Source organism: Psychrobacter frigidicola (genome assembly GCF_007997305.1).
Classification (GTDB): domain Bacteria; phylum Pseudomonadota; class Gammaproteobacteria; order Pseudomonadales; family Moraxellaceae; genus Psychrobacter; species Psychrobacter frigidicola.
In genome coordinates this window covers 115,343-197,956 of sequence record NZ_VORZ01000004.1, presented here as the reverse complement: position 1 = coordinate 197,956, position 82,614 = coordinate 115,343, and the positions used below count along the sequence as shown (strand labels likewise).

The following is an 82,614-nucleotide window of genomic DNA, read 5'->3' as shown; positions in this document are numbered from 1 at the left end:
GACTCATATCTAACCCCCTTTGCTGACGACCATAGCATGATGGCCCCACCTGATCCCTTACCGAACTCAGAAGTGAAACATCATAGCGCCGATGGTAGTGTGGTTCGCCCATGTGAGAGTAGGTCATTGTCAGCTCTCTATTCTAAAGATAAACCCCCTTGCGCTTATGTGCAAGGGGGTTTTCTTTGGGTTAAACTTAAATAATTCCGGTTGGGGGCTTTTTTTATCCTCGATTTATGTATTTATCTTAACAAGTTCTATGCAATTAGCATCTTGGGCTTTTGTTTGATCACTAAGAAGTGCTAAAGTGATATTATCAACAAACACCCAAAGAACATTACTATTTATTTTGGAGCAGATTATGGGCGTTTTGATATACTATAAAGCTGAACGCCATAATCCTTGAACTTCGCTGCAGCAAGAAAAGGTTAATGTAATAATCGATCAATATAATGCTGACTTCAAATGTTTTAAGTCATCATTAACAAAACTATTCGCATAGCTGAAAAACTTTAGTTTCTAAGTTCGCTACATATATGATATATCTTGGATTTACATGGTAGTAGGTTTTGAGGTTTACTTACGTGATTGATATTATAAAAATAACCAGAAGATTAATTTTAAATGTAAACACTGACCATTGTATATCTATGGATTTATTATGACGTATAAGGTAATTAGACGTGATCTGACAGAGACCACTAGAAAATGTGATTTTTGTCCAAGGTATCTGATTTCTCTTAAAGCATACGTATTAGAAAATGTAGAAACTAATGAGTTATTTTATGCAGGACCAAAGTGTGCTAAGAATAATGTAGGAGATAACTCATTATTCGGTGTACCTGACTTAACGAAATTTACTATGGCGACAGGTAATCGTGAAGATAGCAGCATTGATGGCAGAGGTTCAACAGATATAAATAACCGTCAAAGAAAAGCTATTGAAGAAAGAAAAGCTATAGAATATCTTATGCTTAGAGAAAATAAACTTGTAAATGAACTTAATTGTTCATATTCCGTATTAAGGGAATACTATCAAAAGAGCAAAATTCAGAAGCTATCTGAGTCAGATATTATACATATCAATAATATTGCGTATAAAGCTCCAGAACATTTAACTTTATCTGTGCTTCAAAAAATTTATAATTATTTGTTTTGGATTGATGTAGGCATTGCAAAGCTAGATTCAGGTAAAACTGATTTCTTAGTTAATGTACGAAGAACTATTGTTTCAAAAAGAAAAATAACCGAGGGGCAAAAACTAGCTATAAATAGGTGGCTTGAAAATATAGACGGTGTACCACAGTTGAGATAATATATAATGTTTTTGTCAAACGGACTAGTTTTTGCTATGCTCAAAACCTATTTATTATAAAGATGTTTTTATTCAAGGATGTATCACCACATATGCTAAGCAAAATACTAAATAAAATTTTTACAGATTTTCTTTGGCCAAAGTGGTTAGGATTTATATCAAAATCAGATAGTCCTAGAGTATGGAAAAAGACATTTAGTACAACTGCAATTCAAACAAATACTCTTTCTAAGAACTTGGCTGAGGAGATATCTAAATCACCATCTGTCGTTCGTTTAATGGTAAATACTTTTAAACCAGATAGAAATTTTCCATCTGCAGAGGATTATGCTATTAGTATTGGTTATGAGCTAATACAAAAGGATTATCATTTCTCTCTTGAAGAGAAAATTAAAACTTGGCAAATTAGAAATTTTTCTGCTGCAGTACGCCGAGAATGGCTAAATACTATCAATGAAAACCCAATTTTAAAAGCAAGACTTAAAGATATTAGGGATAAGCATCCTTCAGAATTTATGTTAGAAAATGCATCATGTGACACAAGTTTTGATAGCATTTTACAAAACCCAAATAAACTAAGAAAATTATATTTTGAAAGCTTTACAACACCTGACAAAACAGAGGAAGTGATTGTTTGGTTACCTAATGAATATGATGTAGTAGCGTGGAGTCCAGATAAAAGAATTACTGTTAAAGTCGGTTTGAATGCTTCGCTTGGAGCTGATTTAGGCTTTATAAGAGTTGGACAAGATTACTCATTATTCGATACAAGCAACGAAGTCGAATGGCTTCAAGTAGCCTATCGTGACGATGCTAGAGCGATAGAAACAATGAACTTTGGTAGTAGAAGTGTAGGTTGTGCAACAAACCATATTTTATGGTGTAAATAGCTAAAAAATTATTTAAACAATAGAAGGACGTTTAATCATTGCTTTTTAGTTATAGATATCCATTGTTTTAAGTTTAGCAAGGTCCTAAAGTTTAAGAGAAGCTATGAGTAAAAAAAAAGATTGGTTCGAATTCCAAGAAGATATAAAAAATCATTTCAATTCGTTAGGAGCTGATGCAGAAACTAATATCAAAGTTCAAGGTGTGCGAACTTGTCATGATATAGATGTGCTTGTCAAAACTAGATTTTTAGGCGAAAATATTACTTGGATTATAGAAGCGAAACATTGGAAAAGTAAAGTAACTAAGGCTCAAGTATTAACGTTAAGAGCTATTGTAGAAGACATTGGTGCAGACCGTGGGTTCATTATATCTGTAGCAGGATTCCAAAGTGGTGCCTTTGAAGCGGCTAATAATACTAATGTAAAACTTAAAACCTTTGATGAGTTAAAGGTTGATACTCAGGGTCTAATTGAAGCTGAAATTTTAAAGACGTATTATAAGCGACTTTCACTTTTAGAAGATAGATATTGGTCACATTCCAAAGGATTGAGAATTGAATATGGTTTACGTCACCACACAGCAGATTATTCAATGCAATTTACTGGTCAGCAACTACTGACAATTGCACGAACTGCAATCATGGCTGCACAAGAGCGCAAATATCCTATAAATTTAGAATCTTTTTTGAAAGAACATAAGGGCGAGAAAGTTGCTCATAATTTTCAGCAGCTTTCGATGTGGCTGAATCTTAATTTAAATCATTTTGATGAGAAGCTACTGACTGCTGAGTTGAAAATGTACAAAAATGGTGATTATCAACCTGATACAAAATATAGAACTAGAAATCACGAACAAACTAATACCGAACTTATGGCTAAAGCAATTTACAATGCCAGAAAAAACCATTAATAAAGCTAATCATTGAAATTTAGAAATTGTAATTTTACTTTAGCTTATGTTTTCTACGTTGAATTTTTTAAAATATGCAAACCTATTTTAAGGATACTCAAAACAACTCCCCAACCTCAACCACTTCCTCAAAATCAAAACCCAACTGTTCACCCTTATGCTGTCGCATCTGCTCTATACGCTGTTTACGTCCTACTATCAATCTAAGCACGTCACGACGCTGCTCATTGCTCATGCTTAACCACAGCTGTCGTTCTCTACGACTGCGAAAGCAACCAAAGCAATAGCCTTTTTTATTACTGGTGCAAACGCTAATGCAAGAATTTGCAATATTAAACAATTCAATTTATTGAGTCATGGCGATGTCACGTCTATTATCCTAGCTCTGGATTTATATTACTTTGCATTGATATAAAATTCACTTATGCAAAATTAGCTAAATTATTAGGCCTGTTGTGCCAATTAAGACTATTAGTGTGCCATATTGCTATTATTAGTCTAGACAGCCACATGCTATGCTTTTTAGCATCAACTTTATTCTTATAATAAAATAAAAACAAACCTAACAAGTGAGCAAAGACATGAACCTTATCTATATTCATGGGTTAGATAGTGACTCCAATTCTACCAAAGGTCTTTTATTGGAACAGTATTGCCAGCAATATTATCCTGAGATTAGCGTATTTCGACCCGACCTAAATAAGTCACCTGTACAAGTATTTGCACAACTGACTGACTTAGTAGCAGAGTCGGGTAATGTCTCAGAAACAGTATTAATAGGTAGCTCATTAGGCGGTTATTTTGCGACTTTAATAAGTAATCATACGGGTTGCCCAGCACTATTACTCAATCCTAGTACCCAGCCTCACATCACGCTACAACGTTTTTCTAACAATACTATTTTAGAGGCAACGACTGACAACATAAAATCGAGTGATCAGGTTCTCCATACTACAACAGGTGGCTGGAAAATTACCTGTGCAGATTTACAATGGTTTGCTGAGCATCAGTTGCAGTCTGTGCACTATCCGACAAAAGTAGCTGTTTTAATTAAAGAGGGTGATGAGTTACTCGACCCTAGTCTTTCCAAAGTTTTTTATCAGCAGCAGGACACAGCAGTGACTTTACAAGCGGGTGGTGATCATAGGTTTAGTGATTTTTCTGAACAGCTGCCTATGACAATAAATATCCTACAGAAGTTAGTAGGGGTTAAAATTTAATCGATTCATTAATAAGTTACCTACAGTTGTAGAAGACGACATTATATGACGTAAGCCACTGACTAGTAACGCTAACGAGACCGTTTTTCGTTATAATGGACACATAGAAATAATCGTTTATAGAAATTGAAGGATGCTTTTGTGAGTCAATATAATGCCCAATCGTTAGAAGTTTTAGAAGGGCTTGAGCCTGTCCGCCGCCGCCCCGGTATGTATACTGATACCACCCGTCCCAATCATTTGGCGCAAGAAGTGATCGATAACGCAGTTGATGAGGCGTTGGCTGGTTATGCTAAAACTATTAAAGTTCAGTTATATGAAGATGGTTCGCTATCAGTAGAAGATGATGGTCGAGGTATGCCAACTGATATTCATCCTGAATTTAAGCAAACGGGGATTGAGATTATTTTGACCCGTCTGCATGCTGGTGGTAAATTTTCGACTTCAAATTATCAAGTTTCAGGGGGCTTGCACGGAGTTGGTATCTCGGTGGTTAATGCACTATCAACACGAGTTGAAGTCACGGTATGGCGTGATGGTACGCAGTTTGATATGGTACTTGAAAATGGTGCACCCGTTACGCCATTAATTGAATCCGTCAGCTCTAATAAACGTAAACGGGGTACCAAAGTGCGCTTTTGGGCAGATGGTAGCTTTTTTGATACGCCTAAATTTAATATTAAGCAGCTGAAACACAATCTAAAGGCTAAGGCCGTACTGGCCGCCGGCCTTATCATAGAGTTCGTTGATGATATTAATAATGAGAAAATAGTTTGGCAGTTCACTGATGGGGTGGTTGAATACTTAACTGAGCAGTTAGATGGCCTTGAAACTCTACCCGACGCGCCTTTTTATTATGACCATCAAGCTAAACAAGGCGAGCGTGCCGGCATTACTTTTGCGCTATCTTGGTTGCCCGAAGGTGGTAACCCAGTACAAGAAAGCTATGTCAATCTCATTCCTACTGCTCAAGGTGGTACGCACGTAAACGGCTTACGTACGGGTATTTTAGAAGCACTACGTGAGTTCTGTGATATCCATAATTTACTACCGCGTAGCGTGAAGCTGACTGCAGAAGATGTTTGGGATGGGGTCAATTACATCTTGTCGTTGAAGTTTTCAGAGCCACAGTTTTCAGGTCAAACCAAAGAGCGTTTGTCTAGCCGTGAGGCCGCAGGTGCGGTGCAAACGTTAGCAAAAGACGCTTTTAGCTTGTGGCTGAATAAACATGCTGATTTGGGTGCTGAGATTGCAGAGTTAGCTATTAATAAAGCCGGACGTCGTCTAAAATCTGCTAAAAAAATAGCGCGCAAAAAAATCACACAGGGGCCAGCATTGCCGGGTAAGCTGGCAGACTGTCGTGGTGATTTACGTGATGGGGCAGAGCTTTTCTTAGTAGAAGGAGATTCGGCTGGTGGCAGTGCCAAGCAAGCCCGTGATCGGCATTATCAAGCAATTTTGCCCTTACGTGGTAAGATTTTAAATACGTGGGAAGTGTCGTCGGATACCGTATTATCGAGTCAAGAGATTCATGATATTGCGATTGCCATCGGTGTCGATCCTGCTTCTACAGATTTGACGGAATTGCGCTACGATAAAGTATGCATTTTGGCTGATGCCGATTCTGATGGTCTACATATTGCGACTCTAATTTGCGCTTTATTCGTCAAGCATTTTCCGGCGTTGGTTGAGGCCGGTCATCTGTTTGTAGCGATGCCACCGTTATACCGAGTAGATGTCGGCAAAGAGGTGCATTATGCGCTAGATGAGCCTGAGCTTGAGCATATATTAGGCAATATTCCCGGTAATAAAAAAGCGCAAATAACCCGCTTTAAAGGGCTGGGAGAGATGAGTGCTGAGCAGCTGCGTGAGACCACAATGAATCGTGATACCCGCCGTTTAGTGCAGTTAGATATGGATGATATGGTGTTAACCAATAATGTTATGGATATGTTGTTGGCAAAGAAACGTGCAGCTGACCGTAAGTCATGGTTAGAAGACAAAGGAAATTTAGCTGATATTGCGCTATAGATTATTTTATCTATAAACGGTCAAGTTATAGTGGCCTAAAACTCTGCAAAAGTCAGTTTAGTAGCACTAGTATAATGCTATGATGTTCATATTTCCTTTTTTTATGGTGCCGTCATGACATCTAAGTCTGCTATTACGTCTAAAGCTGGTCGTCCTGAATCTACTGTTTTTAAGTCCAAGGCCTCTAAAACTCTTCGTTCTAAAGTATTGCCCAAGTTGCGTAAAAAGGACTTGGGTGACTTAATACCCAAACGTGGCGGTAAAGTAGCCTCAATTGTAGCGTCGTGGCTATTAAAGACTGCTGGTTGGCAGACGGTCGGTGAGATTCCAAATATTTCTCAAGCCGTCGTATTGGCACTACCGCATACTTCAAACGTAGATGGCGTATATGCCATTCCAAGTCTATTCGCACTGGACTTGAAAATCAGTATCATGGGCAAGCATACGTTATTCAAAGTACCGGTACTCGCGCAGCTGCTCAATTGGATAGGGATTATTCCTATTGACCGCAGTAATAAAGGGTCAGTACTACAGTCCAGTATTGATAAATTTAAAACAGGTGAACCATTATTTTTAGGATTATCGCCAGAAGGTACGCGTAAATATACTGAATCTTGGAAAACCGGCTTTTACTATTTAGCACTAGGCGCTAATGTACCGATTTTGCCAGTGGCCTTAGATTATAATACTAAAGAAGTCCGTTTTTTATCGCTGGTAACTCCTACGGGTGACATTGAAGCGGACTTACCCAAAATTTATAACCAATATCAAGGCGTTATACCACGACATCCTGAACGCTTATCACAGCCGCTACAGGATGTTAATGAGATAGAATAAAATATTAAAACGCTAATCTGCTAACGTTATTCTGTCTGAATTTTTAGTTAAATACTTAAAATTGTGGTTGTCCATTGGAAGCACTAACACCACCATCAACGGCTAAATTGACCCCAGTAATCATCGCTGCATCATCGCTGGCCAAGAAAGTAATAGCGGCGGCGATATCTTCAGGTGTGGCTAAGCGACCAAGCGGGCAGCGTGCTAAGAATTTTTCGGTTTTCACATCGTTTTCTTGAATGGCGCTAGTCATATTGGTTTTAGTGACGCTAGGATTAACGGCATTAATGCGTACCCCATCGGCACCATGGTCTAATGCCAGCGTGCGAGTTAAATTGGACACTCCAGCTTTTGCAGCATTGTATGCGGCCATATTCCAATCCCCACCAACGCCTGACAATGATGACACGTTAACGATATTACCTTTACTGGCAATTAAGTGCGGCATGGCTGCTTGGCAAACGTAAAAAGTACCATTTAAATTCACATCAATTGCTGACTTCCAGTCCTCAGCAGACAGTTCAGTAATTTTGCCTTGAGTGGCCTTACCGGCATTATTAACCACCACATCAATTTTACCAAACTTTTCTATGACTCGTTTGACCATCTCTTGTACTTGGCTTTGTACGCTGATATCACAGGTAACTTTCAAGTAGTTATCAACATGAATCCATGTGCGATCTTTCGGAAATTCAGCTGCTGTCTCTTGTAACGTCTCTAAAGTACGTCCTACTAATGCGACATTCGCGCCTTCATTTGCAAAACGAAGGGCAGTAGCACGGCCAATACCTGAGCCTGCACCCGTGACAATAATAACTTTTTCTCTAAAGCGTTTCATGATATTTCATCCTTGTTATCATATGATCGTAAATATGGTTTTAGTTATCATAGCAAGTCATTACTGTGAAAGCGATATGAATGCCATTCGATTTTATTGTCTTCTTATAGAGATATATGGCTTGATTTGAGAAGCACTCTATAGTTACTCTGAAATTTTATTGTCAATAATTAAACCGACCCTCATGAATCTTATTTAATAATAAAAGGTTTATATTTTGACTAAATCGTTGCCTTTTGCCTTTCATACTCAACACCTGACAGGATGGCTGGACGGTTATCGACCACCAATTATCCTGTCTTCAACTACGTAGATAGTCACGTCTATACCTCTTACAATTATATTCTTTATAGATCCGAACATTATAATTACGTGCTGCCACTAGAGAGACTTTGCCTATTATAAATTATGCTTTATTTACTCACTACTGCTAATTAAACTAGCATTAAGCCTGCGCGAATTTTGGCTATTAAGTGGGCGTTAGTATGGCATAAGCATTGTTTGCAGCAGGATAAAGCGCCGAATGCAAAAGTAAAAAAAGTAATTAAAACTAAACGGCCGCGCATAATATTTAATATAAGCATACCTGCTCGTCACCCTAAATCGTAGATTGTGGAGCTACTTGCATAAAAAAAGACAGCCTAGGCTGTCTTTTTCTTTATTCAGATTATTAGAATTATAAAGAATTATTTATTATCGTCATTATTGGTAAAGTCATTACCAGATGACAAGTCTGAAGAGTTATCTGTAGTGTTACCATACTGGTCTACATGAGTGATATCTACAGGGTCAGTACCTAATTTGCTGGTATCAACTGTATCTGTACGTAAATCAGTAGTAGAAACGCTTGCAGCCGTAGGTGACGTTGTTGCAGCGCTAGGCGTTGCAGCACGAACCGCATCAGCTACTTGCTCAGTAGTCGTTTTAGTATGACGTGTGGTTTTTACTTTTAGGCCGGTGCTCTCTTCATCCATTTTATCCTGCATTTTACGTAGGAGACGAGCTGCAGCATCTTTGCCACCAAGACCAAATGATAGAGCAAATGCTACGGCAACTGCACCTAAAGTTAGACCGAATGCTAGGTTAACGATAGAGTCCGCAATACCCATCGCTTTTAGACCCATGGCTAGTACTAAGCCCATGATCAATACGCGTACGATATTCGCTAAAAACTGTGAGCCTTTTTCTGAGCGCTCAACGACACCAGCAATGATGTTAGCAAGCCAAAAGCCAATAAACAGAATGATCGCACCAAGGATGATATTAGCACCAAAGGCAATGAACATTGTGATGATGGCTGAGATTGGCTCAAAACCAAGTAAGTCAGCAGCGGCAATCGATGCAAACAACATAGCAAAGAAAGTAATTGCATAACCAACTAGGTCAGAAATCTGTTTGTCACCCATAGTCTCTTGTAGACCAACTTTAGCAGGCAATTGGTTGATTTCAGTATTTTCGATTAAGCCTTTAATGATGTTAGCGACCATACGTACAACATAATAAGTCACAACCAAGATAGCTACTGCCATAAAGATATTTGGCAACGCTTCCATGATTTTATTGAGCATATTAGTAGCAGGACGGGCAATCACTTCGATTTTTAGTGCGTTTAAAGCCGCAATAATCGTTGGAATAATGACTACTAGGAATGCTAAAGAACCTGCAATATTAGGCAAGCTGTTCTTTTCGCTCAAGCCTGCTTTAGATGCCAGCTCTTGCACATTAAAAGTAGAAACTAGATTTGTTACGATGCCGCGTACGACTTTAGCGATGATATAACCCACCACAAAAACCACACCAGCAATCAGAATATTCGGGATAAAGCTGAAGATTTTATCAACCATGTTAGTCAATGGTGCAAATAAACCATCAAGCTCTAATTGACCTAGAACCATGGTTAATACAACCAAAAGAATGAACCAATAAACCATGTCAGCAATCGTGCTGCTCATCGGTTTAATACCAGCTTGGGCGCTTAAACGCTCGTCCATATTGGTTTTTGATAGTCCAGTATTGATTGCAGTACGGGCAACAGTCGCGATAACCCAACCAAGTATACCAACAGCGATAGCGCCAATAAGGTTAGGGATAAACGCCAATACTTGGTTAACCATATTTGCAAATGGTGCTGAAATAGAGTTCAAGTTCAATTGGCTAAGTGCGCCTGAAATAGCAATGATGAAGATAAACCAGAAAACAATCTTAGAGATGATGCCTTCTAAGTCGTAGGTTTTGCCAGTAGATGAGTTCATGCGCTGGTTAACGTTAACTTTAGCTAATACATTGCGCACAAGGGCTGCAATGCCAAGAGCGACTAACCAGCCTATGATAAAGATCAAAATAGCGCCAATGATAGAGCCTATAGGCCCACCAAGATAACCGTTGAATGATGTAAACGATGGGTTCATCCCGTCCTCCTTTAAGTACTATAAGTCAGGTCTAAGACTAAGTACCCTATCAAAGCTGTACCCTTATTAACCTGAATTATAGATAGTCGTAAATAATAGTATTGGTATTTTTTTAATTAAGAGTATTCATGTGTACAACGGTGGGAAACCCTATTCCTAACAACAGAAATAACTATTGAATTGATCGGAACAGAAAATTTTTTGCCATTATTCTACAATCGATGATAAAAAAGCTTACATTTGACTACTTATCATCTTAGCTAAGACAGCTTAGCTGATATATTAATAGGATTAAAGACAGAAAGCTTAACTTCTTCCTATAATTGTGTGATAAGTTGTTATTTCTACGAGTAATATTAACAGAGATTGTACATTAGCCCAATAATTTTTTCGCAAGCGTGGCTCCTAAAACTAAGATTTGCTATTATAGTGCACAGGTGACATCTCGCCGCTATATTAACAACTTGAGAGTATTCTATGAAAAAAATCACTACTTTGACCATCAGTGCGTTGGCTAGTGCCATGTTATTAACGACAGGGTGTAGCACTAACAATGGTAATAAAGAAAGCGCTGCTAAAAGTGTGGCAGTGACTGAGCAAAGTCCAGCAGTTGAAAAAGTCGGTTATAGTTTGGGCTTCATGATGGCTGAAGGTAATAAAGAGGCGGTTCAAGACCTAAATTTAGATACGTTTGAAAAAGGCTTTCGTGACGGTTATGAAGGTAAAGAGTCCGCATTGACCCAAGAACAAATGGAAGAAGTGCTAATGGCGTATCAAAAAGAGCAAGAGGAAAAAATGGTTAAAGACATGCAAGCGAAGGGTGGCGAAAATCAAACTAAAGGCGCAGCATTCTTAGCAGAAAATGGCAAGAAAGCAGGCGTGCAAACCACGGCTTCTGGTTTGCAGTACAAAATGATAACAGCAGGTACTGGTAAAACACCAAAAGCGACCGACGTAGTTGAAGTCAACTATGAAGGTAAACTGCTTGATGGTACGGTATTTGACAGCTCTTATGAGCGTGGTGAGCCAATTGAATTCCCGCTGAACCAAGTTATTCCAGGCTGGACAGAAGGTCTACAGTTGATGAAAGAGGGTGGCAAATACGAGTTTTATATCCCATCAGATCTTGCCTATGGTGAAGCGGGTAATCAAGGTATTGACCCAAATAGTACCTTAATCTTTACAGTTGAATTGCTTAAAGTGAAAGCCAAGTAAGGTGCTTTGATAAATACTAGGTTTTAAGAAATTTAAAAAAGCCCTCATATATGAGGGCTTTTTTATGTCTAGAAGATTAATTTTTAAAAGCGCTTATTTATAAAGCTGATTATGAGTCTTATATTATTTTTTGGAAGACTTTCGAGTTACGCCCGTTATGATATTGCTGTTGGCGTGCTTCAGGTAAGGCGCTGGCATCGACCTCGACAAAGCCTTGCTCGACAAACCAATGCGCGGTACGAGTGGTCAATACAAACAGTTTGTTAAGACCATGACTGCGCGCTTGTTGTTCTAAAAAGGCCAATAAATCAGCACCGCGGCTTCCGCTACGGTAGTCAGGATGGACAGCGACACAAGCGACTTCTGCTGATGTGCTATCTAGTGGCGATAAAGCGGCGCAGCCTAATACCATGCCATCACGCTCAATGACGCTATAGTTATCAATCTCTTGCTCTAGGCGCTCACGTGAACGGGCAACTAAGATACCTTGCTCTTCAAGTGGTCTGAGCAATTCAATGAGGCCGACAACATCGTCGATATTGGCACGGCGAATTTCTTCATAAGGGTCGTGGCTAATCAGGGTGCCGGAACCATCACGAGTGAATAGCTCCTCTAATAGCGCGCCATCTTTTGCATATGAGATAATATGGGTGCGATGCACGCCTTGACGGCAGGCATCACTGGCGCAATGTAAGAAGTAATTAATTTCGCTATTTAAATCACGTCCGCGTAAAAAACGGTCGACTTCATTTGGAATCATCTCGCGCAGTAGACGATCATTATCGTTAATGCCCGTTTCTTCACCTAATAAAATGAGCTTATCGGCGCCGAGCGCAATTGCTGCACTAAGTGCCACGTCTTCCGCCAATAGGTTAAAGACTTCACCAGTCGCTGAGTAGCCCATTGAACCTAATATCACGATATGATGGTGCAATAAGTTATTCTTAATAGCATCCACATCTATCGAGCGTACTTCGCCTGTCATCTGATAGTCAACGCCATCACGGATACCATAAGGGCGGGCGGTAACAAAATTCCCAGAAACTGCATCAATACGCGAGCCATACATCGGCGAGTTGGCCAAACCCATAGACAGCTGGGCTTCAAGCTGCAAGCGAATCGCGCCAACTGCTTGTAAAATAGAGGGCATCGCCTCGCGCGGAGTGACCCGAATGTCTTGATGTAACGGTGAGGTAATGCCTGCCTCTTTTAGATTCTTCTCAATTTGCGGGCGCGCACCGTGTACCAATACCAGCTTGATACCTAAGCTATGCAATAAGGCAAAGTCGTGGATAAGGGTGGTAAAATTGGGATGTTTAACCGCCTCACCACCAAACATAACCACGAAAGTCTTGCCGCGATGAGTATTGATATAAGGCGCAGAGTTACGGAACCAATGGACGTATTCAGGATTAATCTGGGGTATGGCGCTAGTAGTCATAGTGGGAGCAGTAAATAGTAGGTGAAAAAGGAGAGAAAATGGGAAGTATCGGTTGAATTCTAAAGATTTACCATAGCAAAAAACGTCGGTATGAGCTATCTTTTTATTTCAGTTATCGCAATATGGTTTTATAGTTATTTATCGCTATACATAACCGCAACACGGGGTTAGTATTCCAATAAAAGCTTTTTGTTATGCTAAAGCCTCTTGTCTTCTATATACTTTAAATACTGTAGCTTTTTTTAACCTTCTTTCTATCTGCATTGTCTTACTAATATATTAACTAGGAACCATATTCATCATGAAAAAAAGCAATCTTCTTGCCAACCCATTCGCCGCATGGACCGGTCATCGCTTGTTTCACGTCGTCGCCGGCACGTTGGTTGGGGCGATGGCTGTCACTCAAGCGTCTGCTATTTTACCCACGCCAGAGCCTGCGCTTGATGGGTCAACTGCTGTCCAATCATCAAATAATACGAGCCGCTCAAATGCGCAAGCGGTAAGTAGTAAAATTACCGCCTCGCTGGTTAGTGTGGATCCCAATGGTCGAGAGCTATTGGTACCGGTTACGGCCAATACGCGTTTGCAATCAGGTAATGTCTTAGAGTACCAAGGGCTGTTTACCAATACTAACCCTGATAGGGTACGTAGAATGACCGTCACGATGACGATTCCTGAACAAGTTGAGATGCTTGGCGGTATCGCGCCTGACTTCCCATTTGGTAGTGCGGATGGCAGCGCCTTTGCTCGTATGCCACTGCGCGGTAATATCGATGGTCAAGTTCAAGAGATTCCTTTGAAATATTATAAAGCAGTACGTTGGAATCTAGACGCAGTGGGCCTTAATGATACGGTTATGGTTAAGTATCGCGCGCGCGTGAAATAAATCTGGCTTTAAAAACTTTAGTTCAAAAATTAAAAAAGCACTACAGTCTATGATTGTGGTGCTTTTTTGCGATTGTCATTTATAACCGTTATTATGATTTAGGGGATGTTTTATACAGAAATTTTTATGCGGCCTTTATACTAGGGATTATTCGAATACGATTTAAAGCGTGGTGTATTTACTTTTAGATTTATCAGTGATTAACTGTTTAATAGCATTAATTTGCGGGGTGGTTGCTTGCACGCCAGCGCTAATTAAAGCGCGGCGCTGACTGGTGTCTAATGAGCTGATATGACTGACATTGGGGGTAATGACAATGTCAGCGCGCTGCCGCTCATGACGAGAGGACGTATTAGTAGTGGCGTTGCCGTTGATATTAGCGGCTAAATTATATTCCAATAAGCCCCAAAAGCTACCTAATGAGGTGATTGCAGGCAGTTTATTAATCGTAAGCGCAGTAGCGCTAGAACCAGCACTAATATCAGTCACATCAACGGCAATAACAATATCCGCGCCCAAGTCGCGGGCGCTATCGACTGGCACTAGGCTGACCACGCCACCATCAATGTATTTTTTGCCAACGGTTACTGGAATGCGCGGAGCAATAAAGATATTGGGCACACTACACGACGCTTGTACCGCAAGTCCAGCATCGCCTTCGGTAAAGACCGCTTTGATTAACGTGTCCTTTTCAGCGGCGATTGCTGCAAAGGTAATGGGAAAGGCTTCTATCGGACGGCCGCCAACCTTGGCATTGATAAAGTTCTTAAGTTTAATGCCTTCAATAAAACCTTGATTCGATAAGGTAAAGTCCGTCAGCGCGCTGTCAGGCGTGGTCAGGGCCAATTGTTCAAGCTGAGTGGACGTATAACCACTGGCATAAAGGCTGCCGACTAAGCTGCCCACACTTGTTCCAACTACCAACGTTGGGGTAATCCCACTTTCCTCTAACGCTTTAATAACGCCAACATGCGCAAAACCTTTTGCACCGCCACCCCCTAAAACTAAAGCGACACTAGGAGTATAAGGCTTGGGTGCTATTTGCACGCTAGTCGCTGTTGGCGAGAGACTATTACAAGCACTAATCAGCAAGCCTAGTGCGCCAACTAAACTGGTACGAAGCAATAATGATAGAGGCGTTGGCATGTAAACAGAACGGTTAATAACGGGACTAAGAGTATGAGCGGACATAAAGAAGCCTTTTAGATATTAATTAAAGCGTAAATATAGTAAGCGTGAGCCAGTTATTAAAAATTAAATATTTAGACGCATCATTACTAAATCGCTTAGCATAATCAAGCGCTTTGTCAGTTATAATGATTGCGAAGTACTATTTTTGTAGCCTGTTGATTGTTATGGTTTTATAGTATTGCAAAACGTTTATATCAAAGATTTTAAAAGTAAAAAAATTAAAAATAGGTACTCAAAAATTATAGGGTTAGGACTTTTTAATGCCGATATCTGCCAGCCGCTTATCCGCCACTTTACCTGCTCCTGTTAACCTTACAGCTGGGCACGCGCCATCGTCACTGGATATGCCAGTGATAGCGTTGGCAGGGGTTGGGCCAAAGGTTGCCGAGCAGTTGGCGCAATTGGGTATCGTACGTATTTTTGATTTGCTGCTGCATTTGCCGCGTGATTACGAAGACCGCAGCCGACTGGTAGCAATAGCGGATGTGGCGCATGGGCAAGCGGCACTGGTTACAGGGCGCGTTGTGCATGTCGATAATAAACGTAGTGGTTTAACGGTCATCATTGATGACGATAGCGCGACTCTGTCTTTGCGGTTTTTTAAAATATATCCTGGTTTGCTTCAAACCATGAGTCTAGGCACGCAATTACAGTTGTTCGGCGAGGTAAAGGTCAGTCGTTATGGCAAACAGATACACCATCCTGAATATCAAGTGCTTACCGATAGCGCTGCTATTATTAATACGGGCTTGCAACCGATTTACCCATCCGTAAAAGGCCTACATCAAAACAAGTTGCGTACGTTAATTAAAATGGCATTGCAGACGGTTCGTAGTCAGGGTTTACCGATGACGTTGTTTACCGCTGCTGATTTTGCAACGGTTGCTGACTTGCCATTAGTGCCTTTTAGCCCATCAAACAATTCCCTAGAAACTTCCGATTTCAATGAAACTGAATCTGAAGACATCTTTTCAACCTTAGTGCGTCGTGTGCCAGAGAATGTGGTTAATAAAGCCAGCCCTTCTGTTTACGACTATTCAAACTCTAATAATATAAATAATGCCGCAGTGGGTAGTACGACAGATGCTGGTACCGCTAATAATGTGTATAACTTAACGATATTTGAGGCGTTGGTGTTATTACATACGCCACCTACTTATACCGATGCTGGGTTGCAATATAATTTATTAACTCAGTTAAGTGCCCGTACCCATGCCGCCTGCCAGCGTCTAATTATAGAAGAATTAACCGCGCATCAGCTCAGCTTACTATATCGTCGTCAACAACTGCATCAGCATAAAGCGCCTAAATGTGCCATTCACAGTCCGCTTACTGATCAGCTATTTGAGAGCCTACCGTTTAGCTTAACAGGCGCACAAACCAGAGTCATGCAAGATATTACTGCTGATATGGCCACATCCTTGCCTATGCTGAGACTGGTACAAGGGGATGTAGGCTCAGGAAAAACGTTGGTCGCCGCTGGAGCCGCCGGTTATGCGTTAGATAGTGGCTGGCAAGTGGCAGTGATGGCTCCGACTGAGATTTTAGCAGAACAGCATTTGATAAATTTTAAGCAATGGTTTGAGCCATTAGGAATTGGTGTGGGCTGGCTTGCGGGTAAACAAACGGCTAAGCAGCGCCGAGAAGCGTTAGAAGCGGTCGCAGAAAACACGGTGCAAGTAGTTGTGGGTACGCATGCTTTATTTCAAGATAAAGTGCAGTTTGCTAAATTGGGGTTGGTTATTATCGATGAGCAACATCGTTTTGGGGTTGAGCAGCGTATGGCACTGACCAACAAAGGCGTCGCTGGTAGTACGCCGCATCAGCTCATTATGACTGCAACGCCCATTCCACGTACGCTCGCGATGAGTGTTTATGGCGATATGGATACCTCTATTATTGATGAGCTACCACCGGGACGCACGCCGATTACGACGGTCACTATTGACCGCAATCGTCGTGATGAGGTCATCGAACGGATAGCCATTAATTGTGCAGCAGGCAGACAAGCTTATTGGGTTTGTTCCTTAGTAGAAGAGTCTAGCGTCCTTGATGCGCAAGCTGCTGAAGCCACTTATGAAGACTTGAATGAGCGCTTAGATATTCGAATCGGCTTAGTACATGGCAAAATGAAAGCGGTTGATAAACAATCAGTCATGCAGAGTTTTAAAGCAGGCCAGCTGGATTTACTGATTGCCACCACAGTGATAGAAGTCGGTGTTGATGTGCCCAATGCGTCACTGATGGTTATCGAAAATGCTGAGCGTTTAGGGCTGTCACAGTTGCATCAATTGCGTGGGCGCGTGGGGCGCGGCTCAACCAAAAGCTATTGTGTGCTGCTCTATCAAAAGCCACTATCTGAAACGGGCACTGAGCGTTTGAATGTCTTGCGCGAGAGTACCGATGGCTTTGTCATTGCCCAAAAAGATTTAGAGCTGCGCGGGCCTGGTGAGCTGCTCGGTAAACGCCAAACAGGTAATGTGGGTTATTATTTAGCAGACCTTATTCGAGATGAGCAATTATTTGCAATTGCTCAGCGGCTTGCAAAACACTTGATTCAAGATTCTACCCGCAAGGCTGATGTGAGCCAACTTATTCATCGCTGGATGCCGGAAGCCAGTCGTTATACCAATGCTTGATTTTGTTATTTAGGTTTAATTTATTATTCCAAGCATATTGGTTTGAGGTTTTAGGAAGCCTATGCGGATACTAAAAAATAGACGCACCAGACAGATGCAAGTGATTAAGCCATAGACTGAATAGTCTACAATACTAAGAGCTATGATGAACCGTAACTAGAAAACTCCTTCCTTTATGCTAACCTTTCGACATTGTTTAAAGCTTAATTGTTTACTCCTGTTATTAGCTGTTGACCCCTTTAATCGTTCAGTTTTTATTATTGCGCTTACCTATAGAGACCCCTTATGAGTGACTTCCAAGACCCTAATGCTAAGCAAGAACCTAATGCGAAGCTGCCGCCTGAGTCTGAGCTGCCGCCTTATCGCCAGCCCGTTACAACGGCGACTAAGTCATCGCCAAAATATCCTTTGTGGCTATTGCCCGCGCTGGTAGCGGTGCTGATTATTGGTGTGTTATTGGGTAAATACTGGGGCGGTAATGAGGCAGTAGTGAATGAGACGCCAGTCGCAAATGGTACTAATAGCGTGCAAGTCAAGGATACTGGTACGCCTGATGCTATTACTGAACAGTCTGTATTGTCAGTGGAAACGATACAGCCTAGCCAAGATAATATCGGTAACACGATAACGGCGGACGGTACGATTAGTGCTAAAGACATTGCTAATGTCAGTGCCAAGGTGAATGGGGTGGCAATCGAGCGTATCTTAGTTGAAGAGGGTGAGCAGGTTAAAGCGGGTCAAGTATTAGCAATCTTTGATACGGATGCTATGCAGCAACAAGTCCTGCAGGCGCAAGCGGATGTGGCAGAAGCGGAGGCGACTCTGGTTAATGCCAGAACGGATGCGGCGCGCGTGTTACCCCTATTGGAGATTGATGCCATTAGTAAACAAGAAGCGGATCGCTATCGCACAACGAAATTACGGTCTGAGGCCGCTTTAGAGGCATCAAAAGCGCGTCTTAATACTCAGCGCTTGAATCTTAGTAATGCCAATGTGGTCTCACCTGTTAGCGGCGTCATTAGTGAAAAACTGGCCGAGGTCGGAATGGTCGCTGGTAGTGAGCCATTATTTACTATTATTAAAGGCGGTATTTTAGAGTGGCAGGCAAATATTGACCCCAAACTTATCGGTGAGGTGAAGGTTGGCACGCCGGTTAAAGTCAGCTTACCAAAAGATCAGTCGGTAATGGGCGAGGTACGTAGAATCGCGCCAACGGCAGATAACAATCGTCAAATCACTATTTATGCCAGCTTAGTTGCTAATTCTGCCGCGCGCGCAGGTATGTATCAAACAGGCGAATTCCAATTGGGCAGTGCCAGTATGCAAACGGTCCCAAATAGCGCCATAGTTAGTAATGATGGCTACGATTATGTGATGTTGGTGACAGATATTAAAACCGAAAGTGGTAAAGAGGTTGGCCGTATTCAGCAGCTGCGCGTTACCCTTGGCGACCGTCTTGGCGATAATGTGACAATCACAGAGCCGATACCCGCTACCAGTAGATTGGTCAAGCAAGGCGGCAGCTTCTTAAACGATGGCGACTTGGTACGTGTTGTTGAAAGCCCAGCTGCAAAGGCGCGTCCATGAATTTAAACGTCTCAGCTTATTCGATTAGAAACCCACTGGTTGCGATTCTATTATTCGTACTTCTAACGATGGGCGGTCTGTTTGGCTTTCGGCAAATGAAAGTCCAGCAGTTTCCCGATATTGACTTGCCAGCAGTGGTCGTCACCGTCGTATTACCCGGTGCTGCGCCTTCTCAACTAGAGAATGATGTTGCTAAAAAGATTGAGAATAAGCTGACTAGTATTACCGGTATCAAGCATATTCGCAGCACGTTACAAACGGGCGCCGCGACCATTGTTACCGAATTTGTATTGGATAAAGACATTCAAGAAGCGGTCGATGATGTGCGTTCAGCGGTTGGTGAAGTACGGGGTGATTTGCCCGCTGCTGCCAATGATCCTATCATTACTAAAGTTTCAACATCAGGGTTTCCTGTCGTTACGTATTCAGTGACAGCTGATAATATGAGCGTGGAAGACTTATCTTGGTTCGTCGATGATACGATTACCAAGCGCCTATCTGATATCCAAGGGGTTGGTTCGGTCAGCCGTATCGGCGGGCTTGAGCGTCAAATTACCGTTGCCGCTGATCCTATTGTGCTGAGTGGCCTACAGTTTTCTATCGCTCAGCTATCGCAACAAATTACGGGTATTCAACAAGACAGCGCTGGCGGAGAGGCTAAAGTTGGTAAAACAACGCAAACGATTCGCGTTTTGGGAGCAGTTGAACGCGCACGTGAGCTAAATGATTTACAAATTGCTGTTCCAACTGGTGGCACGCAAGCGCTGGGACGGATGGCACAAGTGACGGATGGCGCAGCCGACCCCAGCTCTATCGCTAAACTGGATGGAAAAACGGTGGTGGCATTTAACATCACGCGTTCGCGCGGTGCTAGTGAGGTTGAAGTCATGGCGCGCGTTGACGAAACGCTGGCGCAATTGAATGCGGATATGAGCAATATCACCGTTGATAAAGTCTATGATCGCGCGACACCAGTAGCAGAGGATTATCAAGCATCTCTACGAATGCTGATTGAAGGTGGCATTTTAGCCGTGATTGTAGTGTTTCTATTCCTACGTAATATCCGCGCCACTATTGTCACTGCGGTAGCATTGCCTTTATCAATTATCCCCACTTTTTTAGGGATGTATCTATTTGATTTCAGCCTGAATATTATTTCACTATTAGCATTGTCATTGGTCATCGGGGTGTTGGTCGATGATGCAATTGTCGAAGTCGAAAATATCATGCGCCATCTGCGGATGGGTAAGACGCCTTATGAGGCAGCGATGGAAGCGGCGGATGAGATTGGGCTGGCTGTTGTTGCGACTACGTTTACCTTAATTGCGGTATTTTTACCGACTGCGTTTATGGGCGGTATTGTTGGGCAGTTTTTTCGTCAGTTTGGCTGGACGGCAGCTCTCGCTATCTTTGCCTCGTTGATGGTTGCGCGCTTGATTACCCCGATGATGGCCGCCTATATCTTGCGCCCTGAAAAGCAACATGTTGAAAAACAAGGCGCAATGATGACGTGGTATTTAAAAATAGTCACGTGGACGCTGCGCCATCGTTGGTTGACAATGGGGGCAACTTTAGTGCTGTTTGTGGCCTCGCTTGGCTTGGTCAAACTGCTGCCGACTGCCTTTATTCCTGATAATGATATTGATCAGACGCGAGTGGCGATTGAGCTGACGCCGGATGTTGAATTAGAAGATACCGAGCGTGTGGCGGCATTAGCAAGTGCGCGCATTATGGAATTGCCCGAAGTCACTCATATCTTTACTGCGGTTGGACAAGCACAAGCGTCTATGGGCTCAGACTCTGGCGGCAGTGGCTCTAAAAATACTGCCAGTCTGGATATTGTACTGACACCGCGTGCGGATCGTGGCTCTAAGCAAGCAATTGAACAAAACATTAGCACCATATTAGCAGAAGTACCGAGCGCGCGCTTTACGGTAGGGCTATCAAGTGGCGGCGAGACGGGTTATAACTTCTCCTTGACCAGTACCAGCCCGCAAGTGCTAGAGCAGACCGTTCAACAGATTATGGCTGACATTCGTGCGCTACCTACAGCGGGCGCGGTTACCAGTGATCGTAGTCTACCGCGGCAAGAATTGACGGTTACCCCTGATAGATTGGCAATGGCTGATAAAGGCGTCACCACCCAAGATATCGCCACTACTTTACGAATTGCCACCGTTGGCGACTATGAGCAGCGTTTATCTAAGCTGAATCTTGACAGTCGGCAGGTACCTATTGTGGTGCGCCTGCCTGATGTGGCCAAACAAAGTGTCAATCAATTAGAAGGTCTATATGTGCCCAGCGCCCGTCCAGCAGGACAAGGGGTACGTGTGGGCGAGGTGGCATCGCTAAACTTTGGAACGGGACCTGCGCAGATTAGCCGGCTGGATCGCGAACGTGCAATCAGTATTACCGTCCAACCGGCAAATGGTGAGCTTGGAGAATTGGTGCAAGCCGTTAAAAGCACCCCAACAATGCAAAAGCTGCCTGCATCAATCACTATCATTGAGCAAGGACAAGCTGAGAACATGGCGGAATTGTTTAGCGGTTTCGTCATTGCTATGTCAGTCGGTATAGTCTGCATTTTAGGGGTGCTGATTTTATTATTTGGTAAGCTATTGCAGCCTTTTACTATTCTAATGGCGTTGCCACTCTCGATTGGCGGTGCTTTTGTCGGTTTGGTGATCACCAATAGTAGTCTATCGATGCCGTCGATGATTGGCTTTATAATGCTGATGGGTATCGCGACTAAGAACTCTATTTTACTAGTGGATTATGCCATCATCGCCCAAAATCGCGGGTTAGCACGCTTTGACGCTATTATTGATTCTTGCCGTAAGCGTGCGCGTCCGATTATTATGACCACTATTGCAATGGGTGCTGGCATGTTGCCGCTAGTGTTTGGTTGGGGTGAGGCAGATCCTACTTTCCGCCGCCCGATGGCCGCCGCCGTATTGGGCGGTTTGGTAACCTCTACCTTACTCAGTTTGGTCGTGATTCCGGTGGTCTATACCCTGATGGATGATGTCTCTAATTGGTTTGCCAAATGGCTGATTCCGCATGGTAAAGAACATTCAGTTGATGCTAATGTTGATAGCAACAGTAATAGCAATTAATATTAATTATTGAATGCTGTTACTGGTTTGGCTTGATTGTTATTAAGGTTTAAAAATAAGTTATCAATTGCTTAGTACTCGTTTTCTCGTCACTATATAAATTTAGCATAATAATAGAAGTCGCACGACTGTTTATTACGTTCCAGGAAGAAAGCCTGATATCTGATATATACAACTCTACAAAGGAATGTAGTTATGATTCGTCTCTCATTTTCCCAAGCTGTAACGCCTTATCAAAAACCGCTAGCAACTTTATTATTGCTGGCGGGCTGTATTGGTAGCAGCTATGCGGCCACTTATTTTTTCGAACCTAACAATTCTAATGTCCGCTTCGAGATTGACCATTTTAATACCTCAACCAATACCGGTGGCTTTTATAACCTAACCGGACAGCTGCAGTATGACCCACGCGCAAAGACAGGTAGTGTCTCGTTGGTTATTCCCATTAATAGTTTAAATACGGGTAATAAAGCCTTCGACTTAACCCTTACTGGGCCTGATTTTTTTGATATGGCCAAGTTTCCGCTGGCCTCTTTTGAATCTACTAAATGGCATTTTGCTGATGCCAATATTAAAGGTAAGGCGGGCACAGATGTCGCAAAAGTGGATGGTAATCTAACCATGCACGGTATCACTAACCCGATTACTTTAACGGCGACTAAGTTCAATTGTTATTTTAGTTTTATCGCCAAAAAATCGGTTTGTGGAGGTGATTTTACCACTACGATTGACCGTACTAAATGGGGTATGAGCAAATATACATTATTAGGGATCACTGAAAAAGTAACTCTAAATATTCAGATAGAAGCAGCGAAACAGTAAGGTGTAAACGGTAATAAGGCACTCCAATGGATAAAATTACGGAGCAGGAAATATCTAAGAACAAGCAGGACGTCATTAATAGTAAACAGAAAACAGCCGATAGCAAAAAGGCATGGTTAATTCCTTTTACGTGTCTGTTAGCTGGTGGCTTATTATTAGGTGTCTCTACCAATCTAGCAAAATATGCTGGCGAGATAGGGTTAACGCCATTGGCTTTCCTTTTTTGGTCAATCACAGGAGCTGCGATAATTTTATTAATCGTCGCACTCCTACGCCATGAAAAACCGCCTCTAAGTGCGCGCAGCCTTGAGTACTACTCAATCGCTGCCCTTGTCAGTGTCGCAGGTTCTAACTTGATTTTCTTCTCGGCTATTCCGCAGGTTGGTGCAGGTTTTGTTGCCCTCATCATCGCATTACCCCCACTTTTGACCTATCTTGGCGCATTGGCCTTGCACATTGAGCGCTTTAATATGCTCCGCGCTTTTGGGGTAGCTGCTGCACTTGCCGGAGCAGGCGTGTTGGCAGCACGTAAGTTTGCCGCGCCAGATGCCAGTGTGCTTTGGATTCTGATAGCACTTTGTGGCCCTGTATTACTTGCTATTGGTAATATTTATCGTACGTTACGTTGGCCTGATAATGCCTCTCCTAGCGCGCTTGCACCGGGCATGCTGATAGCCGCTGCGATTATACTTGGCATGGTTAGCCTACTGCCGAACTTTTCACTCAGTGTGCCGTTAGGTGAGGTGATGCCTTTTGGCTTAATTACTGTGCAGGCCTTTATTTTTGCAGGCCAATTTCTACTGCTGTTCTTATTGCAGAAAACGGGCGGTCCCGTTTTACTAAGTCTATTAGGAGCCGTCGGGGCAGTTGTTGGTGTTCCTGTAGCTGTGTTTTTACAAGGTGAAGCTCCGCCAGAAGGGCTTATTTTGGGAGCCTCTCTGATTGCGCTTGGTGTGGTTCTAGTCACTTGGGGCGGAATGAGGATGGCAACCGTGCCAAAAGAGCAGGCTTAATAAAAATTTATAGCTAATGATAAGTATTTTCCGAGAGTATAAAAAACCCGCTATGGTATTTACCAGTAGCGGGTTTTTTTGTGGTCAATAAGATAAGTCTTTATTAGTTATTGTGCTAGCTTTTTACTTACTAATAAAAATAAAAACTACGTAAACAATAAACTATTCGACCGTTACTGATTTTGCAAGGTTACGTGGCTGATCGACATCCGTACCGCGCATCACGGCCACATGATACGACAACAGCTGAACTGGTACGCTATAAACAATCGGTGCTAGTGTCTCGCAAACGTCAGGTACGTACACCACATGCATACGGTCTTCGGCAACCATTTTACTGGACTCACTGGCAAATATAAACAGCTCACCATGGCGGGCGTGCACTTCTTGCATATTGGCTTTGAGCTTATCAAACATGCTGTCTTTAGGCGCAAGGACGACGATCGGCATGTCTTTATCAACCAGTGCCAACGGACCATGTTTTAGCTCACCTGCAGCATACCCTTCAGCATGAATATACGAGATTTCTTTAAGCTTCAATGCCCCTTCCAAGGCGATCGGGAACTGTAGACCACGACCTAGGAACAGACAGCTTTTTTTGTCCTCGAAGCTTTCGCTCATTGTTTTAATAGCAGCGTCAAGGTGTAAGCTGGCAAAGAGCTGACCGGGTAGCTTCTGTAGCTCGCCAAGTAAAGTCGTTAAACGTTCATTATCAATACGAGATTGAGTTACGCCGATTTTTAGTACCAATAGCATTAAGGCAGCAAGTTGGGTGGTAAAGGCTTTGGTTGAAGCCACACCAATCTCAGGGCCAGCAAGAGTAGGCAAGAAGATATCGGTCTCGCGTACTAATGATGACGTCGGTACGTTACATAGGGCTAAACTCACCAGTCCTACTGGAGTTTGCTTTTGGGTGTCACGTAACGCTGATAAGGTATCTGCCGTTTCACCTGATTGAGAAATGCAAATCACGAGCGAGTTATCAACGACGACTGGATTGCGATAGCGGAATTCGCTGGCTACTTCCACCGAACAGGGCAGACGTGTCAGATTTTCAAACCAATATTTAGCAACCATACCGGCATGATAACTGGTACCACAAGCAATCACTTGGATGTTACGAATGCCTGCAAGCTGAGTCTCATGACGTTGCAGGAAATCCTCACGTAGTTTTGAAGTTACGCCGTTATCAATGGCCATCTCAATAGTACGTGCAACCGCATCTGGCTGCTCATAGATTTCTTTAAGCATATAGTGCTTAAATTCACCTTTGTCAGCGTTATGCTGTTTGGCATCGATTTCGTGAATCTTGCGGCTAACTTCCACGCCATCAGCATAAATGGTGATGCTATTACGGGTCAGCTTGGCAATATCGCCTTCTTCTAGATACATAAAACGATTGGTCACCGGTAGCAGTGCCAATTGATCTGAGGCAATAAAGTTCTCGCCAATACCTACGCCAATCACTAATGGTGAGCCAAGACGAACCGTGATGAGCTCTTCTGGGCTGTCAACATGGACAATGCCTAAAGCAAAGGCACCATGAAGTAATGGAATAACCGCACGAACGGCTTCTAGTAAATCAGGAGTATCTTTATACAGGTCATTGATTAAATGCGCGACCACTTCAGTATCTGTCTGCGAGGTAAATTCATACCCTTTGGCAATTAATTCTTCTTTAAGCTCAGCGTAATTCTCTACAATACCGTTATGTACCACAGCAATTTTGCCTGAAACATGGGGGTGAGCATTGCGCTGTGCTGGCTCGCCATGAGTGGCCCAGCGGGTGTGGGCAATACCAATATGACCATCGAAAAATTCTGGATTAATGGCGACAGCATCTACCAGCGCTTGAACTTTACCTACTTGGCGCTCACGATGTAGCTCGCCATCACGAATGACGGTCAGGCCTGCGGAGTCATAACCGCGGTATTCAAGGCGTTTTAGACCCTCAAGTAAGATATTGGCAATATTACGCTCAGCAACTGCGCCTACGATTCCGCACATAGTGTTTCCTTAAAGTGATGTCTTCTTTTATAAAATGGACCGTTAGATAAGTGTTTACCTATCTAATGGCTTAACTAGTTGTTGAATAAATAATTGAGAAATGACAAGCGGCCTATAAAAAATATTAAGCAGCCCGACAATGAGTATTGCCGCGCTGCTCGGTGCCACTTAAAAGTTACTAATAGCTGTAGATTATTTTGTCGTCTTTGCTGGACGCTGATAGTTAGATTTTTGTATTTGCCGCGCCCGACCTAGTGCTAAAGAGTGATTATCTACATCTTCAGTAATCACTGATCCAGCAGCGACAGTAGCAGTATCGCCAATCGTCACCGGGGCGACTAGACTGGAATTAGAGCCTACAAATACATGGTCTCCAATAACAGTCTGTGACTTATTCACCCCATCATAATTACAGGTAATCACTCCAGCACCAACATTGACGCCTGTGCCTACAGTGGCGTCACCAATATAGCTCAAGTGATTCACCTTACTGCCATGACCAATCGTTGATTTCTTGATTTCTACAAAGTTACCAATACGGCTATTATCTGCAAGCACTGTATCAGGGCGCAGGTGGGCAAAGGGGCCAATATCAACGCCCGCACCGATTTGTGTTTGATCAACGACACAATAGGGCTTGAGATGACACGCATTACCTATCTGCGAATTTTTTATAATACAACCCGCTTCGATATAAACGTTATCACCTAAGGTACAGTCACCTTCAAACACCACACCGACATCGACAAATACGTCTTGACCCGCCGTTAAGCTACCACGAATATCAACACGCGTAGGATCAGCGAACTGTACACCGGCGACTTGTAAATCGGCCACTAGTTTATTCTGCCATGAGCGCTCTAAGCTGGCAAGCTGCTGGCGATTATTGACGCCTTCAATTTCAAACGCATGCTCAGGTTCAATGGCAGTAATCGTAATACCATCAGCAACCGCCATTTTAACAATATCGGTTAAATAATATTCTTGCTGAGCATTGTCATTGGATAGCTTAGGCAAATATTTATGCAGCAACACATTATCGACGCAATAAATACCACTATTAATTTCATTGATTTGTTGCTCATCACTACTGGCATCTTTTTGCTCAACGATAGCAACGATATCGCCCATCTGGTCACGTTTAATACGACCTAGCCCAAAGGGGTTAGCTACCGTCAGCGTTAGCATTGACATACCAGCATCATTGGCTGTTTGTAAACTTGCTAAAGTATGAGCACTAACAAGGGGCACATCACCATACAGAATCAGACTTTGACCATCTTTTGGCAGTTGGTCTAGCGCAACCTTTACCGCATGACCAGTACCCAGTTGTTCCGTTTGCGCCACCCAAGTAATGGGTAGATGGGCATACTGACTATCAATCGCTGTCTGTACTTGTTCGCCACCAAAGCCATATACCACGATGGTCTCATCTACCGTAAGGTGATGGCAGGTGTCTAATACATGACCTAGTAAAGATTTACCCGCAAGCGTCTGTAGCACTTTTGGCTTAGCCGATTGCATACGCGTGCCTTTACCAGCCGCAAGAATAATCACAGAAAGAGAAGAAGTCATAGCAATCCTAAGAAATAATTCTATAAGTGTAACAAGATATAATACAAAATGACAACGCAAATGTTCGTTAAAATAAAAATATTAAGTCGTGCAGACTTCGTAATTTATTTATAAGTCCTAAAAATAGAGATAACTTGTCTTAAAAAAGAAGGGAAAACTTACTTCTAATTTGACGTTAAATAATTAATAAGAACAAACATTATAAATATCCAAACGGCAGCGGCCATAATACCTGCGATAATATCATCAAGCATAACCCCTAAACCACCAGCGACTTTTTTGTCTGCCCAGCCAATTGGTGGCGGCTTCAGAATATCAAAAAAACGAAACAGGATAAATGCAAGAACCAACGCAAAAATAGCAAAGGGTTGTGTGATATTTTGCCAAAAGTGAGCTGGTGCCCCGCTCATATAAGAAAAAGGTAGGAGAGTAATCCAGATTCCTGCCCACTCATCCCAAACAATGTGCGGATCATCATGGACTTGCATCATCTCAGAGGTACGACCACATATCCAAACACCAATAACACAGGATAGAAGGGTAATAATCAAAAATGGCAGAAATCCTAAGCTCAGCAAAGGGATGGCAATTATTAGACCGCCAACTGTTCCCCATGTGCCTGGTGCTCTTCGTGGCAGTCCACTACCCAAACCGATACCTAGCCAATAAACGATACGATCAAGGCCACTGGCATTAGCGGGTAGCGGTGGACAATCATTGGCTTTACTAATATCAGGCTTAGAGAGATTCTCAGTCATGGGTTAACCTTTAAAATGTTGGTAACCAGTTAGCGTCGGCCACGTGGTAAAAGGTGAGGGTTGGCTTTGGGTCACCGCTTGACCTTGATAAAACAGTTCAATACGTGATTGGGTAGCCGTATTTTTTATCTCAGTATTACTATTCTCGTATTCTATTAACGCGACAACTTCGCCAATACAGCGAACTGGCGTATTGCCGATAGGTGGTTCTATGTTAGCCGGTAAAGTAAATGCTAACTCGTAATCATCACCACCAGTCAGTTGACATAATAACCGTTCAGGTAAACCTACTGCTGATAGAGGATTGCTAGTAGGCAGCTGCTCAAGGTTAAGACGCATACTGACTTTACTTTGCTGACAGATATGTCCTAGATCTTGATAAAGGCCATCAGAGATATCAATCATCGCCGTTGCACCTGTTTTTGCTAAGGCTGTCCCAAGCGTAATACGCGGCGTTGGCATGTGTAAGCGGTGCGCAAGCGCTTGGCCTTGAGCATTATCAGGATGCTGCAACGCATAAGCAGCATCACCAAGCGTACCTGACACATATATTTTATCACCGACTTGTGCACCTGAACGGTATACCGCTGGCGTACCGGCAGCTAGCAACCCTTGAGCGCTAATACTAAGCACTAAAGTATCATTGCGAGTCGTATCACCGCCAATTAAAGCCACATTAAACATCTGACAGGCGTGAAATAAGCCTTTAGCAAATTCGGTCAGCCATTCTTTATTAGCAAGGCGCGCAGGTAAGGCTAATGCCAGCAGAATACTGTGTGGCGTTGCGCCCATCGCGGCAAGGTCTGAGACATTAACCGCAACCGCCTTATAACCAATTGCAAATGCTAGATTCTGAACTTGGGTCCAATCTGCGCTAAAGTGCCGACCTTGAACTAAAGTGTCTATGCAACTGACCAAGCGTGCTCCAGTCGGCAGCGACATGACTGCCGCATCATCACCGATACCTTTCTCAATATCCGTAGATAAAGAGGTGTCTGCTTGCAGCTTGAGGAGTATTTGCTCAATCAGCTCAAACTCGTTCATGGCTAGTCGTTACTTTTTGAATTAGAGTCGTCTATAGCGGCGCTATGCACTTCAGAGTCTTCGGTTTTAGTATTGGCTACTTCAGTTTTAGGAACTTCAGCACTGGATAAATCTGAATTAGTTATACTTGGTTCAACACTAACTACTACATTATCATCAGCTGTTTTTTCGTTAGCAGCGCTTTCATTAATATTTTTTTCATCAACAAGGCTATCAGTATTTTCGTTATCAGCGTTTAGGTTATCAATAGCTTCGTCAATAACCGCTTCATTATTAACGGCAACATCATCAGAATTTATAGCGGCAACAGAAGCGTTAATAACGTCCTCTACTTTGTCAGTAGGCACTGGCTTAGCGCTTTCTGCTTGAGCCTTTATGCTATTTTCAGCTGCTGCTTTAGCCGTACTGGTTCCCGCGTTGGCTTTATTTGGACGGTTGCGTTTTACCGCAGTCTTACTGGCGCTGATACGTGGTTTTGTCGAAGCGGTTGGTTTGCTATCGTTATCAGAATCAGTAGTCATCTCTGCCTGAGCAGCAGGTGCAGTAGCTTGCTTAACCGCTGCTTTTTGTGAGGTGCGTAGATTGCCTTTAATATCCGCTTGTACTTCGACTTCGCGTAGCTCAATCGCCATTCTATCGAGTACTGCATTAATTAGTTTGTGAGCATCAGTGGCGCCAAAGTGATTATTCAACTTCATCGCTTCATCAAGCACGACTTTATAAGGAATCTCTAAGCGGTTTTGTAACTCATAAGCACCAATAAGCAAGATTGCGTGCTCAACGGTATCTAGCTTATCAATTTCGCGGTCTAGATGCTGATTAATAAGCGCATCTAGGGTGTCAATCTGCTCTGGAATATCACGCATCATTTCATGATAGTAGCCAATATGTACCGTATGCATAGCATTGGTTGCGCGCGTACGGGCAGCAATATCATGCGGCGTATTGTCTTTCCAGCCAAGCTTACCTGTGGTGTCGAAGCGGCGATCAGTCATCAACCATTCATACAGACCTTGCATTGCAAAGCGCCGCGCCTTACGGACAGCGGTGTGACTGGTCTTATAAGAAGACTCACTCATATCGAAGTGTTGTTCACCAGCACTACTGCTCGCTACACTGATAGCTTCAGCTTGCTCAGAATTGGATTGTGCTGTTTTCGCAGCGCTAATGGCGCGCTTGAGTTGGTCTGTCATAAGAAAAAAATACCTAAATATTAAATAGTGGTTATAAAGAGCTGTTAAATAGTAGTCGACTGACAAATGCTGTCAGTTCATTTTAAAGCTTGAGCGCCATGATTTTTAACCACAGTGCTCATTAAATTTTTAAACTAAATAGCTGTATTTTAGATTATAAGCCGATCTTATTTAAACAATATCGCTGCTATCATCGATATCTAACTGTGACAACACCGCAATCATCTCAAGCACAACCATCGCTGCTTCTGAGCCTTTATTACCGGCTTTAGTACCTGCACGCTCAATTGCTTGCTCAATGCTGTCAGTCGTCAATACGCCGTTAGCAACAGGGATATTATAATCGGTAGCAACATTGCTTAAGCCTTTAGCAGATTCGCTGGCTACAAAATCAAAATGCGGCGTGCTACCACGGATAATGGCACCTAGCGCAACGATCGCATCAAAACGATCAGACTCAGCTGCGCGCTGGGCAACGAGTGGTAATTCAAAAGCACCCGGCACACGAATAACGGTGATGTTGCTACCTAAGACGCCATGACGAAGTAGGGCATCGATAGCACCATCAACCAATGACTCAACGACAAAACCGTTAAAACGCGCGACAACGATACCGATACGAGCGTCAGCGTTTTGATGTAAATTACCATCAATATGGGTGACGGCACTGCGCTGCTGTTGTAAATTTGACATGAAAGCATCCTTTGTTCTAAATGGAGTTATTAATTGAATTAAAAGGTTTGTTTTGGTCTATTTCATAAGTTATTTATGTTTTAAATGAACGAAAACCAAATAATAATAAGTAGTTAGGGCTATGATAACATTTTTTCTATTTGTATTTACAGGCGCATGTTTATTTTACAGACGCATCTGTATTCCTTGCGCTGCCATATACTGCTTGGCCTCAAGAATAGTATGTTCACCAAAGTGAAAAATACTGGCGGCAAGCACGGCATCAGCGCCGCCTTTAAGCACACCGTCGGCTAAATGTTGTAAATTTCCCACGCCGCCTGAGGCAATCACTGGCACATTGACTTGGCTGGTAATTTGCTTCATTAGCGCTAAATCATAGCCTTTTTTAGTACCGTCGCCATCCATTGAGGTGACCAATAATTCACCAGCGCCAAGCTCAGCCATTTTGATTGCCCAAGCAACCGCATCAATACCTGTTGGTTTACGCCCACCGTGGGTAAAGATTTCCCAACGTGGGATGATAATGCCATCAATATTAATGTCTTCAACACGTTTGGCATCAATAGCCACTACGATACATTGATTACCAAATTTTTGCGCGGCTTCCCCAACGAATTCAGGAGTGAAAACGGCTGCTGAATTAATCGCGACTTTATCCGCGCCCGCATTAAGAAGGTTGCGAATATCAGCAATTTTACGCACACCGCCACCAACAGTGAGCGGGACAAATACCGTTTCTGCCATACGCTCAACGGTATGATAAGTGGTTTCGCGCGCGTCACTAGTCGCGGTAATATCTAAAAATGTAATTTCGTCGGCACCTTGTTCGTTGTAGCGTTTTGCCACTTCGACCGGATCGCCAGCATCTTTAATATCGACAAATTGCACACCTTTAACCACCCGACCGTTATCGACATCTAAGCAGGGAATGATACGCTTTGCTAACATAGGGGTTTTCACCTTATAATCAATTCACTCAATGCGCTAGTCTAGCAAAATCACCGCCATATCAGGCATGTTTTCGCAAGATTAAAGCGCTTTTATCTAAACTACTGCTATTCGCGCGGCGATTGCCGTTATTATCAGATAAATTTAGTGTTATTAGCCCTTAAACTTATCCTTATTACTATTTAAATTTAACCTTCTTTTTAATTGCCATAAGTGAGATGTTATGTCTGTTTATACCCAGTTAACCGATGAACAATTTGCCGCCTTTTGCCAAAGCTTTGGGGTGTCTTTTGCCCGTGCCATTCCGATTACCCAAGGTATCAAAAACTCCAACTGGTTTATTCAGACGACTGACGATAATGATGGCGATTATTCTTATGTCTTTACTTTATTTGAAGAGCGCCCACCAAGCGACATCGAAAAAATGGCGGTTATTTTAAATCAACTAAACGGTACTTTACCGGTTGCTGCGCCGCTGGCACGCATTGATGCAGGTACTGATTCAGATGCGGATGATAAACGTTATGTCATTCATTACGATGATAAGGCAATTACGGTTGTGCCGTGTTTAGCAGGGGCGCATCCTGAGCAGACCACCCAAGCGATGTGTCATAAGATGGGCGCATCATTAGCGGTATTACATGCAAGCTTGCAGGAGCTACAACCTGCGGAAAAATACGGCGTCGCACTATATCCATGGGCAGAAGTTCGTGACCGTGAAATACGATTTATGCCAAGCGATGAAGCCAAATTAATGGGTGATATTTGGCAATCTTATACTGATTTGCCATTAGAGACGCTGCCAAAAGGCTTATGTCATTTGGATATGTTTGCTGATAATACCTTATGGAATTTGGAAGAAGGCAATGAGAAGCTCACTGGCTTATTGGATTTCACCGAAGTCAGTGTCGACCATTATGTGATGGATATTGCCATTACTATTAATGACTTTTGTACCACGTGGGGCGGCGCTGAAGAAGGTGAAACCGTCAATTTTGACCGCCATAAAATGGCCGCTTTCCTGCAAGGTTATGAATCAAAAAGAACGCTTAATGAAGACGAGAAGCGTGCATTACCAATAATGCTAGCCAAAGCCGCCGTAATATTTTGGCTACTGCGCTTAAACGTTATTCACTATAACCGTACTGAAGGGCGTACTGGCGACAATATTATGGTCAAAAACCCTGACCTGATGAAACGTCTTGCCGCTTATCATTGGACGCATGTCGAAAAGGCGCAAGATACCGTCTATGTACTAGAGCATGCGCGTTATAAAGATGACAATAAAGATAACGATGTCGAAGATTTTAAATTAATCGGCGTATTTGCAACTGAGCAACAAGCCCAAGCTACTATTGAACAATTAAAATCAAAATCTGGCTTCAAAGACTATCCTAACGGCTTCCATATTAATGCTTATCCACTGGGTAAAATCAACTGGGCAGAAGGATTCAGCGCTGATTAAAAGGTTTGCAGTTAAGAGTACCGACAACTAAATACTTAAAAGGAATTTACCATGACCAACCAAATTGATGACTGGCACAAACTGGCACGCTATGATACCAATATGCAAGGTGAGCTCCATGCCAACTTATTGCGCAATAATAACATCAAGGTGTCGCTACAGGCTTTGAGTGGCCTACCGGGTATGAATTCAGGCGCAGTATTATGGGTACAAGAAGAAGATTTAGCGCAAGCAAAGCGTATATTAGACAATATTAATCTCGATGGTGCCGCATTGTCAGATGAGATGAGCGATGCAGACTTTAGTATAAAGCCTAGTGACCAAACCAACCACGAAACGAATGACGATAACGGCGGTAATTTATAAATGTGTCAACTTTTAGGAATGAACTGTAATACCCCGACAGATATTGGTTTTAGCTTTGCAGGATTTCGCCGTCGCGGCGGTATGACCGACAGTCATGAAGATGGTTTTGGCATTGCGTTTTTTGAGCGTAGTGAGTGTAATGTTAATGATGGCGCAAACAATGACGCGAACAATGCCGCAACTGGTCTGCGCCTCTTTCATGATAATCGTCCCAGCTATCAATCGCCCGTTGCCGACTTGGTTAATAACTATCCGATTAAGGCGATGAATGTTATCGCGCATATTCGTAAAGCCACGCAAGGTCAAAATTGCTTGGCCAATACGCATCCCTTTGTACGCGAAGTATGGGGCGAGCAGTGGGTATTTGCGCATAACGGCCAGATGAATAAAGAGTTTATTAAACGCTGTCAGCGTCTGCAAGATAATGGTAACGCTGCCCATTGCCAACCAGTCGGCTCAACAGATTCTGAAGTAGCATTCTGTTATTTGATTAACCGTCTGAAAAGTAGCTTTAAAACCCGTCCTGATGACCAGACGTTGTTTAATTTTTTGACCACTCAATGTCGCTATTTATCAGCCAATGGTTTGTTTAACTGCTTGATATCGAACGGCAATTGGCAATTGGCTTATGCAGGCAGCTTACTATTTTATCTCACGCGCCAAGCACCATTTGGTGAGGCAAAATTGGCCGATGATGAAATTGCTATTAACTTTAGTGACGTGACTACCGATAAAGATAAAGTGACGATAATAGTTACGGTACCGTTGACTGAAAATGAAAAATGGCAGCAATTAGCAGTTAACGAATGTCTGATATTCCAAGATGGCGAGATTCTATATCAAGACAGCCCAAGCCAGCGTAAGTTTTTGACGGTTGAGGAGGGGATTGCGGTTGCGCGGGCAGTTGGGGCGAGTGTTTAGGAGATATAAACCCCACAACAGTGCTTAAACTTCTCTCCAGAGCCGCAAATACATGGCTGCTTTTGGGTCACAGATATTGAGACAGTTGGGTCAAGGAAATACCAGCGTTCATTGTTTTTATCTATAGATTGATCCGTTACCTTTACAAAGGTAGACAGCTCACGATGCGCCTGTTGTTTTTGTTCTGTGCCATCAGCCGTATTAAAATAGGCTTTAAACTCAACCTGCGCGTGCCTTTTGGCTAATTTTGGCGTGTGTCTGATGATTTCTAATCCTGCCCAATCCGTCTCCTTTGCCCACGATTCAATAGCATTGCTATCAAGTAATGCTTGCTGGGCAGGTACGGTTGTTTTAACGATATAATCTGCCTTGACCAATACAAACGCACTATAACGCGTGCGCATGAGTCTTTCCGCACTCTCAGCTTGAACGCCATCTTGACTATCATCACCTTCGTTATAAAGGCCATCATGATAAGGCTGACAGCAATCACTATAAGCAACAGGGGTGTTTAAAAAATCTAGTGATGTCAAAATTTGGCAGGGGCAAGTTTTTGTAGAAATCGGCATAACGTGCTCTCTTTTTATTTACGAAGCTTAGCGACTTATTCTTCAATATAGTATGTCTTCTATAAAGGCAGGTAGTACCCCAACTTTTAATTGTGCCCACGGCGCAGGGTCGCGTAGCTGCTCCCAAAACGCTGTAAAAGGTGGCGCAGCATATATCAGCAGGGCTAGCAGCGTATATAATAACAAATACCAACCTTTATCTTTATGTTGATAAAATTTCATTGCAGTCCCTGCCGAACGTTTGAGGGTCATTCCTGATAAGTTGACACTATACATCTCGTCCAATGTTAGATGTACCATCGCACCACCAAATAAAAATAGCCCATAAAGCCAGCTGGCAGTGAGCGTATTATGCCAGCCGTAATAGCTTATACAGGTGAGCCCCAGCCCCAAAATTGCCATGTAGGGCACTGAGTGAATAACGCCGCGATGCACGGTCATGCGTGTAAATAGGCGAAATACCACATAGCGCATAAAGCCATAACCTGCCAGCCAGAGTGCCATTAATGCTATCAAGCTCAGCTCATTACGCCAATGCATCACTAAGCCAAAAGCAAAAACCAGCGCGGCAATGTTAAAACCCAGTTTAATCGGGGTGGAGTGATCCGAGTCTAAATCAGGCAGCAAACCGCCTACTGTGCCGAGTGCCACGCACATCAAAAACCCTGGGTCATTGACCAATCCAGCTTTATAAACCACTAAGCTTAACGTACCACTAACTGCAAATGCACCATTTAAGTGGGTATTAAAATTTGCCATAAAGCTTTACCCTAAATTGCGCCATTATCGCGCGCGGCTAGCTGAAAAAAAGCGCTCTATGATACCATGAGCGACCTCGCCAAACTTATAGTGTTGCATATAATAAAAGCCACACGACCCATAGAGACTCTCAACATGACTGCTAATACTTTGCACTCTACATCGTCACCTTCTATTACGCCTGCATTAGATGCAAGCTTCGCTGCTATAAACTGGCAAGCACCATGGTTACATCATATTAGCCAGTTGGACTATTTGAGCCAAAGGGTAGCTGCATTGAGTCAGTCGACAAATAGCTTAGGTGACGTCGCTGTTACTCTTAAAGATAGTGCTAGTCACAGTCATACCTTTATCGCGGATCTATTAAATACGGCAATGACGCAAAAAACGGTTGAATATCAAAATCAGCCCCAGACTAAACCGATGCAAGATAACCACGCACATCCTTTAAAGTTTGTGTCACAAGACGCGCTACCGGAAGGCGAAGCTTACGAGAGTTTTATTGCGACCACTGGTCATATTCCGACGCGGGAGAACTTGCATGATTTATTTAACGGCAGTATTTGGCTGACTTTTCCTAAGACTAAGGCGTTGCTGAATTATCATCATATGTGTGAAATTTCTGAGCAAGGCATTGGCGCGAGTCGCGGGCGAGTACGCGATACCATTACTGTGTTCGATGAGAACGGCGCGATATTGGTCACTGCGGTGCCGAGTATTGGTGAGGCGTTGATTGATTTTAATTGGCAAGAAAGCTTAGTGAGCACACGTGATGAATGGGATAAGCCGCTTGCACCAAATGAGAATGCGCAAGTAGCCGTTTATATTTTTGGCCACGCGCTACTTGAGCAATTAATACAACCGCGAAAATCTTTGTGTGCGCATAGCGTGGTTATTCAGGTTACGCAAGACTTTTTTGCGTTAGCGCTACCTGAACGCATGAGCTATGTAGACAATAGGCTTGCTGAGCAGATGCATACGCTGCTATCACAAGAGGCGATTACCCCGCGCCAATTGGCTCCCTTGCCTATATTAGGTGTCCCGCACTTTTGGGCCGACAATGCCAATCCTGACTTTTATGAGGACAGTCGTGTCTTTCGCAGTGGTCGCCGCCGTAAATCCTAAGCAAGCAATTTTATTAACAAAAGCTTCCGTTTACCATTTTGCCACGATTCATTAAGCAGTTAGCGTTACTAAGTCTATGCTTATTTGTTATGGTTATAGAAGCCAATTGTTAAGAATGCTACCCGTTGTTAAAGCTTTCAGTTATTAATATTGGTAATCTGCGACGATTATTAATAATAATCCGATTGATTATATTGTATGAGTAAAGTTTATAACTCTAAAAAGGTAGAAAACGAAAGTTATGTGTCACGAATATTTTAAGCCACTTAGCCACCTGTAATAATAAGAAATCCATAATCATCTATACATAGATTCTATAACGTAGATAAGGAAGCTACCATGAGTGATATTTTTAACGTAAAAAACACTATAACGGTCGACGGCAAGGAACATGCTTATTACAGCCTGCCTGAGCTGTGTAAAACCTATAATAATATTGAAACTCTCCCATTTTGTATGAAAATCGTGCTTGAAAACCTGCTGCGTAATGAAGACGGCGGGCAATCAGTGGGTAAGCAGCATATTGAGGCGGTCGCGAATTGGGACTGCGGCGCGGCGCCCTCACAAGAGATTGCGTTTATGCCAGCGCGTGTGGTCCTTCAGGATTTTACCGGTGTACCATCAGTCGTTGACCTCGCGGCAATGCGTGATGCCGTCGTTAAGCTTGGCGGTAAGGCAGAGCAAATTAATCCGTTTATCCCTAGTGAATTGGTCGTTGACCACTCAGTGCAAGTCGACGTTTATGGTCGTGAAGATGCGCTTGATTTAAACAAAAAAATTGAGTTTCAGCGTAATAATGAGCGCTATGAGTTCCTACATTGGGGCAAGCACGCCTTTAAAAACTTTGTGGTCGTACCACCTGCTACTGGTATTGTGCACCAAGTCAACTTAGAGTATTTAGCGCGGGTAGTAATGGCTGCTGACGTTGAGGGCGAGCTAACCGCGTATCCAGATACTGTTTTTGGTACGGACAGCCATACGACCATGATTAATGGGATTGGCGTGCTTGGGTGGGGCGTTGGTGGTATTGAAGCTGAAGCTGCGATGCTCGGGCAACCCTCATCAATGTTGATTCCGCAAGTGGTCGGTTTTGAGATGACAGGTAAGCTCACTGAAGGCGTTACGGCGACTGACTTGGTATTACGTGTGGTTGAGATGCTACGTGCTCATGGTGTCGTTGGTAAGTTTGTCGAATTTTATGGCGAAGGCTTGAATAATATGCCGCTTGCCGATCGGGCTACCATTGCTAATATGTCGCCAGAATATGGCGCAACCTGCGGTATTTTCCCGATTGACCAAATATCGATTGATTATCTGCGCCTATCAGGTCGTGATGAGGCACAAATTGAACTGGTCGAAACCTATGCTAGAGCGCAAGGCTTATGGCATGATGAATATACGCCAGATGCGACTTATTCGAGCAAACTACATCTTGACTTAGCTAGTGTTGAGCCATCGCTTGCTGGTCCCAAATTACCGCATCAACGTATTTCTTTATCAGGTATGTATGATAGCTTTGGTGAGACCTTGCAGACGATGACGAAGGATCGCAAAGCAGAAATAAAAGGTAAAGATCGCTTTGATGCTGAGGGCGGTGAGCAAGAGCAAGCTAAAACCTTAGCAGCTAAACCTAATGTGGCAAAAGAGATGCAGTTTGATGTTAGTGATGTCAGACATGAGGCTAACACTGTTTTCTCTACTGTTAATATTGATGATAATGAGCATAAACTGCGTGACGGCTCAGTCGTTATTGCCGCAATTACCTCTTGCACCAATACCTCAAATCCAGCGGTAATGATTGGCGCAGGGTTGGTAGCTAGAAATGCCGCTGCAAAAGGACTGACCGCTAAACCTTGGGTAAAAACATCCTTAGCACCTGGGTCAAAAGTAGTGACCGATTATCTTGAAAAAACCAAGCTGATGGATGAGCTAGAAAAAATTGGCTTCTATTTGGTAGGTTATGGTTGTACCACTTGTATCGGTAACTCAGGCCCACTGCTTGAAGAAATTGAGCAGGGTATCGAAGATAAAGATTTGGTAGTTGCTGCCGTCCTATCGGGTAACCGTAACTTTGAAGGTCGTATTCACTCACACGTGAAAGCCAACTACCTTGCCTCACCACCACTCGTAGTCGCTTATGCGCTGGCAGGTACGGTTGATATAGATTTGACCACCCATCCGCTGGGTCAAGACCAAGATGGCAACGATGTTTTCTTAAAAGATATTTGGCCAACGTCAGAAGAGATTAATGAGCTAATTGCTAATAATATTGATGCGGAGATGTTCCATAAAAACTACGGTGAAGTGTTCAAGGGTAGTAAAGAATGGAACGCTATCTCCTCTCCGGACAGTCAGCTGTATCCATGGAGTGAGGAATCAACCTATATTAAGAACCCACCGTTCTTTGATGGTATGACCATGGAGCCGCAAGGTATCCCTGATATTGAAGGCGCGCGCATTTTAGGTTTGTTTGGTGACTCTATTACTACTGACCATATCTCGCCGGCTGGCAATATTGCGGCTGACTCCCCTGCAGGGCTATACTTGCAAGGACGCGGCGTCATGGAAGCCGACTTCAACAGCTATGGCTCACGTCGTGGTAATGACGCGGTGATGACCCGTGGTACGTTTGCCAATATCCGCATCAAGAACTTGATGATGGATGGTAAGGAGGGCGGCTATACCTATTATCTAAAAGGGGATAAGGCCACCTTACAAGATGGCGAGCAGATGCCCATTTATGATGCAGCAATGAAGTACAAAGAAGAGGAACGTCCACTCGTAGTCCTTGGTGGTAATGAGTATGGTTCTGGCTCTAGTCGTGATTGGGCTGCTAAAGGCACTATTTTGCTGGGTGTGAAGGCCGTACTTACTGGCTCGTTTGAACGTATCCATCGCTCCAACCTCGTAGGAATGGGCGTGCTGCCACTAACCTTTAAAGAGGGTGAAAGTATCCAGTCGCATAACTTAGATGGCTCAGAAGTGCTCAGTATCACCGGACTCGATAATGGTGAAAGTGAGATGGCGACCGTTACCGCCACACGTGCTGATGGCTCGACTGAGACCTTTGATGTGCATGTGATGTTACAGACGCCTAAAGAGCGTGAATACGTGCGCCATGGTGGGGTATTACACTATGTGTTGCGTCATCTAGCGAGCGATAATAAAGACGCTGCTTAATTTTTAAAGTATTTTAAAACAAAAAAACCCCAACTTTATGTTGGGGTTTTTTTGTTTTAAGGAGGGATAAAGTAAGTGTCTGGGAGACACGTGCCCTGACGCAAGGGAAAATCTATGATTTTAAAGAACTATCGATTTATTTTTGAGTAGAGCTAATCGCGCCTTTTGCTTGTCGTTGGTATAATATTATGCTTTAAACTTAAATAGAAAGTAATTAAAACTCAGGTCAACAATGTAATTTATTACCTCATTCTGCCATGACTTTCTCCCATCTATATTGGCAGTAACTACATTTACCTTCATTACATTGATCTTCTAAGCTCAAAGGATCTCCGCACGTTTCACATTCAATATATTCCATTTCATATTCACATGCCACACAACATTCTTCTTCGTAAATGAATGTAGTTTTTCCGCATTCTTGACATGAATCAAACGGAGATTCACCGCCATCCATTAAATTTCTAATGGCTTCTCCAGCCAAAGAGTCATCGATACATTGTTCAACCACATCGTAAAAGCTAAAGTCTTCCCCACATGACTTACAATGCAAGTCAATCATTGGATAAACATCATCACTATGCGGAGCTTGTATCAATGAAGAGTGGCATTGATTGCAACGAAGATTTTTAAGAGCTATTTCAACTGAATGATATTTCCAATCGACTGCGTTAATACTCGCTTTACAAGCTTGTTCTTCTGCTGAATAAACATCGCTCACATCAAGCAAAGTTGTCCAGCAATCGTTGCCAAGGATTTCTTGAGGATCTTCTTGCAAGTGCTCTGATAGAAAGTCTCTAATCAGTAAAAATGACTTGGCTACAATTTCTCGGACAGCATCAGGAGATTCAGATGTATAGTAGTGTTCCAAATCGTTTCTTAGTTTATTAATCTCATCGAAACGTTTCCATTCTACTTTGACGTTTAAGCTGGCAAATCTTTCTTTTATCGACTGGACATCAACCGTCTTATGACCTTTACCTTCAAAAGTTATTTCGCCTTTTGCATTTTGTATAGGCCTAATATTCTGTTTTATTAGCAACTCTTTGTTATCACTTGGAGACAGTTGGCAAAGCTTTTCTTTGTACAATAATAAAATTCCAGCCGCGATATTTCTCACAGCAGAAACACTACGCCTATCATCATCACTTTCAAAATCCTCAACCCCAATTTGGATTGAATCTATTGCGTTTTGAATAATGCTCATTATTTCTCCTAAGAACTAATATGTATTTAATCAACTTTCTAATAGCATAATGAATCTAGTTTATTATAATAACTAACTTGAAAAGCTCCGAGCCTGCACGATTCTACTTTCAAATTCACTTACTTCTAAAAGCATAAATCACTGGTTTTGCACCTGCCACTCAATTTCAGGTTTGTTATAGCCATGAATAACTTCACCATTAAATAACACCAAAGGCACACCACCACCGCCTAGACGCTCGTATTGTTTATAGCCTTCAGCAGAGCGTTCAATATCGTATTCACAGTAGTCAACATTGTGTGAGGCTAGCAACTGTCTGGTCTGCTCGCAGTAGCCACACCAGACGGCACCGTACAAAACAATGTCATTGTTATCAGCTGCGTCACAGGCGACAGAGTCTGGAACAACGGCGCTGGCGTTTATGAGGTAAATACAGGCGATTAACACAGTGACACCGAGAACACCTGAAAATATTTTCAAAAAAATCATAGCGTTACCTATCTATTCTTACTTTTTAAGCTTGTTTTTGATTACGAGTTTTGATGACGAGTATAGTGTGATGAACCTCTTAAGTCTAATTGGTGCCTAATAACCATAGCCAATACTTATATCTTATAGCTACCAAACTTCAATAATTAGTCTCATGACTGACCGCTTACACATAGAAAAACCACCTATCAAGCCGTTTAAAAGTTATCATTACAATCTATTTAACGACGTATCAAATGCTGTCTCAACCGTTAATACCTGAATCGAGCAACCAATGTCCAAACGCGACCTTATTATCTTTTTCACGCTCTCTTTTATGTGGTCGCTATCCTTTATATTTTACCGAGTGGGAGTTCCTGAGTTTGGCGCGTTGTCATTTGCCAGCTTGCGTTTGGTATTTGCAGGGCTAACCATGCTAGTTTTTGTATTGTTAAACCCGAAAAATAGGGAAGGTATTCGTGAGAATTATAAAGTTCTTGCAATTGTCGGTTTATTCTCTGCTGCCATTCCATTCGTGCTGTTTTCTTTTTCAGCGCAGTCAGTGAACGCAGGTGTATTAGCTGTGCTAAATGCTTCCGTGCCTATGATGAGTGGCTTTATCGCCAGTACGTTTTTTAATGATAAACTCTCAAAAAAGCAAATACTTGGATTGGTTATCGGTATTGTCGGGGTCGTTGTTTTGATGAGTGAGCACCTGTTCTCAGGCCATGGTCAAGGTTCAGGCCTACTGCCAATGGGTTATGCATTATTGGCGTGTGTTGGTTATGCGACAGGCGCGAATATCACCAAAAACTATTTACAAGATCTCTCACCAATTGCTATCACGGCAGGCTCGCTAATCATTGCCAGCTTGGTCATGCTACCCATTGTTGTATATGAATTTCCGTATGGTAAAAGTATTAGTCTAAAGGCGTGGTTATCTGTCATTTGTATTGGCGTCTTTTCGACGGCAATCGCCCTAATTTTCATGAATCAGCTTATCAAAAGCATTGGTGCCATGCGGGCAACGAGTATTACCTTAGTCATTCCAATTTTTGCAATAGTTTTTGGTTATGTGCTCCTTGGGGAAGCATTGGATATAGGTGCAATCATTGGCTCAATCGTGATACTGATAGGAACCTATTTATCTTTAAATTTATCTTTTAAAAAGCCAGCTGATTAATAAAGGTAGTCTATAAAAACTTTCCTATCCAAAACTTAAAAGCGTTCATCCTTTTGCTAAGGTGCTAAGGTGCTAAGGTGCTAAGGTGCTAAGGTGCTAAGGTGCTAAGGTGCTCCAAGATAGTAATGGTTTGCCTAATTAGGTAACTAGCTTGTGTTAATGAAAGACAGACATAAAAAAGCCCAGTCATTATTACTGGGCTTTTTTATATTAATAACTTGTTAAATAATTAACGATTTAGATAAGTATGTTTCTTAGTTAACTACTCACTAAACTTATTTGACGTTATCACCCCAAGTTACGATTGGCTTAGCTAGACGGTAATTTGCTGCTGCACTTTTAGCACCAACTGTACTAGCGATGAACGTTAAGATAGCGCTGATCAACCAAAATAGACCAGTATATAATGCCGCTTTACGAGCAACGTCTTCAGCTTGTTGTAACTTCTCTTCTGCAGTACGTTTTGCTTCTGCAATATACTGCTCAGTTTTCATTTTATATTCATTAAATGACTGCTGAACTTCGGTACGCACTTCTATTGCTTGTGGCTCAGTTAGGCCTTCTTGTTGCAAACGAGTGATAAGTACAGGGCCTTTTAATTCTTGCTCAATAGATGCCATGCGTTGTTTTGCATACTCATCAATGTTGCGCCATGTGTCTAAGTTAGTGAAGTCCATGTTAGATACTTGAGTTTTAGTCTTATCGAACATGCCTTTGATTACACTACTGGTTGCCGCGATTTGTTGTTGGTTTAAATTATCCGTATTTTTAGCAACCATCGCTTGTAGATCTTCTTCGCTAATGTCACCTGATATACGCTGATATACTTCTTGTGCTTTTTGTTGCACGCCATCAGTTTGTGATGCTGCACCAGCGGCAGTTGCACCAACAGTGGCTGTTGTAGCCGCTGTTTTAGCGACTGTACTAACCGTAGAACCTACTGCACTACCTGCAGATGTTAAAATACCCGTCGCACTACTTAACGTGAAAAATGTAGTTAATAGTACGATTAAAGCGGCAGTAAGCATACCTGTTAAGGTAGCATCTTTTGGATCAATGTCGGTACCATCACCGAATAGCGCTTCAGGTGCAGAATATTTGATCGCAAAGAAACCTGCTACATAAGCACTGACTAATGCCGTAATCGCAGCATAGATGCCAGCAGCGATACTAGTACCTTTTAAATCAAAAGGCAGAAAGGAGCTTAGTATTAAAGCAATTGCAATCATGGCCATAACAACCATTAGACCCATAATAAGGCCTGCAATCACTCCGCGCCATGATGGGCGTCGTTGAGGAGCATAAATAGGTGACATAATTATTCCTTTTAGTATGTTTTTTTAGTAAGTCGTTGTTATCATTTGATGAGCATACTAGTTCAGTATTAATAAACAATCTCTACAAAATCACTTACAAGTCCAATAAGCATAGTAATAGCATAATCAATAATGAAAGGAATTGGTAACACCTTTAAGTAGAAAAACACTAACTTTGTGTATAAAGGCGTTACACTATGTCAATAAAATGCTTTAGTGTAAGATTACGTAAGTATTTTAAAGTGTTAATAAGATAAATTCTTACTGGCTAACTTTTATAATGAAAATAACTTAGTAATAGAAAGGCAAAAAACAGTCATAAAAAAAGCCCAATCACAATAAATTATGATTGGGCTTTTTAATGGTGCGCTTATTAGTCTAATCTTATGCAACTTCGCAATAGGGCTAACAAGTGACGCCGTATAGTGGCGTCCCCAGGGGGGTTCGAACCCCCGTTACCGCCGTGAAAGGGCAGTGTCCTAGGCCACTAGACGATGGGGACGCATAGTGTGTTATAGATATTATAGGTTCATAATATTACAACGAACAACATCAGAGTGCTTTAAAAAAGCGATGCCTAGAGCTGATGTCGATCTATTAGCAAGTTATCTATCACAAAGCTCATGGATAATACTGAGACTTACAATAAATAGTATGGTGGAGCTAAACGGAGTCGAACCGTTGACCCCTTGCATGCCATGCAAGTGCTCTACCAACTGAGCTATAGCCCCTCGCTAAGAGTGTGCGTATTTTAGGTAAGAGCGCAGGTGTTGTCAACTGTTAATTGCGTATTACTGCATAAATAGGCCAAAAATTTAGGAGAGAGTCCATTAATAAGGCATTAAAAACACTAATTAGGTTAAAAACTATGATGTTAGTGAAATAAATTACTGTAATGAAACTTATATTTCTCATTAAGGCATTAGATGAAGATAGGGGTTAATATTATTTTTATACTCTATCCAAAAGTGAATTACTTAGAAACCGCATTTTTTTGCAGAAATTGAGCAATATCATTAGGTTTTCTTGTTCCTCTATCCAACCACTCAGGTCTCCATTCCGTAAGTCTCTCACCTTTATTATGAATGTAAATACCTCTTGAGGGCTGATCGACCCATTCAAATTGTCTGACTAATGCAAGTGGCTGTGCTGAGTTTTCAGTATTCTCAGCGAATGCTAACGCTTCTTGGTAGGTAACAAAGGAATGACAAGCATCGATATCATATGAATATTCTACGGTATTATCAGGAAGACACCAAACGCGGTACTCAAGCACTTCATCAAAAAAATAACCGCCTCCTGTATAAACTATTGCAGGGTATTCTCCTACTTTATTGGGGTCTATCGCTGCTGGATATGGCATGAGTTACCTTTTTTATTTGAGTACAGCGGGTTGGATACTATATAAATTTTCTTTTCATTCAAATATCGAGATTTTTGCTATTGTATTACAGCTGCCAAGAACACTAAAATTCGACTTGTTCTTCAAAAGAATAACAGAATGCCCACTTCACGGTTTTGCCATTTCTAGAACGATCCATAAATACTCTAACGGTTTTCCCTGTTTCAGTATTTTGGTAGATAAAATTGGATCCTCTATGGATATCACACTGATTATCGTTTCTTTTGTCGATACTATCTTCTCTTTCGATAAGATCCCAATGATTAGATTTTTTAAAATTATCGTTGAGAGTCGTACCACAGGTTGTCACTGGAACAATACCGTAGTTTTTACCTGTATATTTATCAATGTATTTGTCAACTCTATAATATGGCTCTTCCATTTTATAATTCCTATATCATTTTTCGGTTTTTATAATAAAGTTTTGTGGGCTATATTACTTCTAACCCACGTTTCATCTATTATTAGCGCTTTTTAAACAACTATTCCGCCAAAAAATCTGGTAATTCAGCCGCTTGCTTCTCAAGTTTCTTCAGCTTTTTCTTACCTAAACCGCCAAGCACTTCAACACCATTGCGCAGGCGTATGAGCGTCATATCTGCGCCAATGATTGCCATAGAGTTCATCACTGGCGTGGATGAAGAGCTGCCAGCAATCGCGATGAAGAAGGGGGCTATAAAGTCGCGCATTTTAATATCAAGCGCAGCAGCCAAGCCTTTTATGGTGGCGTATATGTTTTCCTCAGACCATGTCGGCAAGACTTCAAGCTGCCAAATAGTAAGCTGGAGGATTTCCATAATTTGTTCAGGCATTAGAGTTTTATGATTAAAGTCATCGCTGGTAATCTTTGGCAGGTTTTGGAAGTAGAAAGCGCCCCAATTTACCGCATCAGATAGCAACTCAATACGAGGTTGGATAGCGGCGGCCATGGCGGTTAATTTGTCACTGTCATTGGCCCAAGCAAGGATTTTATTTTTCAGCTCTTCGGGGGTTAGCGCGCGCAACCATTCAGCATTCAGCCAATTGAGTTTTTCAATATCAAAAATAGGGCCACCAAGCGAGACGCGATGGATATCAAAGCTGGCAATCATTTCTTCTAAAGTGAATTTTTCAGCTTCGTCAGGCATCGAGTAGCCCATACGCCCTAGATAGTTCAGCAGCGCTTCGGGTAATACGCCGGCATCACGATAATAAGTGATAGAAGTAGGGTTTTTGCGTTTAGACAGTTTCGATTTATCAGGGTTACGCAGTAATGGCATGTGGCACAATACTGGCATCTCCCAACCAAAATACTCATAGAGCAACTGATGCTTAGGGGCAGAGTTCAACCATTCTTCACCGCGCAAGACGTGGCTGATTTCCATCAAATGATCATCGACGACGTTGGCCAGATGATAAGTGGGCAAACCGTCTGTTTTTAGCAATACTTGCATATCGACTTGCGCCCATGGAATTTCAACGGTGCCGCGCAACATATCCTCAACGCGGCAGACGCCTTCTGTCGGTACGCGCATACGAATGACATACGGCATGCCATCGGCGACCATTTTATCCGACTCTGCGCGAGTTAAATTAGCATAGCGACCGTCATAGCGTGGCGTCTCACCATTGGCCATTTGTGCGGCGCGCATAGTGTCCAACTCTTCACTGGTACAAAAACAGCGAAACGCATGATCACTATCAAGAAGCTGCTGCGCATGCTTTTTGTAAATATCAGCACGTTCACTTTGACGATAAGGCGCGTGCGGGCCACCAACGTCAGGACCCTCTGCCCAATCAAGTCCTACCCAACGTAGTGCATCTAAAATCATTTTTTCAGATTGCTCAGTTGAGCGCACTTGATCGGTGTCTTCAATACGTAAAATAAATTCGCCGCCATGTGCTTTAGCAAAAGCTAAATTAAACAGGGCGATATAAGCGGTGCCCACATGCGGGAAGCCAGTAGGCGAGGGGGCAATTCGCGTACGTACAGGGCGGTTACTGTTAGGATAAACTGTGGTTTGGGTCATAATAGTCTCAAAATATTATTGTTAGTTAAGAAATAGACGTTAAAAAAGAGGAAGGATGGCGTAAAATATAGCGCTATTATAGCAGGGATGGCTAATATTTTTGTCGAAAAGGCCAGTTGGCGCTTGACTACAGATGTATCCTTGCGATAATACCGCTATACAAGTCATAACTTGTTTATTTTCATCTAATTACTGGCCTTACCGGTCGTCATTTATTGAGTCATTTGTGTCAATCTCGAATTATAAGCCAGAGTCTAAGTCAAATTCTGAAGTTCGTTCTCTATCTGCTGCAGATGACTCTGCTACAGTGGCAGCGCCTTCTACTATCGATAATCTGCCCGCACAGAATACGGCAACACCCGACCAGTTAAGCTTTGCGCATGATGCGGTATTATTGCAAGAGGCTGTTGCCGCCGTATTAGGGGTGAAGTCTTTACCTGAAAATAGCCTGCAAGCTAGTGGTATCTATGTCGATGCGACCTTTGGGCGCGGGGGTCATAGCCGATTATTATTGACGCAGCTGGCTGCTGACGCGCAACTGATTGTCTTTGATAAAGATCCGACCGCCATTACTGTTGCTCGTGAGTTAGCAGCTGAGGATAAGCGTGTACATGTCATTCACGACAGCTTTGCCAGTTTAACGGAGAGCTTAGCAGCGCTGGGCATCAGTCAAGTTGATGGCTTGATGGCAGACTTGGGCGTGTCGTCACCGCAGATTGATGATGGCAGTCGTGGTTTTAGCTTTATGCGTGATGGCGCGGTGGATATGCGTATGGATACCACTCGTGGTCAGTCCGTTGCTGAGTGGCTAGAGAAGGTCGATGATGAAACTTTGGCGAATGTGCTCTATGACTTTGGTGAAGAGCGTCATAGTCGCCGTATCGCGCGCGCGATTAAAGAGATGAGCCGTTACACGTCGACACTAGAGCTGGCAGAAGTGATTAAAGTGGCGCATCCTAAGTGGCAAAAAGGCAAACATCCAGCGACTCAAAGTTTTCAGGCCATGCGTATTTTTATTAACAATGAGCTTGGTGATGTGGATAGCTTCTTAGAACAAAGTATTCCTATTATTAAAGCGGGCGGGCAACTGGCGGTGATCAGCTTTCACTCGCTTGAAGACCGGCGAATTAAGCAATTCTTGCAGCGCCATAGTAAAGGCCAGTATCCTGAAGATGAGAAGCTACCGATGCCGCCAAACCGTCCACGTTATTTTAGTAAGCCCAAACGCATTGGGCCCAGTAAATCAGAAGTGGCGGGCAATCCACGCTCACGCAGTGCGTGGTTACGAACAGCGACGCGTACGGATGTCGTTTATCAGTCAGAACAAAGCTCAGAAAGTATGCAAAGTTGATGTGAGTGGCTAAAAGCAACAAAATAGAAAGTAGATATTTTCAAGCTTATTCGATGTCAATACGCTAACGACTACGCTACTGTTAAAGAGCTGTAAATATTATCTGCTAGGCTCATAGGTCACTTTTTATTTGGCTTTTGCTTCTTGTTCACTTTGTAACTATTTGACAGCGGGTTTTATTGTTTATTGTGTTTTTATTGATGGTGCTGATGGAAGTGTGACGCTGATAAAGGGTTATTCTAATCTGTCTTTTATATTTGAGTTTATTTTTTTGAGAGCGTCATGGCAATATCTGGCAAACCTGCAACCCGTCGCAACTCTAAGTCGCCACAACCTACCGATATCGGCGAAATGTTTGCGCAACGTTTTAGCCTAGTGACTATCTATGTGGTCGTACTGTTGCTACTAGCTGGTGGCATTGTGTGGAGCGGTATTAGAACGGCCGAAAACATTCAGCAATATCATCAGGATTATAAAGCATTGCAAGATATGAAAAAACAAGAGCGTAAGCTACAAATTGAGCACCAGCGCTTATTGATTGAACAGCAGACGTTTAGCGCGACCCCGCAGATTGCCAGCCGTGCCGTTGCTGAGCTTGGCATGTATACCCCAACTTTTAAAGATAAGCTCATTATCCAGCCCGGTGCTGCGACAGCTGAATCGACCAGCTTAGCTACTAAAGAGGTAGGACAATGAGTGACAATAATAAACCTACCAAAAAACCTAATACAGCTAGTAATTCTATTAATATTGCTAAAAAAGGCGCTGCCAAAAATACCCCCAAAAAGTCAGCTAGCGGCAAAGTTATTAAGCCCTTACGCCGCGCCAGTACAGCAGCCGCTGGAAATAAAACGTCAAGTAACAAGTCGTCAAAAACAACTGCTTCAAAAGAAAGTGCAAAAAATCGCTCAAACAAGCTAAGCTCTCGTATAAAAAAGAACGAAACCCAAGGGGCATATACCAGTAACAAAAATCGTAAAAACAAAAAGATAATATTTAATAAAGCCTCCGGAGCCTCGACGCGCGGCGGTTTCGAAAGTGATAAAAACCGCTTTCGTACCATTTGGGGTATATCGCTAGTTATATTAGGTTTGCTAATAGGGCGTGCTTTTTACCTGCAAGTAGCCAATGCGAAGTTTTATCAAGATAAAGGGGATGAGCTCATCACCAGTGTGCGCACGCAAAAGTCTTACCGCGGCATGATTACTGATCGCAATCAATTGCCGCTTGCCGTCAGTGCGCCGCTTTCGTCTGTAACTTTTAGCCCGCACGATTATGCGCGCGAATACTATGAGATTAAGCGAATCAAGGTTACTAACCCTGAGCAACCCCAACTCCAAGCAAGGATGCAAAAGCGTTTAGAGGACATGGATTTGACGCGTTTAGCGGCGGCAGCCAATATGCCTGTTACTGAGTTGCAAAAAGCCACGGCTATTGATGATAATGTTGACGTCACTGATGCCGAGGCCGTTAAAGCCGCGTTGCCCTCCGGTGCTGGCTCACATTATCTGCCGCTACTGAATAAAGTCACGCCTGAGATTGCCCAAAGCGTCAGCGCACTTGACTTCCCTGGCGTAAGTGAGAAAAACTTCTTCCAGCGTTATTATCCACAGCCGCAGCCAAACTCGCAGTTGTTGGGTTTTATGGGACAAAATGCCAATGATCCGGATGGGGGCTATGAAGGACGTGCCGGTATTGAGCGTCAATACGAAAAAGTGCTGGCGGGTAAAGACGGTAAAGTACTCATATTAAAAGACGCTAAACAAAATAGCTTAAAAGAAATAAAGCAAATTGAGCCGGAAGTGGTTGGGCAGAATGTCGCCCTCACGATTGACTCACGATTGCAGTATCTGCTGTATAAAGAGCTGGAAAAAGTAGGGCGCTTGCATGAAGCTCTATGGTCGACTGGGCTGATAGTGGATGTGCAAACTGGCGAAGTATTGGCCTTATCAACGTGGCCGTCGTTCAATTCTAACAATCTCAATGAGATGACTGGTGAGAACCAGCGCAATCGTGCGCTACTTGATGTCTTTGAGCCGGGTTCAGTTATGAAACCCTTTACCGTTGCTGCGGCGTTAGATTCAGGAAAATATACCGCCAATTCTCTCATTGATACCAACCCCGGTTCTATCCGCGTCAAAGGCTATACTATTCGTGACCATGAAAACTATGGCACGATTAACATGGCAACGCTGTTACAAAAATCAAGTAACGTAGCCTCTACTAAAATTGCATTGTCCTTGCCACCTGATGCCATTACGAACATACAAAAGAAATTTGGTTTTGGTGCCAAGACGCCGCTACAGTTCCCTGGTGAAGGCAGTGGTTCAGTAGTCACCCCAAAAGAAAAAGAAACCGCTCGACGTGCGACTGTCAGTTATGGTTATGGTCTGCAAGTGACCTTAGCACAAGTCGCACAGGCCTATTCAGCACTGGCTGCAGGCGGGGTCATGCATCCATTAACTTTGATTAAAAGCGATAAAGCGCCATCAAGTCAGCGCATTATGGAACATGAGCAAGCGATGTCGATTGTGCAGATGTTAGAGTCGGTCACTGCTCCAGGTGGTACGGCAGTTGCAGCAGCCATCGATGGCTATCGAGTAGCTGGTAAAACTGGAACATCACGCCGTGTTAGTCCTGAGGGGGGATATTATGAGGATCAGTACCGCAACATTTTTGCAGGTATCGCACCGGCATCTAACCCAAGGTTGGTTGGCGTGATTTTAGTTGAAGATCCGCGTGGGCAGTATTATGCTGGTTTGACGGCTGCACCTGTCTTCCATAATGTCATGAAAGAGGCGTTGCGTCTGTATAATGTGCCATTAGATAAGCCGTTACAGACTAAATAGCCTATATAGATCGCTTGGCTTCTAACCATCTATAAGCCGTGCGGTTACGGTTGCTGCTGTTGTCTGCTAGTTAATTTATTGAGCCTTATTATTATAATTATTTATATGTCTAGGATTTGAATTGCCCATGACCACGACTATGCCCGAATCATTACAACGTGACGTTACCTTGCAGCAGCTTATTGATAACGATAACTCAAATAACGACGGTACTAATAATGTCAATAAAGGGTTGCGACAGCAATTGTTGGCAATAATACAGGAATCATTGAATCCAACTATAGTCGCTAACCTACCGTTTCAACAGTTACGTTTAGACAGTCGCCATGTCACTACAAAAGATGTATTTGTACTCTTAAAAAGTCAAAGTCAAAACTGCCAAAAAAGCCGCGATTATCTGTATCAAGCAGCGCAGCAAGCCGCTTTTATCTTATCGGAAATTGACCCAGTAGCGTTGCTTAGCACAGCTAATACTCCACCTCATGTCAACCTTCAAATCGAAGATAACCATCAGTTATTAGCGCGGCAGCAATTAGCCACGTTGGCGTGTCCTGTCATCTATGTCCCCCATATTCGCGACTTTTTAGGTGACTTTGCACAAGCGTGTTTACAATATCAGCAGCCTATAACCTTGCCAACGGTAGTAGCGGTGACTGGCACCAATGGTAAAACTACGATCAGTCAACTGGTCGCCCAATTGGCCCAATTGGCGGGCATGAGCAGCGCGGTAATGGGTACGGCGGGTAACGGTAAACTTGGTGCGTTGATACAAGCCAGTCATACCACTGGTGATGCATTGGCCGTGCAGCAGTTTTTATATAAAATAGGAACGGAAAAAGCAGATTTATTGGCGTTAGAGGCCAGCTCACATGGCCTTGATCAGCAACGCCTGCAAGGGATGCCAGTAACTATTGCCATCTATACCAATCTCAGTCGCGACCATTTAGACTATCACGCTGATATGGCGGAGTACGTAGCCGCTAAAGCCAAGCTATTTGATAAAGCCCATTTTCCTACTTTAACCCATGCCATTATTAATAGTGATGATGAGTATGCGCAAGTAATGCTTGATACGGCTCAGGCTAGCGGCTTGATAGTATGGACGTATAGTTTAAACGCGTCGTCAACAGCGACTTTTATAGCAGCTGATATCATGCCAAGTTTACAAGGCGTGGAGATTTTGTTATGCAGTGACTTTAGTGATAAGAAGCCTGATAAAGTCAATATTATAAGCCCATTACTGGGACGTTTTAATGTCGCCAACTTATTAGCTGCGATTGCCGCTGCAGTAGCGCTAGGCATCAGTCTTGAGCGTATTACTGGTTTAATGCCACAGCTACAAGGTGCTGTCGGACGTATGCAGCGTGTCCCGTCAAATGATGGCTGCTTTATCGTCGATTATGCGCATACCCCTGATGCGTTAAGCCAAGTGCTGGCAAGTCTGAAAACGCATTGCAAAGGACAGTTGTGGGCGGTGTTCGGTTGTGGTGGCGATCGAGATACAGGCAAGCGTCCATTGATGGCGCAGGCCGGATTGTCGGGAGCGGATCAAGTGATATTAACCGCTGACAATCCACGTACTGAAGACCCTAATGCTATTTTGAAAGATATGCAAGTCGGCATGAGTGCTGAGCAATATCAGCGTGCGCACATCGAGCCTGCCCGCCAAAAGGCGATTGAATATGCTGTGAGTCACGCCAGCGTCGATGATATTGTGGTTATTGCGGGTAAAGGTCATGAAACCTATCAAGAGATTAATAGTGTCCGTCATGATTTTGATGACAGCGTGGTTTTGCAACAAGCATTGCAACAAGCAGGGCGCGTATAAAAAATCTATTCTGCTCAGCCATAAAATAAGTAGTCACCATAATAAGGTAAATACGACAAGGTAATCGTTATGACAGCAGATAATAATAACAGTATGCAGTCGCAAGGACTGTATGTTTGGCAAGCCGATAATTTGCTGGCGGCGACAGCGGCACTCAATGGTCACTGGCAGCTAGGTGACGGGCAAAAAGTGATAGAACAGGGAAACTCATATATCGAGGTCACCAGTTGTCGTATCGCTACTGACACGCGCGCTATTGAAGCGGGTGATATTTTTCTAGCGATTAACGGTGATAACTTTGATGGTCATGATTATATCGATACTGCTGTTACCCAAGGCGCAATTGCTGTTATCGTATCGCGTCCTATTTCGACTAGCGCTCCCCAATTGGTAGTAAGTGATACCCGTTTGGCATTGGGTCAACTGGCGGCTTATCGTCGTCAGCAGCATCCTGATTTGACAGTGATTGCCATCACTGGCTCTAGTGGTAAGACCACGTGCAAAGAGATGCTCGGCAGTATTTTTAATCGTTTAGCACCGACACTCATTACCCGTGGCAACTTAAATAACGATTTTGGCGTGCCCATGATGATGCTTGAGCTGTCTGACCAGCATCGTTATGCCATTTTGGAGTTGGGTGCAAACCATATCGGCGAGATTGCATACACCGCTGAGCTTGTCCGTCCTGATGTGGCCTGTATCTTGAATATTGGTACCGCACATTTAGGTGAGTTTGGTAGCCGTGAGGGTATTTGCCAGACGAAAGCTGAAATTTTCCATACCTTAAGTGATGAGCAGTATGCCATCGTTCCTGACACCGACGACTATGCCAAGCAGTTGCGCCAAATCGCTGCGACCCATACGTCGCATGTACTTGGTTTTGGCACTAGTGATGTGACAGCGAGCGACATCAATATTAAGCCTGAAGGCAGTGAGTTTACACTGCACATTGGTACAGACAAGCGCGAGATTAGTCTGCCGCTAGCAGGTGAGCATAATATTAATAATGCGTTAGCAGCGGCAGCTTGTGCGTATGCACTTAACATTGATATTGATGATATTGGTGTCGGGTTAGAGAATGCGCGTCCAGCGAAAGGTCGTTTGAATAGCCAAACGCTAGGTATGCACCATCTGATTGATGATACCTATAATGCCAATCCACATTCCGTACGCGCCGCTACAAAAGTATTGGCCGCGCAAACAGGCACGCAAATAATGGTACTTGGTGATATTGGCGAATTGGGCGAGGCTGCGGTCAGCGAACACCACAATCTAGGTCGCACTATTGCTGGTACGAGTATTGATATGCTACTTTGTGTGGGCGAATATGCTCACCACAGTGTGGCAGGCGCACAAGCGGTAGGTGGTATCAACGCACAAGCCTTTAATGATAAAGTTAGTTTGTTACAGTATTTACAGCCCTATCTGCAAGCGCAGCAAGCACAGCCTTGTACCGTGTTGTTCAAAGGCTCTCGTTCCATGAAAATGGAAACACTTATTGATGCGTTAGTAAAGGAGTAGGCGGTGTTAGTTTGGTTGTTTGAATGGTTAGGGCAGTATTATTCACCGTTTTATTCGGTTTCTTCATTAACGCTGCGGGCGCTACTGTCCGTTATTACAGCGCTGGTCTTTAGCTTGTTTTTTGGTGGGCGCGTGATACGACATCTGCGCACGCTCAAATATGGTCAGGCTATCCGTGATGATGGACCGCAATCCCATCTAATCAAAACCGGTACGCCAACCATGGGTGGGGTATTAATTTTAACCGCCATTGGGATATCGACTTTACTGTGGGCGCGGCTAAACAATCCCTATATTTGGATTTTGCTCATTGTGATGGTGATTTTTGGGTTGGTAGGCTGGACGGATGATTGGCTGAAAATTAAGTACAAAAATCCCAAAGGTTTAATCGCCCGCAAAAAATACTTTTGGCTGTCTATGGGGGCGTTATTCGTTGGGGCTTCCCTGTACTACATTGCCACGCTGCAGCCAGATATAGCGACTACTCGCGAAATGCAGGATTTATTACTGCCCATTTTTAAGAATTGGACGATACCGTTCTCTGCCGTACCGTTTGGTATTGGTTTCATCATCTTTACCTATTTTGTGATTAATGGCGCCTCGAATGCGGTCAACTTAACTGACGGTTTAGATGGCTTGGCAATCCTGCCTGTCGTATTGGTGGCGGCTGGTTTAGGGGCCATGGCTTATGTGTCCGGCGACGTAAGATTTGCTGACTATTTGCATGTACCCTATATCGCTTATAACTCTGAGGTCATCATTGTCTGCGGCGCGATGGTTGGTGCTGGTCTCGGTTTTTTATGGTTTAACGCCCATCCGGCGCAGGTATTTATGGGTGACGTTGGTGCATTGTCACTGGGTGCAATGTTAGGTACGATTGCCGTCATGACGCGCCAAGAGATTGCTTTTGCCATCATGGGCGGTCTGTTTGTCGCCGAAGCCGTATCGGTCATTCTCCAAGTCGGCTCCTATAAGCTGCGCAAAAAACGGGTCTTTCGTATGGCGCCGCTGCATCATCACTTTGAAGAGATTGGTTGGAAAGAGACGCAAGTGGTCGCTAGGTTTTGGATTATCGCCATTGTGCTCGTAGTACTAGGCTTGATGACGCTAAAATTACGCTAAGTTTAAAATATACAGCAGCTCATCAATAAAAAAAGCCACTTCTATTCAACGGGAAGCGGCTTTTTTGTCGCTTGAAGTGGCTAAATTTTGCTAAGATGCTAGCCATATTTGTATGACTCTGAGATGCTTGTGTCCTTATTTATTTGTCCGATTTGTCAATCACCATTGCAACCTGCAGCCGATACATGGCGCTGTGATGGCAGCTTGCACCCAAAACAAACCTCACATCCTTTTGATGTGGCGCGCCAAGGTTATGTGAATCTATTGCCTGTACAACAAAAAAAATCCAAAGCGCCCGGCGACAGTCAACAATCCATTGCAGCACGCCAGCGGTTTTTATCCGTAGGATATTATCAGCCTTTAAGGGATTTGGTCTGTGAGAAAATGGCAGTATTACTATCCACACATCAACCCGCTATGGCTAAAGATAATAAATCCAAGGTACGCTGGCTGGATATCGGTTGCGGTGAAGGTTATTACACTCAGGCTATGGCACAACAAGGTGGCATTGAGACCTTGATAGCTGCTGATATCAGTAAGCCGGCTCTAGTAGAGGTTGCTAAAATAGCCAAGGCTGCACATCTTCTATGGTATCAACAAGAAAAAGAAGATAGAACTGATGTAACTGTAGCTAAGACGGCAATTTATCCACTAGTGACCAGCGCTGCACATTTGCCCTTACGTCCGCATAGCTTAATGGGCATTAGCAGTATTTTTAGTCCTATTTTGCCCGAAGCCTTTGCAGAGGTTTTACAAGATAAGGGCTATTTAGTGATTGCTAAGCCAGATGTAGGGCATTTAATGACCTTACGCGAGGCATTATTTGATAGTGTGCGTGAACATGATTCCGATAAGTTTTTACCTACTTTAGCGCCCTATTTTAAGCTGATAGAGACCCATTTTGTTAGTGCGCCATTAAGCTTATCGACAGAGCCGTTAGCGGATTTATTGACTATGACCCCTTACGCTTATCGCGCCCGCGTGGAGAATCGACAAGCGCTGTTAGCGAGTGCGAAAGCTGAACCGTTTAACACTGAGGCAAAGTTTGTGGTTTATATTTTACAGAAAATCACTGATAAATAGATGGCTTCTGTACGCTTATAATTAAAGGACAGGTCCCATCGTAGCTACGATATTATTCCAAATTCTATAGGGTAATGGCCAGTCCTTCACTTGCTCGCGGGTAACTTCTTCTGAAGCAGCAATATACTGGTATTGACGTTCTATGATATCAGCTGTTAACGCTTTGTCGCTTATTACGACGTTGTTTTCATAGTTCAAATCAAAGCTACGCAAATCCAAGTTGGTTGAGCCAATCAGACTGATTTCACCATCAACCGTCAAGGTCTTAGCATGTAGTAAGCCAGGTTTATACTCATAGATTTTAACGCCTGCTTCTAGCAGTTCCCAGTAATAACTTCGGCTGGTCGCTGCCACCACGAATGAATCATTATTTTTGGGAAAAATCATCGTAACGTCAACGCCGCGATAAGCTGTGGCACATAAAATACTTACCAATGAATAATCTGGTACGAAGTAGGGCGTTGAGATGGTGAGGGTACGCTGAGCTTGACTGATAAGTGCACCTAAAAATTGCGGGGAGGCGCCTCGTTGCTGGGTTGGGCCGTCAGAGAATACTTGAGCAGCAAAACCATCAGGCTTGGGTTTGGTATCATAATAAAAGCTTTCGATAGGGGTATCAGGGTTTTCCATTAACCAATCGCCGGCAAAGAGCATTTGGTTTTGTGCGACGATAGGACCTTCGACCCGCAGCATAATATCTACCCAAGGGGCGTACTTTGGTTTCACACGAAATTCAGGATCAGCGCAGTTGCGACTGCCACTATAGCCAATCTTACCGTCGATGACCGTAATTTTACGGTGATTGCGCAAATCTAGGCGACTAAATAATAGTACTTTAATAAAGTTTCCAATGGGTAGCGCCACACTGACCTGTACGCCAGCGTCCTTCATTTCCTGCCATACCTTTGACCCTACCATCTTCCGCGAGCCTAACCCATCAACCATCGCTCGGCAAGTAACTCCACGTTTGGCAGCACGTATGAGCGCTTGGGCGGTATCAATACCCATACCATCGATCAGCCAAATATAATACAGCACATGAATATGATCGGTCGCTGCGTCAAAGTCAGCAATCATCCGCGCTCGAGTCTCAGCAGCATCTGCCATTAGCTCTGCGTGATTACCTAAGGTGGCATGAAAGCCAGTCACATTGGCACCATAAGCAAAGGCCGCTTGATATTCCGGCTTAATCGCGGCTTTTAATGAGGCCTCACTACCGAGCACTTCAGGATTCTGGGTATGCAATTTATCAATAATTTCGCGATTCTTACGCGAAAAGTCCGGACCTAAATGGATCTCGCCGAACATCCAATAAGCCACTACCCCAATATAAGGCAGCACAAATAGCACCACTAGCCAAGCCAGCCGCGCCGATGAGGTAAAATCATACCGTGCTAGCACGCGCAATGAGATTGCTATCAGCAAAATGAGGTGGATGACAAAGAAAATATTCACTAGATTTATTGCCATAAGGGCAGCCTGTTATTGTTATTTTAGAGGTCAGTCAGCAATTTTTACTGATTATAACGTACTCTGTACTGACATATGGTTGGCACTTATTGACGTAAGTGGTGCCTACTGGAAAGAGGTGAAAGCAAAGATTGAGGATATAGTAGACGGGTGTTTTGGTGGATAATTATATTACCTAAAACTCCTTAATCATGACTTTTATGTTTAACGTTGTCTTTTAATCTAACGCTTTTAAGCCCGCTTTCGCAATGCGCACATCTTCACTGCCGTGCGCGCCGCCAACCCCAATACCACCAACCACAATGCCATCAATATAGATAGGTACACCGCCGTCCATCATTAGCATATTTTCATCTAAGTATCTAATATCGGGGGGAATAGTTCCGTCTGCGATACCTTTAGCAATGACCGCTGTTTCTCTTTTTTGCGAATTGGCAGTATAAGCTTTTTTGTAGCTGGCACGTATGGTATGCACGCCAGCTCGATGATCCCTTAATACCGCTAAAGTCTGTCCAGAGGCATCAACCACGGTGACTGATACCATTAATTGATCTTTTTTGGCGGCTAAGGCGGCGGCATTGACCATGTTTTGTGCCATCTCACCAGTTAATACAGGAATAGTTGCCATATGAGCTCCAGAGTTGGCTGCGTTGGGTTGAATTTGAGTACTTCTTAAGGTGCTAGGTAAAGTATTTGGCGAGGTGCTGGCACAAGCCGTAACTGATAATAGCGATGTTGCAAGAGCGGCACAAACGAATAATTTTTTCATTTTAAATCCCAAATGTAGTTTCATTATAAGTATGGTTTTATCTTTAATCATATTTGAACCGAAGCAACAAGTCTAAATCAACAGCTTAATTAAATGTCAGTCACATTTATTGCTTTTGCATAACTGCTAGGTTTAAATTTTATAGTAACAATGAGCATGCATATCAATGTGATTAGCAGCATCATCCAAACCGCTTGAAAACTACCGGTTCCTTCACGCAAAACCCCGGCAAGGTAAGGAACAATCGCAGTAATAATAAAGCCAATGCCTTGTACAAATGCCGTCAGCGCTCCAGCCAATTTGGGTATGGATAAGTGATCAAGTGCCACGGTCAGCGTTAGTGAAAAACAAGCCCCGAGGCCACAGCCTATCATAGCCGCCCAAACAATTAACATTGATTCTGGCAACAGTATCAGTCCGACAAATCCTGCAATCTGAATACCGACGGCAAAAAATAACCAAGGCCGACGATCTAAGCGGCTAGAAGACAGCGCAGGCGCCCCAAGCGCACCGATTACCTGAAAAATAGTCATGATACCGATTAGCTCGCCGCTACTTTGCGCGCTCCAACCCAAACCACGCGCATAAGTTGGCAAAAAAGCTATCATACAAGCATAACCAGCATTAGCCAAGCCAAAGTAGCTGGCCAATAACCATGCACGTCGATTTTTAAAAAAATTGACGGGCACGCTATTATGCTTAGTTTCCATTGTCTCAGATGGCCTAAACCACCACATTAGCAATGCAACGACTGGCACTATTAACCATATACCAAGGCCCGCTTGCCAGCTGCTATAGTGCTTCGCCACCAGTGGACTTAACGTTGCCGCAATGCCGCCCCCAGCCATCAATGAAGCTGAATAAATACCCATCGCTAGCGGTACGCGCTTGGGATACCAACGTTTGACCACGCCGGGTGCCATCGCTTGCACGATAGCAATGCCCGTACCGCCTATCAGAGCGCTGGCAATCAAAGCCCAACCTGACCCTAATCCCAAACGCCAAACACCTGCCAGAGCAATAGCAATCAATCCGCCCGTTATCCAAGCGCTTTCGCTCAGCCGTTTGCCAACCCAAGGCAGCAATAAAGGAAATACGCCCATACATAACATCGGTAATACTACTAATAACGAGGCCGCTTGTAGGCCCATACCGGTACTCAGACGGATTTCTTCTAACAGAGGGCCGGTGGATGTTATCGTTGGGCGTAGCGTTAATGCTAATCCCGCAATTACTAGCATAGGCCAAACTATGGACAGCGGCGATTGCGATGCCGTGGAGGAAATGCGTTCAGTACTCATTAATAAAAAGATATCCTTGATAGCAGAAAAAAGCCGACGCAGAACGCCGACTTTTGCCATAATATATTGTGTCGTTTATTAGCCTTATGGCGTTTTTAAAAAACCTATAGGACTTTTTAGTCTATTAGAAAGGTTTAAAAGGTAAGAATTTACCATCAAGCGTAATAACCGCACGGTCACCACCTTCTGGATCTGCAACTTTTTTGATGTCCATTTTAAAATTGATAGCGCTGATAATACCGTCGCCAAATTGTTCATGAACGAGTGCTTTCATAGTGGTGCCATAAACCTGCATCATCTCATAGAATCTGTAGATAGTAGGGTCTGTAGGCATTTCACTACCAACACTACCGCGTAATGGAATAGCTTGTAGCAAAGCGATAGCACTATCATCGAGGCCTAAGGTTTCGCCAACTTTTTGGGCGGCATCAGTAGGTAGTGGATGCTGACCTAGTAGAGCTGCGGTGACATAGACATCGCTAAGCCCAGTGTCTGCGGCTATTTGCTCGAATGACAAGTTTTTTTCAGCTTTGGCAGCGACGATAATATCGGTTAAGGCTTGACGGGCGTCGTTGCTAATTTGAGACTGAATCATGGTAATACCTTTTATAGTTAGTGGCAGTTGTTATTAAGTGAGTGGGCGATAATTTTAAAATAATAGTGATCAGTGTTGTTTGTCATTAATAAAGCTCAAACCTTATTGGGCTAAACCCTAAAATCAAATAGTAAACTTAAATAATAAGTCTAAACCGCTGCAGAAAGCTGTATAGGGTAGGCGCGACTATCAGTATGTTCTGCAAGAGAAACAAAATTATTAGTAGCACCGTCTAAGGCATCAATGCCACCGGTCTCGATATCGTAAACCCAGCCATGCAAAGCCAAGCGGCCTTCTCTGATAGCCAGACGTACCGAGGGATGGGTTTTGATATTCTCAATCTGAGCGATGACGTTTTCTCGTACCATAGATCCAATACGGTCGCTATCGCTTAAATGCTGGATAGATTCGTTCACCACCCGCGCTGAGTCCGCGTATTTTAGCCAGCTCCCAACCGCTGGCATGTGATCCATGCAGGTACAATTAGCAATGGCTGTCATAGCCCCGCAGTCTGAGTGGCCACAAATCACCACATCGGTGACTCGTAATGCGGTTACGGCGTACTCTACTGAGGCTGATACCCCACCTGGCTCAGGCCCATAAGACGGTACAATATTACCGGCATTCCTGATGACAAATAACCCACCCGGTTCGTGCTGGGTTACCAGCTCAGGGACTAAACGGCTGTCTGAACAAGAAATAAACAAGGTGCGCGGATTTTGTTTGGTCGCTAAATTTTTGAATAAATCAGCGCGTTCCGGAAATGCATCGCTATGGAACTTTAAAAAGCCTTCAATAATATCTTTCATAACGAGTGTCGCTGTGGTTTCGATAAAATGAATACTACGCCGTTATGGTAATAAGGTAAAAGACTGGTGTATTATGATATCGATAATAAATACTTATAGATAAACGACTATAACGATAGATAAAATATGATACTTAGACACATAAAATACTTTCTCGCCGTTGCCAAGCATCGCAGTTTCACGCAAGCAGCAGCGTCTCTGTACGTCTCCCAGCCAGCTTTGTCACAACAGATTAAGCAATTAGAGGAAACCCTAGGTACGACTTTGTTTGATCGTTCCGGTCGTAGCGTCAAGCTAACCGATGCGGGTGAAGTGTATGCCCGCTATGCGCGTAAAGCCTTGCAGGATTTAGAGGAGGGAAGGCGAGCGTTGCACGATGTGAAGGATTTAAGTCGCGGTGCTCTGCGTATTGCGATGACACCTACTTTTACCACTTACCTGATAGGGCCGCTGATAAAAGCTTTTCATACTCGTTATCCTAACGTCACCCTAAGCGTACAAGAGATGTCGCAAGAGCAAATGGAAAAGCAGTTACTCGATGATGATTTTGATGTGGGTATTGCCTTTGCAGAAGTGCAATCTGCCGAGATAGAAACCCAAACCCTGTTGATTGAAACATTGGCATTGGTAGTGAACAACAACCATCCTCTTGCACAGCAGCAAGCTATTGATTTGCAGACTCTAAATGCCCAGTCATTGGTATTGCTAAGCCATGAGTTTGTCACCCGTGAGCAAATTGGGCATTATTGCCGCAAGTACGATATTCAACCAAAGGTACTTATGGAGGCCAATTCATTAAGTGCAGTCATTGAAATAGTACGCCATACCCAATTGAGCACCTTATTGCCATCCGATATTGTGAACAATAGCAATGAGTTGGTTGCTATTGCGCTGGCCCCGACTTTATTAAAACGTACTGCGGTATTGCTACAACGCAAAGGTGCTTATCAAAGCGCTGCTACTGAGGCTTTTATTGAGTTAGCGCATCAAGTTTGCGCAAAAAACTGATGACAGGAAAGATAAGCTACTTTAAGTTACCCGTATTTAACAAAATCATTGAATGAAAATGAGAGACCTTGAATGCGTACTGCTAGAAGAGAACACATAAGGAACATGCCTATGATAGTAGGCATGATAAAGTGAAATACTCAGTCAGTATAAATCTCTACTAAGCGCTGGGCTTACTACCAACAAATAGCTGCCAGCAACGATAAAAAATCTATTAAAAGTTAGTAATAGCCAAGCAAGTTTGGTGTGCCACTAGATAAACCGTAAACCGTCTTACTAGTCCTTTCCAGCTTATTAACATTTATTCATTTGTTTACTTAGTAAAGCTATGGAATACTGATAGCGCTAACCTACTAGCGCACGATACAATGTAGTTAGTTCCCGTATTCACGGGGCAAGGACCCGCCCAATAAGCTTTAATTACCTAAGCTTTACTTATAAAGGATGCTAAACAATGAGATCTACCACCAAAAAACAACCACAACAAGAAACCTTCATTAATATCGTACACAGCAAAAGACTTAAGCCACTTAAAAAGCAACCGGCAGTAAACTGCGTTGAAGCTGTAAAAACTATCGATCAAGCGTACCTTGCTGAGCTTGCTGGGTCTGAAGAATATATATCCATTGCTTTTTGCTATAAAAATTATAATGAAGAAATGAATCCTCGTTTGAGTGAGAACGAAAGCTGCGCCGTGATCAGTGTGGCTAAAGCTAAAGAGTTATTGCATACTGAAGTTCTAGCAGAAGAAGCATTAACAGCGGTCAGTATTATTTTATTCAGTGCTGTATCGCAGACCTTTGGTGGCTTTTTAACCGATGGCGAAACCAACAAGCGCTATGTATTGTCAAAAGGTACAGAGTACGCAGGCTTGACCTCACTATAAAAATACGCACCGTGAATTTCTATAATATTTTTAAATATAATATAAGAGCATTTGCATAATAACGCATAGTGTTTTGCTCTTATTAGAAACGTGATTTCTTTTTTAATGAGACCTAATTAGGATCAAGCTCTTAAAACTCAACTAAATCTATCAAAAAAATAAGCCACTTAAAGTGGCTTATTTTTATTTGGGTAACCCTAAAAGCTATGTTTACTTCTAAACATCTTAATAACCTACTCCTCACTCTAATTTATTTTTTAATAGTCTAATTAACGATGATAAGTCGAGTCATAGAATTTGAATTTCTATTATAAAATATCTTAAATTTCGTTCAATATAAGAAAATAAATACAGGTATATATAAACCGTAAGTTTTACACTTGACGTGTTTTAAAGGAGTTAAGAGTTTTAAAGGATTCAGAACAGGATAAAATATTAAGCGAGAAAAGAGTTGGAATAGGACTAATAAGATTGGCGGTGAAGGAGGAAGCCGAACTCTATAGTTAACATACTGATTTAATTATAGTTATTTATTAAGTTGGTTGTATTATACCAACTTTTATACCAACAAGTGCCTACTGCTGTAAGCTGCTGCTATGGAGAGTTTTTGGGTGGTAAATTTATGTAAGTTACCATTTGAACGAAATTAGACCTTACATCTAACTTGTTCCATAAATACATCATATATGAAAAATGCTTTTTAAAATCTTCTTTGATTAAATTTGAAATGGCTTGTTATGAGCAGTGTCGCTCAACATCAACATCATACTACCTTATATAGACTCAGCTAAAACATTTAACTCTGCAATCCTCTACCAGCTGTTTTTCCATTTAACACTTATAATTTTCTCCCTACGATTATCTGAAGTAACTTTCCAGACGTTGTCGCGTATTTCTCAATTCTATAAATATAATTTACTTAAATCTCAGGGAAGTCTTTACAAATAAGACCACTTAGTATAACTTAATAAAACACATTGTCGACAATTGGACAAACATAGTAAATGGGTGAGTGTTTATGGCTGGTAAATTTTCCAAAAGTTCTCTAAAGTATCAAATTGCAGAAGAAATTAAAAAAATGATATTTGAAGGTAAGTTAGAACAGGGAGAGAAAATAACCGAACTTCAAGTGTCACAGAGTCTAGGTGTTAGCAGAACATCTGTAAGAGAAGCGGTTTTGCTATTAGAACAGGAAGGCTTACTTATTTCTGAAGCATACAAAGACACTAGAGTGACGACAATTTCACAAGAAGAAGTATTAGAGATTTTAATTCCGATGCGTCTGCAAATCGAAACTTTTTCCCTAAAAAAAGGCTTTGAGGCCTGGGAAGAAGATACGAAGTCTCAGTTCAAAATAATTTTAGATGATATGAAGAAAGCTACCTTTTATGAGGATTTATCAACGTTCATTGAACTAGATATTCAGTTACATGGATTGATAGTTAAATCTTCCGGATTAGAGAATGTCGTTCGTATTTGGGAAAGTATTGTCAACAGAATCCGGCTGCATTTTTTACATCAAAACAGTAGATCTGGAACGATGGAAAAATGGCTTGATGAACATGAAGAATTGGTAAATGTTTTAGTGAATGGGAACTCTGTTGACGAGGCAATCGAGGCATTAAAAAGTCATATTGTGGATACAAACCTTCCAGACGTTTATTTGTTGGATTAACAGTAAGCTCACTTGATAAATACGATCATAAAACTGTCTAAATAGTAAAGAAAACAAGGATGTTTATGAAACTTGAAATTGATAAAATCGAAGTGTTTGTCGTCGCAGGACCAGATGCCAAATACAAAACCTCCTCTCATTATTCTGACTTGGTAATCACCAATACCATTGTCAAAATACGGACATCTGATGGACACGAAGGATTTGGTGCCGCAATATCTTGGACAGAAGGCGGCATTGATAAGAGTCTGGCAGAGTCTATCCGTCATTTGCTGCCATTTCTCATCGGAAAATCTGCACTACAAAGAGAAGAGATTTACTCTCTGATGGCAAGTCGCTGTGTGCAAATGAAACCGCAAGCGCTATCACCGATTGATATTGCTTTATGGGATTTGGTGGCTAAGTACGCGAAAATGCCGTTATACCAGATGCTTGGTGGTGCCAAAAGTAAGATTCTATCTTATGCCAGCACGCCTTTCCTACCAACTATTCAAGCTTATATTAAACACGTTCAAGACTTAAAAAAACAAGGTTATAAAGTTATTAAATTCCACACATGGTGCATATTTGATAAGGATATGGCTTTAGTGGCAGCGATTCATGAGGCGTTTAAAGACTCAGGTCTTAAATTTATGATTGACGTAGAAAGCACTTATACCAGAGAAGAAGCCTTGAAAGCGGCACGAATACTAGAAAAGCATGATTACCTTTGGTTTGAAGCGCCCTTACCTGACACGGACTTAGAAGGCTATAGAGAACTCAAGTCGCGTGTTGATATCCCGATTATAGCTGCCGGAAATACCTTACTTCATCTGAATCAAATTGAGCAAGGTATTCAACATAACTGTTGGTCAAGTGCTCGTGTCGATGCCACACTTGCTGGTGGCATCACTCAAACTCAAAAGATTATGGGTATTGCAGAAGCCAACTCGATGACCGTTGAGCTGCAATCTTGGGGCTATACCTTATCCCAAGCTGCCAACTTACATCTGATGTTAGCCTATAGCAACAGCACGTATTTTGAGCAAGCAGTCCCCGTAGAGCCCTTAGAATTCGGCGCGTTGACGACCATTAGAACGGACAAAGAGGGCTATGTTCATGCCCCCACGGGGAATGGCTTAGGTATTGAGATGGACTGGCCATTAATTGAACAGTCAAGTAGTTATAAACTCACTCTGGGCACAGAAGGTTGGACAGAGTAAAACTGTCTTTATTATCGATAGAGATGAACACTAAAAACCTCAAGACGCTTTATTAAAAGGATGTTTAAAGATGAAAATAGTAGATATCGAAGTTATTAGCCTTAGGGTTCCCGCACTCGATCAAGACTGTGAATGGGGTGAAGATGCCTTTATTGTTCGAGTAATTACCGATAAAGGGTTGGTTGGAATTGGTGAAAGTGACACCTCACCGTTAGTAGCCAAAGCAGTTATCGAAGCACCCGTCTCAAACTTATACTGTTCTGGACTAAAAGTATTGCTACTGGGTGAAAACCCTTTAGAGATTCAAAAGCTCTGGGACAAAATGTATTGGGGTTCCAATTATTTGGGCAGACGAGGCGCAGGCATACATGCGATGAGTGCCATTGATATTGCATTGTGGGACATTGCTTCTCAATACCACCAAGTGCCTATTCATACGTTATTGGGCGGCAAATATCGCGACAAGATTCGCGCCTATGGCACTTTTATTCCTGTAGACATACCGGAAGACAACAGAGCAATTGCTAGGAAACTAAAAGAAAAAGGTTTTACTAGCCTGAAATTCGGTGGTGGCATCATGGGTGATGATCCTATTACTGATTATGAATTGGTGAAGGCCGTTCGTGAAGAGTTGGGTGACGATTTTGAGCTACAAATTGATTTGGCTTCTAAATGGAATACCTATAGCCATTCAGCGGATATGTTCAAAAAGTTAGAGCCATTCCATCTAAATTGGATTGAGGAACCTGTACTGGCTGACGATATGAAAGGATATCTGAAACTGGCAAAACTCGCGGTGACTAAAATCGCTGGTGGCGAGTCATTAACGACACGCTATGAGTTTGAGGATTTCATAAAACAAGCTCAGCCAGATATTATCCAGCCAGATATAACTCGCTGTGGTGGCATTAGCGAGATGCGTATTATCAATAATATCGCTGAAATGAATGGCGTAAAAATGATCCCACATGGTTTTAGCACAGGGATTCTGTTGGCGGCTACTGTGCAATTTCTAGCGGCAACAAAGTATGGTGACCTAATTGAATACTCACAAAGTGCGAGTCCGTTGTTTACTAAACTGGTCAAGAACTTACTGCCATTAGAAGAGGGTTATGTAAGAGTGCCGGATACCATTGGGCTTGGCGTAGAGCTTGATGAAAATATAGTGGAATTATATAAAATCTAAAGTAATCAAAAGCTTTATACATAAAAAACCAAAAAGGAATTGGGTGTCGTCATGAGTAGACAAGTAGATAAACTCTTAATCTCTGTCAGTATTGCGCTGGTGGTCATCGTTGTTGGTGCTTTATATCTTCAACCAGAACAATCAGAAGTCATCGCCAGTATTATTTTCTCAAAAATAACAGAATGGTTTGGCTCTGGTGTCCTGTTATTTACATTCATGGGCGTTTTACTACTTACCTTCGTTGCAACCAGTAAATATGGCAGAATCCGTTTTGGCAATGAGGAGCCAGAATACTCTAATTTTAAATGGATTTCGATGATGATTGCCTGCGGACTTGGTTCAGCCACTGTCTATTGGGCCTTTATTGAATGGGCTTACTATATAGAAACCCCAGGTCTTGGTATTGAGGCAAACTCGCAACGAGCCTTTGAGATGTCATTACCCTACAATATGTTTCATTGGGGTGTTAGTGCCTGGACGCTCTATGCTCTAGTCGCCATTCCTATCTGCTATCACTTATATGTTCGCAAAAACGCCGGTCTTAGTTTAAGCGCAATCGTCAGCTCTATCACCGGTATTAAGCAAAGTGGTGTCATAGGACGTCTTATTGATGTCATCTTTATATTTATCTGCTTTGGTGCCTTGAGTATTACCTTAGGGGTCTCTGTACCATTGGTCAATAACGTCTTAAGTACCGTGTTAGGAATTGAGCCCTCATTTACAATGAATATTGTACTGATACTCATAATTTCTGTCGTATATTCGCTAAGCTCTTATATTGGCTTGCAAAAAGGTATGTCAAATTTAGCAGATTTTACAACAAAGCTGGCTCTAATTCTTTGTATTGGGGTTTTGGTTGCGGGACCGACGAATTTTATCATCGCAAATACTACTAACTCTCTGGGTTTAATGATTCAGAACTTTGTGCAAATGAGTTTGTTTACAGACCCTATTGGTAAATCTGGTTTTCCTCAATCATGGACAATATTTTATTGGTTATATTGGATTACTTATGCCCCTTTCACAGGTATTTTCATTGCCAAAGTTTCAAAAGGTCGAACGCTTCGGTCAGTCGTTATCAACACCCTAATTAGCGGTAGTGCCGGATGTTTCTTGTTCTTTGGTATTATCGGTAGTCTAACCATTGATCGTCATTTGAAAGGACTGGTCGATGTCGTTGGAATGTTAGGAGCGGGTCAAGATAACAATGCCATTATTGCAGTGCTACAAACACTGCCGTTAAGTAGCGCATTTATGATTTTATTCTGCGCAATCTCTGTGCTATTCCTTGCTACCACTTTAGATGGTGCAGCATTTACCATGGCCTCTACAGCCACACCAAAATTACAAGGAGATGAAGAGCCTCATCCGTTGCATCGTCTATTTTGGTGTGTGATGTTAGCACTAGTGCCACTGACTATGATTTTTATCGGAGCAAGTTTAGATACTATTAAAACCAGTGCAATCATAACCGGCATTCCAATTCTCTTTATTATGATTCTTATCATTGTTGGGTGGTTGCGATGGATGGTAAAAGACTTTGGTGATGTACCCTCTGATAAAATTGCTGAAGTATGCGCTTCTGGCGTTAAAGAGACTAAGCGAGAAAAATTGACGGAAGTTTAATCCTTACCCTAAATAGCACTCATAATTTAAACGAGAAGGCAGATAGCTTAAAACTATTTGCCTTTTTTGTTTTATGTATTTAAGGTTTTGATATCGTCTCATATATAAACTTTAATGGCTTGTCTTCTCGTTATATTTATACCATCAGAACTCTCATTTACGAGTATTTTATGTACGCACTCATAGACATAAATTAGCTTATCTACGCTATAAAAGTGAATTCAAGAAAAGATTATAAAATGAACTAAAAAGGCATCTCCCTTTTCGTAATACCATTATACTTAACGTAAATATGAGCAGTTTTATAAACTGTGCTATAGCCTCGTTAAGATAGTAAATATATGATTTAACTACATAAAAACTACTTAATAATGTAATTTTTATGACTAGAGTGTAAATTCTTTTTAAAAACTCTTATTAAAGCGGCTGTAGCTGTTAAGGTTGATGGTAGCTCTTATCAAAATATCTTGAGTAATACGACCTTTAATTGATAAGTTAACAAAAAGGAATACATTGTGATCAAACGGACTGTGGGCAAAGTTACAAAAGAATCTGTTTCAGCGGGTGACATGGCAGACCGCCTTGAGAAAGGTAGTCTTTGTCCGGTTGAGCTTGTTGAAGAGACATTTGCAAACATCCGATCTTCTGATCCTGCTATTTTTACAGAATTGCTAGAAGAACGAGCGCTGAAAGAAGCTCATGCTTCCAGACAACGACGCCGCGAAGGCAATACACTTAGTCTATGGGATGGTATCCCTATCGCATGGAAAGACCTCTTTGATATAGAAGGTCGGGTCACTACCGCAGGATCCGTGGTACTCAAATCTAACGCGCCTGCTACTCGTGATGCCGATATGGTTGTAAATGCCACTCGAGCTGGCCTTATATCGATAGGCTGTCTTAATATGACAGAATTTGCCTATTCAGGCCTTGGTCTTAATCCACACTTTGGTACTCCTCAAAACCCACATGGTACAGGCCCTGCTCGTATTCCTGGTGGCTCGTCCTCAGGTTGCGGTGTCGCTGTCGCCCGCGGACTAGTACCACTTGCTATCGGCAGTGATACTGGGGGTTCGATACGTATTCCTGCTGGATTAAATGGCATAGTCGGCTATAAGGGTTCTAGTGGAGTGTTTCCAAAAGGTGGTACGTTTCCACTCTCACCGACATTGGATACCTTTGGTCCACTTGCTGCTGACCTAAAAAGCTGCATCGGTGCGGCAGAAGTTCTCAACGGGCGAGCCGTCGCAATGCCCAAACCAACACCTATCAGTCAACTCAAATTCTTTATTCCTACCAATGTTGTCTTTGAAGACGCACAAGATGCTGTGATTGAGAATTTCGAAGCCAGTGTCCGCGCTTTAGAGAGAGCAGGGGTAACGGTGACGCGTGGCGTATGCACTGAGTTTGACCAAATCAGAGCACTTACCGCTGAGCACGGTTATCTGGTTGGCCCAGAAGCGCTCGATCTGCATTGGGATTTGGTGCATTCTGCCAAGGCGGCCGAGATGGATCGACGGGTTCTTGAGCGCATCCTTGACGCAGGAGATCTATCGGCTCGCGACTTGATTGTCATTCAAAGAACGCGAGCAAAGTTAATTGAAAAAAATCGTCAAAGTCTAGGTAATCAAATCATTTTATACCCGACAACACCTATCACTGCGCCTGAGCTCAAGCCCTTGGAGCAAGATGGTGAGTTATACCAACGTATGAATAAATTAATACTACGTAACCCCGGTTTCGGCAATTTTCTAGATTGGTGCGGCGTTGCTTTGCCAAATGGGGTGGATCAAAATCAGATGCCTACCAGTATTTTACTATCAATGTCTGGCGGTCAAGAAAGTAGTTTGTTAGGGGCTGCACTTGCCGTCGAAAACCTGATTTCTCAAGACTTATCATAACTATCTGACAAAGGAGTAAAACAAATCTAAGACCTCTAAAGGAATAAAACTAAACTAAAAGTATCAAAGGAGAGAGACATGAGTAAAAAAACTATTATATGCGGCTTCGGTACAGACGTGGATTCAGTAGCAGGATGGATTGGATCATATGGCGGCGGTGAAAGCCCATCAGACATCCAGCGCGGGGTTTGGGCATCTGAAGTTGGCGTTCCGCGCCTGTTAAAGCTTTTTAAGAAGTATGATCTACGCACCTCGTTTTTCGTCCCCGGTCATAGTCTCGAAACCTTTCCTGATATTGCCAAAATGATTGTGGATCATGGTCACGAAGTAGGTGCACATGGCTATTTACACGAAAACCCTATTGCTATGACTCGTGCTCAAGAAGAAGCCGTGATGGAAAAATCCGTTGAGCTGATTACTAAGCTGACTGGTCAAAGTCCACGTGGTTATGTTGCTCCTTGGTGGGAGATGTCTAAATCTACCCCTGAAATTCTTGCTAAGTATGATTTTAAGTACGACCATAGCCAAGGCTACCGTGATTTTCAGCCCTTCTACGCTCGAGTTGGCGATGATTGGAACGTTATTGACTACTCAAAAACCGCAGAAGAATGGATGCATCCTATGACCCATGGCGACGAGATTGATCTGGTTGAGATTGCTGCCAATTGGTGCGTGGATGATTTACCACCAATGCTGTTCATGAAAAATGTCCCTAACAGCCATGGATTTGTCAATCCACGTGATATCGAGCAAATGTGGCGTGATCAATTCGACTGGGTATATCGAAATATGGATTATGCTGTGTTTCCCTTTACCATTCACCCCGATGTCTCTGGACGTCCACATGTACTCATGATGCTTGAGCGTCTAATTGACTATATCAACGGTCATGAAGGTGTCGTTTGGATGCCATTCGAAGATATCGCTGCTGATTTCCGCACACGTTTTCCATTTGAAGGTGGTAAGCGTCCGGAAGTTATTTAAGAGCTCTGTATCGATAAGTTTATGGATTTTGGTGGCATTGTTAAAAGTACTGCCAAGGTCCTCTATAGGGAGAAGAGTCATGTGTAATGCATGTGGCAATCCGGCTGCCCCAGGGCATTGGACAGAAGCAGGTGCACAAAAGGGTGGCATCCGTCTCAGGGCGATGTTTCAACGAATATCGATCTTAAAGCGAGTGCTGAAACCTTATGGATTCTCAGTTTATGCCGATGGGGTGATCCCGCAGATTCAGCTGATATGTCCAGGCGGGGCCAGAGTAATGGTCAATAATCTAACCGAGCTGTGGGCTGAAGTAGAACGCCGTCAAGGTTTTCCAATCGACCCCTTAAAAGCTCACTCAATGGCTTGACCTTAATGCAAATATTTCAGGACAATCGTCTTAATATCGTTCTATTGAGCGGCTATCTGGGTTCAGGTAAGACGACATGGCTGCGTCATGCGCTTTTTACTAAAGTGTTTGGCAACGCTCAAGTTTTCACTCAAGAAGCGGCCCAGCAGCCCGTTGATGACTTACTTCTAGGGGAGGCGATGAGTGTCACTGTTTTGACCGGAACCGCCGGTACTCCTAAAGGTAGAGAAGAGATGATATCAGCACTACTTGAAGTAGCTGAGTCCCGAACGAGTGGAGGGTCGATCGGTTTAAGTATTGATCAACCTGATACTCTGATCATAGAAACCAGTGGCTTAGCTGATCCCGAAGAAATCATAGTTGCTATTAAAGAGCATCCCATTCTGATCTATCATTTCGTCCTCAAAGAAACAATCATCATGGCTGACGCCCTACATTTTCATGTGGCGCTAAAGACTGACGCATTGTGTCGTCAGCAAGTTTTATCAGCCGATCGTATTGTCATTGCAAAATCAGAGGAAGTGTCCGAGCAGTCCTTATCGAACCTCGTTTCAACCCTCAGCAAAATCAATCCAGCTGCACCAATTTCCTTATCTGCATTCGGTGTCGAAAGCCCTGTACCTGCGCTACCAGCGCCGACCGAAATCTACGAATCGACTCTCACTAATGTGGGAGCATCAATGACTGTGGTTTCGTTAACGATTCCTAAAGAAGTAGATTGGGTCGGGTTTACTATATGGCTATCGGCTTTGCTGCACGCTCGAGGTGATACGATCCTGCGGGTTAAGGGTGTTTTGCATACGGATGAAGGCGCGCTATTGTTGCAGTCTGTACGTAAGGTCATGCAGCAACCCGAGGTTTTGCCGCCTGACAAAAGCGTCTCTAGACCTGGAGATATTGTGTTTATAGGGGAGGGGATGAATCAGGAGGCTTTGCTTGCTTCTCTGTCTTCTTTTTTAGAACAAAGCTAACTAATGGAAATTTATTTCAAGAGAAAATGAATCATTTGGTTGTCAGCGTTTTAGCAGACGAAAAAACCCTCAGTTTAGTGACTGGGGGTTTTTTCGTCTGACTTCCTAGTTTCACTATATGTCTACTATAATCGCATATTGAGTCAATAATATCTGTCACGTACTGTAGACCCTGCTATCATTACTTCACTATAAAAATTCATAACTTCCAAAGTATTTAGGAACCATAAATGCCCACCAGCCAAATCAATCAAGACGATATTAATAAAGCCGTATGGAACGCCTGTGACACGTTTCGTGGTGTCATCAGCGCCGATACTTATAAAGACTTTATTCTGACCATGCTGTTTTTAAAGTATATCTCTGATGTTTATAAAGACGAGTACAACAAGCTGGTTGAGCAGTATGGCGACAACCCTGAGCTGATCCATGCCATGATGTCCAAGCAGCGCTTTGTATTGCCTGAAGGCGCAAGCTTCTGGGATCTATACGAGCAGCGTCATCAAGCCGGTAACGGGCAACGTATTGACCAAGCCTTACATGCGCTAGAAGAAGCCAACGGGACTAAGCTTAAAAACGTCTTCCAAGATATTAGCTTTAATACTGATAAGCTCGGGCAAGAAAAACAAAAGAACGAATTGCTACGCCATCTATTAGAAGACTTCGGCAAAGACATTCTCAATCTAAGTGCTGAGCGTGTTGGCAGCTTAGATGTGATTGGTAATGCCTATGAGTTCTTAATCAAGCACTTCGCTGCGGGTAGTGGTGCGACGGCTGGTGAGTTCTATACGCCACCAGAGGTGTCCGATTTACTAGCCACAATCCTCGCGCCTGTTGAGGGCGATCAAATATGTGACCCTGCTTGCGGTTCAGGGTCGCTATTGATTAAATGCGGGGCGATGGTACGCAAAAACTCTGGCTCTAAAAAGTATGCGCTATTCGGTCAAGAAGCCATTGGCTCGACGTGGGCATTGGCAAAAATGAATATGTTCCTACACGGTGAAGACAACCACCGTATTGAGTGGGGCGATACCATTCGTAATCCGCTGCTATTAGATAAAGACGGTAACTTATTACAGTTCGATGTGGTGACTGCCAACCCGCCGTTTTCACTGGATAAATGGGGACATGAAGATGCCAGTAGCGATCCCTATGGTCGTTTCCATCGTGGTGTACCGCCTAAGACTAAAGGCGATTATGCCTTTATCAGCCATATGATTGAAACCCTAAAGCCAAGCACTGGTCGTATGGGTGTGGTCGTACCGCATGGCGTACTGTTCCGTGCGTCAAGCGAAGGTAAAATCCGTCAGCAACTCATCGAAGAAAACTTGCTTGATACGGTGATAGGCTTACCAGCTAGCTTGTTCTTTGGTACGGGTATTCCAGCGGCTATTTTGCTGTTTAAGAAGCATAGAGGCGATGACAAAGTACTGTTTATCGATGCGAGTAATGAGTTTAAATCCGGTAAGAATCAAAACCAATTAACGCCTGATAATATCAATAAAATCATTGAGACTTATAAAGCTCGCGTCAATGTTGATAAATATGCTTATCTAGCCACCTTTGATGAAATAGCAGAAAACGACTTTAACCTAAACATTCCACGCTATGTCGACACGTTTGAGGAAGAGGCGGAGATTGATCTGGTTGCGGTGCGTACTGAGCGTCTTGAGTTAAAAGCTGAATTGGATACGCTAGAAGTTGAGATGGCAGGGTTTTTAAAGGAGTTGGGTTATGGTGCCTAATGGTTGGGAAAAGCACCCTATAGGAAAAATTTGCTCATCAATAGTACCTGGCAGAAATAAGCCCAAACAATTTGGAGGAGACATTGCTTGGGTAACAACGCCTGAAATCACTGGTAGGTTTATTCCTTCTAGTGCCCAAGAAAACTATATCTCTAAAGAAACTATAAAAGAATGTGGCGGTAAAATTGTTCCTAAAGGCGCTGTCGTAATGGCTGCTGTTGGTGATCTAGGTTTAATTGCAATTACTAGAGAAGAGGTTGTGCTTAACCAGCAACTTCATGCCTTTGTGTGTTCTTCTGAAATTAATAACGAGTTTTTAGCTTATTGGCTAGCAACGCAAACGCCATACATGGAAAGTGTTGCTTCTAAAACGACTATACTTTATTTAAATAAAACGAATTGTGAAAGTATCCCTGTACTAGTTCCACCAATTCCTGAACAACAAAAAATCGCCAAAATCCTATCCACATGGGATAAGGCGATTAGCACTACCGAGCGCTTAATTAACAATAGTACCCAGCAGAAAAAAGCACTAATGCAGCAGTTGCTGACGGGTAAAAAGCGTTTGCTTGATGATTCGGGTAAGCAGTTTGAGGGCGAGTGGAATAAAAAAATACTTGCAGATATTTGTAGTAAAACAATATCTTACGGAATCGTTCAAACAGGAGAACACGTAAAAGACGGAGTTCCATGCGTCCGTGTTGTTGATTTGACTCAAAAAACTGTGTCAAAAAACGATATGATTACTACCTCTGATGAGATTAATAAGTCGTACAATAAAACGATTCTCGAAAGTGGTGAAGTTATGATGGCACTTAGAGGAGTAGTTGGTTTAGTTCGATTAGTAAATGAAGATCTTGTTGGTTCTAATATTACTAGAGGCCTAGCTCGTTTAGCGCCAAAGACTGAATTGATAAAGTCTGATTTCTTTCTATGGATATTAAGATCCAGTTATGTAAAAAATGAACTAATGAGAAAGGTTGGTGGTTCCGCACTTCAAGAAATTTCCTTAACAGCATTACGTAAGGTTCAAATACCTTTTCCATCACTACAAGAACAACAAAAAATCGCTACCGTATTAAGCAATGCTGATAGAGAAATTGAGTTACTTGAGCAGCAATTGGCTGATTTAAAGCAAGAGAAAAAGGCGCTGATGCAGCAGTTGTTGACTGGTAAGAAGCGGGTTTTAGTTGAGTAATTCTGGCACAGAGTACGTTCCACGCAAAGATTTTTTAAATTATTAGAGAGTGTATATTTATCATGGAAGATAAAAAAATAGCAGTGGGATTTTTAGAGACTCATTTTTACTTTTACGATAAAAGTCACTCCATGAATGCGTATGTTAAAAACAAATGTGATAGTGCTCTTTTAAATATTATTTCTGAAGCTAGTAAAGAGTTAGGTGTAGAAAAATCTTTAACTGTAGAGGTTTTACCTCCTACTGAAGGAAGCTTAGTCGAGTGGATAGAATTTTTCTGCTCGCCAGGCGGGGCTGTGACAACAATTGGAGCAGGAGCTGCCCTAGTTACCTGCTTGATTGATATAATAGCCCGTGTGAAAACCACACCACCTCCTTTACCTCCTCAAGATCCATTAGATATTGAAAATAAGAATCTTGACATACAAAAAAAGAAACTTGAAATTGAGTTGCTTAAGAGAGAATTGTTAGATACTGAAAAAGAAAATGGGAAATTTGATGACAAGACCCAAATAGAAAGTGTCAGAGAAAAAATTGAAGATTCAAAAGATATTATTTATGATGTTTTAATTAACAATCTTAAAATTAGAAAAAATCTATCGATCTTTTATGAAAACCTCATCACATATCAAAAAGTAGAATCTGTTGGATGCACTACTTACGATAATAAGCTTAACGTCATGTTAGCTGAAAAGGTTGTAAAGCGAGAGAACTTTGTTGACTTCATAATTAATTTGAACGAATTCGAAGAAATAGACGAAGATGCTAAAATTATTATCTACTCACCAAATCTAGTAAAAGGACGACATAAATGGCGAGGATTATATATAAAACTAGATAAAATTATCGATTTCAGTATGAAGGATAGTGATTTTAAAAGGGATGTTGAAAGTGGAACAATTACCTTCAAAAATGGCTCAACGATTAGAGCAGTCTTAACTACTAAAATAAAAATGGACATGACAGGTGCTGAGAGTTCAAGAACTTATGCTGTGGAAAAAGTATTAAGGTACACACACGATAAAGGCTATATGGACACTACTCAAGGTAGGGAATATAAAGCCAATAAAAAAGATGTGGAAGCGCAAATATCTTTCCCATTTGATGATAAAAACTAATTTAAACGGTAGCTTAAATAGAAAAACCGCCTAATTTAGGCGGTTTTGAATTTGGAGGGAATCAGGGGGTTAGCCCCATATGGTAAACTCTGAATTCCAAAAATAGTCTCATGCACTAAAGAGAAAACTCCCAGGTTACCACACCCTCATTTAGTTTTTTAATGTTCATCACATCAGTCTCCTTGTTTACAATGGGTTTGAATAACTTAACGGTATATTCTACCGTTGACATAAAGGCCATTACTCTAAAGAGCATGCTTGCTAGGCCTAGCACCATCATTAAATTTAGATTCGTAGGGATTAATACAAGAGCAGTAATACAGACTATTTTCAAAAGAGCAGCTGTTTAAAGCTTACTAGCTTTATTCAAAAATAATAGCTTATGATTTATACCAGTGTCAAGGACTTAATATTTACAATAATGTTGCTATAAATTAAGTTGTATCAAATATAATTGCCACGCTTAATACCCTTTGGGTAACGCACAACCTTGGCGGTTTTTCTTTGTTTAGGGGTAGTGCCGAATGAGTAAAGTTGAGCTTCCGCCGTCAGTGCTAGATTGCTTAAAAAACGAGATGCAGATTAAGATGGATTATTTCTTCGATAAATATAATAATTTTGATGATGGCTTTAAAGTCGAAGCAAATGAAATAATGTCAAAACTGCTTAAAGATACTAAAACTTTAACTACATTCGATTCTAGTTATCATGTATACCAACATACTGATTCAGAAAAATGTCAATTTATACAATCTATGTCTGAATGTTTTGAGTGTCTAAATAAACATACAGGAATAGAGTTAAAAAAGATTATTTTTTCACATGGTAGCCGTGGTGGTAATGCATGGTTTCCAGTAGTAGAGATACTTTATCCTCTAGCTGATTACTCTAATCAACCCGAAGAGTTAGTTTTATATAGAGGATGTTTTATCAGTGAGTTTAACAGTGAACAATATTGGCAGTCTTGGACTTTCGACTTTGATACAGCAAAAGCATTCGCCTTCACTCACTTTAGTAATATCAATGAACAAGAACGAGTTGTGATTAAAGCGAGAGTTAAAAATACTGATATTGTTTGGATAAGAACTGGTGAAAGTGAAGTTGTTTTATCACTTAGTTTTAAACCCTTATCAATTGAGGTTGAAATGGATTATAACAAATATTGTAAGAGTAAAAATCCATGAACATACCCAGCATCAACTTTCAAGAAGAATTCAGCTCAAAAATCCCTGCTTTAACCTTGCTCACCACGCTGGGCTATCATTTTATTCCGCCAAGCCAATGTAACGCCATGCGCTCAAAAGTGACTTCAAATAAAGCCACCAACCAAGTGGTTTTATTGCCTATCATGCGTGCGTTCTTAGCCAAGCAAACCTTTATGTTTGAAGGTAAGCCACATCATTTATCAGACAGCGCCATTGATAAGATCATGCATGAGCTAAACCCTGCCATGAACTTAGGGCTACAGCTCGCCAATGAAAAGCTGTATAACGCCATGCTCTATGGCGTGACGGTGACAGAGTTTATCGACGGCAAAAGAACTTCCCAAACCATCGGTCTGATAGATTGGGATGATATCAATAATAATAGCTTTCACTTTACCGAAGAGATGGTGGTACAGAATGCCGAAGGTACAGGCAACGTCATTCCTGATATCGTCTGCTTTGTGAATGGTCTGCCGTTAGTGGTTATCGAAGCCAAACGTCCTGACTCTAGTAGAGAGTGGCAATCGACCAATGCGCAAGCCGTCTCCCAGCACATCCGTAATCAAGGTCAAAAACAAATTCCACATTTATTTGCCTATAGCCAGTTATTACTGGCAGTGAATGGTCATGATGGCTTATACGGGACTTGCAAAACGCCTGAGAAGTTTTGGGCAAAATGGGTCGAAGAAGACATACAAGAGCCTGAGTTTAGTCGTCTAAAAAACCAAAAGCTCAGTGATGAGCAGCTTAGCGGTTTATTTGATCATCGCCCTAACTCTGCTAAAAAAGAATACCTGTCGCTAATTAATGCAGGTGATTTAGTGGTCACCGATCAAGACCGCTTAATCGTTAGCTTATTAAAGCCTGAGCGTCTGCTTGAGATGACGCGCATGTTTACCTTGTTTGATAAAAAGGCTGGCAAAATTGTTGCCCGTTATCAGCAAGTCTTTGGTATCAAAGCCCTAATTAAACGTATCAGTACCTTTGATGAAAAGGGCAGTCGTGAGGGCGGTGTGATTTGGCATACCACAGGTAGTGGTAAATCTTTCACCATGGTGTTCTTCTCTAAAGCGCTTATTTGGTTAGAAGCGCTGGCACAATGTAGAGTCATTGTTGTCACTGACCGTGTTGATCTTGAGACTCAGCTCAGCCAAACCTTTGCCTCTGGTGGCGTACTTAGTGATAGAGATAAAACGGATGCCATGGCAACCTCTGGTCGTCGCCTGGCGCAGCAAATCGGTCACGGTAATGAGCGCGTTATTTTCTCTATTATCAATAAGTTTGGCTCAGCCGTTAAGTATGATGAGTGCTATAACGACAGTCCAAACATCATTGTCATGGTCGATGAAGGTCACCGAAGTCAAAATGGTGAGAATAATATCCGCATGGCACAAGCTCTGCCAAATGCCGCCTTTATTGCTTTTACGGGTACGCCACTGCTTAAAGACGATAAGACCGAAAACAAATTCGGTAGCATCATTCACTCCTACACCATGCAGCAAGCGGTTAAAGATAAAACCGTTACGCCACTGTTATACGAAGAGCGTATTCCTGAGCTAAATACTAATGACCAAGCCATCGATGCATGGTTTGACCGTATTACTCAAAAGCTCACCGACGATCAAAAGACCGACCTCAAACGTAAGTTCTCACGAAAAGGTCAAATCTACCAAACCGAAGGTCGTATTGAGCTGATCGCTCATGACATCTCTGACCACTTCCAAAATTTTAAACAGCAACATCTAAAAGGTCAGTTGGCTTGTGACTCTAAAGCTTCTGCCATCCGCTACAAGCTGGCTTTAGATAAGATAGGCAAAGTGTCATCCGTAGTTGCTATGTCACCACCTGACACCCGTGAGGGGCATGATACGGTCGATGCTGAATCGAAAGACATCGTACAAAACTGGTGGCAAGCTAATGTTGCCCCTGAGTATGGCGGTGATGAAAAAGCTTATACCAAAGCCATTATAGAAGCCTTTAGTCAAGATGATGGTCCTGACATCATGATCGTCGTTGATAAGTTATTGACGGGCTTTGATGAGCCTAAAAATACTGTCCTATATATTGATAAGCCCTTAAAGCAGCACAATCTCATTCAGGCAATTGCACGGGTGAACCGCTTACATGAGAAGAAACGCTTTGGTTATTTGATTGATTATCGTGGCATCTTAAAAGAGCTGGATATCACCATTGAGAAGTACCAGGATCTTGCCGAGCGTACGCAAGGTGGCTTTGATATTGAAGACCTCAAAGGTATGTATAACAGCATGGACACTGAGTATAGGCAGCTACCAAGG

The 82,614-nt window shown here is 42.6% G+C and carries 66 protein-coding genes, 2 tRNA genes and 1 rRNA gene (1 of these 69 running past the window's edge); 42 read left to right on the top strand and 27 right to left on the bottom strand.

Annotation, left to right across the window (positions count from 1 at the left end; genetic code table 11):
• Positions 1 to 21: 21 nt before the first annotated feature.
• The 4 genes from rrf (at position 22) to ES754_RS11645 (ending at position 3,115) form a co-directional block, all read left to right on the top strand.
• A 5S ribosomal RNA gene (gene rrf / locus ES754_RS11660) occupies positions 22 to 135 on the top strand.
• 526 nt (positions 136 to 661) lie between these two features.
• Positions 662 to 1,315, top strand: coding sequence for a hypothetical protein (locus ES754_RS11655; protein ID WP_147224373.1), 654 nt, complete (start codon positions 662 to 664; stop codon positions 1,313 to 1,315).
• Between the two features lie 92 nt (positions 1,316 to 1,407).
• Positions 1,408 to 2,205 carry a hypothetical protein gene (locus ES754_RS11650; protein ID WP_147224372.1) on the top strand — a complete coding sequence of 266 codons (798 nt, stop codon included), beginning with the start codon at positions 1,408 to 1,410 and terminating at the stop codon, positions 2,203 to 2,205.
• Positions 2,206 to 2,308: 103 nt separating this feature from the next.
• On the top strand, positions 2,309 to 3,115 hold the full coding sequence (locus tag ES754_RS11645; RefSeq protein WP_147224371.1) for a restriction endonuclease: 807 nt from the start codon (positions 2,309 to 2,311) through the stop codon (positions 3,113 to 3,115).
• Between the two features lie 97 nt (positions 3,116 to 3,212).
• On the opposite strand, the gene ES754_RS11640 is transcribed toward ES754_RS11645, so the two are convergent.
• Positions 3,213 to 3,455, bottom strand: a complete 243-nt coding sequence (locus ES754_RS11640) for a DUF1289 domain-containing protein (RefSeq protein ID WP_228267777.1) — start codon at positions 3,453 to 3,455, stop codon at positions 3,213 to 3,215.
• 241 nt (positions 3,456 to 3,696) lie between these two features.
• Here ES754_RS11640 and ES754_RS11635 point away from each other — a divergent pair, with 241 nt between their 5' ends.
• From ES754_RS11635 to ES754_RS11625, 3 genes are all read left to right on the top strand, one after another.
• The gene (locus ES754_RS11635; RefSeq protein WP_147224370.1) at positions 3,697 to 4,335 is read left to right on the top strand and encodes a YqiA/YcfP family alpha/beta fold hydrolase; all 639 of its coding nucleotides are present in this window, start codon (positions 3,697 to 3,699) and stop codon (positions 4,333 to 4,335) included.
• 141 nt (positions 4,336 to 4,476) lie between these two features.
• Positions 4,477 to 6,366, top strand: a complete 1,890-nt coding sequence (gene parE, locus ES754_RS11630; RefSeq protein WP_147224369.1) for a DNA topoisomerase IV subunit B — start codon at positions 4,477 to 4,479, stop codon at positions 6,364 to 6,366.
• Positions 6,367 to 6,480: 114 nt separating this feature from the next.
• Complete coding sequence (locus ES754_RS11625) at positions 6,481 to 7,203, top strand: lysophospholipid acyltransferase family protein (protein WP_147224368.1); 723 nt, start codon at positions 6,481 to 6,483, stop codon at positions 7,201 to 7,203.
• Between the two features lie 55 nt (positions 7,204 to 7,258).
• Here ES754_RS11625 and budC read toward each other — a convergent pair whose 3' ends face one another.
• Both budC and ES754_RS11615 read right to left on the bottom strand, forming a co-directional pair.
• Positions 7,259 to 8,041: a meso-2,3-butanediol dehydrogenase gene (gene budC, locus ES754_RS11620; RefSeq protein WP_147224367.1), complete on the bottom strand. Its 783-nt coding sequence runs from the start codon at positions 8,039 to 8,041 to the stop codon at positions 7,259 to 7,261.
• 686 nt (positions 8,042 to 8,727) lie between these two features.
• A complete protein-coding gene (locus ES754_RS11615) occupies positions 8,728 to 10,449 on the bottom strand; it encodes a mechanosensitive ion channel (protein ID WP_147224366.1) in 1,722 nt (573 codons plus the stop codon).
• A gap of 477 nt (positions 10,450 to 10,926) precedes the next feature.
• Between ES754_RS11615 and ES754_RS11610 the strand changes: the two genes are divergently transcribed.
• Positions 10,927 to 11,664, top strand: a complete 738-nt coding sequence (locus ES754_RS11610) for a BamJ family beta-barrel-assembly machinery protein (protein ID WP_147224365.1) — start codon at positions 10,927 to 10,929, stop codon at positions 11,662 to 11,664.
• A gap of 118 nt (positions 11,665 to 11,782) precedes the next feature.
• On the opposite strand, the gene argA is transcribed toward ES754_RS11610, so the two are convergent.
• Complete coding sequence (gene argA, locus ES754_RS11605; protein WP_147224364.1) at positions 11,783 to 13,105, bottom strand: amino-acid N-acetyltransferase; 1,323 nt, start codon at positions 13,103 to 13,105, stop codon at positions 11,783 to 11,785.
• A gap of 301 nt (positions 13,106 to 13,406) precedes the next feature.
• On the opposite strand from argA, the gene ES754_RS11600 reads away from it, so the two are divergent.
• Positions 13,407 to 13,991 carry a hypothetical protein gene (locus ES754_RS11600; protein WP_147224363.1) on the top strand — a complete coding sequence of 195 codons (585 nt, stop codon included), beginning with the start codon at positions 13,407 to 13,409 and terminating at the stop codon, positions 13,989 to 13,991.
• A 162-nt stretch (positions 13,992 to 14,153) separates the two neighbouring features.
• Here ES754_RS11600 and ES754_RS11595 read toward each other — a convergent pair whose 3' ends face one another.
• A complete protein-coding gene (locus tag ES754_RS11595) occupies positions 14,154 to 15,137 on the bottom strand; it encodes a patatin-like phospholipase family protein (protein ID WP_147224379.1) in 984 nt (327 codons plus the stop codon).
• Between the two features lie 305 nt (positions 15,138 to 15,442).
• Here ES754_RS11595 and recG point away from each other — a divergent pair, with 305 nt between their 5' ends.
• The 5 genes from recG (at position 15,443) to ES754_RS11570 (ending at position 24,359) form a co-directional block, all read left to right on the top strand.
• Positions 15,443 to 17,821, top strand: coding sequence for an ATP-dependent DNA helicase RecG (gene recG / locus ES754_RS11590; protein WP_147224362.1), 2,379 nt, complete (start codon positions 15,443 to 15,445; stop codon positions 17,819 to 17,821).
• Between the two features lie 285 nt (positions 17,822 to 18,106).
• A complete protein-coding gene (locus ES754_RS11585; protein WP_147224361.1) occupies positions 18,107 to 19,408 on the top strand; it encodes an efflux RND transporter periplasmic adaptor subunit in 1,302 nt (433 codons plus the stop codon).
• Complete coding sequence (locus tag ES754_RS11580) at positions 19,405 to 22,524, top strand: efflux RND transporter permease subunit (RefSeq protein ID WP_147224360.1); 3,120 nt, start codon at positions 19,405 to 19,407, stop codon at positions 22,522 to 22,524. Before ES754_RS11585 ends, ES754_RS11580 begins: the two co-directional genes overlap by 4 nt.
• A 195-nt stretch (positions 22,525 to 22,719) precedes the next feature.
• Positions 22,720 to 23,346, top strand: coding sequence for a YceI family protein (locus ES754_RS11575; protein WP_147224359.1), 627 nt, complete (start codon positions 22,720 to 22,722; stop codon positions 23,344 to 23,346).
• Positions 23,347 to 23,372: 26 nt separating this feature from the next.
• Entirely contained in the window at positions 23,373 to 24,359 is a 987-nt protein-coding gene (locus ES754_RS11570; protein ID WP_147224358.1) for a DMT family transporter, read from the top strand.
• 162 nt (positions 24,360 to 24,521) lie between these two features.
• Here the strand turns inward: ES754_RS11570 and glmS are convergent, their stop codons facing one another.
• The 7 genes from glmS to hisF form a co-directional block, all read right to left on the bottom strand.
• Entirely contained in the window at positions 24,522 to 26,366 is a 1,845-nt protein-coding gene (glmS, locus tag ES754_RS11565) for a glutamine--fructose-6-phosphate transaminase (isomerizing) (protein WP_147224357.1), read from the bottom strand.
• Between the two features lie 192 nt (positions 26,367 to 26,558).
• Positions 26,559 to 27,941 (bottom strand): bifunctional UDP-N-acetylglucosamine diphosphorylase/glucosamine-1-phosphate N-acetyltransferase GlmU, encoded by a 1,383-nt coding sequence (gene glmU, locus ES754_RS11560; protein ID WP_147224356.1) that lies wholly within the window; start codon positions 27,939 to 27,941, stop codon positions 26,559 to 26,561.
• 164 nt (positions 27,942 to 28,105) lie between these two features.
• On the bottom strand, positions 28,106 to 28,699 hold the full coding sequence (locus ES754_RS11555; protein ID WP_147224355.1) for a phosphatidylglycerophosphatase A family protein: 594 nt from the start codon (positions 28,697 to 28,699) through the stop codon (positions 28,106 to 28,108).
• 3 nt (positions 28,700 to 28,702) lie between these two features.
• Entirely contained in the window at positions 28,703 to 29,743 is a 1,041-nt protein-coding gene (thiL, locus tag ES754_RS11550) for a thiamine-phosphate kinase (RefSeq protein ID WP_147224354.1), read from the bottom strand.
• Positions 29,744 to 29,745: 2 nt separating this feature from the next.
• Entirely contained in the window at positions 29,746 to 30,936 is a 1,191-nt protein-coding gene (nusB, locus tag ES754_RS11545; RefSeq protein ID WP_147224353.1) for a transcription antitermination factor NusB, read from the bottom strand.
• Positions 30,937 to 31,107: 171 nt separating this feature from the next.
• On the bottom strand, positions 31,108 to 31,629 hold the full coding sequence (ribH, locus tag ES754_RS11540) for a 6,7-dimethyl-8-ribityllumazine synthase (protein WP_147224352.1): 522 nt from the start codon (positions 31,627 to 31,629) through the stop codon (positions 31,108 to 31,110).
• Between the two features lie 165 nt (positions 31,630 to 31,794).
• Positions 31,795 to 32,577: an imidazole glycerol phosphate synthase subunit HisF gene (gene hisF / locus ES754_RS11535; RefSeq protein WP_147224351.1), complete on the bottom strand. Its 783-nt coding sequence runs from the start codon at positions 32,575 to 32,577 to the stop codon at positions 31,795 to 31,797.
• 223 nt (positions 32,578 to 32,800) lie between these two features.
• On the opposite strand from hisF, the gene ES754_RS11530 reads away from it, so the two are divergent.
• From ES754_RS11530 to ES754_RS11520, 3 genes are read left to right on the top strand one after another with little or no spacing between them, the layout of a single operon-like run.
• The gene (locus ES754_RS11530; RefSeq protein ID WP_147224350.1) at positions 32,801 to 34,042 is read left to right on the top strand and encodes a homoserine kinase; all 1,242 of its coding nucleotides are present in this window, start codon (positions 32,801 to 32,803) and stop codon (positions 34,040 to 34,042) included.
• A 51-nt stretch (positions 34,043 to 34,093) separates the two neighbouring features.
• The gene (locus ES754_RS11525) at positions 34,094 to 34,408 is read left to right on the top strand and encodes a putative signal transducing protein (protein WP_147224349.1); all 315 of its coding nucleotides are present in this window, start codon (positions 34,094 to 34,096) and stop codon (positions 34,406 to 34,408) included.
• Positions 34,409 to 35,329, top strand: coding sequence for a class II glutamine amidotransferase (locus tag ES754_RS11520; protein WP_147224348.1), 921 nt, complete (start codon positions 34,409 to 34,411; stop codon positions 35,327 to 35,329). It begins immediately after the preceding gene.
• Here ES754_RS11520 and ES754_RS11515 read toward each other — a convergent pair.
• Entirely contained in the window at positions 35,326 to 35,898 is a 573-nt protein-coding gene (locus tag ES754_RS11515) for a YchJ family protein (RefSeq protein ID WP_147224347.1), read from the bottom strand. The genes ES754_RS11520 and ES754_RS11515 overlap by 4 nt on opposite strands.
• Positions 35,899 to 35,940: 42 nt before the next feature.
• On the bottom strand, positions 35,941 to 36,657 hold the full coding sequence (locus ES754_RS11510) for a metal-dependent hydrolase (RefSeq protein WP_147224346.1): 717 nt from the start codon (positions 36,655 to 36,657) through the stop codon (positions 35,941 to 35,943).
• A gap of 135 nt (positions 36,658 to 36,792) precedes the next feature.
• Here ES754_RS11510 and ES754_RS11505 point away from each other — a divergent pair, with 135 nt between their 5' ends.
• Entirely contained in the window at positions 36,793 to 37,782 is a 990-nt protein-coding gene (locus ES754_RS11505) for a DUF3025 domain-containing protein (RefSeq protein WP_147224345.1), read from the top strand.
• 339 nt (positions 37,783 to 38,121) lie between these two features.
• Positions 38,122 to 40,962, top strand: coding sequence for an aconitate hydratase AcnA (gene acnA, locus ES754_RS11500; RefSeq protein WP_147224344.1), 2,841 nt, complete (start codon positions 38,122 to 38,124; stop codon positions 40,960 to 40,962).
• A 247-nt stretch (positions 40,963 to 41,209) separates the two neighbouring features.
• Here the strand turns inward: acnA and ES754_RS11495 are convergent, their stop codons facing one another.
• Both ES754_RS11495 and ES754_RS11490 read right to left on the bottom strand, forming a co-directional pair.
• Positions 41,210 to 42,169, bottom strand: coding sequence for a hypothetical protein (locus ES754_RS11495; RefSeq protein WP_147224343.1), 960 nt, complete (start codon positions 42,167 to 42,169; stop codon positions 41,210 to 41,212).
• A gap of 138 nt (positions 42,170 to 42,307) precedes the next feature.
• Entirely contained in the window at positions 42,308 to 42,658 is a 351-nt protein-coding gene (locus tag ES754_RS11490; RefSeq protein WP_147224342.1) for a glutaredoxin family protein, read from the bottom strand.
• Positions 42,659 to 42,932: 274 nt separating this feature from the next.
• Between ES754_RS11490 and ES754_RS11485 the strand changes: the two genes are divergently transcribed.
• Positions 42,933 to 43,820: a DMT family transporter gene (locus ES754_RS11485; RefSeq protein ID WP_147224341.1), complete on the top strand. Its 888-nt coding sequence runs from the start codon at positions 42,933 to 42,935 to the stop codon at positions 43,818 to 43,820.
• 275 nt (positions 43,821 to 44,095) lie between these two features.
• On the opposite strand, the gene ES754_RS11480 is transcribed toward ES754_RS11485, so the two are convergent.
• From ES754_RS11480 to gltX, 6 genes are all read right to left on the bottom strand, one after another.
• Positions 44,096 to 45,136, bottom strand: coding sequence for an ATP synthase subunit B family protein (locus ES754_RS11480; protein WP_147224340.1), 1,041 nt, complete (start codon positions 45,134 to 45,136; stop codon positions 44,096 to 44,098).
• A gap of 426 nt (positions 45,137 to 45,562) precedes the next feature.
• Positions 45,563 to 45,638: transfer RNA gene (locus tag ES754_RS11475), tRNA-Glu, on the bottom strand.
• Positions 45,639 to 45,791: 153 nt separating this feature from the next.
• Positions 45,792 to 45,867 (bottom strand) — tRNA-Ala (locus ES754_RS11470).
• Between the two features lie 242 nt (positions 45,868 to 46,109).
• The gene (locus tag ES754_RS11465) at positions 46,110 to 46,499 is read right to left on the bottom strand and encodes a GCN5 family acetyltransferase (RefSeq protein ID WP_147224339.1); all 390 of its coding nucleotides are present in this window, start codon (positions 46,497 to 46,499) and stop codon (positions 46,110 to 46,112) included.
• 103 nt (positions 46,500 to 46,602) lie between these two features.
• Positions 46,603 to 46,920, bottom strand: a complete 318-nt coding sequence (locus ES754_RS11460; protein WP_147224338.1) for a hypothetical protein — start codon at positions 46,918 to 46,920, stop codon at positions 46,603 to 46,605.
• Between the two features lie 100 nt (positions 46,921 to 47,020).
• On the bottom strand, positions 47,021 to 48,547 hold the full coding sequence (gene gltX, locus ES754_RS11455; protein WP_147224337.1) for a glutamate--tRNA ligase: 1,527 nt from the start codon (positions 48,545 to 48,547) through the stop codon (positions 47,021 to 47,023).
• Between the two features lie 325 nt (positions 48,548 to 48,872).
• Here gltX and rsmH point away from each other — a divergent pair, with 325 nt between their 5' ends.
• The 7 genes from rsmH (at position 48,873) to ES754_RS11420 (ending at position 58,301) form a co-directional block, all read left to right on the top strand.
• The gene (gene rsmH, locus ES754_RS11450) at positions 48,873 to 49,898 is read left to right on the top strand and encodes a 16S rRNA (cytosine(1402)-N(4))-methyltransferase RsmH (RefSeq protein ID WP_476705272.1); all 1,026 of its coding nucleotides are present in this window, start codon (positions 48,873 to 48,875) and stop codon (positions 49,896 to 49,898) included.
• A gap of 282 nt (positions 49,899 to 50,180) precedes the next feature.
• The gene (ftsL, locus tag ES754_RS11445; RefSeq protein ID WP_147224335.1) at positions 50,181 to 50,594 is read left to right on the top strand and encodes a cell division protein FtsL; all 414 of its coding nucleotides are present in this window, start codon (positions 50,181 to 50,183) and stop codon (positions 50,592 to 50,594) included.
• A complete protein-coding gene (locus ES754_RS11440) occupies positions 50,591 to 52,747 on the top strand; it encodes a peptidoglycan D,D-transpeptidase FtsI family protein (RefSeq protein WP_147224334.1) in 2,157 nt (718 codons plus the stop codon). Before ftsL ends, ES754_RS11440 begins: the two co-directional genes overlap by 4 nt.
• A 127-nt stretch (positions 52,748 to 52,874) precedes the next feature.
• A complete protein-coding gene (locus ES754_RS11435) occupies positions 52,875 to 54,575 on the top strand; it encodes a UDP-N-acetylmuramoyl-L-alanyl-D-glutamate--2,6-diaminopimelate ligase (protein WP_227677846.1) in 1,701 nt (566 codons plus the stop codon).
• Between the two features lie 69 nt (positions 54,576 to 54,644).
• Positions 54,645 to 56,096 carry a UDP-N-acetylmuramoyl-tripeptide--D-alanyl-D-alanine ligase gene (locus ES754_RS11430; protein WP_147224332.1) on the top strand — a complete coding sequence of 484 codons (1,452 nt, stop codon included), beginning with the start codon at positions 54,645 to 54,647 and terminating at the stop codon, positions 56,094 to 56,096.
• A gap of 3 nt (positions 56,097 to 56,099) precedes the next feature.
• A complete protein-coding gene (mraY, locus tag ES754_RS11425) occupies positions 56,100 to 57,218 on the top strand; it encodes a phospho-N-acetylmuramoyl-pentapeptide-transferase (protein ID WP_147224331.1) in 1,119 nt (372 codons plus the stop codon).
• Positions 57,219 to 57,341: 123 nt separating this feature from the next.
• Positions 57,342 to 58,301 carry a putative RNA methyltransferase gene (locus ES754_RS11420; protein WP_147224330.1) on the top strand — a complete coding sequence of 320 codons (960 nt, stop codon included), beginning with the start codon at positions 57,342 to 57,344 and terminating at the stop codon, positions 58,299 to 58,301.
• Positions 58,302 to 58,322: 21 nt separating this feature from the next.
• Here the strand turns inward: ES754_RS11420 and cls are convergent, their stop codons facing one another.
• From cls to ES754_RS11395, 5 genes are all read right to left on the bottom strand, one after another.
• Positions 58,323 to 59,771 (bottom strand): cardiolipin synthase, encoded by a 1,449-nt coding sequence (gene cls / locus ES754_RS11415; protein ID WP_147224329.1) that lies wholly within the window; start codon positions 59,769 to 59,771, stop codon positions 58,323 to 58,325.
• A 217-nt stretch (positions 59,772 to 59,988) separates the two neighbouring features.
• Positions 59,989 to 60,540 (bottom strand): GlcG/HbpS family heme-binding protein, encoded by a 552-nt coding sequence (locus ES754_RS11410; RefSeq protein ID WP_201538806.1) that lies wholly within the window; start codon positions 60,538 to 60,540, stop codon positions 59,989 to 59,991.
• Positions 60,541 to 60,629: 89 nt separating this feature from the next.
• Positions 60,630 to 61,841: a CynX/NimT family MFS transporter gene (locus tag ES754_RS11405; RefSeq protein ID WP_147224328.1), complete on the bottom strand. Its 1,212-nt coding sequence runs from the start codon at positions 61,839 to 61,841 to the stop codon at positions 60,630 to 60,632.
• Positions 61,842 to 61,965: 124 nt separating this feature from the next.
• Positions 61,966 to 62,436 (bottom strand): cyanase, encoded by a 471-nt coding sequence (cynS, locus tag ES754_RS11400; protein WP_147224327.1) that lies wholly within the window; start codon positions 62,434 to 62,436, stop codon positions 61,966 to 61,968.
• Between the two features lie 149 nt (positions 62,437 to 62,585).
• Entirely contained in the window at positions 62,586 to 63,245 is a 660-nt protein-coding gene (locus ES754_RS11395) for a carbonic anhydrase (protein ID WP_147224326.1), read from the bottom strand.
• Positions 63,246 to 63,371: 126 nt separating this feature from the next.
• On the opposite strand from ES754_RS11395, the gene cynR reads away from it, so the two are divergent.
• The 15 genes from cynR to ES754_RS11320 form a co-directional block, all read left to right on the top strand.
• The gene (gene cynR, locus ES754_RS11390) at positions 63,372 to 64,253 is read left to right on the top strand and encodes a transcriptional regulator CynR (RefSeq protein WP_147224325.1); all 882 of its coding nucleotides are present in this window, start codon (positions 63,372 to 63,374) and stop codon (positions 64,251 to 64,253) included.
• 454 nt (positions 64,254 to 64,707) lie between these two features.
• On the top strand, positions 64,708 to 65,139 hold the full coding sequence (locus tag ES754_RS11385; RefSeq protein ID WP_147224324.1) for a hypothetical protein: 432 nt from the start codon (positions 64,708 to 64,710) through the stop codon (positions 65,137 to 65,139).
• A gap of 1,018 nt (positions 65,140 to 66,157) precedes the next feature.
• Positions 66,158 to 66,814 carry a GntR family transcriptional regulator gene (locus tag ES754_RS11380; protein ID WP_147224323.1) on the top strand — a complete coding sequence of 219 codons (657 nt, stop codon included), beginning with the start codon at positions 66,158 to 66,160 and terminating at the stop codon, positions 66,812 to 66,814.
• A gap of 65 nt (positions 66,815 to 66,879) precedes the next feature.
• The gene (locus ES754_RS11375) at positions 66,880 to 68,016 is read left to right on the top strand and encodes a mandelate racemase/muconate lactonizing enzyme family protein (protein ID WP_170231110.1); all 1,137 of its coding nucleotides are present in this window, start codon (positions 66,880 to 66,882) and stop codon (positions 68,014 to 68,016) included.
• A gap of 70 nt (positions 68,017 to 68,086) precedes the next feature.
• Positions 68,087 to 69,202, top strand: coding sequence for a mandelate racemase/muconate lactonizing enzyme family protein (locus ES754_RS11370; protein ID WP_147224321.1), 1,116 nt, complete (start codon positions 68,087 to 68,089; stop codon positions 69,200 to 69,202).
• 51 nt (positions 69,203 to 69,253) lie between these two features.
• Complete coding sequence (locus tag ES754_RS11365) at positions 69,254 to 70,828, top strand: BCCT family transporter (protein ID WP_147224320.1); 1,575 nt, start codon at positions 69,254 to 69,256, stop codon at positions 70,826 to 70,828.
• Positions 70,829 to 71,343: 515 nt separating this feature from the next.
• The gene (locus ES754_RS11360; protein ID WP_147224319.1) at positions 71,344 to 72,729 is read left to right on the top strand and encodes an amidase family protein; all 1,386 of its coding nucleotides are present in this window, start codon (positions 71,344 to 71,346) and stop codon (positions 72,727 to 72,729) included.
• Between the two features lie 78 nt (positions 72,730 to 72,807).
• Entirely contained in the window at positions 72,808 to 73,713 is a 906-nt protein-coding gene (locus ES754_RS11355; protein WP_147224318.1) for a polysaccharide deacetylase family protein, read from the top strand.
• Between the two features lie 79 nt (positions 73,714 to 73,792).
• Positions 73,793 to 74,080, top strand: a complete 288-nt coding sequence (locus ES754_RS11350) for a hypothetical protein (RefSeq protein ID WP_147224317.1) — start codon at positions 73,793 to 73,795, stop codon at positions 74,078 to 74,080.
• 5 nt (positions 74,081 to 74,085) lie between these two features.
• The gene (locus ES754_RS11345) at positions 74,086 to 75,051 is read left to right on the top strand and encodes a CobW family GTP-binding protein (RefSeq protein ID WP_147224316.1); all 966 of its coding nucleotides are present in this window, start codon (positions 74,086 to 74,088) and stop codon (positions 75,049 to 75,051) included.
• Between the two features lie 230 nt (positions 75,052 to 75,281).
• On the top strand, positions 75,282 to 76,796 hold the full coding sequence (locus ES754_RS11340; protein ID WP_147224315.1) for a type I restriction-modification system subunit M: 1,515 nt from the start codon (positions 75,282 to 75,284) through the stop codon (positions 76,794 to 76,796).
• Positions 76,786 to 77,994, top strand: coding sequence for a restriction endonuclease subunit S (locus ES754_RS11335; RefSeq protein ID WP_147224314.1), 1,209 nt, complete (start codon positions 76,786 to 76,788; stop codon positions 77,992 to 77,994). Before ES754_RS11340 ends, ES754_RS11335 begins: the two co-directional genes overlap by 11 nt.
• Positions 77,995 to 78,056: 62 nt before the next feature.
• Positions 78,057 to 79,112 carry a hypothetical protein gene (locus tag ES754_RS11330; protein WP_147224313.1) on the top strand — a complete coding sequence of 352 codons (1,056 nt, stop codon included), beginning with the start codon at positions 78,057 to 78,059 and terminating at the stop codon, positions 79,110 to 79,112.
• Between the two features lie 524 nt (positions 79,113 to 79,636).
• Positions 79,637 to 80,296 carry a hypothetical protein gene (locus ES754_RS11325; RefSeq protein WP_147224312.1) on the top strand — a complete coding sequence of 220 codons (660 nt, stop codon included), beginning with the start codon at positions 79,637 to 79,639 and terminating at the stop codon, positions 80,294 to 80,296.
• A protein-coding gene (locus ES754_RS11320; RefSeq protein ID WP_147224311.1) for a type I restriction endonuclease subunit R crosses the window boundary here: on the top strand, positions 80,293 to 82,614 show its 5' portion. The gene runs 987 nt beyond the window's last position; the window shows 2,322 of its 3,309 coding nt (coding positions 1–2,322); its start codon is at positions 80,293 to 80,295; its stop codon lies off the right edge, out of view. Before ES754_RS11325 ends, ES754_RS11320 begins: the two co-directional genes overlap by 4 nt.

What these genes read in the sequence shown, in the direction of transcription:
- ES754_RS11655 (WP_147224373.1), top strand. Translation starts at nt 662, where the DNA reads ATGACGTATAAGGTAATTAGACGTGATCTGACAGAGACCACTAGAAAA.
- ES754_RS11650 (WP_147224372.1), top strand. Translation starts at nt 1,408, where the DNA reads ATGCTAAGCAAAATACTAAATAAAATTTTTACAGATTTTCTTTGGCCA.
- ES754_RS11645 (WP_147224371.1), top strand. Translation starts at nt 2,309, where the DNA reads ATGAGTAAAAAAAAAGATTGGTTCGAATTCCAAGAAGATATAAAAAAT.
- ES754_RS11635 (WP_147224370.1), top strand. Translation starts at nt 3,697, where the DNA reads ATGAACCTTATCTATATTCATGGGTTAGATAGTGACTCCAATTCTACC.
- ES754_RS11625 (WP_147224368.1), top strand. Translation starts at nt 6,481, where the DNA reads ATGACATCTAAGTCTGCTATTACGTCTAAAGCTGGTCGTCCTGAATCT.
- budC (WP_147224367.1), bottom strand. Translation starts at nt 8,041, where the DNA reads ATGAAACGCTTTAGAGAAAAAGTTATTATTGTCACGGGTGCAGGCTCA.
- ES754_RS11615 (WP_147224366.1), bottom strand. Translation starts at nt 10,449, where the DNA reads ATGAACCCATCGTTTACATCATTCAACGGTTATCTTGGTGGGCCTATA.
- ES754_RS11610 (WP_147224365.1), top strand. Translation starts at nt 10,927, where the DNA reads ATGAAAAAAATCACTACTTTGACCATCAGTGCGTTGGCTAGTGCCATG.
- argA (WP_147224364.1), bottom strand. Translation starts at nt 13,105, where the DNA reads ATGACTACTAGCGCCATACCCCAGATTAATCCTGAATACGTCCATTGG.
- ES754_RS11600 (WP_147224363.1), top strand. Translation starts at nt 13,407, where the DNA reads ATGAAAAAAAGCAATCTTCTTGCCAACCCATTCGCCGCATGGACCGGT.
- ES754_RS11595 (WP_147224379.1), bottom strand. Translation starts at nt 15,137, where the DNA reads ATGCCAACGCCTCTATCATTATTGCTTCGTACCAGTTTAGTTGGCGCA.
- recG (WP_147224362.1), top strand. Translation starts at nt 15,443, where the DNA reads ATGCCGATATCTGCCAGCCGCTTATCCGCCACTTTACCTGCTCCTGTT.
- ES754_RS11585 (WP_147224361.1), top strand. Translation starts at nt 18,107, where the DNA reads ATGAGTGACTTCCAAGACCCTAATGCTAAGCAAGAACCTAATGCGAAG.
- ES754_RS11580 (WP_147224360.1), top strand. Translation starts at nt 19,405, where the DNA reads ATGAATTTAAACGTCTCAGCTTATTCGATTAGAAACCCACTGGTTGCG.
- ES754_RS11575 (WP_147224359.1), top strand. Translation starts at nt 22,720, where the DNA reads ATGATTCGTCTCTCATTTTCCCAAGCTGTAACGCCTTATCAAAAACCG.
- ES754_RS11570 (WP_147224358.1), top strand. Translation starts at nt 23,373, where the DNA reads ATGGATAAAATTACGGAGCAGGAAATATCTAAGAACAAGCAGGACGTC.
- glmS (WP_147224357.1), bottom strand. Translation starts at nt 26,366, where the DNA reads ATGTGCGGAATCGTAGGCGCAGTTGCTGAGCGTAATATTGCCAATATC.
- glmU (WP_147224356.1), bottom strand. Translation starts at nt 27,941, where the DNA reads ATGACTTCTTCTCTTTCTGTGATTATTCTTGCGGCTGGTAAAGGCACG.
- ES754_RS11555 (WP_147224355.1), bottom strand. Translation starts at nt 28,699, where the DNA reads ATGACTGAGAATCTCTCTAAGCCTGATATTAGTAAAGCCAATGATTGT.
- thiL (WP_147224354.1), bottom strand. Translation starts at nt 29,743, where the DNA reads ATGAACGAGTTTGAGCTGATTGAGCAAATACTCCTCAAGCTGCAAGCA.
- nusB (WP_147224353.1), bottom strand. Translation starts at nt 30,936, where the DNA reads ATGACAGACCAACTCAAGCGCGCCATTAGCGCTGCGAAAACAGCACAA.
- ribH (WP_147224352.1), bottom strand. Translation starts at nt 31,629, where the DNA reads ATGTCAAATTTACAACAGCAGCGCAGTGCCGTCACCCATATTGATGGT.
- hisF (WP_147224351.1), bottom strand. Translation starts at nt 32,577, where the DNA reads ATGTTAGCAAAGCGTATCATTCCCTGCTTAGATGTCGATAACGGTCGG.
- ES754_RS11530 (WP_147224350.1), top strand. Translation starts at nt 32,801, where the DNA reads ATGTCTGTTTATACCCAGTTAACCGATGAACAATTTGCCGCCTTTTGC.
- ES754_RS11525 (WP_147224349.1), top strand. Translation starts at nt 34,094, where the DNA reads ATGACCAACCAAATTGATGACTGGCACAAACTGGCACGCTATGATACC.
- ES754_RS11520 (WP_147224348.1), top strand. Translation starts at nt 34,409, where the DNA reads ATGTGTCAACTTTTAGGAATGAACTGTAATACCCCGACAGATATTGGT.
- ES754_RS11515 (WP_147224347.1), bottom strand. Translation starts at nt 35,898, where the DNA reads ATGCCGATTTCTACAAAAACTTGCCCCTGCCAAATTTTGACATCACTA.
- ES754_RS11510 (WP_147224346.1), bottom strand. Translation starts at nt 36,657, where the DNA reads ATGGCAAATTTTAATACCCACTTAAATGGTGCATTTGCAGTTAGTGGT.
- ES754_RS11505 (WP_147224345.1), top strand. Translation starts at nt 36,793, where the DNA reads ATGACTGCTAATACTTTGCACTCTACATCGTCACCTTCTATTACGCCT.
- acnA (WP_147224344.1), top strand. Translation starts at nt 38,122, where the DNA reads ATGAGTGATATTTTTAACGTAAAAAACACTATAACGGTCGACGGCAAG.
- ES754_RS11495 (WP_147224343.1), bottom strand. Translation starts at nt 42,169, where the DNA reads ATGAGCATTATTCAAAACGCAATAGATTCAATCCAAATTGGGGTTGAG.
- ES754_RS11490 (WP_147224342.1), bottom strand. Translation starts at nt 42,658, where the DNA reads ATGATTTTTTTGAAAATATTTTCAGGTGTTCTCGGTGTCACTGTGTTA.
- ES754_RS11485 (WP_147224341.1), top strand. Translation starts at nt 42,933, where the DNA reads ATGTCCAAACGCGACCTTATTATCTTTTTCACGCTCTCTTTTATGTGG.
- ES754_RS11480 (WP_147224340.1), bottom strand. Translation starts at nt 45,136, where the DNA reads ATGTCACCTATTTATGCTCCTCAACGACGCCCATCATGGCGCGGAGTG.
- ES754_RS11465 (WP_147224339.1), bottom strand. Translation starts at nt 46,499, where the DNA reads ATGCCATATCCAGCAGCGATAGACCCCAATAAAGTAGGAGAATACCCT.
- ES754_RS11460 (WP_147224338.1), bottom strand. Translation starts at nt 46,920, where the DNA reads ATGGAAGAGCCATATTATAGAGTTGACAAATACATTGATAAATATACA.
- gltX (WP_147224337.1), bottom strand. Translation starts at nt 48,547, where the DNA reads ATGACCCAAACCACAGTTTATCCTAACAGTAACCGCCCTGTACGTACG.
- ftsL (WP_147224335.1), top strand. Translation starts at nt 50,181, where the DNA reads ATGGCAATATCTGGCAAACCTGCAACCCGTCGCAACTCTAAGTCGCCA.
- ES754_RS11440 (WP_147224334.1), top strand. Translation starts at nt 50,591, where the DNA reads ATGAGTGACAATAATAAACCTACCAAAAAACCTAATACAGCTAGTAAT.
- ES754_RS11435 (WP_227677846.1), top strand. Translation starts at nt 52,875, where the DNA reads ATGACCACGACTATGCCCGAATCATTACAACGTGACGTTACCTTGCAG.
- ES754_RS11430 (WP_147224332.1), top strand. Translation starts at nt 54,645, where the DNA reads ATGACAGCAGATAATAATAACAGTATGCAGTCGCAAGGACTGTATGTT.
- ES754_RS11420 (WP_147224330.1), top strand. Translation starts at nt 57,342, where the DNA reads ATGCTTGTGTCCTTATTTATTTGTCCGATTTGTCAATCACCATTGCAA.
- cls (WP_147224329.1), bottom strand. Translation starts at nt 59,771, where the DNA reads ATGGCAATAAATCTAGTGAATATTTTCTTTGTCATCCACCTCATTTTG.
- ES754_RS11410 (WP_201538806.1), bottom strand. Translation starts at nt 60,540, where the DNA reads ATGAAAAAATTATTCGTTTGTGCCGCTCTTGCAACATCGCTATTATCA.
- ES754_RS11405 (WP_147224328.1), bottom strand. Translation starts at nt 61,841, where the DNA reads ATGAGTACTGAACGCATTTCCTCCACGGCATCGCAATCGCCGCTGTCC.
- cynS (WP_147224327.1), bottom strand. Translation starts at nt 62,436, where the DNA reads ATGATTCAGTCTCAAATTAGCAACGACGCCCGTCAAGCCTTAACCGAT.
- ES754_RS11395 (WP_147224326.1), bottom strand. Translation starts at nt 63,245, where the DNA reads ATGAAAGATATTATTGAAGGCTTTTTAAAGTTCCATAGCGATGCATTT.
- cynR (WP_147224325.1), top strand. Translation starts at nt 63,372, where the DNA reads ATGATACTTAGACACATAAAATACTTTCTCGCCGTTGCCAAGCATCGC.
- ES754_RS11385 (WP_147224324.1), top strand. Translation starts at nt 64,708, where the DNA reads ATGAGATCTACCACCAAAAAACAACCACAACAAGAAACCTTCATTAAT.
- ES754_RS11380 (WP_147224323.1), top strand. Translation starts at nt 66,158, where the DNA reads ATGGCTGGTAAATTTTCCAAAAGTTCTCTAAAGTATCAAATTGCAGAA.
- ES754_RS11375 (WP_170231110.1), top strand. Translation starts at nt 66,880, where the DNA reads ATGAAACTTGAAATTGATAAAATCGAAGTGTTTGTCGTCGCAGGACCA.
- ES754_RS11370 (WP_147224321.1), top strand. Translation starts at nt 68,087, where the DNA reads ATGAAAATAGTAGATATCGAAGTTATTAGCCTTAGGGTTCCCGCACTC.
- ES754_RS11365 (WP_147224320.1), top strand. Translation starts at nt 69,254, where the DNA reads ATGAGTAGACAAGTAGATAAACTCTTAATCTCTGTCAGTATTGCGCTG.
- ES754_RS11355 (WP_147224318.1), top strand. Translation starts at nt 72,808, where the DNA reads ATGAGTAAAAAAACTATTATATGCGGCTTCGGTACAGACGTGGATTCA.
- ES754_RS11350 (WP_147224317.1), top strand. Translation starts at nt 73,793, where the DNA reads ATGTGTAATGCATGTGGCAATCCGGCTGCCCCAGGGCATTGGACAGAA.
- ES754_RS11345 (WP_147224316.1), top strand. Translation starts at nt 74,086, where the DNA reads ATGCAAATATTTCAGGACAATCGTCTTAATATCGTTCTATTGAGCGGC.
- ES754_RS11340 (WP_147224315.1), top strand. Translation starts at nt 75,282, where the DNA reads ATGCCCACCAGCCAAATCAATCAAGACGATATTAATAAAGCCGTATGG.
- ES754_RS11335 (WP_147224314.1), top strand. Translation starts at nt 76,786, where the DNA reads ATGGTGCCTAATGGTTGGGAAAAGCACCCTATAGGAAAAATTTGCTCA.
- ES754_RS11330 (WP_147224313.1), top strand. Translation starts at nt 78,057, where the DNA reads ATGGAAGATAAAAAAATAGCAGTGGGATTTTTAGAGACTCATTTTTAC.
- ES754_RS11325 (WP_147224312.1), top strand. Translation starts at nt 79,637, where the DNA reads ATGAGTAAAGTTGAGCTTCCGCCGTCAGTGCTAGATTGCTTAAAAAAC.